This window comes from Dyella tabacisoli (assembly GCF_003350925.1).
Lineage (GTDB): Bacteria > Pseudomonadota > Gammaproteobacteria > Xanthomonadales > Rhodanobacteraceae > Dyella_C > Dyella_C tabacisoli.
This window is the reverse complement of record NZ_KZ857175.1, coordinates 336,380-431,943: the sequence shown is the minus strand read 5'-3', so window position 1 is coordinate 431,943 and position 95,564 is coordinate 336,380. Positions and strand designations below refer to the sequence as shown.

Genomic DNA, 95,564 nt, shown 5'->3' with positions numbered 1-95,564 from the left:
CAAGAGCAAAAACAAAGAAAAATCAAAAAAGAACGCGGACCTGCAATATCCCCTAGAACTTCATGTTCCCCGTCCCCCGTTCCCCATTCCCCGCTCTCAATCACTTAAACCCACGATCACTCTTGATGCGCTCATAGGCCGCGTTGATATCGCTGGCGCGCGACTCGGCGCGGCGGCGCATATCTTCAGGTAGATCGCCGAGGCGGTCGGGGTGATGTTCGGAGATCAGCTTGCGATAGGCCCGCTTCACCGCGCGGTCATCCGCACTATGGGCGATGCCCAGCACCGTATAGGGGTCGGGGCCTTGCGTATTGCGTTGCGGCGGCACGTAGTTGCCGTTCGAACCGTGGCCGCGCTGGCCGCCACCAGTACCGGTGTTCCAGGCGTAGCCTTTCATCGCCATCAACGCCATCAGCTCCATATCGCTGACGCGCAGAGCGAACGCAAGCTGGCGCAGGATCGACATCTGCTCCGGCGGTGGATTGCCCTCGGCCAGCACGGTTTCGATCACTACGTCCAGCACGGGAAAAGCATGATCGCGACGCATGCCGACCCATTGGCGCAAACCATCGATCGCCGGGGTCACGTTGAACTCTGGCTGTTTGCCGGCGTTAAAGCTGGTCACCGCCTGTTTGCGCTGCTCGGCGTCCAGGCCCATGCGCGCCATCAATCGCTCGGCGATGGCGATTTCCGCCTCTGACACGCGCCCGTCCGACTTGGCTACCGCACCCAGTAAGGCAAACAGCGGCCCGATAAAACCGCCTACCTCCGGTGTCGCGTGGCGGCGCTGACTCTGCCGCACGCTGTCGATGATGAAGCCGCTGATGCCACCGACGATCGCGCCAGGCAAGCCATGGCCCAGGATCAGGCCAAGAAATGCCAGCCATAAGGTCCAAGTGAAGTTCATGGCCGGCCCTGCTGCGGTGACTGTGCGCTATACCAGCGAGCCAGCTCGGCCAGATCGGCGTCGCTCATCGGACCCACCGCGGCGCGCATCAGCGGGACATTGCGGCGGCCGTCGCGATACTGCTTCATCGCCTCAAGCAGATAGTCGGCTTTTTGTCCGGCCAGGTGCGGCGCAGCGGGAATCTGTGCCATGCCGGTTTCGCCATGGCAGGCCGCACACAGCCCCAACCGCGCCGGTTTGACCGGGGCACTGGCAAGGGCAGGCAAAGCGACGGCCAGACAACATGCCGCAATCAATACGGTTCGCATCGGCAATAGACAAGGTTAAAAGTCGGTGATTCTACCAGCGTGCGCGGAGCTTTCCTGACTGCCGACCATGGAAGAAGCTCAAAGAGAGCATCCAGATCAGGGCGGTGCCCATCCGATTCCCGGCCGGCAAGCCCGGCAAGCAACAGCCCGTTACAATGGCCCGCTTGTTCGCCCCTTTCAGGAACGCTCTCGTGCCCACCACCCTGCTGCAATCGAACCTGCCCGGCCTGGACCTGATCCATCGCGGCAAAGTACGCGATGTCTATGCCTTGCCCGGCAACCGCCTGTTGATCGTAGCTACTGATCGCCTGTCGGCTTTCGATGTGGTGCTGCCCGACCCGATTCCCGGCAAAGGCGAAATGCTCACGCAGATCTCCAACTTCTGGTTCGGCAAGACCGCCCACCTGGTGCCCAATCACTTGCTCGACGTACCGCTGGCGGAGGTCTTGCCGCCCGGTACCGATCTCGCCCTATACGAAAAGCGCGCGGTGGTAACGCGCCGCCTCAAGCCGGTACCGGTCGAGGCGATTGCCCGCGGCTATCTGATCGGTTCGGGCTGGAAGGACTACCAGGCCAGCGGCTCGCTATGCGGCATCAAGCTGCCGGCCGGCCTGAAACAAGCCCAGCAGTTGGCCGAGCCGATCTTTACCCCATCGACCAAGGCCGCCGTGGGTGACCACGACGAAAACGTCAGCTTCGATGCGGTCATCGCCGCCGTCGGGCCGGACCTCGCCGAACAGGTGCGCGTAGCCACACTCACTATCTACCAGTGGGCTGCCGCCTATGCCGCCGAACGCGGCATCATCATTGCCGACACCAAGCTCGAATTCGGCACCGATGAAGACGGCAAGCTTTATGTGATGGACGAGATGCTGACCCCGGACTCTTCGCGCTTCTGGCCCGCCGAAGAATATCGCGTCGGCATCAGCCCCCCCAGCTACGACAAGCAGTTCGTGCGCGACTATCTGGAAGACCAGGGCTGGAACAAACAGGCACCCGGCCCGCACGTACCGGCCGGGGTCATCGGCGTCACGGCCGCCAAGTACGCCGACGCGCTGCAGCGGCTGGCCGACCTCAAACTGGACTGAACCCGCTTTTATCCGAGTATCCGCATGAACGCCTGGCTGCTGCTTGCCATCGCCATCCTCGCCGAAGTCATCGGCACCAGCGCGCTCAAAGCCTCCGCCGGCTTCAGCCGACTGCTGCCCAGCGCGGTGGTGGTGGCCGGCTACGGCACCGCGTTCTATTTCCTCAGCCTTACTTTGCGGCATATTCCAATCGGCATCGCTTATGCGGTGTGGTCCGGCGCAGGCACTGTATTGATCGCCTTGATCGGCGTCATCGCTTATCGTCAGAAACTCGATCCGGCGGCGATCTTGGGCATTAGCCTGATCGTTGCCGGCGTATTGGTGTTGAACTTGTTCTCCAAAAGCGGGGCGCACTGATGAACGCACACGATGACAAACAGGCAAGCCCGCGCGACATGCAAGCGTGGCTCGATAGCTACAGCCAGGACCATCAAAACCCGACCAATCGTTTGCTGCATTGGATCTGCGTGCCGCTGATTGTGTGGTGCGTGATTGCCCTGCTATGGACCATACCGGTGCCGGCCACGCTTGGCCGCCCCGGTTTTATCGCGGTCGGCGCGCTGGTGCTGGCGTTCGCCTGGTACTGGAAACACTCGCATCGACTCGGCCTCGCCTTGCTGCTCGCATTGGCAGCGATGGCCGTACTGACCGAGCTGATCTACCAACAAATCGGCCCGTCATCGCTGCGCTGGCTGGCACTGGCTGTATTCGTGGTCGCCTGGGTCGGTCAGTTTATTGGCCATGCCATTGAAGGGCGCCGCCCAAGCTTTCTCACTGACCTCGCCTATTTGCTGATCGGCCCAGCCTGGTTGATGGACAAACTACTGCGCCGCTTCAACGTCTAGGAATCGCATGACCACTGCCCTCACCGTCATAAGCAGCCTGCTCTGGTGGGTGCTCTACAGCAGCATCGGCGCACTTTTCATCGCGCTGGTCGCCTGGATCGTGCTGCGCTGGAGCGAGCGCTGCGCGGTGGTGTTCAACCGCACCTACCTCGCCTGCCTGCTATGGAATTTGTTCGGCATGCTGCTGATCGCCGGTGTCGCCATGCACGAGGGCCATATAAAGCCACCCTTTGCGCCACTACTCGCCTCCGGTTTGCTGCGCGGCGCATTGGTGATCGACATGCTGGTAGGTGTGGCACTGCTGTGGCGGCTGATTCCACGCGTCGACGCACGCCGCATTCGACCGACCAGCGCCTGCATGGCGGTGGCGGCGATCATGGCGATCGGTTTTGGAGTGGCCACGAGTTTGATGTCGTAAGAGACGCGCACGCCACCACTGTCGCGGGCCACGAGACAAGCGCAAGCTATACCGGCCGGCCATTCAAGCCTGACCCCATATGACTCTGCGTAGCCTGTTCATCGACTTCAACAGCTACTTCGCCTCGGTCGAGCAGCACGAGGAGCCGGCACTGCGCGGACGCCCCGTCGGCGTGGTGCCGGTGGATACCGACAGCACCTGCCTGATCGCCGCCAGCTATGAAGCGAAAGCATTCGGCGTCGGCACGGGCACCTTGGTACGTGAGGCGAAACGACAGTGTCCCGACATCGTGATCCGATTGGCGCGGCCGGAGCGCTACGTGGCCTGGCACAACACGCTATGCGAGGCGATTGACCGGGCCATACCCATCGCCAGGGTCGGCTCAATCGACGAAATGGCTTGCGAGCTGGTCGGCCGGCAGCGGCAGCGCGAGGTCGCCGTACAGGTCGCGCAACAGGTGAAAAAAGAGATTGCCAAGATCGCGCCGGGCGATGCCATTCGTTGTTCGATCGGTATCGCACCGAACGATTTTCTCGCCAAGACCGCCTCGGACATGCGCAAACCCGATGGCCTCACCGTGATCGAGCAGACCGACTTGCCGCACATGCTGCACACGCTGGAGCTGCGCGACCTGTGCGGCATCGGCCCATCGATGGAGCGGCGCCTGCACGACGACGGCATTACCACCGTGGCGCAACTCACCGCCGCCGGAAAACACCTACTGCGACATGCCTGGGGCGGCATCGAAGGGGAGCGCATGTGGGGCTTACTGCGCGGCACCTGGCTACCTTTGGCCGAAACCTCGCGCGGCTCGCTCGGCCATTCGCACGTGCTGGGGCCGGAGTTGCGCACTCCGGTCGGCGCCCGCGCGGTGCTGAAGAAATTACTGGTGAAAGCGGCGATGCGACTGCGCCGCTTTGACATGCTCAGTGGTGCATTGGCCGTGCGTATCCGCTTTATCGGCCATGACCAACGCTGGGAGGGCGACCTCAATTTCGACCCCACGGACGACAGCCGCGAACTGTTGCGTATGCTAAGCCGCATGATTGACAGCGGCCGCCGTCAAGGGCGCCTCTTGCCCGGCCCAATACGAGGCACTCCGCTAGCCGTGAGCGTTACCCTGCATCGGCTGATCGAACGCACACAAAGCAGTGGCTCGCTGTTCGCGCCCGCGGATGAGACGCGCAAAGTCGATGCGGTAGTGGATCGCATCAACGCCAAGTTCGGCTACAACAAGGTCTACTTCGGCAGTATGCAAACCGCGCTCGATCACGATGCCGCGCCCATGCGTATCCCGTTCAACCGCATTCCCGATAACGCCAGCGAAAACGAGCAACGCGAGAACGACGCCCAGCACCATGCACTGTGGCTGCAATCGCTTAATCGAGCCAAGGTGCTGGCTGAAGGCGCGCATCGGCGCGAGGCACAGGAACGGAAAGGGTTTGATAAGAAGGGGTGAGGTTTTTTTTGGCCTTGCCGCAAAACTTCACCCCTCCCCAGCCCTCCCCTGCAAGCAGGGGAGGGGGCTAATGGCTCCTCCCCCTGCTTGCAGGGGGAGGTTGGGAGGGGGTGAAGCCTTGCAGCAGTACAAAAGCTAAAAAGCCAACCCCAACGCCCCGGTAACCTCTCGCACCGCCGCGCTTATCTGCTCAAGCTCACTGTCACGCGGCGCAATCCGCGAACGCAGATCGAGCGTACAAGCCAGCGCACGCCGCAATAGTTCGGCATGTGCCGTCGTGAATACCGCGGCCTGACCCGCATCAAGCAAACCCGCCTCACGGCACGCATCGATCAAGGCCGCGTTGGCGGTAATCGCGAGCAAGGCGGGGTATTCATTCGCGTAGGTCAACACCAACCCTTGCAGGGCGAATTCAATATCGAGCAAACCGCCATGCCCCTGCTTGAGATCGAATTGCCTGGCATCGGAACGATCGCGCTCGGCGCGCCAACGCTGGCGCATGCTACTGACCTCTTGCAGTACGGCGGTGCGATCGCGTGGTACGGCGAGCACCTGCCGACGCACCTCGGCCAATTCGGCGGTCAATGCCGCATCGCCGGCCACCGGCCGCGCACGCAACAGCGCTTGGTGCTCCCATGTCCACGCGCGGCTTTTCTGATAAGCGGTAAAGGCGTCCAGACTCCCCACCAGCAAGCCTTTGGAGCCGTCAGGCCGCAGGCGCGTATCCACCTCATACAAACGGCCGGCACGAGTCAGCACGGTCAGCCAGTTCACCACGCGCTGCACCAGTCGCTGGTACCAGCGCGCGCCTTCCAGCGGACGGACGCCGTCGCTCATCGCATGAGCATGCTTGCCGTCATAGACAAACACCAGATCCAGATCCGAGGCGAAGCCCAGTTCCTCGCCGCCGAGACTGCCGTAGCCGAGCACGGCGAAACCGGAGCCCTCCGGCAGACGCCCATGCTGGGCGATCAGTTCGCGCTCGGCCAAAGCCATCACCGCCAGCACCACCGATTCGGCCAGCGCAGCCAGCCGGCGTGCCGTCGCAACGGCATCGGCACGGCCGTCGTTGAAAGCCAGGCCCAATCGAAACGCAATACTTGCCTTGAACTCATTGATGCGCTCCAGCTCGGCCTCGGCCTCACGCTCGTCCAGGGTGGCCAGCACGCGCGTGATCTCTGCGCTGATGTCCGCGCGCTTGAGCGGCAACTGATCGATACGCGGATCGAGCACATCGTCGAGCAAGAGCGGCTGCGCAATCACTCGTTCGGCCAGAAAGGCACTCCCGGCGAACAGCCCAGCCAGCCGTTTTCGCGCGGATGGCTGCTCTTCCAGCAAGGCCAGATACGACGAACGTCGCGCCACCGCCAGCACCAGTCGGCACAGCCGCAACAAACAAGGCACGGGTGCCGTGCTTTCGCGTGCGGCAATAAATAGCTGCGGCATCAAACGATCCAATCGCTCACGCGATTGCGCCGACATCGCCCGCACTGCCGCGGCCTGCGGCAACTTCATCAGTGCTTCGGCTACCTCCGCGCCCGGCGCAAAACCGGAAGCCTCAAAGGCCGCGGCATGGCTGGTACCGGCGCAAACCTCTTGCCATAACACGGCATCGGCCACCGGCACGCTGGCGGTGCGCCCACCTTGCGGCATCAAGACAGCGGCAAATTCCTCACTGACGATGGCCCGATGGTGACTCAATACCTCCGCCAGCTCCGACCAGCTCGCATGTCCCAACCCCAACGCGATGCGCTCGCGACTCAAGGCGTCATCGGGAATATCATGGGTTTGCGCATCGCGCAGCATCTGCACGCGATTCTCGACCCGGCGCAAGACCACATAGGCTTCACGCAATGCCTTGGCGCGCGCCGCGCCGATGTGTCCGCGTGCTTCGCAGGCGGTCAAGGCAGGCAACAGGCCGCGCACGCGCAGGCTGGGTTCGCGTCCACCGCGAATCAGTTGCGTCAACTGCACGACGAACTCGATCTCGCGGATACCGCCGGGACCTAATTTGAGGTTATCGGCCAAATCCTTGCGCGCGACTTCCGCGTCGATCAGCGACTTCATTTCGCGCAGACCGGCGAAGGCGGTGTAATCGAGATACTTGCGATAGACGAACGGACGCAACAGCTCTTGCAACTGCTTGCCGGCGTGGCGATCGCCGGCGACCGGGCGCGCCTTGATCCAGGCATAACGCTCCCAATCGCGCCCCTCGCTCTGGTAGTACTGCTCCATCGCCGGAAACGGCAGCGCCAAGCGCCCGGCATTACCAAACGGGCGCAGGCGCAAATCGACCCGCGCACAAATGCCGTCTGAGGTGGGCTCATTGAGCAGGCGCACCAATTGGCGGCCTAAGCGCACGAAGTATTCGCTGTTGTCGAGCGAGCGCGAACCATCGCTCTGCCCGCCTTGCGGATACGCCAGTACCAGATCGATATCAGATGAGAAATTCAGCTCGCTGCCGCCGAGCTTGCCGAAGCCGACCACCACCATGCGCTGCAATGCGCCATCGTGATCGCGACTATGACCATAGCGTGCCGCCAATGCCTGCTCGGACCAACCCAGCGCCGCGCCCAGCAGCGCTTCGTACAGCGTGCTGGTGGCCGCCAGCGTCTCGGACAATTGGTCCAGCCCATTGACGTCGCGAAAAACCAGACGCAGCGCCTCGGCATGGCGAAAGCGCCGCAGTAAGGCCAGACTCTCGGTTTCGTCCGCGACCAGCCTCACGGCCTCGATGCGTGTGCCGGCGTCATTGCCTGAGCGCAGGCGCTCTAGTCCTTGCGGGGCAAGTAATTGCGGCTGACGCAACCAGGTATCGAACGCGAAGTCGCTGGCCAGGATCGTGCGGCGGATTCGCTCGGCGACACCGGCATCGTCATGCAGCGGCACACCGACAGCGCGGCAGCGGGCAACCAGTTCAGCATAGCGATCGTCGATCAGCGCACGCAGCGCAGGGGATTCGGCAAGTAGAGGCATCGCTGCATTGTGCCGCAGATAGCCGTTCATGACTGCCAGGTAACCGTATGGAGCGCAGACGATGCGCGTGGTGCACGGCGCTCGCCACTCCGCGTTCGATCTACAACCTGTTCGTAAACATCGACCCCGAACATTTCGTTCATGTCCGGTTGATTACATTTCGATGTTCAAACCATGACAGCACCCTCCCCCAAGAACTGCCATGCCCCCAACGCTTAGTAAACCAGCCCTCATCCAATCAGCCCTGGCCTGGTGCAAGCGCCACCAACGCTTGCTGATGACCCATATCGGCTTGCCGCTGTTGCTGGCGATTGCCTTTGTGCTGCTGACCGGCGGGCTCGATGGCGGTAATGGAGTGGCGCCCGCGCGCCTGTTCGAGCAACCGCACTACCTGCTCGCCAACGCGCTGCCCGGCCTGTTGCTGACGGCGGTGCTGCTAGTGATGAGCCGGCGTCTGCTGTGGTCGTTCGGCGTGGCCTTTCTACTGCAGGGCCTGCTGTACGGCATCAATACGCTGAAGGTGAACAATCTCAGCACGCCGTTGATGCCGGCCGATTTCCGCATGGTCGGCCAGTTGCGCAAAGGTGGCCTGCAATTACTCAGTGGCTACTTGCCGAGTAGCCCATGGCCTTATCTGGTCTTGCTTGGCGGCATCGCCTTGGTGATTGTGGCCTGGCGCTACGAACCGGTGCTGTTCGCACGCCGCACCCATGGCAAGCGACTGCTCGCTGGCGGCACGCTCGCCATGGCCCTGGGTAGCTTGCTGGCCGGCACGCCGGGCTGGGCACATATGTACAACGGCAAGCAGCTATGGATGGAGCCATGGTCGGCCGCGGGCACCGCCGAGCACTCGGGCCTGGTCAGTTCGCTGTTGATGTTCCATCTGCACTACGGCCATCAGCGCAAGAAGGCCGACCCGCAAGCGGCGATAGCCTTGCTCAGCCAGACCGATCAAGCCCTGCGCCAGTACATGGCGATCAGCCCGGAAGCCGCCAGCGAGCTGCCGGACATCGTGGTGATACAAAGCGAGTCATTGTTCGACCCGCGCATTCTCAAGGGCTACGAACACAGCGATTTCTTGCCCAACGTGCGGCGGCTGGCGGCAGCCGGCAGCAGTGGCCCGCTTCATGTGCCTACTTTTGGCGGCGGCACGATCCGCACCGAGTTCGAGGTGCTTACCGGTTTGTCGCTGCGTTACTTCGACGATCTGCAGTTTCCGTATCTGCAAATGAATACCAAGGTGGTGCCCGGCATGGTGCGCACGTTGCGCGCGCACGGTTATGAAACCACCGCGCTGCACGGCAACGATCCCTCATTCTGGAACCGCCACACGGCGTTCAAGGCGATTGGCTTCGATCACTTCATCTCGCAATCGGCATTTCCTCGCGATGCGGCGAAGGACGGGCAGTACATGTCCGATCACGCGATGACCAACGAAATACTGGCGCAGTTGAAAAATGCCGGCCCGCCGCAGTTTCTTTTTGCGATCAGTATCGAAGCGCATGGCCCTTACGACACCAGCCCCGGCATCGACAGCGCCGAACGCGACGCCATCCCTGTCCCGCCGGGCGTCGTCGGCAAAGACAAACTCGAACTGCAGAACTACCTCTATCACATAGGTCACGCCGATCAGGAACTCGGCCGCCTGGCCGATCAACTGGCCAAACGCGAGCGGCCGACCTTGTTGCTGTTCTACGGAGACCACCTGCCCGCGCTGGCCGGCGTCTACAGCACGGCGGGCTTTGTCGATGGCAAAGACATGCTCAGCCAGGCCGGCACCTGGCTGCTGGTCGATCCGCGCAATCCACGCCAGCCTGAGCACACCGACCTGGCCTCATGGATGTTGCCCGGCAAGCTACTCGAACACGCCGGCATCCACGACGACGCTTATTTCGCACTGACCCAGGTGCTGGCCCCACAACTGGCCGGGCTGACCCATGCGCCGGGCGCATCGCCGCAAACGCAGGACAGCCCCGAGCGGCATCTCGACAACGCCATGGCCAACGTCGCCCTGCTGCGCCTGAAAGGCAGGCTCGATCCGCTACTGCCCAAGGCCGAGCCATTGCCGCGCGAAAGCGGCATAGCCAACCATGACCCACATCCAGGCGCTGCCGCCGCCGCTGGCGTACATCAATAGTTCCGGCGCGCTCCCGTAGTGCGTCCAGCCACGCTGCCGTGACGGCCATCACCCACTGTTGAGCCTCCGCAACCGATCATTTAGCGCCATCATCTAGGTGGTCATCTAGATGTCATGGCGATGCGTTGTGATTCGATCAAGAATCAAGGGCTCCAACATCCGTTTTACTTTATCGACAAGCCTCGATTCAGTGAGCTGTCTATCCGTTAAAGAAATTTGTATCAGGCCGGTTTTGTTCAGCAAACAGCAGGCACTCGACCTCTAACTTTCACCCCAGCCACGGGCACCGATGTCCTGGCATCCACACTCTGGAGTTTGTCCCATGCGTAAGACCATGCTTGCCGCTTTCGTCGTCGCCGCTTCCATCCTGACCGTTCCGGCCTTTGCGCAGAGCACCGCTCCGGCAGCCGCTCCGGCAGCCGCCGCAGCTCCCGCTGCTGCACCGGCCGCGCAGGACGCGATGAAGTCCGCCGATGCTGCTGCCCCGGCAAGCGACGCTGCTGCCAAGCCGGCTCACAAGGCCAAGGCCCACAAAGCCAAAGGTCACAAGGCCAAGAAAGCAGCCGCTACCGATGCCGCCGCTGCCGAAGCACCGGCTGCCGGCAACTAAGCTCTAGCGACACGCTTCAGCATCACGCTGTAAGCCAAAACCCCGGGAGGCGACTCCCGGGGTTTTTTCATGGGAAACATCGCTAAGGCTATCGGTGCAACAACGGCCGATGCACGCAAAAAGAAAACCCCGCACAAGGCGGGGCTTTCTCGAAGTGCAATCTGGAAAGCGGGACTTAGAAGTCCATGCCACCCATGCCGCCCATACCACCCTGACCACCGCCATGACCATGGCCGTCGTCTTTCTTCGGCAGCTCAACCACCAGCGCTTCGCTGGTAATCAGCAGACCAGCGACCGATGCAGCGTGCTGCAGAGCGGTGCGGGTCACCTTGGTCGGATCCAGAATACCCATGGCAACCAGGTCACCGAACTCGCCGGTGGCGGCGTTGTAGCCGAAGTTGCCGGTGCCTTCCTTGACCTTGTTGAGGATCACGGACGGCTCATCGCCAGCATTGGCGACGATGGCGCGCAGCGGCGCTTCCAGCGCGCGACGGGTGATCGCGATGCCCAGGTCCTGGTCGGTGTTGTCGCCCTTCAGACCTTCGACAGCCTTCAGCGAGCGGATCAACGCCACGCCGCCGCCCGGCACCACGCCTTCTTCGACGGCTGCGCGGGTTGCGTGCAGGGCGTCTTCAACGCGGGCTTTCTTCTCTTTCATCTCGACTTCGGTCGCAGCGCCCACCTTGATGACGGCAACGCCGCCAGCCAGCTTGGCAACGCGCTCTTGCAGCTTCTCGCGGTCGTAGTCCGAAGAGGTCTCTTCGATCTGCGCCTTGATCTGGCTGATACGCGACTGGATGCGCTCGGCTTCGCCGGCACCGTCGATGATGGTGGTGTTTTCTTTGGTGATGACAACGCGCTTGGCGCGGCCGAGGTCGGCAATGGTCGCCTTCTCAAGCGCCAGGCCGACTTCCTCGGAGATCACCTGACCGTTGGTCAGGATCGCGATGTCTTCCAGGATCGCCTTGCGACGGTCACCGAAGCCCGGTGCCTTGACGGCAGCGACCTTGACGATGCCACGAATGGTGTTGACCACCAGGGTAGCCAGCGCTTCGCCTTCGACTTCTTCGGCGACGATCAGCAACGGCTTGCCAGCCTTGGCGACGGCTTCCAGCACCGGCAGCAGCTCACGGACGTTGGAGACTTTCTTGTCGTGAATCAGGATGAATGGGTCATCCAGTTCAACCTGCTGCGAAGCCTGGTTGTTGATGAAGTACGGCGACAGGTAGCCGCGATCGAACTGCATGCCTTCGACCACGTCGAGCTCATTCTCAAGACCCGAACCTTCTTCAACCGTGATAACGCCTTCTTTACCGACTTTCTTCATCGCCGTGGCGATGATGTCGCCGATGTTGGTGTCGGAGTTGGCCGAGATGGTGCCGACCTGGGCAATCGCCTTGTCGTCAGCCGTCGGGTTGGAGAGCTTCTTCAACTCGCCCACAGCGGCGATCACGGCCTTGTCGATGCCGCGCTTCAGGTCCATCGGGTTGATGCCGGCGGCAACAGCCTTGAGGCCTTCCTGGATGAACGCCTGTGCCAGCACGGTCGCGGTGGTGGTGCCGTCGCCAGCGACGTCGGACGTCTTGGAAGCGGCTTCCTTGACGATCTGCGCGCCGAGGTTCTCGTACTTGTCGGCCAGTTCGATCTCTTTAGCGACGGACACGCCGTCCTTGGTGATCGTCGGCGCGCCGAAGCTCTTTTCGAGCACGACGTTGCGGCCCTTCGGGCCCAGGGTGACCTTGACCGCGTTGGCCAGGGTGTTCACGCCTTTCAGGATGCGCGAGCGGGCGTCTTCGCCGAAGCGTACTTCTTTAGCTGCCATGGTTTTTAATCTCTGAGAATTTGGAAATAGGAGGTGAAAACGGTCAGAGCAAGGCGAGAGCGGGCGGGTTCCGGTGCGCGGTTACATCACGCGACGTCGACTCCCGTTGCCCCACTACGAGCGCCCGGCTACTCAGCCTTCGATGATCGCGACGATGTCGTCTTCTTTCAGGAAGACCAGCTCTTCGCCGTCGATCTTGATTTCCTGGCCGGCGTATTTGCCGAACAGCACGGTGTCGCCTTCCTTCACGCCCATCGGACGGAGGGTGCCACCAGCCAGAATCAGGCCATTGCCCGCTGCGATGACCTTGCCGCGAGTCGGCTTCTCGGTGGCGCTGTCCGGGATAACGATACCGCCGGCGGAGACACGCTCCTCTTCCAGGCGCTTGACGATGACGCGATCGTGCAACGGACGCAGTTTGCTCATGATTAGCTCCAGCAATGGATTGAGGTGATTGGAAAAAATGGTGACCCGGAGCGGCATCTTAGACGCTTTGCTAGCACTCTGGGTTGGTGAGTGCTAATTCTAGCGACGCAAAAATCCCCTGCAAGTGCGAGAGGAGCCGATCCCGTAGCCTGAGCTAGCTAGTGGGGGGGCGGGTGAAGGGTTTCAAGGGTTCGCCATACGGATCGAGCCGATCGGCTCGACCCTTTCGGTGCCGAGTCTGCTGACTGGAGTCAATTTGTGTACTCACCATGTCAGTAACCCAGAATCATGTCGGCGCAAAGCTCTCGCCCGGAGAAATCCACTGGAGAAATCCAAATGACCATCCGCCACTTGGATTTGACCTGCACCCAAACTGCCCTGAGACACGCGCAGCCCGTTTTGCCGGTGCAGGTAGATGCCCCCAGGCCGGTCCATTCCGTCCAATGGCCGCCCAAGCATCCCGCTCATCAGACTGTCGAAGATCTTCCAACTAGCCTTCGGAGCTACAGAGCAACAAGCGAGCACGCCTCTCAGCAATGCGCTGGCCTATGGCTATTCCGGGGACCTCAATGTATCGGTGAGTCAAATGAGCGATGGGCAATGAAATCATCAGAGTCAAGGCGGCGCACATCAAGTAGGACACCGTGGTATCGGGTACGCCGCGTTGAATAGCATGAAATGTGGGGACCAGAATCGCAATTACGACTGGGTGCGCCAGGTATAGCGAGTAGCTGACCTTGCCAAGATATGCCGTCGTGCGATTAACGACGAGCCCGACAGGGTATTTCGCCATGCCTAGCAACAGTGCCAGGTAGGCGAATCCATATAAAATCCAAGACCACGTAGCACTGATAGCTACGAAAGTCAGGATAAATGGCAGGGCTAAGAATAAAACCGCCCAAATAACCAAGAAATACAATCCTGCCGACCGCGCAAACATCACAGGCTTCATTTCGCCTTGACGATATAAATAATAGCCAACAATTCCCAATGTAAAGACCGGCAGATGACGTAATAGTCCAAAACTACCAGTAACAGCCGGGCTATCGAGACCAAGCCACCCTGAAGTCACGATTGATGTCAGTCCGATGGCGAGTATCGCCAATACCACCGCACTAAAGGTGGCTTGAACTATCCCAAAAATCATCGGGAACACGGCATAGAACAGCATCTCCACGCCAATAGCCCAACTCGCCCAGACAATGCCTTCCTTCCAACCGGGAAACAGGTTAAAGGTGAACGTCATATTGGCCAAAATTTCGGCAAACGAATGCCCCGCATGCCCCGCTCTTCCGTCGCGCCATACCGAGAAGGCGAGCCACACGAAAAATAACGGGGCGATGCGAAAAAATCGATGAATATAAAAGCTGGCGACCGGCGCCCCAGTGGCGGCATGCCTAGGCATGGTATAGCACAGCGAAAACGCACTAATTACAAAGAATAATGCAACACCGGAGCCACCGGCCTCCAATAACGGCTTTAAATAGGGTCCCGCGATCAAACTTGGAGACGGCATAGCCAACACGTGATAAATAACCACGTAAACAGCAGCCAAACCACGTAAAGAATCCAGAAAAGTCAGCCGTCCCTGCTTAATCATCAGACCGTTCACAGTTGAGTGTATTTTCCCTAGTGTAACCGGCCAAAGGACTGTTCGAGATCATTGACATGCATCGTTGACCTCGATGTGAGCATTCATCGCGCATGCGTCCAGGCGCGTGACGATTTGGCGTGACGATTGGGCATGAAAAACGGCGTGGTCACGACGCGAGCATGCCGATAGATCAGCTAGATCCCTGGAACCATTTTGTTAGCGCCTGACGAACGCTATCTAATGCGTGTTCGTCAGCAGACCATTGGTGCGGCATGCCGGCAAGCCGCACGAATTGGATTCGTCGCTCGCTTCCCGCCTTGCGGTAGTAGGGCAACAGGCCTTCGTATAAATCAGATGCGGCCTTCGGTGCGATGACGGAGTCATCGGCTCCCTGCACAAGAAGAAGTGCCGGGGGAGTGCCTACTCGGGCAATGCCCGCCGCGTACCGGGCGACGCCGGTCTTCTCGGCGATGGCTCGCGATTCCGGCGACCATAGATATTTTTGTCCGGTAGCCTGCTCAAGTGCCTGAACTGAAGCACTTAAGCCCGTAGAGGCATTAATCAGTACCACCGTGCCGATAGCAACCTTAGCCTGAGACATGGCATATAGGGCTGCGGCGCCGCCCGCTGAAAAGCCGACCAAGCCAATGCTCGCGCCAGGCGCCAAGCAGCCACGCTCCTTCAGTGCCGCGACGACCAGAGGCAGTTCGTCGCCTGCCCCGAGCACTGCAGGCTTGAATACCAGAAGCCCGAAATCTTGCTTTTGACGAAGGGCGAGTTCCTTGCCGCCTCCGGGAACAGCGCGCTGCCCAAAGAGCGGCAACCCGAGGTAGACCTTCACCGCGGGAATGTCATCCAGCGGAAGCGCATCCAACATCGCGCGTTCGCTCGCCGGAGGGCCAAATCCATGCCAAAGGATAATGGGCGACCTTGTCGTTTTTCTCGGTATGCGAAGGATGGCCGGCACGCCTGCCAGCGTCGTTCGCATCGTGACGATCTCGTCGCCGACCCTTTGTGCCTGTGCACAGGTCAAGGCTTCATCGGAATCAATAGGGTCGCTTACAGGCGTCGTATTCGGATAGGCAAACGCCGAAGATGCACAGCAGGCGAGAACGACCGCAAGCGCGCACAGCAGACGACTCGGAAAGCGACGCGCTGATGTACGCGAAATCAATTTGGTTTGCATTGGCAATCTGTCGCTACGACGGTGGACGCCATTGAACACTCTTTTGTCGGTCACGTATTCGATTCAGCTCACACGCTCTCGTAGACGAGCTTCGTAAACAGCTCCGGCGTAACGATGAAGTTTCCCCACTTGGCATCGAACGGTGCGGTGGGCTTGGCCGCGACCACCTCGGACAGAGTCTTTCCCTGACGCTTGAGTACCGCAACGCGATCGCGGATAGCCACGAGCATACTGCGATATTCGAGCAGTTTTTTGCGGTCCGCCACGGCGCCGTGCCCCGGCACGATGATCGTTTTGTCGGTAATGAATTTCAAATAGGAGTCGACCGCGGCGATGGTTCCATTGATGCCGCCGCCATGCTCATCATCGATGAACGGGTAAATTCCGTTCCAAAACGTATCGCCTGTCGCCAGCACATCGGCCTTCTTGAAGTAGACGGAAATATCGCCGTCGGTGTGGCTTGGCATAAGCGGATGCACGACGACAGATTCGCCATTCATCGTGTAGGTCTTGTCCGTCGTCAATCGAACCGACGGCACACCTTCCGCGGAAACGGGCGGAAACGTGAAGTTCCAATCCGAGACACGCGAAGCCTTGGTGAGGTGATCTACGGTTTGCGGCGTGGCGATAACCGTCGCGCCCGCTTCGTGAAGCCAGGCGTCGCCGTCCGAATGATCCCAATGCCAATGGGTATTGACGACGTACTTCACCGGCGCCGATCCGAGCTTGTCCAAGCTTGCCTGCATGGCAGGCTTGGACAAGGCGATGCCGGAATCAACCATGAATTTGCCGTCGGGGCCGCTCAAGACCGTGATGTTGCCGCCGGACCCTTCCAACTCCGCTACGTTGGCGCGTAGCGGGTGCGCAAGAATAACTCCCTTTGCCGCCTCGGCATTGACGTTGTCGACAAGACCTTTCTCGCTCAGTGCCGGTCCCGCCCATGCTGCTATCAGAGCCAACGAAAGAGTTCTTGCCACGAAATTTGCGGTTCTGATAGTCAACATGTTCGTACCTTGCTTGTCGGTATAGATCAGAGCAGCTCTTGGCGAGCCCCTTTCTCTGACTCGGAGCATTTACTACCTAATGCATTGGGCGGCCCGTCTTAATCCAGGCGATAGATGTGATACGCGTTGGCATCGGCAAAGGTGTCGGTGAAACTCGTGCCGTTGACCAGCGGGATCGTGCGCCCCTCGTTGACCACAGTGACCGTGGTCGCCCCGGAGCTTTTCACCGTGAACGTCACCGACTGGTTGGCCGGTGGCGGCGTGGCCGGTGTGCCGGAGGCGGCGAAGACATAGAAGTGGCTGCCGTCGTACTTCGCCATCGCGCTGACGTTGCCGGTCTGGGTCACGTAACCGTCCGCAAACGGCGACAACAGCACGTTGTTCAAGCTGTTCACCAGCCCGTTGAACGCGGTGACATTCTCCACCACGTTGTGGATCGTGACGCCGGGGGTCTGCTCGCAACTGTAGTCGCTGGTGGTCGGATCATTGCCGTCGATCAGCGTGGTGTTGTCGGTGCAGGGGCCGCCGAAATTGTGCTGGAACCACAAGATGCCGCGCGCACCGGCGATCAGCCCATGCATAGCCGCCGCCTTCATTGCCGGTGGTGTGATGCACTCCGTTCCGCCACTGACCGGGCAGCCGGTCTCCACATCCACGACCACCGGTTTCGATTGGTGGTTGAGTGTGTTGGACAGCGTCTGCAATCGCGTCACATTGAACGCGTAGTTCGCCGGCAGGGCGCGTTGCGCGTGGGTCAGCCCGATGGGCGTCGCGCCCGAGCAAATGCTTTCGCTGGCGGGGAAAAACGCGCAGCCGCCCTGAGAGTTCGCTTCGAGATCAGCATCGGTCAGCCAATAACTGTCGGCCGAGAGAATGTCCGAATAGCCCAGAAACACGGCCGCCTCGGAGTCCCACATCCAGAACAGCACGCCTTTGCCGTAGCCCTGATGCTTGGCCATGCTGTCCATCGGGTAGCCCGGCGAACCGTAGCTGGTGGGCAGGCCGGTGTAGGACCACTTCGATACGGTATAGCCGCACTCGCTGCCGGCAGGTATGCAGTCATTGGTGTTGGCGTTGGGGGCGGCCGGGTTCCATCCGTTGGCACCGGAGCCGTACTGCATATCCGCCTCGTCGTAACCGTCGTACGACACGGTTTCGGAGCCGCTGTTGGGCGTGGTGTCCGGCGCGGAAACATGCATGCCGCCGGCGCGGATCACGTCGTAGTCCGCACGCCATTGGCTGGGGTCGCCTGCCTTGCCGCCGAGGTTCCAGTAGATGTTTTCGCCCATGGCCGTGGCATAACCCACTTGCGTGGCATCGGCCGGCTGCTCCATCCATGCGCCCAGCAGAATATGGTTGTCCATCCATGCACTGCGGGGATTCTTGTTGGCGAAATAACCGGGGCCACCATCGATGTCACGCAGCGTGACACCCAGCGGGAGTGCGGCCTGAGAAACTTGAGCCGAGCCAATGCGCGGCAGAACACCGGTATCTGTCGCAAAACTGCTATGCGAAACCGTCAACGACAGCATCAAACAAAGAGGAAGCATCCTACGCGTCATGGCTTTCATCAGGTGTCCTTGGGGATAGGAGAGAGCGTGGGTTACAGCACGGTGGAACGAAACAATCAGTGAGTCACGGAAGCCCGGCGCATCATGTCCAGCACATGCCCGAGCGATGCACGCGTTGCCGGATCAATCAAGCGGCCTTGTGCGTCGAACGCAGCCGCTCCGTTATTCAAATAGACGGCCGGGCCGCTGAGAACCACCGAGCCGGTAGCAAACAAGACCTGTCGCAGCGCCGTTTGGGCCAGGCGAGTGCCCCAGCGTCCCGTGCTGGCACCGATCACCGCCACCGGCTTGCCGGCCAGTACGTCGCCGATGCTGCCGCGCGACAGCCAATCAATCGCGTTTTTGAGCACGCCGGGTATCGAATGGTTGTATTCCGGCGTGGCAATGAGAACGGCATCTGCTGCCGAAACCTGCGCGGCCAGCGCGCGCACCGGCCCCGTCGCGGTCATAAATTTTTCGCTGTCCTCGTCGAACATCGGGATCGCGGTCAACCCGTCATAGACATCGACCTGCAGATCTGTCGGCGCCATTTCCGCAGCAGCACGCAGCAACAAGCGGTTGATGGAGTCGCGCCGCAGACTGCCGGCTATCGCGATGACGCGACACGGCGGAGTGCGGTGGCTGATCGAATCTGGCATGTCGTCGTTCTATTGAATCAATACATGGGACGATGAAACTATATAAGCACTGTTACATATCATCCACCCAACTAAAGGCACGGTAGGCACGCGGACTTGAACAGGAGCAACGCTGAAACCGCACCCTGTCGATGCGCGCTGGAAACTGAGCCGGCCACCAGGGTGGCGTACGTCGCATGTGATGCCCATGCCGAATCGATCGGCACGATCTCTAGACGTCTAGACAGCGCCACGGCCCAAGGTGAGGCCCGGCGCATACAAATCACTTGTCATCGACAAACATACGGAAAATTCACGTAATGATTACCTGAATATTGAAATCATCCATCGCCTCAAACTCGGGGGAGTGAGAGAAGCAAAGCGCCGGCAGTTCATTACTGCGCCTGCATTTGCGCCTGCCCACGTATCGCAGGGGAATGAGCTGCACCCTGAAAGTCAAGGTTGTCACGCTCCAACACCGTCGCGACGGTGTTCAGTATGTATATCGCGAAGCTAGCGGCTTGCCCTTCCATCGTTCGTCTGAACTATAGGGGTTGTCAGTCATGCAGCTCACTTATCCTGGCGTTTACATCGAAGAGATTTCGAGCGGGGTGCATTCGATTATTGGCGTCGCCACGTCGATCGCAGCCTTCGTCGGCTATACCTCAAGCGGACCCGATCACAAGGCCGTCGAGTTATTCAATTTCGCCGATTACCAGCGCAACTTCGGCGGCCTCGCGGCAGACAGTGAGTTGTCCTATGCCGTGCAGCAGTTTTTCGCCAATGGCGGCACCAACGCCTTTGTCGTGAGGGTTCCCAAAGACGGATCCTCTGCGGCGCAGATAACCATACCGGACACCGCAGACACTGAAACGCTGCTGAAATTTCAAGCGCTCAGCAACGGAAAGTGGGCCGGCAATATCGCGATAACAATCGATTACATCGGCCTGACAAATGCCGACCCCGACGCTTTCAACCTGACCGTCACCAACATCAGTACCGGTGTCGCCGAGGTTTTTTCCAACGTCACCATGAAAACCACCTCGGCCAATTACGTCATGGCCGTAGTCAACGACCCGGATACCGGATCGGCCATGGTGCAAGTGCTGCCCCTCGTGCCTGGATCGCTGGCGCAACCGGCCCGAACCGGATTGATCTCCGGCTCGATGTCCGTCGCCGAGCAGACCGCCGCGCTCACCGCGTTGCAAGGCGCAGGGGCGGCGGGCCTGACTATCAAAATCGACACCGATACGGCAGTTGCTGTAACGCTGTATAACGCGACCGACCCTCGACCGGCCTCGCTGACCGAGGTCTATCGCATGCTGTCGGTCAAATGTGCGCGTGCCTTGCAGGCCGGGTATCCCGGCGCACAAGTCAATGTCATCCCGGTTCAATCTTCGCTGACGGCGACCCACATCGATGCGCTCAGCGTAGTCGCGCAGATTCCCGGCAAAACGGATTGCACCGTTTCTTTCGGCAGCCCGGCATCAGGCATCAACGTCTGTACTACGTTGAAACTCGATACCGCTTCATTGACCAGCGACAACGTGGCGGCGTATTGGATGGGCGGCACGAGCAAAGTCGCACCGCCGTACAACATCACCGTCACGGCAGCCTCCGATGGCACCGCACTGCCCACCGGCACCGAGCTGATCGGCGATGAATTGCTCGGCACGGGCATCTACGCGCTCGACAAAGTCGATCTGTTCAACATCCTCAGCCTGCCCGACGTGACGCGTGCAAAACCCGGCGCGCCCAGCTCGCCCGCGCTCAATGACTCCGACATCAACGCGGTCTACGCTGCGGCCATGGATTACTGTAAAAAGCGCCGTGCCTTCTTACTGCTGGACCCGCCACCGGATGTGGTCGATGTGCCCTCGGCCATCAATTGGCGCACCCACCGGCTTACCGTGAACGATCTCAACGGCGCGGCTTATTTCCCTCGCGTACGCATCGCCGATCCGTTGAATCAAAACCAACTTCGCAGCTTTGCGCCGTGCGGTGTCGTCGCCGGCGTCTATGCCACGGAAGACGGCAATCGCGGCGTATGGAAAGCGCCAGCGGGTATCGAGACGGTGATGTCGGGCGTGCAAAAGCTCACCTATAACCTCAGCAACGACGAGCAGGGTGTGCTCAACCCGATTGCGCTCAATTGCCTGCGCAGCTTCCCCATTTACGGCTCGGTGATATGGGGTGCGCGCACCTTGGTCGGCGCCGACGCGCAGGCTTCGGAATGGAAGTACGTGCCGGTGCGCCGCTTTGCGCTCTACCTTGAAGAAAGCCTTTATCGCGGCCTGCAATGGGCGGTGTTCGAGCCCAATGCCGACCCGTTATGGGCGCAGATCCGCATGAATGTCACCTCGTTCATGCAGAACCTGTTTTTGCAACACGCTTTTCAAGGGCTGACACCTACGCAGGCGTACTACGTGTTGTGCGATAGCTCCACCACGACGCAGGCCAACATAGATGCCGGCATCGTGAATATCGAAGTGGGTTTTGCTCCGCTGAAACCCGCCGAATTCGTCGTTATCCAGCTGCAACAGATGGCCGGTCAAGTCGCGGTCTGAGCTAGGTTCAACGGGAGACTTTCGTCATGGCGCAGTTCACGCAAAACGCTCAACGTTTCGATCCGTACAAGAATTTCAAGTTCCGTGTGAAGTGGGACGGCAAATACGTGGCGGGCATGAGCAAGGTCGGCGGGCTCAAGCGCACCACCGAAGTAGTCAAGCATCGCGAAGGCGGCGATCCGAGTACCAGCCGCAAATCACCCGGTCGCAGCGAGTTCGACGCGATCACGATGGAGCGCGGCGTCACCCACGACACCGCGTTCGAAGCGTGGGCGCACAAAGTGTGGAACTTCGGTGCCGGACTCGGCGCCGAAACCTCGCTGAAGGACTTCCGCAAGGATCTGATCCTGGAGTTTTACAACGAGGCCGGCCAGCTCGCGCTGTCGTACAAGATCTATCGCTGCTGGGTGTCCGAGTACCAGGCCTTGCCCGATCTCGATGCCAATGCCAATGCCGTCGCGATCCAACATTTAAAGCTGGAGAACGAGGGCTGGGAACGCGACGTTTCCGTGCCTGAACCGAGCGAACCAAGCTTTACCTAACTGCAAAAACAAACCCCTCGCTGCATGAGGAGGAGTACCTCACCGAGCCGTTGCACGCTCGCCCCGTTCATTGACCTTATTCATTAGTGGGAATACGTAACCGTGAATGCGGCCGACCTGCTTGCGATCTGGGAACGAGGAAGGCTGTTGCCGCCCTTGCGTCGTGCACGGCTGCTTTGCGCGCTTGATTCAACCGATGCCCCAGCCGACGCCCCACCCGACAGGCTGCCTATCGGTGCGACCAACGCGCGCCTGCTGAACTTGCGCCGCAGCTTGTTCGGCCCCGACATCGCGGGCATTGCCGACTGCCCCGCATGTGACACCCGCCTGGAAATCGCCATGCAAGTCGAGGATTTTCTCGCCGCATGGAACAGCGAAGAAACACTGCGACGCGCACATAGCATCGAGATCGAAGGGCACCCACTGCATTTTCGCCTGCCGACCCTGGAAGACCTGGAGGCGATGGATGCCAACCTCGATGCGCAGCAGGCACAAGAACAACTGCTGCTGCTGTGCCTAAGCGAACCCGATCGCACGCCAACACCTCGCGCGGTCGAACCCTTGCTGGCCGAAATGGCGCGCGTCGATCCACTGGCCGACCCTCAGCTCGCGCTGTCATGCCATGCCTGCGGTCATGGTTTTACCTTGGCTTTCGACATCGCGGCTTTCTTATGGCTGGAAATCGAAGCATGGGGTGCACGCCTGTTGACTGACGTGCATACCATCGCCCGCGCCTACGGCTGGTCAGAGACCGACATTCTTGCGTTGCCACCGACCCGGAGGCAGGCCTACCTCGACCTGATCTGTGCATGAGTACCCATTTCATGAAGCAGACCTCCATGAAGCATGACCTCCATGAATAATTATCTGGGACAACTTATTGCACGAAGCCGTGGCGATCTGCCGCTGCTGCAGCCGCGTCTGCCCGGACGTTTCGAGCCGGTCAACGGCCACGACCAACCGGATAGTGGGCCGCATAGCGAGCCGGCCGCACCCGTAACAGCGTTGTCTGCGCCTGCGCCCACACCCACGCCAGCGCGTGCAAGCGTATCGACAGCGAATGCAACGGTATCGCCGCCAGTGAGCGAAACCCTGCGCCGATTCATGCCAGATCGACACAGCACCGACATCGTCACGCCGCCGAGCGCCAAAGACACCCACAGCACCGGCACGCCTGCCACAAGCACGCCGCAGGCAAGCGAACCGCCTCGGCCCATAACCGGGCAACGCAGCGTGGCTGCACAGGTATCGCCGGCAGCCACGACCATCGTGCAGGCACCATCGCCACGCGGCGCTTCGCGTATCCACGTCGATCATCTCGATGGCGAGCAAGTTCGCCCGATGCGACATCGCCTCGATCAAACACCGCCCGCTATCGTGGATACAGCCAGCGAAGAGACGCCATCGCCCCCTTCTGCGCATCGGGCCACATCGATGCTGGTTTCGCCGCAGGTGCATACGCCACCAGCCAGGACCAGCGCGGATCACGCGTCATCGAGAATCCCCGCCGTGAACGAGCATCACGAGACCGTAGTGCACGTCACCATCGGGCGTGTCGATGTCCGGGCTATCGCCGCACCGGCGCCAAAGCCCAGCGTGCGGCAAGAGTCGCCGCGCCGCTCTTCGCTCGATGACTACCTAAGCGGCACACCCCGGCGATGAGCAGCCATGAGCACTGATCTGGCCATCGCCGGCGTCACCGCCACCCTGCGCTATCTGCTGCAGCAGGGCATCGTCGACCACGTGAAACTGGGCGCGCAAGGCCCGGTTACGGTTACCGCCAAAGCGCCGGACCTGATCCATACCGATAAAGCCGAGCTACCGGATCAGCTCAATATTTTCATGTATCACCTCAGCCCCAATCCCGGCTGGCGCAATGCCAACCTGCCCAGCCGCGACAACGCCGGCCAACGCATCAATAACGCGATGCTGGCGCTGGATCTGTATTACCTGGTCACCGCCTACAGCCAACAAGAGCTGTACGCCGACGTGCTGCTCGGCTATGCCATGCAGTATCTGCATGAGGTGCCCATTCTCACCCAGCAGTCGATCAAGAACGCGCTGTCGCCGCCACCGGCCGAAGTCAGTTTCATCAACCCGGACGATCTGCTGCAACAGATCGAACAGGTCAAGATCGTGCCCTACGTGATGGACACCGAAGAGATGTCCAAACTGTGGATGGCCTTCCAAACTACTTACCGGCCGTCGGCGGTTTATCACATATCGGTCGTGCTGATCGAGAACCCGCAGCCGGCACAGGCTGCCCTGCCGGTATTGACCATCGGCAAGGTCGATCCGATCTGGAAGCAGCCAGTGGGCGTTACCGTCAATGCCGACATGTTGCCGCCTTTGCCCACGCTGACGGCGGCCACGCCACCGGCCAAGCAATCGGCGGTACGTTTGAACGAAGTGCTTACGCTGTCGGGCTATCACTTGGCCGATGGCCCGGCCACGGTGTCGTTCACCAATGCCATCACCGCCGAGCAAGTGTCGCTGGCTGCCGCCACGGCGACCCCGACCAGCCTTACGGTGCAACTGCCGACACCGATGGCCGCACCGGATGCTTTGCGTGCCGGCATTTACAACGTAGAGGCCATCGTCGGCACCGGCCTGGACCAGCGCCTGACCAACCTGGTGCCGCTGGCGCTGGCGCCGCTGATTCAAACCATGGTTTCGGCCGGGCCGGTTACCGCAAAGGTATTGACGCTCACTTGCGCGCCCAAAGTCTGGCAAGGACAGCGCGTAAGCGCCTTGATCGGCAGCCAGGAGGTGTTTCCCGCCGCATGGGCCGGACCATCGACGAATACCTTGAAGTTCACCTTCGATGCCACGCCCTTCGTGGCCGGCGCCAAGCCATGGATTCGGCTGCGCGTCGATGGCGTGGATAGCATCCTGGTCAATAACGCGGTCGACCCGCCGCAGTTCGATCCCACCCAGTTGGTGCCGCCATGACCGCGCTGCCACGCTCGGAACATTGGCTCACCGAGAACCAGCAAGCCTTGACCCAAGCACTCGCTGCGTTGCGTGCCTACGTGCGTGGCGAGGCCGATGCCGCACCGGTGGCCCCGCTTTCGATACCCAGCCTGGCGCGTATCGCGCGACTTTTTGGCCTGTCGCATTTTGAAGCCAGTGTACTGTTGCTTTGCGCGGCACAGGAATTGGACGGCACGCTGCGGCAAGCCTATGCCGCGCGGCAGGGCACCGATGCGCCGCCATGGGCTACCTTCGGGCTGGCACTGTCGCTATTCCCGGATGGGCATTGGTCCGCGCTCGGCGCAAGCGCGCCGCTGCGCTACTGGTGCTTGATCGAGCTCGATAGTACGGAAGGTGTCGTGACGGGCCGCCTGCGCATCAGCGAGACGGTGCTGCATCATCTGCTGGGCATCGTTGAACTGGACGAACGGCTGGCGCCGCTGATGCGGCCATCGCCCGCGCCGGAGATCCTGGCGCCCAGCCATGGCGAGGCCCTGTTGCGGCTCGGCCAGCGCTGGCCCGGCCCGCGCGAAAACGATGGCGCGCTGCCCGCACTGGAACTTACCGGCATCGATCCGCAAGAGCTGCAAGCGGCCGCCGCATGCGTCTGTACCAACGCCGGCCTGCATCTGGTTTCGATCGCCGCAACGGATCTATCGAGCCAACCCGAACTGCTGGACATCCAACTGCGTCGCTTGCAGCGCGATCTCACCCTGATCGATGCCTGCCTGCTACTCGACGCCAGCGAGACTCAAGACAAACCGACCCAGGACCGCGCGATTAATGTAGTCGAACGCATTGACCGCGGGCCCATCGTGATCGCGCGAACACCCTTGCGCGGCTGGCTGCGACGCCGCCCCTACAGTTACTCGCTGAAAGTACCCGAAGGCCATGATCGCAAGCGCCTGTGGGTGGAAGCATTGAGCGGCATCGAGTTGCCCGATGGCGCGCTGGAACGCGCGATGGGGCAGTTCCATCTTTCGGCCAGCGCGTTGCGTTCCGTCGCACAAAAGCTGCGCGCGGATATGAACGACATCGATACAGCCGCACCCGATGCAGTCGAGTCCGGCTCGACCCGCCACGACCTTGGCGAACGGCTATGGCTGCATTGCCGCGGCGAAGGCGCGGCCGCGCTTGCCGGTTTAGCCGAATCGGTTCCGGTACGGGCGCGCTGGGATGACCTGGTCTTGCCCGAAGTACAGATCGCCTTGCTGCGCAGCTTGATCGCGCACCTGCGTAGCCGCACGCAAGTCTTCGACGACTGGGGCTTCGCCGCGCATAGCGCACGCGGCCTGGGTACGGCGGCACTGTTTTGCGGCGCCAGCGGCACCGGCAAGACGATGGCCGCGGAGATCGTCGCCGGCGCCTTGCAATTGGACTTGTGGCGCATCGATCTGTCCCAGGTGGTCAGCAAATGGATCGGCGAAACCGAGAAAAACCTCGCGCAGATTTTCGATGCCGCCGATGCCGGCGGTGCGGTGCTGTTGTTCGACGAGGCCGATGCGTTGTTTGGCAAGCGCAGCGAGGTCAAAGACAGCCACGACCGCTACGCCAATCTGGAAATCAGTTTTCTGCTGCAGCGAATGGAAAACTATCGCGGCCTGGCCGTGCTGACGACGAATAACGAAAGCGCGCTGGATCAAGCCTTTCTGCGCCGCCTGCGGGTGATCGTGCCCTTCCCCTTTCCCGATGCGCAAATGCGCGAACGTATCTGGCAGCGGATATTTCCCGCGCAAACCCCACTGGAAGGCGTACGCACCGACAAGCTGGCGCGGCTGCAATTTTCCGGCGGCACCATTCGCAACGTCGCACTTACCGCGGCCTTTCTCGCGGCCGGCGCCGGTACGCCGATCACCATGCCGCATCTGCGCACCGCGGCCGAGATCGAGTCGACCAAGATCAAGCGGCCTTTCAGCCGCACCGAAACGGTGGATTGGCTATGAGCACGACCACGCTATACGTGCATATCGATGAGCTGGTACTGCATGGCTTCGATGCAGGCCATCGCCACGGCATCGGCGACGCGGTGCAAGCCGAACTGCAGCGTAGATTCGCAGAGCAATCGGCCATGTTCACGCAGAACACGCCGCTCAAAGCCGCCAGCTTCGATCGCATCGACACCGCGCCGGTCACCCTGTCCAAACATGCGCAGCGCGACGGCCGCGCCATCGGTGCCGCCGTGCACCAAAGCCTGTCGTCATGCATCACCGCGCCCACCGTCGCGACACCGGCGGCATCGCCCCATGGAGCGCGCGCATGAGCTTCTCGGGCTCACCCAGGCTCATCAAAGGCGGCATCGTGCTGCTCGACGCCAACAGCGGCGCGATGCTCCGGGTGATCGCCTTGCAGTACAACCCCGACAGCATCACCCGCACGCTGCAGGCGCAATCGGTAGCCTCCGATGGGCACAACCGCTCCGAGCCACTGCGCCTGAAAGGGCCGCCGGTAGAGACCTTCAAGCTCGACGCCGAGCTGGATGCCACCGATCAACTGGAGTTTCCGCAGAAGAACCAGGGCGCCGTAAAAGCGGGCCTGCTATCGCAACTGGCCGTGCTGGAAACCATCATCTATCCGTCCAGCCAGACCATCCTGGCCAATCACGCGCTGGCGCAGCAGGGCACCTTGGAGATTGTGCCGATGGAAGCGGCGTTGACGCTCTTTGTATGGAACAGCAGCCGCATCGTGCCGGTGCGGATAACCGAGTTCAGCATCACCGAAGAAGCTTTCGACCCTTCGCTGCATCCGATTCGCGCCAAGGTGTCCTTGGGCATGCGCGTGCTTTCTGTCGATGACTTTCCTTTCGATCATCGCGGCAGCGGCCTGTACATGGTTTATCAGCAGCAAAAAGAAAACCTCGCCCGCAGCGGGCAGTCGGCGGCGTTGTCCGCGCTCGGCTTAGGGAGCTTGTGATGAACACCATCCCAGACAACGGTTCCAGTAGCTTGATGGCGATGCTGGCCCCGCTGGGCCTGGCCTCGCAGGCCTATGCACCCAACAGCCGCTACTACGGCGTGCCTACACAAAGAGCGACCACCGCGGACGGCCGCACAGTTACCTGTCTGGTGCGTCGCGTGGTGCCGCAGCCGGCCGTGTTTGCCACCATGCAAATCATCACGCTGCGCGATGGCGATCGTCTGGATCGACTCGCCGGACAGTACCTGGGCGACCCCTTGCTGTTCTGGCGACTGTGCGACGCCAATGGCGTGGTGCGCCCCGACGAATTGACCGAAACGGCGGGCGCAAGCTTGCGCATCACCTTGCCGGCCGGCATCCCCGGAGCCCCCCATGCTTAAGGGCGTGCATCTGACCTTGATGATCGGGCCGGGCATACCGATTGCGGTACCCGAGAGTGTGCTCGATGCGCTGGTGAGCATCGAGGTGGTGGTCAACTCGGGCAACGAGCCCAGCGGCTTCGAACTGGTGTTTACCCTGAGCAACAACTCACCGTTGCAGACCTTGTTCCTGCTTGCCGGTGGCGGCGCGATTCCATTTACCCGCGTGGTTATCGTCGTCACCGTGTCGGGCAACTCCGAGGTCATCATGGACGGCGTGATGACCGATCACCAGTTCAGCCCAGGCACAGCCGACGGCCAGAGCACGCTTACCGTCAAAGGCACCGACCTGACGGGCATCATGGACATCATCGACTTCTCCGGCATCCCCTATCCGGCGATGCCGCGCGAAGCGCGCGTGGCCCTGGTAGTCGCCAAGTACGCGGTGCTTGGACTGATACCGTTGGTGATCCCCAGCATCCTGTTCGACGTACCGCTGCCGATCCAGACTATTCCGCGCCAGCAAGGCAAAGACCTCGCCTATGTGCGGCAGTTGGCCGACGAAGTGGGTTACATCTTTTGCATCGAATTCGGCCCGAAACCCGGCGTCAGTTTCGCCTACTGGGGGCCGGAGATCCGCGTCGGCCAACCGCAGCCGGCGCTCAATCTCAATATGGACGCCGAAACCAATATCGAGCAGATCAATTTCCGCTTCGACAAAAATGCCAAAGTGATGCCGATCGTGGTGGTGCAAGAGCCTTTCAGCAAAATCCCGATCCCGATCCCGATCCCCGATATCACGCCGCTGAATCCACCGCTGGGTTTGATCCCGCCGATACCGCCAAAGATCGAACTGCTCAAGGGCAATGCCAAGTATTCGATCTTGCAAGGCATCGTGATCGGCCTGACCAAGGCGGCCCAAACGTCCGACTGTGTTTTCGGCGAAGGCACGCTCGATGTACTGCGTTACGGGCAACCGCTGAAAGCGCGGCGGCTGGTCGGCGTGCGCGGTGTCGGCGCGGCCTTCGATGGTTTGCATTACGTCAAAAAGGTGACCCACAAAATCAAGCGCGGCGAATACAAGCAAAGCTTTTCGCTCGCGCGTAACGGGCTGATTTCAACCTTCCCCAACATTCCGGTGTGACATGACCGATACCCAAGCTTCTGGTGGAATGACCGCATTGGGCTCGGGCCGTTATTACGGCAAGTACCGCGGCACCGTTCTCAACAATATCGACCCTATGCAAATCGGCCGCATCATGGCGCTGGTGCCGGATGTGTCGAGCTTTCTACCCAGCAGTTGGGCGATGCCGTGCATGCCCTGGGGCGGTATTCAAACCGGTGTGTTTTGCGTGCCGATCATCGGTGCGGGCGTGTGGATCGAATTCGAGCAAGGCGACCCGGACTATCCGATCTGGAGCGGCTGCTATTGGGGTAGCGCGGCCGAAGTGCCTGCCGCCGCCCTGCTGTCACCGCCACCGGTTCCGGCGATCACGATGCAGACGCCTTTGCAGAACAGCCTTTCGATTTCCGACCTACCCGGCCCCACCGGCGGAATCATGATTAAAAGCATGACCGGGGCAACGATTACGGTGAACGAGACCGGCATCATCATCCAGAACGGGCAAGGCGCTTCGATCTCGATGGTGGGGCCGTCGGTAACGATCAATGCAGGGGCGTTAGTGGTGATCTAGTGAGCAAGTGCGGCAACGCACATCAACCGCAAGCCGTGTGAGCAGGAGCAAACGCATGCCCGGATTCTTACTACATCAAGGTGCCGTAGTGACATGCGCGCATGGCGGCACGGCGCAGCCGACCATGCCCAATCCGCGCGTACTGGTCGGCGGCATGCCGACGGTGACCATCGCCGCCCCCTATGTCATCGCCGGCTGCGCGTTTCCACCGCCACCGGCGGGGAATGGCCCCTGCGTCACCGCGCAATTCGTCACCTCTGCATTACGTATCACCAGTAACGGCCAACCTCTATTACTGCTCGACAGCCAGGCGCTGTGTGTGCCGACAGCCACACCGCTGCTTATCGCAAGCACGCAAGTTCGAGCCACCGGGATGTAATGCGATGAGCGGCAATATCGCCTTTCCTTACCAGTTCGACACCCGCGGCCGTACGGCGCTGACCGACGACGACACCCATCTGCGCGACATGATCGAGCAGGTGTTGATGACCTGCGCCGGCGAGCGCGTGAATCAGCCCAGCTTCGGCTGCGGGGTGCCGCAAATGGTGTTTGGCCCGGCGTCTGACACCGTGGCCGCCACCGCGCAGTTTCTGATTCAAGGCTCGCTGCAAGGCTGGCTGGCGCAAAACATTCTGGTGCAAAGTCTTAGCGTCACCGATCAAGACAGCAGCCTGGTCATCGATATCGTCTATATCAATCGACTGACGCAAGAGCAGCGTACCGCCAGCTTCACCGCACCGGTGCCGTCGCCATGACCATGTATATGTGCTGCGATCAAAACCGCCGCACATTGGTGCGCGGCGGCCCGTTGAACGGCATCGACTGGCTCGACGTCGTGGATCTGGAAGCGGCCACGCCCGCATTGCGGCAGCGACAATTGCGGCTGGGCTTCGTCAACAGCCCGCCGCCGGCCGGTTTGACGCCAGCCAATTTCGTCATCGGCGGTGGCGAGCGCATCGTCGGCATCAGCGTCGATCAAGTCAGTTATGACGGCACGGTCGTCGTATTGCACCTGACCGCCTACGGTGATTTTTCGCCCTATCTGCTCAGCGTGATCGGCTCCGACGGCAAGCCGCTGAGCGGACTCGATCCGCTGCTGGCGAGTATCACGTTCGGCTTCAAGGTGGAGTGCCCGGCCGATATCGATTGCCAGCAAACCGTATGTTGCGAGCCGGCGGCCGAGCCACTGCCGCCGATCGACTATCTGGCTAAGGACTACACCACCTTCCGCCAGCAGATGCTCGACCGCATGAGTGTCACCGCGCCGAGCTGGACTGAACGCAACGAAGCCGATCCGGGCATCGCCCTGGTCGAAGTGCTGGCCTATGTCGCCGATCACCTGAGTTACCAGCAGGATGCCATCGCCACCGAAGCCTATCTGGGCACGGCGCGGCGGCGCGTGTCGGTGCGCCGCCACGCCAAGCTGGTCGACTACGCCATGCACGACGGCTGCAACGCGCGTGCATGGGTCGTGCTGCAAGTAACCGCGGCCGCCGATGGCAAAACCTTGCCCGGACCGCAGTTCAGCAGTTTTCCGCCACGGTCCGGCAGCTTGCTACTGACCCGGCTATCGAACACCACCGTCATCGATCTGGCTAATCGCCAGGCGGCGCTCTCTGCGGCACCGACTTGCTTTGAAACCATGCACGACCTGGTGCTCTACAGCTCGCTCAACACGATCAACTTCTATACCTGGGGCGACGCGCGCTGCTGCCTGCCGCGCGGCAGCACCAGCGCCACCTTGCTCGCACCGGCCACCGCCATCGATCTGCGCGGCCGCGTATTGATCCTGCAAGAAATGCGCAGCCCCACCACCGGCCTTGCCGCCGATGCCGACGCCTCGCACCGCCAGGCGCTGCGTGTGGTCACGCAAGATCCGTTGCCGGGACAACCGGTAAAAACCGATCCGGTTACCGGCGCCTCGATTGTCGACATTACTTGGGACAATGCCGACGCCCTCACTTTTCCGCTGTGCATTTCCTCGCTATCGGATGCCGCGCACGGCGGTGTTCCGCTGGATAAGTTGAGCATCGCCTGGGGCAATGTGGTACTTGCCGATCACGGCTTGAGCCAGGCGGTGGAAAGCCTCGGCACCATGCCCGAGCCCACCTTGTATGCCGTGAGTGCCTGCGCCGGCGACAACTGCCAGCCTGCCCCGCCCAATGCCATCCCCGCGCGATTCAATCCGTCGTTGGCGCAATGGCCATTGACCCAGCAGGGACATGTCATCGTCGACAGCATGTTTGAAGGTCAGCCGGAGGCGGCTTTGCTTCCGTTCGATCCCGCCGCGCCAGCCAGCGCCGCGATGCAATGGGACATCGCCAACACGCTGCCGGCCATGGCCCTGGCCAGTACGGGGGCCGGCGGCACAGAGCTATGGACCGCGCGTCACGATCTGTTGGAAAGCACCCCGACATCGGCGGATGTCGTGGTGGAAATCGACAGCGACATGTTGGCGCGATTGCGTTTTGGCGACGACGAATACGGTCTGCGTCCTGTCGCTGGCGACACGTTTGCTACGGCATACCGCATCGGCAACGGCGTCGCCGGGCTGGTCGGCGCCAACAGCATCGCGCATGTGGCGACGCCGCTGTCCGGCGCCTTGCCGCCGGGCATTCTATCGGTCACCAACCCGCTGCCCGCGCAGGGCGGCATCGACCCGGAAAGCATCGACAGCGTGCTGCAGGCCGCTCCGGCCGCGTTCCTGGTGCAAGAGCGTGCGGTGACATCGGCCGATTACGCCGCCGTGTCGCTGCGCAACCCGCTGGTATCGGCGGCCTCGGCGGATTTTCGCTGGACCGGTAGCTGGTACACCGTATTCGATACGGTCGACCGGCCCGATGGCCTGCCCGTAGACGCGCCCTTCACCACGGCCATCCGTTCGTATCTGGAGCGCTATCGGGTGATTGGGCATGACTTGCAAGTCAACGCGCCGTCGATGGTGCCGCTGCGCATCGATATGCAGGTGTGTGTACGGGTACCGTGGTTCCGCGCCGATATCGAGATCGAACTGCGGCGCTTGTTCGGCACCGGCACCCGCAGCGATGGCAGCCCGGCCTTCTTCAACCCCGATCTGCACAACTTCGGCGAAACGCTTTACCTCAGCAATCTATACGCGCTGGCGCAAGCGGTACCGGGCGTGGATGCCGTCGAAATCACTCGTTTCGAGCGGCTTTATCAAGCCAGCGACGATGGTTTGAATCAGTGGAAGTTGAAATTCGCGTCGATCGAAATACCGCGTTGCGATAACGACCCGAATTTCCCAGGCCATGGCGTGTTGAACCTGACAGTGCGGGGCGGCCAATGAGCGCGCAGACCAACATCGGCTGCGGCGCCTGCGCCGGGGTCACCGCATCGACACCGAGTGGCATCGACAATCGCCCCGGCCTGCCAACGATCTCTGTGCGCGTAGGCAACTACACTACTTTTTTGCGCAGCATGCTGGCCGGGCTGTCCGATACCAACCGCCCGGCGCTGGCGCCGCTCACCGCGCGCACCAGCGATGATTTTTCCATCGCGGTGCTGGATGCGTTCGCCGTCGTCGCGGACATCCATACGTTTTATCAGCAGCAGTTCGCGCAAGAATCGTATCTGCGCACCGCCACCGAGCGCCGCTCTATTCTGGAACTCGCCCGGCTGATCGGTTACGAGTTAAGCCCCGGCGTAGCGGCGCATACCTCGCTCGCCTTCGGCATGGAAACCACCGCCGGCACACCGACCACATTAAAACTACCCAGCGGCACCTTGGTGCAAAGCACACCAGGGCCTGGGCAACAGGCGCAAGCTTACGAATCCATCGAAGGCATCATCGCGCAGCGGGCCTTCAGCGCACTGACGCCGCGGCTGACGCAAACCGCTATTCCCAAATACGGCGATCTGGATATCTGGCTGCAAGGTACTTCGCTCAACCTCAAGCCGGGCGATCCGCTGGTGCTGATCGGCAGCGAAAAAATTACCCACAACGACGCCGACGACTGGGATTTCCGCCGCATTGCCGCCGTCGAGGTCAATGCCGCGCGAGGTTTTACCCACGTCACCCTGGAAATTGCACTGGCACTGGATACAGCGACAATCCCCTCCGTGCCACCCCAAGTATTCGTGCTGCGGCGGCAAGCGTCGTTGTTTGGTTATAACGCGCAGAAATGGCTCGCCCTGCCGATAGCTCAACGTGTCGGTGAATGGAATCCAAAAACCTATAAAGTCGACGACGGCGTCTATTCCACCCGCCAAAACAGTTGGACCGACGCGCCGCTGGCGGTAGGACAGCCGTATATCTATCTCGATGCGGTGTATCCGCAAATTACCAACGGGGGATGGATCGTACTCGCCGATGCAGGCTACAACATCAAGCCGCCGGCGCAGCTCTATCACGTGACCTCCACCGCCGATACCAACCAGGCCGATTACGGCTTGACTGGTCGGGTCACTCGTGTCGGCATAGCCGGCATAGATATGCAATGGTTCTCGCCGAGCACCGCAGCGGTGTATGCGCAGAGCGAATTCATCGCCCTGGCCGAACGGCCGCTGATGGAGCCGCTGGATACCGGCAGCATTCAACTGAGCTCGCGTATCACTGGCCTTACGGCGGGGCAGTCCATCATCGTGGCTGGCAAACGAGCACGGGTGCTAGTGCCGCCCGGTGTCACGGTGACACTGACGGCGCTGGATTTCTCGGGCGAATGCGATGTCAATTCAGGCGAGCAGCTATGGGTACTAAGTCTTGGCCTCAAGGCGCCCAACGGTAAGCGCATCTATACCCTGCAAACCCTCGATGGCTTCAGCGGCACGGTATTCACCGACGACACCCAATTGCTGTGGACGCCGCCCACTGCGGACGACCCGGTGCTGGCCGATCTCACCACCGTCGCCGACACCCATGACTCTCCCGAGTTGCTGTACACCACAATCGATTTCGCCACCGCCCTCACACACGCCTTCGACCTCAATTCGGTCATCGTCTACGCCAATGTCGCCATGGCTACCGCCGGGAAAACCGTGCAAGAACTGCTCGGCAGCGGCGATGCGTCCGCCTCGTTCCAAAGCTTCACGCTCAAGCAACCGCCACTGACTTATGTCGCGGCGGCTACACCCAGCGGCGTGGCCTCTACGTTGCAGGTGTTTTGCAATGACCTCGCCTGGACCCAGGTCGATACGCTATACGGCCAGGGGCCACGCGCACAGGTGTTCACCACGCGCCACGACGAGAACGGCAATACCACCGTATTGTTTGGCGACGGCGTGACCTATGGTGCGCGGCTGCCGACCGGCTCATTGAATATTCGCGCGGTCTATCGCACCGGCATCGGCAATGCCGGCAATGTCGATGCCGGCCAGATCAATGTCTTGCTTAGCCGTCCGCTCGGCTTGAAGTCGGTAACCAATCCCTTGCCGGCAATCGACGGCGCCGATCCCGAGCCACAGGAGCAGGCGCGTGCCAATGCGCCGCTCAGCGTCTCCACGCTGGGGCGCGCGGTATCCATTAAAGACTATGAAAACTTTGCGCTGGGTTTTGCCGGTATTGCCAAAGCGCTGGCCACCTGGACCTGGGACGGCACCACTCGCGGCGTGGTGTTGACGCTGGCCGGTATCGACGGCGCCCCCGTGCCCGCCAACGGACAGCTCGCCGGTAATCTCGCCAAGGCCCTGGCCGACTTTGGCGATGCGACCGTACCGGTCAACTTGCAAACCTATGCGCCGGTGACCTTCCAGCTCGGCATCAATATTCTTATCAATCCGCTTTGGCCCAGCGATGCGGCCACCCTGACCGCCTTGCAGGCAAGTGTGACCCAAGCCTTGCGCGCGGCCTTTGGTTTTCAGGCGCGGTATTTCGGCCAATGGGTCAGCCTGTCCGAAGTACTTGAGGTGGCGCAGACGGTCGATGGCGTGCAGGCGGTGCAGATTACCCAGCTTTATCGCAGCGATGACCCATACGCTGGACTCAATCAGATACTCGTCGCGGCGGCGGCGCCGTCCGGCGGCCAGGGCGCCGCGCCGGCCGAGTTGCTGACGCTTGACCCCGGCCCACTCGTAACGATGGGAGTGATGAGCTGATGTTCGACATCGACACCGTCTATGCCTTGCTGCCCGCGTGGACGCGGCTGCGCGATGCGCAGCAGGGCAGCCCGCTGAAAGACTTGCTCTCGGTGACCGTCGATCAGATCGCCGTACTCGAAGAGGATCTGGCGCAAAACTACGACAACCTCTTTATCGAAACCTGCGCGCCGTGGGTGGTGCCGTATATCGGCGACCTGGTGCAGTCGACACCGCTGACCGATGCCTCGCGCATCGCGCCGTCAACCACTACGGCCGCCTTGTCGACCGATCTGGTCGGACCATCGTTTGAGCCGGCCATCGGCTTGCGCGCCCGCGCCGATGTGGCCAAGACGATTTTCTATCGGCGCCGCAAAACCACCTTGCCGATGCTTGAAGAGCTTTCGTCCGACGTCACCGGCTGGGCGGCGCATGTGCGTGAATTCTTTCAGACCCTGGCCTGGACGCAGGCGGTACGCAATCACGTCCGGCCCGGCAGTTTTTATGCACCCGACCTGCGCAATATTCCAAACATCGATCGCATCAACGGGCCGTTCGACAATGCACCGCGCTTGGTGGATGTGCGCGTGCCGCGGCAACTCGAAGGCTGGCACAACATTCCCAACGTCGGCATTTTTCTGTGGCGTCTCTTCAGCTCGCCGCTTTATCAGGCCACCGCGCGACCCGAACCGGCCAGCGGCGGCAGCGGCTTCCATGTCAGCCGCCTGGGCCAAGACGCGCCGATGTTTACCCGCTGGCAACCCGGTATCGATGCCACCTTGCCCAGTGCCGAACCGCTGCTGCCGGGGCCGATTCGCCCGGCTGCTTTCTACGACGATCTGTTGCAGTACGCCGCCAGTGCGAGCACCGCGCCCTATACGCAGTACTACGGCCGTTTCGGCTTGGACTTGCCGGCGCCCGGCGCGCCCTCGGGCAGTTTTTTCATCGTTGCCGACGGCGTCGCGGTACTGCCCGCGCAGATTCAAAGCATGAACCTGGCGCAATGGCGGCAGCCGCCGGCGAGCATGGTCGGCGTGGATGTGGCACTGGGCCGTTTGAGTTTTGGTTCGGCCTGGAAGGCAACCGGTTTGTCCGGCCCCAAACAGGTAAGCATCAGCACGTTTTGCGGCTTTCCCGCCGAACTCGGCGGTGGCGGCTATGACCGCCAGAACTGGCTGCTCAAACGCAACTTGCCCGGACTGCAAGTGTTCACCGTAGGCACGGGCGGCACCTACGCCACCATCTCAGCCGCGTTGACTGCGGCGGCAGGCATACAAGAGGTGCTGATTTCGATTCAAGACAGCGCCAGCTACGTCGAGGCGCTCAGCATCAAACCCGTCGATGGCGGCACCTTGACCATCGAAGCGGTCGATCAGCATTGGCCGCACGTGCAAGGCTCGATCACGATTCAAGGCGTGCATCCGACGGCTACCGTCACTTTGTCGGGCCTGCTGGTGGAAGGCGCCGTGCAAGTCACCGATGGCCTGAGCCGGCTACGCCTGATCCATACGACCCTGGTGCCCGGCCTGGCGCTGAATGTCGCACCACCCGTGCCGGTGCTGCCCAGCGTAGTGGTGGACAAGGAAAACACGCCGATCGACGTCGAGCTTATTTTCAGCATCAGTGGGCCGGTGCAGATACCGCCGCTGGAAAACAGCCGCCTGTGGCTGCTCGACAGCATCATCGATGGTGTCAATGGACCGGCAGTAACCGGGCTCAGTGGCTCGCCCAATTGGGGGCCGCCAGCATGGATCGAACGCAGCACGGTGGTCGGCGCCAGCCATTTCCGCCAACTGCTCAGCGCCACCGAAACCTTGTTCGACGGCGTGGTGTCGACACTGCACCGCCAGCAAGGCTGCGTGCGTTTCAGCTTTGTGCCGGACGGCTCGACCACGCCGCGCCGCTATCGCTGCCAACCGGATCTGGAAATTTCCATCGAGAGCGACCAGCCCAACATCAACGGCGCGCTGCCCTCGGCGGCACAATTAAAAGCAATTCACGACAACGTCGTGTCGTGGCTGCTGCCTTCTTTCACCCAACGACAGTACGGACAACCTGCTTATTTGCAACTGCACTTGAATGCGCCGATCCAGATTCTGCAAGGCGCGCAAGACGGCTCGGAAATGGGCGCCTACTGCCACCTCAAACAACCGCAACGGCTGAAGAACCTGCAGCTCAGGCTGCAGGAATACCTGCCGTTCGGTCGTCAGGCGGCCACTTTATTCGTCACCTAGTACCCATGTAACCCACGGGAGATCAACCATCATGGCCGGGGACTATTCCCGCATCGCGGATGGACTGTACAAGCACTACGCGCAAGTGCTGATGCAGCAGGGTCGGGTCCATCTGGACGCCGATTGGAACAACATGGAATGGCTCGCCGCACGGCGCTGGGAAACCCAGGCCGCCGACACCTTTGGCGCGGTCGCGGTGCCGGCGCTGACCACACCTAACGGCTTCAAGATAACCGCCACGGCCGGCGGCACCGATTTAGCGATAGGCACCGGCCGTTGCTATATCGACGGCATCCAGGCCGAGCTGTTCACGGGGGAAACCGTCAACGGCAAAGCGGTGACCTATCTCAACCAGCCGTTTTATCCGAACCCACCGGCCATTGCCGGCAACGGCCTGGTTTATCTGGACGTCTGGAAGCGCGAAGTCACCTATATCGAAGACCCCGATTTACTGGATGTCGCACTCGGCGGCGTGGACACCACCACGCGCCTGCAAACGGTGTGGCAAGTCAAACTGTGGCAAAACAGCAGTAACAGCGGAACCACGCTTTCGTGCAGCACCGATCTGAGCGGGCTGTTGCCGCCATCGGCGGGACAAATTTCTACCCAGGCGGTAGCGCCCGTAGCACCCAGCGACCCATGCATCCTGCCCGACCAGGGCGGTTATCGCGGTATCGAAAATCGTCTCTACCGGGTAGAGATTCATACCGCCGGCAGCCTCACCGCCGCGCGCTGGAAATGGTCGCGTGAAAATGCCTCCATCGTCAGCCGCGTCACCGCCATCACCAATGCCGGGTCGAGCTGCAAACTCAGTGTCGATCGTATCGGCCGCGATACCGTATTGGGTTTCAACGCCAACGACTGGGTAGAGATCACCGACGACGCCACCGAACTGGCCGGCCTGCCCGGCACGATGGCGCAGATTGTCGGCCCGCCCGACGAAACCACGCTCAGCATTACCCTGGATCGCGTCTTGCCGGCTAGCTTTAACGCCACCGACCCAAGCCGCCATACCCGCATCATCCGCTGGGATCAGACCCTAGGGGTCGATAGCAATGGCTTGCTGCCGGTTGCCTCAGGCTGGATGGAGCTTGAGGACGGCGTGCAGGTGATGCTTGCGCTCGACAGCACGATAACCAACGGACAATTCCACACCGCCGACTTCTGGTGTTTTGCCGCGCGCACCGCCGATGCCTCGGTGCAGACGTTGACGCAATCGCCGCCGTTGGGCATTCGTCATCACTACGCGGTATTGGCCAGTTATTCGACATCGGGCACCACCGTGTCGGTCAACAGCGATTGCCGCACGCTATGGCCGCCGATCATTTCTTCTGAAACCGGCTGTGGCTGCACCGTATGTATCGATGCAAACGCACACAATGCCGGCACCGCCACCATCGAGATGGGGGTGGAGCAGATCAGAAAAACCGGTGGGCGCATCTGCCTGGGGCCAGGCGTATTCATACTCGGCTCGACCCTGCTCTTAAAAGAACTGAACGCGGTAACCCTCAGCGGTCAGGGGCCGGCCACCGTGCTGTTATTCGCCGGCAACGGACCTGCCGTATTGCTCGATACCAATTTCGGTTTGCGCGTCGAAGATCTTTCGGTGCTGGCCATCGCCACCGCCAACACCACTAGCACCGCCACTGCCACCGCCGCCACGGGAGCCAATACACTCGCCGCGAGCAGCACTGCCACAGCGGCAGGCACCCCGGTGGTCATCGGTATCCAGACACTCAATTGTGTCGAGGTAGCGATCGAGCGCTGCGGCATCCTGGCCATCCCGGCCCCGGCCAACGCACCGGCACCGGCTCCCGCACCAGCTCCTGCACCGGCCCCTATACCTGCACCGGCTCCTGCCCCGGCGCCCGCGCCTATCCCGGCACCTAGGCCTGTAGGCATGATGGCGGCTGCACCGGTAGCCATGACCGCACGAGTGGCCGACACATCGGCAGCCATGCTTGCGGCCGCACCTGCACCTGCACCTGCAACCGCATTCGCATCTGCATCTACATCCGCATCTACATCCGCAGCCATACTGGCAGCCACACAAGCCACAAGTGGCCCCGCCACAAGCGCCCCGGCCACAAGCAGCCCTGCCATCAGCAGCCTCGATTACTACGCATCAGCCGCGCTCAGGGCGCCTTCGCTTGCCAGTCAATTCAACCCCGGCGGCATGGCTATTGCGATCGATGGTTTTGTGCTCGAAGCCCTGATTCGCGACAACGTACTCATCGCCGACATCGGCATCGGCAAGGCCAGCGTACTCAACGGCGTCAACAACTCCACCAGCGCTGCGACCACTCGCGACGTCCTTGCCGCCGGCGACCTTGAAATCATCGGCAACTGGATGCCTTGCGCCATGGCCGGCGTGGCGATCATCGATATAAACACCGACATCGCATTGACTACCTTTACGCTGGATATATCGCTGTCGGCCAATCGCATTCTCGGCTGCAAGACCGCCGGCATCGGCATCGAAGGTGTCGCCATGCCCGATGCGGCTGTACGCATCGGGGGCAACCATATCGACGTGCAAGGTGCCGGGCTGTACTGCGGCACCGATGGCCTGGTTATCACCGACAACATCATTAGCCAGGCGGCGAGCGGCGCCCCCGCAGGCAGCCCCCCTACACAGGCGGCGATTCATATAGGCCCGGTTCCCGGCGGTAAGCTGGCGGTCACTGAGGTCCATATCAGCCGCAACCGCATCACCGCCTTCAACGGCCACGGCATTCAAATCGGCGGCCCGGTTTTAATCAGCTCGATCATCGAAAACTCGATCACCCAAGTAACTAACGCCGGCATTCTGGTTTTCGGCGCAGGAACGCCCGCAGAAGCCATCATCCGCAACAACGAGGTGCTATCTGTAGTGGCGCCGGTCGTCACCACCGTCTCCAATGCCGTGGCTTACCGAAGTGCCAACTACGGTTATGCGACCAACACCGTAGGCAACGTCGCCAAAGAATCCATAAGCACCAGCGCCTCCTCAAAAGCCGGCCCGGTCCATCAAGCGGTAGCCACATCCACTTTGGTCGGCATCTATGTAGTCGGGATCTCCACCACCGTGGTGCAAAACAATACCGTGGGCTTGATCGGCAACCTCAGTACCCAGCCGATCGCGGCAGCCGGTATTCGACTGCAAAACGTGCAGGCTGCTACCGTGTCGGGCAACGATGTCAGTGACATTGGCCTGGCCGGCTCGCTGGACCAACCCTGCTACGGCATCGTGGTGGCTTCCAATGTCGTCCAGGTGAGTGTGTCCGGCAATATGATTCGGCAAAACAGTACCAATACCGTGCTAACAAACAGCTTCACCGCCATAGCGATCAGCGATGTGGAAAATGGCGGCGAGCTGCTCGCTATCGAAAGCAACACCGGCACGGGCAACAGCATACTGCCACTGGTCGACGTCAGTTACGGTGGTCACTGTGTGTTTATCAGCAACATATGCCAGCAATTCAATGCCCAGCCAGGGACCGGCGCGGTAGTGCAATTGAGTGGCGATACCGCCATCGTCGGCAACAATCGCGTTATCTGCCCGCCATCGGCGGTGTCGGCGGCAGGGCAGCTAGGGATGACGATATCGGTCGGCAACATCGGCTCGAACCAGCAGCCCACCGCCACCGTGGTCGGCAATATCGTTAGCCAGCCCATCACGCTCAACAGCTCCCCCCTGCAGCCCCCTTGGGCACCATTGAACCTTCAGGCGTAAACCCATCTGGGAGCAAACCTTATGAACATCGTGCCCTTAGCCAACGACGCCTCGCTTAACGACATCGCTGCGCGTGTCTATGCCTTGAAGCCCAAGGACCCTCGCCTCGCCGAGGCCAGCAAGGCCTTGGCCGCCTCCAACCCGCACCTGGTGGGCGACCTGAGCAAACTGCCTACGGGTACGCCGATTGTGGTGCCCGCCTTGGCCGGTGTGGACACCATGCCCGGCAAACAAATCGACCCCAAACGCGATGCGGTAATGGCGATACTCGGCAAGCTCGGGCAGTCGGTGCAGCAGGCGTCCGCGGCGCAGCTCACCGGCGCCGCGACCGCCGACACCAGCAAAATAACGCCGCAGCGCGCCGTGGCCATCGACACCTTGCATACCGACATCGCTGCTTTTATCAAGCTGCACGGATAAACGGGAGTCATTAGGCGAGATATCCCGATACAACATGCAGCGCGGGCCAAGCCACTTCGCACCGATAACGCGGCCGCCGTGGATAGAGTCGAACTCGAAGCACTCGCCACGGTGCTGCAGGATATTTTTCTCGGACCGCCTTAGCGCCTGCCTGCACTCTCGACCCGCGCGTAATCGGCCGGCGAGCGCCCCACCAACTTGCGAAAATCGCGGATGAAATGCGCCTGATCGAAATAGCCAAGCTCCAACGCCAGGTCGGCCCATGCCACCGGCTTGCCTTCCTGCAGTTGAGCGATGGCCTCGTGCAGACGATAACGATTGATGACCCATTTGGGGCCAATACCGACGTACTGCTGAAACAGCCGTTGCAGCGCGCGCTTGCTCAAGCCGGTGCGTGTCGTCAGTTGATCCACTGAAGTCACACTGCGGTCGTTGGCGATGTCGGCAACCAGGGTGCTGATGCGCTCGACCTGCGCATCGGCGGCAGGCAGATGGGCATGCAGAAACCTTTCCGCGACGATCGCCATGGCGTCGAGGCCATCGCAGGCAAGCACCTCGCTTTCGAGTGTTTGCGCAGCGGCGCCGAAAACATCGGCGACACCCAGCGAGCGATCCATCAAGGTGGAGACCGGCGTGCGCAAAAAGGGATAAAAACCGCCCGCCTTAAATTTGATACCGAACACCCGGCCCTGCCCTTCCAGCAGACGCGTAAAGCGGCCGGTGTGCACGCCGTAGATACCTGCGGCGCCGGGCTCGATGATTAGCTGCACGTTCGGGTGAGGCAGTGTTTCTTGCTGTTGTGCGGGTAGCCCGCGCAGATCCCAGCCCACGTACCAGTAGTGTTCGATCAACCCCGCCAGTGCCGCCGATGGCGCGCGGCGCGCGTGCTGAAACTCGCCATGATCCAGCCGTGTGCGCAACACCCCGCGCGGTTTGGCGGGGTCGACACTCGGCGGTCGCGTTTTTCCAATCATCGGTGAGGCGCTTTCACTGTAATGGACGGCAAGGCGGTGCCGGGCGCACCACACCAAATGGTAGATCAATCATGAGTATCCAACCGCACAAGTCAGCAGGCATCATGGCGACTTTCGGCCTTGTTGTTGCCTTGCTGGCATCAGCCCCATCCATCGCAAAGGAAAACACCACCATGCACGCCAGCGGCCCCTTCGACGTAAAACTGGTATCGCAACCGGCAGTACCCGGCATCGAGCCGGCCCGGCTTGACCGGCGCACCATCGACAAGCAGTTTCATGGCGACCTGGAAGCGACCAGCCTGGGCGAAATGATCGCCGCCGGCGGCGAAGTGCCAGGCTCGGCCGGCTACGTGGCGATGGAGCGCGTTACCGGCACCCTGCACGGCCGCCATGGCAGTTTTGTTTTGCAACACAGCGCCACGATGAATCGCGGCGTACCGCAACTGTCGGTCACCGTGGTACCCGACTCGGGCACCGAAGAGCTGACCGGCTTGAGCGGCGCCATGATGATTCACATCGAAAGCGGCAAGCATTCGTACACCTTCGACTACCAGTTGCCGTAATGTCCGACGACACCGTCCTGCTGTGCTATTGCACCTGCCCCGACGCGGCCAGCGCGCAGATGTTGGCCGATGCCCTAGTCGGCGAGTCGCTGGCGGCCTGCGTGAATCAGTTGACGGGCGTGGTCTCTACCTATCGCTGGCAGGGCGCGGTAACCACGGATAGCGAGATATTGCTGCTGATAAAAACCACCGCCGCGCGCTTCGAGGCATTGAAGACGCGGCTGTTGCAGCTACACCCTTACGAGCTACCAGAGTTGATCGCCGTGCCGGTGGAGCGTGGCCACACGGCTTATCTCGATTGGGTACGCGCGAGCGGTAGGTTGGGCTGAACAAAGTGATGCCCAACGTTGCACAACACTGAGGCTCACCGCGATACCCAATGTGCGTGCCTTTGAGACTCGCCGCGAGACCCAACATCGCGCAACGTTGGGGTTCGCTTGCGCTCACCCCAACCTACCGTTCACACCAACCGGGCTCTTAAAGCGGTTTGGATTTGGGTTTGACCCGCTCACGCTGCAACTGCATGTGCGCATGGTCCGATGCGCTTTGCGCCATATCGATCATATTGGCGATGGCGGCGAACACGCTGGAGAGGTGGTTGAAATCCACCTCGGCATGTGGCGTAAGCGAGTGGCACAGCGCCAGAGAAATGGCGCGGGCGTGATCGAGCATTTCGTTCACATCGTCGTGCAGGCTCTCAGGCGTGGCGTCCGGGTCGATGTGGTAGCTGTCGCTGAAGCGAATACGCTCAGTGGATGGGGTGGTATCGGTTACGGCCATCTTGAAGCTCCTTATTAGATGGAGCCGCCGCCCTGTTAAATACAGAGTGGAGGCGCTTTTTCTGCGCCTGTGTGATTCGGGTTTCCACACCCGGTCGCCGATGTGCGGCGACGCAAAGCAAGCTACCCCCCATGTCGGTGGGCGTCAAGTTGATGGCGAATCGTTGAGGTTCATCGTGATACCCAACCTGGCGGATGTTGGGGTTCGCTTGCGCTCACCCCAACCTACTTTGTCGGTTTGGCGATAAAGACCACCAGCATGGTGGCGGGCTCGAACCAGCTCTCTCCTGCGCCACAGTGCGGTAGGTTGGGCTGAACGAAGTGATGCCCAACGCGGCGCAACGTTCGGGCTTGCCTGCGCCCACCCCAACGGCACTGAGTTTTTTATTTCTCTGAGAAAGAGTTAATGAGATAAGCATTTTCGGCAAATTGTTATATTTAATATTAATACGCCGCACAACCATCAACCACTGGCTTCATTTCACATCTCATAAACAATATGATTTGTACGATGAAGGCAGGCTCGCAGGCGCCGATGCATCGGGCAACCATCCAATACCCTTCCATTACGCAACGCTCAGCCTCGCAAATGGAAATCATCTTTGGCATTCAGATGGCATGCCTATAAATAAGTCTTATCTTTAATAATCGATGACTTTATTCGTCGACGCCATTCATCGCACTTCTGGCGCCTGGTTTATCTGCGGCACATGTAGATAGCAACACTTGTTTGCAGGCATGAAACAAATCCTTGATAGCGCCAAGCATGCACCCATGCACCTTGGTCATCATGTTGCACGACTGGTTCGAAACCGGCCAGGTAAAGACGGCACCAGAACGGATTAAGCGCAATCCCCGTTCCACCGCTCCCATAGGCTATTTTAAATTCCAGAGGAAGCCGAAATGAAAAAGATAGGCATCAAGACCCTTCTAGTAGCCGGATCGTGCTTATTGTGCAGCCTCAACCTGCAGGCGGCCACGATACGCGACAACATAGTGACCTTCAGTTTTGGAAACTCACCTGAAGCCCAATTCTCAACAAGCTCTTACTCCATTACTTCAGGGCAACCGTGGGGCGGCATTAGCGGTGGAAATTGGACCTCCGGCAGCGCTTTCTTAAAGGTCAGGGCCGGCCGAAAAAAAAGCTCCACCGTGGGCAATTGGTTTAACACGCAAGCTCAAGGGGGCGTGGGCCTTGGTACAAACGATTTCAAAAACAGGCCGGCTGAACTGAACTTTGCGGCCAAGGGCACCATTACCTTTACGAAAAACGGAGTATCGACAACCTGCCAGAACTTCGTCATCGCACAAGGAAACTTCTCAAGTACAAATAACTGGTGGCTTACGGCACCCGGCATGGCTTTAGTAAGCCAATCAGGGGCAGAGAAAAAAACCAGCTTGCAGTGCACTCGTAACGGCGCTCAAGTCACCGTCTATTTCATAGCATCGATGAGTATTAGCGCAAATTCATATCGTGTAGAACTCTAACAAGACCGCTCGAAGAAACATGCTTTCGCATACCGAGCAGGGGACGGGGCGAATTGAGTCGTGACTATCGATTATTCGATAGATCGACATCGCCCTCTTCCCCGACCTCTTCATATCTGGCCACGGAGGCTGGGCTGAACAACGTGATACGCAACACCTCGCAACGTTGGGGTTCGCTTGCGCTCACCCCAACCTACGGCACCGGCTTGGCGATGAAGACCACCAGCATGGTGGCGGGCTCGCTGGTGCTGGCGTTGCCGCTGACAACATGCTCTATACCGGCGGGCTCGAACCAGCTCTCTCCTGCGCCATAGACTTTTACCGGGCTGCCCGCTAACTGACTGCGGATGTGGCCCGACAACACGTAGACGAAGGCGTCGGCGTCGTGGTGATGCGAAGGGGTGGATTGACCGGGGGCGTAGCTCACGCTGAGCGCGGTGAGTTGATGGCCGGGGGCCTGCGTCAACGTGGCCTTCAATACAGGATGCTCTTGCGCGCCCTGGGCGGCTAGCGAGAAAAAGCCCAGCAAGGCGAAGGTAAGAATCGACATGCGACTCATGTGATGGACCTCGTACATATACGGGTGGAAAGTCTCTGTATCGATGAGGGGCAGGCGATGGTCCATCGCCGTACCCGTCACCGACTCATTGCTGCGCTCAACGCGCCGACAGGGCCTGCAACTGAGTGGGAAGCGTCGCGTCCACACCTTCGATGCGTCGCACTATTTTCCCTTGGGCATCGACCACCAACAGAGTAGGCACATGCATGACGCGGAATTGACGGAACAGCGCACCGCTTTCATCGAGCGTCAACGGCATGCTTAGCTGATGCTCTTTGCGATAGCCGCTCAAATCGTCTTTACTCGCCCACAAACCCGAGGCAATGCCGAGCCAGCGGGTATGGCCGGCGCGAGATAGTTTGGTCACCTGCTCGCGCACGGCACGGCAACTTGCGGCAACCTTTGGACGGCTATCTGCCAGATACGACTCGCACCAGGGCGACAGAAATACCAGCACGGTCGGCCCCTTCACGGCGGTGTCCTGTGCTTTGAATACCGACCCGTCGAGCGTCGGCGCGGTGAATGCCGGCACGTGATCGCCTACGTCGTAGTGCGGATCATCCTTGGCCGCCACCGCCCCTTGCACTGAAGGTGCCGATGCGGTGCGGGCGGCGAGCAAGGCTGCATCGAGCTTGGCATCCGCCATATGGCCGACATATTGGATACGACCGTCGCGACCGATCACGATGTGCTGCGGCGTTACGCGTAAGTTGAACGCCTGGCCCAGCGTGCCGTCGTCGAACACGATGGGCATGTGCAGCCCCACGGTGTCGCGATACTTGCGCACGTCGGCAATGGTGTCGTCGAAGCCGACATCGATGGCGATCACCGCCAGATCCGGCCCGGCCTGCTCAAAGGTACGCTCCAGGTGCGGCATCTGCTCGCGACACGGCACACACCAGGTGGCCCAGAATTTTAAATAAATCGCCTGCTTGCCATACAGGCTGGCCAGATCGATGGTCTTGCCATCGATCGTTTTGAGTACCAGTCGCGGTGCCGGCGAACCGACCAGGCCACGCCCGGCCGCCTCGGCACGCTGCTGACCGGTTTCGGCCCGCAGCGGCAGCGCCGTCAACGAAAACAGCAGAAGAAAAAGCCCAAGCAAAGTGCGCATAAGAAGGATCGCGTGGTGAGGGTGTCGCCATACTGGCTACTTCGCAACGCGTGGGTAAGAACCACTTTGCGGCAATCTGGGAGGACCACCTTGGGTGTATCGCAAGGGGGCACCCCCTCCCAGCCTCCCCCTGCAAGTCCCGAAAAGGGGACTCCCTTCGGTCGCAGGGGAGGGGCAAAAGCAACGCTCGCAGCCTTTGACTTTGCTTTTGATTTTGATCTTGCTGTTGCTCTTGACCTCGGGGCCCCTGTGCGTCGGTGAGGGTCGGACGATCAGGCCCGCAGGGGCATCGACATGGATGTCGATGCCTTTTCGCCAGGGCAGGAAGCCCTGTCGAAAAGCCCGGCCGGCCCTCACGTACCCGAAGGGCGACTCACCGGGGTGCTCTTTCTTTTGGTTACTTTTCTTTGAGCAAGCAAAGAAAAGTGACTCGACCACCGGCAGGTGGCCGAAAGCCCGCCGCAGGCGAACCCGATCGCCACAACACTACAACTCCATCACCCGACGTATCGCCCCATCAATCCCCCCCACATCCACCATCCCAAACCCAAACACCAACCCATGCGGCGCCACCGAACCATGGGCATACCCATGCAGCGACTCCAGCCGGATACCCCCATCGGCAGCCCGCGCAATCAATGCGTCAATGTCCACAGTGCCCGGCAAAGTCGCCGCCAGATGCAACCCGGCATCCGATGCCAACGCCTGCAGGCGACCGCCGCCGTACTTGACCATGGCATGCAGCAACACCTCGCGCCGCTCGGCGTACACCTTGCTCATCTTGCGCACATGACGCACGAGATGGCCCTCGGCAATAAACGCGGCCAGGGTGTCTTGTGCCACGACATCGCAATGCCAGTCGCTGTGTTGCTTGGCCTCGGCCAATGCGGGATGCAACCAGGGTGGCGCCACCAGATAGCCCAGGCGCAAGGTTGGAAAAAGACATTTGGAGAAGGTGCCGACGTAGCAGACCGAGCCGTGGCGATCGAGCGTTTGCAGTGCGTCCAGGGGGCGCCCGCCATAGCGGAACTCGCCGTCATAGTCGTCTTCGATGATGGTGGCGTTATGTGTTTGCGCGAAGGCCAGCAGCGCCGCGCGACGACGTGGCGATAGCGGCATGCCCAGCGGAAACTGATGTGACGGGGTGACGTAGATCACCTGTGTCGAAGCGGGCAATTGCTCCACTACCAGCCCTTCGTCATCCACTGGCACGGCAACCACTTTGGCGCCGGCGGCGGTAAACGCCGCACGCAACGGCGGATAACCAGGATCCTCCACCGCCAGCGTGGTTTGTCCGGGTGTTACGAGTACGCGCGCCAACAAATCAAAAGCCTGCTGCGCACCGCTGGTAACGATGACATCGTCGGGGTGGCAAGCTACCGCGCGGGCGAACGAGACATGCCGGGCGATGGCATCGCGCAAGGCCGGCCGCCCTTCCGGCTGACCGTAGATCGGCGGCGCCTTGGACAGGTCGCGCAGGGCGCGCGCCGACAACCGCCGCCAGACCTCGAATGGAAATTGCCGGTTATCCGGCACGCCAACTCGAAAGTCGTATTGAAAAGGCCGTTGTTGCGCCGGCGAATGAGGGCCGGTGGATTCACGCCAGTACGGCGCCAGCCGACGCTGCATGTCGGCGTGCTTGCTTAGCACCCGCCCCGCGCTGCGGCGTGACAGCAGATCGGCGACGTAATTGCCGGCACCGCGCCTGGCGACGACATAGCCTTCGCTCAACAGCAGGTCATAGGCCGCCACTACGGTATTGCGCGACACCTGCAACGCCTCGGCCAACTCGCGTGTCGCCGGCAGCCGCAAACCTGCCTGGAGGCGACCGTCGAGGATCGCCGCGCGCAACTGCCCATGCAGGGCACGCAGCCGCTCGCGCGTGCCGGGCGGCGGCAGCGTGATCGGAAACCCGAAAATTGGTGCCATTAAATGTCCAAGATGTGGATCTTATAGGGACCCAAATTTACACCTACTCTGTACCTCAGACGACACCGGAGCACGCATCACCATGATCGACCTTTACTACGCAGCCACCCCCAACGGCCTCAAGGCGCGCCTGTTTTTTGAAGAAGCCGGCCTGCCGTATCGGTTAGTGCCGGTGAACATCGGCAAAGGCGAGCAGTTCAAGCCGGAGTATCTGGCGATCTCGCCGAATAACAAGATTCCGGCCATCGTCGATCACGAGCCGGTCGGTGGTGGCGCCCCGGTAACGATGTTCGAATCGGGCGCGATCATGCTTTACCTCGCCGACAAGATCGGGCCGGAGCAGAACCAACACCTGATTCCTAGCGATGCGCACGGCCGCGCCGAAGTGCTGCAGTGGTTGTTCTGGCAGATGGCCGGCCTGGGGCCGATGGCCGGGCAGATCGGCCATTTCAATGTGTATGCGCCGGAGAAGGTGCCTTATGCGATCGAGCGCTACACCAAAGAGACCAGCCGCCTGTACGGCGTGTTGAATCAGCGGCTGGCCGATCGCGAATTTATCGCCGGCGCTTTTTCTATCGCGGACATCGCCTGCTACCCGTGGATCGTGCCGCATGAGGCGCACGGCCAGAACCTGGCTGATTTTCCGCACCTTGCCCGCTGGTTCGAGACGATGGCGGCACGGCCGGCCACGATACGTACTTACGAGGGCGTGGCCAATGTATACGCGCCTAAAAACAGCGCCATATCTGATGAAGAGCGGCGTGTGCTGTTTGGACAAAGCGCCACCACGACAACGCGCTGATCTGCCACCTCGCCCACCGGAAAACCCCCATGAAACGCTCTGATATCGCCGCACTGCTGTTACTTGGAGCCTTATGGGGTGCCTCGTTTCTGTTTATGCGAATGGGCGCCGATGCCTTTGGCAGCATGCCGCTGGCGGGCCTGCGCGCGATCGGCGCGGCGCTTTGTTTCGCACCGATGCTGGCGTCGCGTCGTTATATGACTGAGCTGCGCGCGCATTGGCGGCCGATCGCCGTGGTCGGCCTGACCAATTCGGCCCTGCCTTACGTACTGTTTTCGTACGCCGCACAAAGCCTGCCGGCGGGGCTGTCGGCGATCTTCGACGCGATTACCCCGCTGCTGGTAGCCGCCTCTGGCTGGCTGTGGCTAAGTGAAAAGCTCGATACGCCACGCATCCTCGGCCTGCTGATTGGGTTGGCCGGCGTGCTGTGGCTGGTCGGCGACACCGCCGGGCTTGGTCACGGCAACGCCCACGCTGGCTGGGCAATGGCCGCCTGTGTCGGCGCTACCGTGTGCTACGCCTTCTCGGTGCATTACAGCCATCGCCGTTTGCGTACGGTATCGCCGATGTCGACGACGGCCGGCAGCCAGATCGTCGCGGCACTGTTGCTCACGCCATCCACGATCTGGCAATGGCCGGCGCAGACCCCGAGTACACAGGCATGGCTGGCCATGCTGGGCCTGGCCGTAGCCTGTACCGCCGTCGCCTATCTGCTGTTCTTTCGGCTGATAGCGCGAGTGGGCGCGGCACGCAGCATGACGGTGCTGTATTTGATTCCGGCCTTCGGCGTGCTGTGGGGCACGCTGTTTCTTGGCGAGACATTCACCATGGCGATGGCGGTGGGCTGCGTGGTGATCTTGCTTGGAACGGCCTTGACCACCGGACTGATCCGCTTCCGCCCCACGACCGCTGCCGGTACGGTGGCCGCGGTGGAAGAGACATAAGCACGCATCAAGTCGGCCACCCTCGGCTAGCTGGTCCATAATCCCCTCTCGTCCGCGCCAAGGCGCTGACCCTTCGAAGCTGGAGTTGCAATGCGTTCGACCCATTTTGGCCGTCTGGCCGCCCGGTTCACGATCTTGCTTGGCCTGCTGTTTTGCGCCCTGCCGACACCGGCTCAGGATGCAGAAGACGGCTTGCTGCCGGTCACCGAGGCTTACAAACTCAGCACCGATACCGCCACGCCCGGCGTGTTGAAACTGCACTGGGCCATCGCGCCCGATTACTACCTCTACCGCGGCCGCATGAAGTTCAAGGCGGGCGACGGTGTGACGCTGAGCGAAGCGCAGTTGCCGGACGGCAAGAAGCATCACGACGAATTTCTCGGTGATGTGGAGACTTATCACAACACGGTGGACGCCAGCGTGCCCTACACCGTGGCCGCCGGTACGCAGCGCCTGAAACTGTCGGTGCAATACCAGGGTTGTCACGAAGTCGAGCCGAAGATTTGCTACCCACCGCACACCGAATTACTGGATCTGGCGCTGCCCGCAAACGCCACGGCTGCGGCCGACACCGATCACGCGGCAGGCACCCTCGGCGCGGCGCTCAACCAGCTCGGCGCCAGTCAGACCAGCGGCCCAAGCCAGGGCATGGATGCTGCGCCGCTACCCGCTGAGCAAGCCTTCCGTTTTGAAGCATTGGCGCGCGCGCCGAATCAATTGCTGCTGCGCTGGACCATGCCCAAGGGCTATTACCTGTATCGCGATCAGACCACGTTGCGCCTGAAAGACGCTGCCGGGCTGGCATTGAAACCCGCGTGGCCGGCCGGCGAGATGCACCAGGACCCGAACTTCGGCAAGGTCACGGTGTATTTCGGGCAGGTCGAATTGCCGGTAACCATCGATGGCGATACGGCCAGCCGCAAACAGCTCGAACTTGAAGCCAGCTTTCAAGGTTGCCAGGACGGCGGCCTGTGCTATCCGCTGATGACGCGCGCAGTCCATATCGACTTGGCGAGCGGAGCGGTTGCCGCCAGCAGCGTGACGGCGGGGCCGGCACCGGAGCTACCGCCTGCCGGCGTCGCGCAGAATCCGGTGGCGCTGGAGGTGAGTTTGTTTACCGCGCTGTTGCTCGCGCTGGGCGGTGGCCTGGTGTTGAACCTGATGCCGTGCGTACTGCCAGTGCTTTCGATCAAGGCGGTGAGCTTGCTGGAAAGCGGTGAAAGCCCAGGCAGAACACGTCGCCATGCGTTGTTCTATACCGCCGGCGTGCTGAGCAGTTTCGCGGTGATCGGCATCGCTATCGTCGCGCTGCGCTCGGCCGGGCATGCCCTGGGCTGGGGTGCGCAATTGCAGCAGCCGCTGGTGGTCGGCGGGCTGGCCTGCGTGATGTTGGCGGTGGGCCTGTCGATGTCCGGTGTGGTGCAGTTTGGCGCCTCGCTTGGCAATACCGGGCATTCGCTGGCATCGCGTTCGGGCCCGGCCGGAGATTTCTTTACCGGTGTGCTCGCGGTGCTGGTCGCCAGCCCATGCACGGCGCCATTCATGGGTACGGCGCTGGCCTACGCTTTCGCCGCCCCGCTGATCTCGGCGCTGCTGGTGTTTCTCATGCTCGGCATCGGCCTGGCCCTGCCCTTTCTCGCCATCGGTTTCGTGCCGGCACTGGCGCGCATGCTGCCGCGCCCCGGCCGCTGGATGGAAACGCTGAAGCAGGTGTTGGCCTTTCCGATGTATCTGACCGCCGTATGGCTGGTGTGGGTGCTGGGCAAGCAGCGCGGCGCCGATGCGGTCGGCCTGGTGCTGGTCGCGGCGGTGTTGCTGGCCATGACGCTGTGGTGGTTCGAGCGCAGCCGCTCGCGTGGTGCGATCAGCCGCGCCATGGTGATGGTGCTGGCGTTGCTCACTGCCGCGCCTTTGTATTACCTGGCCAAGTTGCCGCCGGTAACCGCCGCCGCCGTTGCCGAAGATGGCGTAACCGCCTATACGCCGGAGAAGCTCGCCGAACTGCGCAAGGCCGGCACGCCTGTCTTTGTCGATATGACGGCGGACTGGTGCGTAACCTGCAAGGCCAATGAGCATGCGGTGCTGAACACCGACGCCTTCCGTGCCCTGCTCAAGCGCACCGGCGCCGTCTATATGAAAGGCGACTGGACCGACGTAAACCCCACTATCGCGGCCTTTTTGCAGCAGTACCACTCACCCGGCGTACCGCTGTATGTGGTGTTTCCGAAACACGGTGGCGAGGGGCGCAAGCTGTCCACCGTACTGACCTCGTCACTGGTCGAGCAGGCGTTGACTGAGGCGGCGCAGTGACGACGGCACCGCACATCACCAGCGTCCCTGCCGGCGAAAAACGATGAGTCGCAGCAACTGGTCGATCTTGATGCTTGCGGTGCTGGTGGCTGCCGTTGGCGGCTGGTTTCAGCAACAGAGCCGGCTGGCGAAAGTGCCGGCCGGCGTCCAGGTCGCCGCCATGGGCGAGCAGCGCCCGGACCTGGCCTTAAAGGATATCGACGGCCGCGAACATCGGCTGTCCGAGTTCAAGGGCCGGCGGGTGCTGCTGAATTTCTGGGCCAGTTGGTGCGGCCCCTGCCTGGACGAAATGCCTGCGCTGGCGCGCTCGCAGGCAAAGTTCGGCGATCAGGGGGCGATCGTCGTCGGCATCGCGATGGACCAGCCCGACGCGGTGCGTCAGTTTCTGGCCGCCCATCCGGTGCCTTACCCGATTCTGTTGGGGCAGTTGGAAAGCCCCAGCACCTCGCTGCGTTTCGGCAATACCGCCGAGACACTACCCTTCAGCGTGCTGCTGGACGGCGATGGCCGCGTGCTGGAAAACCGCAGAGGCGCATTGACGCCGCAGCAGCTCGAAACATGGCTGGGGCCGCCTTCGCGATAGCTGTGCATCGCGCTACGAAACCGCCCCGACGCCACCCTGACATACGCTGACGCACGGTTGCCACCCCACTTCTCCGCCGAACTGCGCCGAACTGCGCCGAACTGGACAACATCCCCGAGTGCGCGCACACTCCGCCCGTTCCGGACTCGCCGGAAGCTGACAGGATGCGGTGTGGCAAAGATCCTGGTCCTGCACGGACCCAATCTCAACCTGCTGGGCGTTCGCGAACCGAGTATTTATGGTCGCCAGACCCTGGCCGACATCAATACCGCCCTGGTCGCCCAGACCCAAGCCGCCGGTCATGAGCTGGACTGGTTTCAGTCCAATGCCGAGCATGAGCTGATCGGGCGCATTCACCAGGCGCGCGACGAGCAGACCGCCATCATTCTGTTCAATCCGGGCGCCTTCACCCATACCAGCATTGCCTTGCGCGATGCCCTGGCGGCGGTGGCGATACCGTTTATCGAGGTGCATTTGTCCAACGTGCATGCGCGCGAACCGTTTCGCCGGCACTCGTACCTGGCCGATATCGCGGTCGGGGTGATCTGCGGCTTTGGCCCCGACAGCTACCGGCTCGCGCTGGAAGCCGCCATCGCCCGGTTGGACCGGCCTGCCCCGACCTCCCCCTAATTCATTCTGGCCGCTCCCATACCGGGCCACTTCATCCACTCCGGCCGCTACGGCGGCAGCAACGAACATAGAAGGTTTGACCGAATGGACCTGCGCAAGATCAAAAAACTGATCGACCTGCTCGAAGAATCCAACCTCGCCGAACTGGAGATCAAGGAGGGCGAGGAAGTCGTCCGCCTGTCGCGTATCCCCAAGGGCATGGCCGCCATGGCACCGGCCCCGGCTCCAGTGGCCGCACCGGCCCCGGTCGCCGCCTCCATCGCCGCAGCGCCGGCCGAACCGGCAGCGCCGGCCGCCAAAGCATTGCCCGAGGGCCACGTGGTGAAGGCACCGATGGTCGGCACCTTCTATGCCTCGTCCACACCGGGCGCGGCGGCCTTCGTCAAGATCGGCCAGCAGGTGAAAGCCGGCGAGACGCTGGGCATCATCGAAGCGATGAAGATGTTCAACCAGATCGAGGCCGATGTGGCCGGTACAGTGCAAGCCATCCTGGTCGAAAACGGCCAGCCGGTGGAATTTGACGAACCCATGTTCGTGATTGCCTGAGCCGCCCACGACCATGCCTAAGCTTGAGAAAGTCGTCATCGCCAACCGCGGCGAAATCGCCCTGCGGGTGCTGCGTGCCTGCCACAGTCTGGGTATCAAGACCGTGGCGGTGCACTCCACCGTGGACCGTAACCTGAAGCACGTCGGCCTGGCCGACGAGTCGGTGTGCATCGGCCCCGGCCCTTCCGTCGACAGCTATCTGAATATCCCGCGCATTATCGCCGCGGCGGAAATCACCGACGCCCAGGCGATCCACCCCGGCTACGGTTTTCTTTCCGAGCGCGCCGACTTCGCCGAGCAGGTGGAGCAATCCGGCTTTATCTTCATCGGCCCCACCGCCGAGGTGATTCGCCTGATGGGCGACAAGGTCGAAGCGATCCGCGCCATGAAGGCCGCCGGCGTGCCGTGCGTGCCCGGCTCCGGTGGCCCGCTCGGCGAGAACGTGGATGAAAACATCCGCATCGCTCGCGACATCGGCTACCCGGTCATCATCAAGGCCTCCGGCGGCGGCGGCGGTCGCGGCATGCGCGTTGTGCGCACCGAGGCGCATCTGGGCAATGCCGTCACCATGACCAAGCAGGAGGCCAAGGCGGCCTTCGGCAACGATCAGGTGTACATGGAAAAGTTTCTGGAGAACCCGCGTCACGTGGAAATCCAGGTACTGGCCGACGGCCAGGGCAGCGCCATCCATCTGGGCGAACGCGACTGCTCCATGCAGCGGCGTCATCAGAAGGTGGTCGAAGAAGCACCGGCACCGGGCATCTCGCCCGAGCAGCGTGCCGCCATTGGCAAAGTCTGCGTCGAGGCCTGCCTGCGTATCGGTTATCGCGGCGCCGGCACCTTTGAGTTCCTGTTCGAGAACGGCCAGTTCTACTTCATCGAGATGAACACCCGTATCCAGGTGGAGCACCCGGTGACCGAGCTGATTACCGGTATCGACCTGGTCCGCGAGCAGTTGTTGATCGCCGGTGGCGAGAAGCTCTCGATCAGGCAGGAGGACATCGTGCTGCGCGGTCACGCCATCGAATGCCGCATCAACGCCGAAGATCCCGACACCTTTATGCCGAGCCCCGGCACGGTGAAGCGCTTTGAAGCGCCGGGCGGCCCCGGTGTACGTGTAGACACCCATTTGTATGACGGCTATCGCATTCCGCCGAACTACGACTCGATGATCGGCAAGTTGATCGTGCACGGCCCTGACCGCGAAACCGCGATCGCACGCATGCGCCTGGCGTTGGCCGAGACGGTGATCGAAGGGGTGAAATGCAATATCCCGTTGCAGCAACGCATCATGGCCGATGTCGGTTTCCAGCAAGGTGGACAGAACATCCACTACCTGGAAAAGCGCATGGCCGAGCAGAAAGAACAACACCCCGCCGTATAAACGCCGAGGGTTGAAGTCGCGCGTTACGCGGCTCGAAAAGACGGAGTAGGCTGGGGTGTGCGAAGCGGCGCCCCAGCTTTTCTTACAAAGCCACGAAAGGCCATCTGCTTCGCAAGGAAGCTCCGCCATGTCCGACGCACACACCCTGCTGAGCCTGCAAGAAACCATTGAAGCCATCGCCGCCAGTTGCGACGACGGCGATGTCTGGGATCGCTACGCCTGGGTCTATGTCAACAAGGGCGACGCCCTGATCCGTCAGCGCTTTTATCTATCCAGCGCCGAGGACGAAGAAGATCTGCTGGTCGATGAAAACGGCGAATCGCTGCCCCTCTTTGCGGCCGAACGCGATCTGCATCACTACCTCGAAGCGGCCACTTTCGCCGATGTATTGATCGTGCAAAAACGGCAACAACCGCTATCGCAACTCGACGACTACGCGGCGGCGCTTGAGCACTATCACCGTCAGGATGCGTTTCGCGATCTCGGCGATTTCCATGCCGGCACCGGCGATGCCCCGGCGCTACCCGGCATAGCTCGCGGCCTGTCCACCGAATTCGATCTGCAACTTGCCGAGTGCCCGGCCGAGCGGGTCGGCGATGCCGCGCGCGCTACCGCCAGCTTGCTCGACATCCCTATCGCCGAAGCACTCGCGCGCTGCCGCCAACTCCCGCTGGTATTGGGCGAACGCATCGATCCGCAGCAATGCGCGCGGATCGAGCGTGCTTTTGCCGCGTTGTCGCTATCGCTGCGGCGCACGACCTACCGCGCCCTGGCCTGGCTGTAGCGCCACGCCGTCGATCAGAGCATCCCTTAGCAAGGGCCAATCGGCGACAATGGCCGCTTTCCGTCGGACCCTTCGCACATGCCCTGGCTCGAACTCTCCCTCACCGTCCGCGCCGAGCAGCAGCCACGCGTGGAAGAAGCGCTGGATGATCTGGGCGCACTATCGATCACCTTGCAGGATGCCGATGCGGAAACGCCGGACGAGCAGGCTATTTTCGAACCGGGCGTAGGCGAGCTGCCGCTATGGCCGACAATTACCTTGAATGCGTTGTTCGACGCCGGCTGCGACCGTCGCGGTCTCAGCGAAGCGCTGGCCGAGCTGCTGCCATGGCTGGAGCCGGACCAGATGCTGTTCCACGACGTTGCTGACCAGGACTGGGAGCGTGCCTGGATGGATCAATTCAAGCCGATGCCGTTTGGCCGGCGCTTGTGGATTTATCCATGGAATATCGAGCCACCGACTGACGACGACACTGTTGTCGTGCGACTCGATCCCGGCCTCGCCTTTGGCAGCGGCACACACCCCACCACGGCGCTGTGTCTTGAATGGCTGGATGGCCTGGACCTCGTCGGCAAAACATTGATTGATTACGGCTGCGGCTCGGGCATTCTCGCCATTGCCGCACTCAAGCTCGGCGTGGCCAACGCGGTCGGCGTCGACAACGACCCGCAGGCATTGATCGCCTCGGCCGATAACGCCGAACGCAACGGCGTGGCCGACCGGTTGTCGCTATTTCTGCCCGAAGATCACGAGGCCGAGCCGGCCGAGGTCTTTATGGCCAATATCCTGGCCGGCCCACTGGGCGAACTGGCGCCGACCTTTGCCGCCGCCGCGCAACCGGGCGCGCCATTCGCCATCTCCGGTATCTTGCAAGGCCAGCAAGATGAGCTGCTGCAGCGCTATGGCGAATGGTTCGAGGAACTGCGCGTCGATACCCGTGAAGACTGGGTGCGTATCAGCGGTCGCCGCAAGACGGTGTAAAAATGAAGCGTGTGACGCATCGTCAAGGCACGCCACCTTTTACTCTGTCCCCTTTTGCAGATACAGAGCATTCTTAACCCATGTACTCCCAATGCCCCGACTGCCTTACCGTGTTCTCGCTCGATGCGCAGACACTTGCGCAGGCGCGCGGGCACGTCGTGTGCGGGCATTGCCATATCGAGTTCGATGCACTGACCAGCCTTACCGGTCAACTGCCGCCCGAGCCGTTTCAGTCGTTGCCGTCGCGGACGCCTTCCAAGCAGGCGCCGCTGGTGGAGCTGGCGGTTTATCGCCCGCACTTAGAGCCCTTGGCCGTCGTGGAGGAAACGAAGCCCACGGCCCCGTCGTTCTCGCCACGCTTTGCTCGTCCGGCGCGTGTGCGCACGGGTCGCCGCTGGCCGTGGATCACCGCATGCATCACGTTGTTGTTGGCACTGAGCTTGCAAATCGGCTGGGCCAAACGCGAGCTGCTGATTGTCGACCCCACGGTCGGCGAGTGGCTGCGACAAGCCTGCGCCGGCCTCGGCTGCCAGTTGCCGCTGGTGCAGGATGTGCGGCAATTGCGACTGTTGGCGCGCGATGTGCAAGCACACCCATCGGTACCTCACGCCTTGCTTATCAGCGCGACGGTGCGCAACGACGCGGCCTTTGCCCAGCCTTATCCGATGGTCACGATCACCTTGTCTGACGTGAATGGCAAACGCCTTGCAATGCGTCGACTGCATCCACCGGAGTACCTGGGCGATAGTTTCACGCAGCAACAAGGCCTGCCGCCTGGTGCCAGTACGGCGCTGGTGTTCGAGGTCGAAGACCCCAGTGACAAAGCCGTCGACTTCGAATTCGGTTTTGAATAGCGTCCGGTTTCCAGCAGACATGGAATTGGATTAGTCAAGCCACTTAAATTTCTCGGTGAGCGCGGGTAAACTCGGTCCCTTCGTCTTATGCTGCACCCGGCGTTCCATGCGAGCCGCCGCCCGCGGTATCTGCCATAACCCATGCCGCGACCAATGTAGTTGCTGCGTCTGTAGTGAGAGGGATTGCCTGTGAACGCCGTGAGACTGCCTGCCACCGAGGCTGTAAAAGAGTCCTCGTCGCAGAGCGCACTGAGCGAATGCGTTAGCCGCACCGTCCGCCGTTATCTCGCCGATATCGGCGACACCGAGTGCGACGAAGGCCTGCATGCGCTGGTGATTCGCGAAGTCGAAGGCCCCTTGCTGCGCGAGGTGCTGGCGTTTCATGACGGCAACCAGAGCCGCGCCGCCGCCGTGCTTGGCATCAACCGTGCCACCCTGCGCAAGAAACTGGCTCAGCACGGGTTGCTGTAAGCGGGGAACGGGGAACGGGGAACGGGGAACGGGGAACGGGGAACGGCAAAAGCATCGCCACCCAACCGTCTTTATCAACCGTTCTCTGCGTTGCGTCTCTAACAACCGCTCTCTGCGTTGATAGTTCGAGCTACCCCAGCCCCTATCGCCGCCACACATTCCCTGTTCCCTGTTCCCTGTTCCCCGTTCCCTGTTCCCCGTTCCCCGCTCTTCCCCCCCGCTATAATGCTCGGCTTTCCCGTTCTGGAAGCCGTCATGTCCGCACCTGCTGTCACGCCCATCCGTCGCGCCTTGCTTAGCGTTTCGGACAAGACCGGATTGATTGACCTGGGTCAACGGCTAGCCGCGGCGGGCGTGGAGCTGCTTTCCACCGGCGGCAGTGCCAAGGCCTTGCGCGAAGCGGGGATTGCGGTGAAAGACGTCAGCGACGTCACCGGCTTTCCCGAAATCATGGACGGCCGCGTCAAAACCCTGCATCCGAAAGTCCATGGCGGCCTGCTCGGCCGGCGCGGCACCGACGCTGCCGTCATGGCCGAACTGGATATCGCACCGATCGATCTGCTGGTGTTGAATCTGTATCCGTTCGAGAGCACCGTCGCCAAGCCCGGCTGCACGCTGGAAGACGCCATCGAAAACATCGATATCGGCGGCCCGGCGATGCTGCGCTCGGCAGCGAAAAATTGGAACGATGTCGGTGTGCTGACCTCGCCCGACCAATACGCCAATGCACTCGCCGAAATCGAACAGCACGGCGGCCTCAGCCGCGCCACGCGCTTCGGGCTCGCCGTCGCCGCGTTCAATCGCGTATCCAATTACGACGGTGCGATCAGCGACTACCTCTCTGGCCTGCAGCTCAACGACAGCCATGACGCCATCGCCGGCCACGCCGCATTCCCTGGGCAAGCCAACGGCCGCTTTGTAAAAATGATGGATCTACGCTACGGCGAAAATCCGCACCAGCAAGGCGCGTTTTACCGCGACCTGTATCCGGCCGCAGGCACGCTGGCGACCTTCCGCCAGCTACAGGGCAAGGAGCTGTCGTACAACAATATCGCCGACGCCGATGCCGCCTGGGAATGCGTGCGCCAGTTCGATGTGCCGGCCTGCGTCATCGTCAAACACGCCAACCCTTGCGGCGTGGCTGTCGCGGCCGATCCGCTGGCGGCCTATGAGCTTGCCTACGCTACCGACCCAACGTCCGCGTTCGGCGGCATCATCGCGTTCAACCGCCCGCTGGACGCGGCTACGGCGCAGGTGATCTTGAAACGTCAGTTCGTCGAGGTGCTGATCGCACCGGCGGTGGAGCAAGGCGCGATCGACGCCGCTGCCGCGAAGGCGAATGTGCGCGTGCTGGAGATTCCGCCCGGTGACGGCCACAACAGCCACGATACCAAGCGCGTGGGCTCGGGCCTGCTGATTCAGACGGCCGACCTTCGCATGGTCGAGCGCAGCGAACTCAAAGTGGTGAGCAAGCGCCAGCCCAGCGCGCAAGAATTGGATGATTTGTTCTTTGCCTGGCAGGTGGCCAAGTTCGTCAAATCCAACGCGATCGTCTACGCCAAAGATGGCCGCACCATCGGTGTCGGCGCCGGCCAGATGAGCCGCGTGGTCAGCGCAAAAATCGCCGGCCTCAAAGCCGAGGAAGCCAGCCTGGTCGTACCGGGCAGCGCGATGGCCTCGGATGCCTTTTTCCCCTTCCGTGACGGTATCGACGCCGCTGCCGCTGCCGGCATCCGCGCGGTGATCCAACCCGGCGGCTCGATGCGCGACGGCGAAGTGATCGCTGCCGCCGACGAGCACGATATGGCGATGGTGTTTACCGGCGTGCGCCATTTCCGCCACTAAAGGCTGGACCAGCCGCATCTTCTCTCGCTGAGAGAAGGGGCGGCAACGCGGAAAGGCCATGATTGCGACAGCGCAGCGTCCCCATCTCGCCAGATTTTCCCGCTAGCATGTGTAGGCCTGTGTCATGGCATCCATGGCACCGGGGGGAGCTACAAAACTCAGGCAAGGAAGCCGCTCTACGTGAAACGGATATCCAACTCGGCAACACAACCCATGCGTTATCGACCGTGTGCCCACCATGCGCAGCCATGTGCATGGGGCAGCGGCTGTTGCGCGAACAGGCTTTAGGCACGCCATGTTGTTTCCTACTGTCGAATACGCGCTGTTCTTTCTGCTGACGCTGGGCATTGCGTGGCCGCTGACGCGTTGGCTGGCCTGGCATAACGGCTTTCTGCTGCTGGTCAGTTACGTGTTCTACGGCTTTTGGAACTGGGCCTATGTGCCGTTGCTGTTCGGCATTTCATTGTTTGCCGGGCTGGTGGCGCAACGCATTCAACGCAGCACCCAGGCCGTCGTGCGCAAGGCATGGCTGGTGTTTGGCGTTATCGTTTGCCTGGCTGTGCTGGTTTATTACAAATACACCGGGTTTTTGCTGCAAAACCTGCTTGAGCTATGGCGCCATGTCGGCAAGCCGCCGGCACTTCAACTGGAAAGCCCACTATTGCCGCTGGGCATTTCGTTCTTCGTGTTCCATGCCATTTCGCTGCTGGGCGATGTCTATCGCGAGAAGCTGAAAGAACCGGTACGCATTCCCGATGCCCTGCTTTACGTGGCGTTTTTTCCACAGCTTATCGCCGGCCCGATCCTGCGCGCCTCGGATTTCATTCCGCAACTGGCGAAGTCACCCGACCCGCAGGCGATCTTTGTCAATCGCGGCCTGATGTTGATCGTGATCGGCCTGGTCAAGAAGGTCATCATCTCCAACCAGTTGGCCGTCGCCCTGGTCGACCCGGCCTTTGCCGCGCCGCAGGCGCTGGCCGGCCCGGACATGCTGCTGGCGGTGTATGGCTATGCGGTGCAGATTTATTGCGATTTCTCCGGTTATACCGACATCGCCATCGGCTGCGCGCTGTTGCTCGGCTACCGTTTTCCCGACAACTTCAATCGCCCCTACACCGCCACCGATCCACAGGATTTCTGGCGCCGCTGGCATATCTCGCTGTCCAGTTGGCTACGCGATTACCTTTACATTCCACTGGGCGGTTCGCATGGCGGCCGCTGGTTTACCTCGCGCAACTTGATGATAACGATGCTGCTCGGCGGCCTCTGGCATGGCGCATCGTGGACTTTCGTGATCTGGGGCGGCCTGCATGGCGGCTATTTGATGGTGCACCGCCTGTGGGCCGCGCTGCCCTGGTTTACCCGGCTACGCACCTCCATCGCGTGGCGCTGGATCGCTCGCTTGCTGCTGTTTCACGCGGTATGCGCGGCATGGGTGTTCTTTCGTGCGCCATCGTTGCAACAGGCGCTGGACGTCTTCGCTCGCTTTAGCGTGAGTGGCCCATTGACCTTGGCCGGTGGCAGTGTGGTGGCCCTGCTCTTGCTCGGCCTGGCCGGGCAGTACGCACCGGCGCGTTGGCACGATGCGTTGGAGCGCGAGTTTTGCCGATGGTCGGCACCGATGCGCGGCACCGCGTTTGCCACGGTGCTGTTCGCTATCGAATTGCTTGGCCCCAGCGGCGTCGCGCCGTTTATCTACTTTCAGTTCTGAGCCATGACCGAGCCACGACATCCCCTGACCGATTCGAGCCGCAGCCTGGGCTGGCTGCTGTCCGTCTTTGTGCTGGTCATTGCCTTGTTTGAATCAGGCGGCTTGCGCGTGTGGGCGCAACGTCTGGAGATCGGCCCATGGCGCAGCATCGCCCTGCCGGTTGCCGACACGCTGCATGCATCGCTGGCGCCGCTGGGTATCGATGGCCTGCGTCAACGCACGTTGGCGAATCTGCAAAAGCTGCGCCGTAACGATGCGCCGGCAACTGCGCCGACCACCGTTGCCGCCACTTGCGCGGCAACGCCAAGCGCAAACCCGTGGACGCTCATCACGCCGCCGGCAAGCTCCTTCTTGACGCCGTTCAGTGCACACACGGCCACACCGATGCCCGGCACGGCAAGCGCACCGGCTCCGGCGAGCAGCATCGACACTTCCGCTCTGTCCGCCATCACCTTGCCACTGACTACCGAGCTGCCGCCGCTGCCCGCCAAGCACTCGGACGGCCCTCGTCTTGTGGCGTTGGTCGGTGACTCGATGATGTCGGTAGGCCTCAGCGCCACCTTGCTGCGCGGCATGGCCGGTCACCCGGAGCTGAAGCCGCTGCGTGCGTTTCGCTCCGGCACCGGATTGAGCCGCCCCGAAGTATTCGACTGGATGCACGAATACCCCGTCATGCTCGACGGGCAACGACCCGAAGTCATCATCGTGGCGATCGGCGCCAACGACGGCCAAGGTTTCGTCGTGGACGGCAAAGTACTCGCCTTCGGCACGGACGAATGGATAGCCGTCTACGAAGCGCGCCTGACCCAGTTTCTCGACATGCTTACGCGCGACGGCGCCCGTGTGATCTGGGCCAGCATGCCGCCCATGCGCAACGCCAAGCACAATCAGCGCATGCTCGACATCAATCGCATTGCCTACCAAGTCGTGAGCCAGAATCCGCATGCCTACTGGTGGAACATCACGCCCTACGTCGGTGATCCAGACGGCCAGTTTCGCGAGTTCGCGCAAGAGCAGGACGGCAGCGTCACGCGTATTCGCGCCACCGACGGCATCCACCTGTCCGACCAGGGCGCCGCCTTGTTCACGCCCACCTTGCTGCACTGGCTTGAGTCATCGGCAGAGCCCGCCTCTGCCGATATTCACCGCCCCTCGAACCCGGTAGCCTCACCGTGATGAAACCACGCTTGTCTTTACTTCGTCGCGCACTGTCCTGCCAGCTTGCACTGATGCTGCTGCAAGCCGGCATACCCGCGCATGCGCAGCCACGCGACGAGCAAACGGCATGCCATCCACTGGCCGCATGCGAGCAAGCGCAAGACGAGCTAGACGCAAAACTAGAAGCACGTTTCGGCCCGCAAGCACTGCAACAACGCCACGCCCATGCCGCCGTCGATGTGCTGACACTCGGCGACGGCGCACAACGGGTTTACGTTTTCATCCCCACGCAACCCGCCTTGCACGGCAATGTGCCGATGGTGTTTCTGCATCACGGCTGGCAAGGCATGAACCCGAAAAACTTCGGCGGCCTGATCGACCATCTCGCGCGTAGCGGCCAGGTGGTGATCTATCCGGTCTACCAGGAATCGGCGCAAACCTCGCCGCAGATCGTCACGCTAGCGGCGGCCCAGGCCGACCGCCGCGCGCTGACCGCCCTGGCAGAACAACGCGAGCTCACCCCGGACCCGACGCGTGTGCTGTATTACGGTTATTCGATGGGCGCGGCGATCTCGCTCAACCTCGCCCTCGATTACCAGCGCTACCAGTTGCCGGCACCACGCGCCCTGGTCTTAGCCGCACCCGGCGATGCCTACCATGTCGTTCACGGCGACGAAGGCCGCAGCATCATCGGCGCAGTAGAAAAACTACCAGCCGAGCTACCCGTAGCCATCCTCACCGGCGCCGCCGACACCTCGATCGGATTACCCACCGCGCGCACCTTGGCAGCGCGACTATGCGGTATCCGCGCCGATCGTCGCGTGCTGATGGTGCTGCCCAGCGATGAGAACAACGGCAAGAAAGTGCTTGCCGGCCACGGCTCGCCCGGCGCACCCGATAGCCGCTACGACTTTCCGCTGACCAAACGCACTCCCGCCGGAGCCAACGAGCCCAATCGAGCCATCCCGACGCATATCCCAGGCCGCAGCGACTTCGAGCCCTCCGCTTCGCTCAATCAGTTGGATTTTTACGGCTATTGGAAAGTGATCGACGCGATGACCGACAGCCTGCGCGACGGCAAATTACCTGATGCCGTTTTCGGCAACGGCACACCTGAGCAGCTTTATCTTGGTCGCTGGCCGGATGGCAGTGAGTACACACCGATCAAGCTTGAGCAGCCTTGCTCTTAGTTAGCGTGCTGGCGACGTTAAAAGCACACCCCCTCCCAACCTCCCCCTACGACCGAAGGAAGCCCCCTTTTCGGGACAAGTAGGGGGAGGGGCAAAAGCAACGCTCGCAGCTTTTGACTTTAGCTTTTGATCTTGCTCTTGACCTTGGGGCCCCTGTGCGTCGGTGAGGGTCGGACGACAAGGCCCGCAGGGGCATCGACATGGATGTCGATGCCTTTTCGCCAGTGCATGGATGCACTGTCGAAAAGCTCGGCCGACCCTCACGTACCCGAAGGGCGACTCACCGGGGTGCTCTTTCTTTTGGTTACTTTTCTTTGAGCAAGCAAAGAAAAGTGACTCGGGCCCCGGCAGGGGTTCGAAAGCCCGCCGCAGGCGAACCAGCCAGCGACAACCCTCACGGGCTTGAAACAACCATCTCCCCCCGCTGCGCATAACGCCGCGCCAACACCGCACAAGTCATCAACTGAATTTGATGAAACAACATAATCGGCAACACAATCGCCCCCAACGGATGACCGGCAAACAACACCTTCGCCATCGGCACACCACTAGCCAAACTTTTTTTCGAGCCGCAAAACACGATGGTAATTTCATCATCGCGATCAAAACCCAGCGCACGCGAACCATAGCGCGTCGCCACCAGCGCCAGCGTCAACAACACCGCGTTGACCAACAGCAAACCACCCAGCACGGGTAACGGCATCTGTTTCCACAGCCCTTGCAATACCGCCGTACTGAACGCCGTATAGACCACCAGCAGAATCGAACCCTGATCCACATAGCGCAGCAAACCGCGATGCTGCTCGACCCAGCGACCGATCCAGCGCTGCATCACCTGCCCGGCCGCGAACGGCACCAACAACTGCAGCACGATCTTGCCGATCGCATCCCACGACATTCCGCCCTGCCCATGCGATTCCAGCATCAGCCCGACCAGCAAAGGCGTAATGACGATACCCAGCAGGCTGGAGGCAGAAGCGGCACAGATCGCGGCTGGAATATTGCCGCGCGCCATCGAGGTGAACGCAATCGACGACTGCACCGTAGACGGTAAGGTGCATAAGAACAGCACGCCCAGATACAGGTCGTGCGTCACCAGCGGCGACAGCAACGGCCTCAACAGCAAACCCAGCAACGGAAACAACACGAAGGTGCTGGCGAGTACGGTCAGATGCAACCGCCAGTGCGTCATGCCCGCCACTACCGCTTCACGCGACAACTTGGCGCCATGCAGAAAGAACAATAAGGCGATCGCCACATCGGTCAATCCATTGAACGCTATCGCAGCATGGCCACGACATGGCCATAGGCTGGCGAGTACCACCGTCGTCAGCAGAGCGCAGGTAAAACCATCGGGGAGAAAGCGGCGCAGCGGCATGGCCGGCGATAACTCAGGGGAAGAGGCGGCTATTGCAGCGCGTCGGCATTGATAAATCAAATCGCTTTATCTTATCTATTGATACTATATGCGCATGAATATCAGCCTGCGCCAGCTACGTGCCTTTCTCGCCGTTGCCAAACAACGGCACTTTCGACGAGCCGCCGAAAGCCTGCACCTGACCCAGCCGGCGATCAGCCGACATATCGCCGAGCTGGAAGCCGAACTCAATATTCGCCTGTTCGACCGCAATACCCGCGAAGTGGTCCCGACCGACGCCGGCCGCTACCTGCAAAGCGCGGTGGAACGGGTACTGGACGAATTGGAGGGCGTGCTCGCTCATGTCCACTCTGAGAGTGAGCGGCGCCACGGCAAAGTACGCGTGGCGGCGGTGCCTACGCTCTCGGCCGAACTGATGCCAAGCTGCATCGCCGCCTGCACCCGCAACTATCCCGAGCTGAGCATTCTGCTGCACGACCAGTCGCAAACCCTGGTGCTGGAAAGCGTACGCGGTGGCGAAGTGGATTTCGGCCTGGCTATCGAACCATCCGATAGCGATAGCTTCGACAGCGAAACCATCATGCATGATCCGTTTGTGCTGGTCTGTCGCAACGATCACCCACTGGCACAACGCGCCAGCGTACCGTGGAAAAAACTGCAAGGAGAAAAGCTGGTGTTGCTCGACCACTCCTCGGGCAGTCGCCGGTTGATCGACCGCCAACTGACCGCCCAAGCAATCGAAACCAACGTGGTACAGCAAGCCGGCCACACGCACGCCGCCTTTCGCATGGTCGAAGCCGGCCTGGGCATCAGCGTTACGCCCGGCCTGTCGTTACCGACATCGAAACTGCTGACGGTGCGCCCACTGACACCTACGGTGAAACGCGCCATAACGCTTATCCGCCGGCGCCACCGCTCATTGTCGCCAGTGGCCGAACTGGTATGGGCGCAAATCCGCGAAACAGCTACCCAGCTAGCGCAAATTCAGTCCACCCGTCTGAAGTCGTTCTGAGATACCCATAGGGCGTGCCTGGATTCGGCCACCCGCGTCGTCAATCACGCACCATACACTTATAGAGCGCGCATCATTATATCGACGATTATCTCCACCTAATGGTGGTCAAGATAAGCGTCGGCTTATCGCACCTCGACCATGACGACGTCTCAAGCGTAAAGCATAAGTTTCGCGCATCGCCGTATCGCCGCATCGACTTAATCTTCACAAGCTATCCACGATAGCGAATCAACACATATCAATGATGCATTCAATGAATGTCGCTTTACGTGTAGACCGATGACACGAAATCCATTTCATTTGCGCCACCCGGATCAGGCCTTTCAAATGCTTACTCCGGCGCACTCTAAACAGGCTTCTGGCATCCAGTCATTGCGATAAACGTTGCCTGCGCAAGAAACCACGCATTACAAAACCACGCATTACATCGGGAAAACTCAATTCAAAGCACCTGACAACACTAAGGAGAGTAAGTCAATGTCAAACTACGATAAATTGCAGGTCATGACCCAAGAAGGGCCCGTCCTAGGCGCCATGGACGGAGACATCTTCGTATTCAAGGGCATTCCTTACGCGGCACCGCCGGTCGACACGCTACGCTGGCGCCCACCACAGCCGGTGCAACACTGGAGCGAGCCGCTCGAAGCAAAGGAACACGGCAGTTCCAGCCATCAGGATTGGGAGCTGTGCGCCGACATAGGCGGTGGCGATCCCAATCCGCTGCACGAAGACTGCCTGTACTTGAATGTCTGGACACCTCAGCTCAATACGAAGGCTGCACCGCTGCCAGTCATGGTATGGATTCATGGCGGTGGTTATGTGATCGGCGCGGGCGGCCTGCCGGTGTATATCGGTGCACCGCTGAACAAGCGCGGCGCGATCGTGGTCAGCGTCAATTACCGCCTCGGACACCTGGGCTTTTTTGCGCACCCTGCGCTGGATCAGGAATATCCACCGGGCGAAGTGGTCAATAACTTTGCGCTGCTCGATCAGATCGCCGCACTTGAGTGGGTCCAGCGCAATATCGCGCTTTTTGGTGGCGACCCTGGCAACGTGACTATCTTCGGACAATCGGCGGGTGGCCGCAGTGTGCTGTCCCTGTTCACCTCGCCGCTGGCGACGAGACTGTTCCACAAAGGCGTGGCGCAGAGCGTATACGGGCTACCCGATACCACGCGAGAAGATGCGCTGAAAAGAGGCGAGGCTTTTGCCGCCTACCACGAGTTGAAAGAATCGGACCCAGCCGAGATCGCGATCGCGCTTCGCGCCTTGGATGCGAGCGGCTTCTGGAAAATCGAGTCAAAAGAAGCGCGGCTTGGCGGACCGGTTCCGATCAGCGGAGACAGCGTGCTGCCGACACCTATTCTCGATGTTTTTGAGAAGGGCGAGCAAGCAAAACTGCCATTAATCATCGGCAATACCAGCGACGATTCGAGCGTACTGGCGGATTTCGGTTTTGGCCCTGCCGATGTTATCGATGCCCTGCATAAGGCCGAAAAGTACGAGGCGGTAAAGCTGCTTTATCCAGGTCTTGATGATAATGAACTAGGCCGTCAGGTCGGCCGCGATCTGTTGTTCACCACCATGTCACACCTGATCGCGGAGAAACACCGCGCAGCCGGAGCGGCAAGCTGGCGCTACTATTTCGATTACGTCGCGGAGGAGATCCGGCCCAATTTCCCCAACGGTGCGCGCCATGGCGACGAAATCCCCTATGTGATGGACACTGGAAGCATCGCGCCGCCCACGAACGCTTATTTTTCCGCACAAGACCAAGCGTTTGCGCAAAACGTCGGCGATTATTGGCTGCAGTTTTCCCGCTCGGCTTCCAATGCATCGGCATCTATCGCCGGAGTCGTTGCATGGCCCAAACATAATGGCGTGCCCATTGTTGGGCTCAGAAACAACCAGACGATGGGCTTCGGCAAGGATTCAGGCAACACGATTGCCTTGGAAGAGAATTTCATGTGGTTACGCGTGCGTATTTTCGAACCGATCCTCAAAGATCTGGCCGAGATGATTCCCAAGCAAGCGGGGCGCATTCATTCCTATCAGCAAACCTGATCGGACAGGACAAGCTCAACGCCAACATGATGGCGCCGGATCACATCGAACATCGTGACCGGCGCCGCTGCCCGCTGACGCAGCGGCATCATCAAGACGGCATCTTTCGCCATTGTTCTTAGACGCCAGGCGCCGGCCTCAAAACACCGCGATCACGATGGCCCCGGCGAGAATCAACCCGCCGCCGATAGCCAGCGACCAGCTTAGCTGTTCGCCCAGAAACACCAGCCCCAACACGATGGCGAGGGCAACGCTGAGCTTGTCGATCGGTGCGACCTTGCTTACCGGACCCAATTGCAGCGCGCGGTAGTAGCACAGCCACGAAAGCCCTGTCGCAATACCCGACAGCACCAGAAATACCCAGCTACTCACCGGCAAGCCCGTGGGCTTGCTCCACTCCTGCCGCAGGCTGAGGATGCCGGCGGTGACGAACAAGATCACGATGGTGCGGATAAAGGTGGCGAGGTTGGAGTTGATCCCGACCACCCCGAGTTTGCCGAACAACGCGGTAAGCGCGGCAAAAAACGCCGAGCCCAGGGCAAATAGCAGCCAGCTTTCACGCAGGTTCACGCACGACTCCGCATCAGGCTCTATCGGATGAAGCGATTAACAGCGAATCAATGACCACCGTTGCTCGGCGGCGTCTCGGTCTCTTCCGGTGGCTTGGCCTTGCCCCACTCCACCACCTTGTACATCACCGGCTTCACCGGCTCCGGGCCGACCGCGCTGTGATACTTGCCATTGGCATCGACCATATACGTCTGTGCCGGGCCCACCTTGGGCGTTACCACGATCATGTAAACCTGGCCGTTACGTGCATATTCCTGCACCGTCTCGTCGCCCTGTTTACGCACGCGCACTTCCGGCGGCGCCTCACCATGGGCATCGCGCGGCTGGCCGGCGTCGTGCATGGCTGGCAAGGTCGAAGCCGGCTTGGCCGCCGGCTTTACGCCGGGGTCGTGCATACCCGGCGGCGGCGGCGCGGGGGCATAGACGGGTGCAGTGGTCGACTGCGCGAATGCGGGCAGTGCGCTAGCGGCGCCGAGCGCGACCAGACCGAGGGGGATAAGCAGGGCGACGGATTTCATGATGACGATCTCCACGGGGGCTATGAGCATAGCAGCGCCCCGGTATAGGGCCTGCACTTGAAACGCCGCGTGAAATGCCATGGTCGAGGCATGGATAACCCGCATTCATCCTGCGCCCCATCCTGCGCGCCTATGAGATCTTGAACGGCCGCTAAGCCCACCGCCCCACCCGTGCGACAATCGCGGGCATGGCCAAACTCATCCTGATCGACGGCTCCTCCTATCTTTATCGCGCCTTCCACGCACTGCCCCCGTTGAGCAATGCGCAAGGCGAGCCGACCGGCGCCTTATTCGGCGTGGTCAATATGCTGCGCTCGACACTGAAGGCGAAGCCGGACTACCTCGCCTTCGTCAGCGATGCCTCCGGCCCGACCTTCCGCAACGCGTTGTACGACCAGTACAAGGCGAACCGCCCGCCGATGCCGGACGATTTGCGCGCGCAGATCGAGCCGATGCTGGCGATTGTCGGCGCGCTGGGCTTTCCGATCCTGCGGGTACCCGGCGTTGAAGCCGACGATGTGATCGGCACGCTGGCTACCCAGGCCCACGCGTTAGGTATCGAGGTGCTGATTTCCACCGGCGACAAGGATCTGGCCCAGTTGGTACGGCCCGGTATCGACCTTATCAATACGATGACCAATACCACCACCGATACGGCCGGTGTGATGGAAAAATTCGGCGTGAAACCCGAGCAAATCATCGACTATCTATCGCTTACCGGCGATACCGTGGACAACGTGCCCGGTGTCACCAAATGCGGCCCGAAAACCGCCGCAAAGTGGCTGGCCGAATACGGCACGCTGGACGGCGTGATGGCTCATGCCGACAAGATCGGCGGCAAGATCGGCGAATACTTGCGCGAAGCGCTGCCCAGGCTGCCGCTGTCGCGCGAGCTGGTGACGATCAAGCTTGACGTGCCACTGGATCAATCGGTTACCGAATTGACCCAGCGCGACCGTCACCTGGAGCAACTGCGCGAGTTGTTCACACGGTATGAATTCAAAGCCGCACTGAAGGATCTCGATGCCGAAGCTGCGACGGCCGGAGCGCCCCCGACGCCCGCGCAGCCACCAGCCGACGCCGCCTCTGTACCGGCCGAGCGCACACCAAGTTCACTCGCACCACCGAACGAATCGCTGTCCGCTCCCGGCAGTTACGAGCTGGTCACCACCCAGGCGCAATTCGATCACTGGCTGCAACAGTTGCAAACCGCCGAGCTGATTGCCTTCGACACCGAGACCACCGGCATCGACGCGATGCAGGCGGACATCGTCGGCCTGAGCTTTGCGGTGGAGATCGGCAAGGCCTGCTATATCCCCCTGGCCCACGATTATCCGGGCGCACCGGCGCAGCTTGCGCGCGACCAGGTGCTCGCCGCGCTAAAGCCGATCTTCGAGGATGCGAGCAAGCCCAAGCTCGGCCAGCACGCCAAGTACGACATCAACATCCTGTCGCACTACGGCATCCGCGTGCAGGGACTGAAGCACGACTCCATGCTGGAGTCCTACGTGTGGAACGCCACCGCGACTCGGCACGACATGGATTCGCTGGCGAAGAAATACCTCGGCTACGAAACCATCAAGTTCGAGCAGGTCGCCGGCAAGGGCGCCAAGCAGATCTCGTTCTCGCAAGTGGATCTGGATACCGCCTGCCGCTACGCCGCCGAAGACGCCGACATTACTCTGCGCCTGCATCACGCGTTGTGGCCCTTGCTTGAAAGTGTGCCGCCGCTGCGCAAGGTGTATGAGGACATCGAGATTCCGGTGGTGCCGGTGTTAGCCGGCATGGAGCAGCACGGCGTACTGATCGATGTCACCACCTTGCGTCTGCAAAGCCAGCAACTGGGCAAACGCATGCTCGAATTGCAGCAGCAGGCATGGGGTTTGGCCGGGCGCGAGTTCAATCTCGATTCGCCCAAGCAATTGCAGGCGATCTTGTTCGATGAGCTGAACCTGCCGGTGAAATTAAAGACACCGACCGGCCAGCCCTCCACCAACGAGGAGGCGCTGGAAGCGATTGCCGATGCGCACGAATTGCCTCGGGTGATTCTCGATTATCGCGGCCTGGCCAAGCTGCGCTCGACCTATACCGACAAACTGCCCGGCATGGTCAACCCGCGCACCGGCCGCGTGCACACCAGTTATCACCAGGGCGCAGTGGCGACGGGGCGCATCTCTTCGTCCGATCCGAATCTGCAAAATATTCCCGTACGCACCGAAGAGGGCCGGCGCATTCGCCAGGCCTTTGTCGCACCTGCAGGCTGGCAGGTGATGGCGGCCGACTATTCGCAGATCGAGCTGCGCATCATGGCCCATCTCTCCGGCGACGAAGGCCTGCTGCGCGCCTTCCACGAGGGCGGCGATGTGCATCGCGCCACCGCGGCGGAGGTGTTCGGCCTGCCGCCCGAGCAGGTCACCACCAATCAGCGCCGCGCGGCCAAGGCGATCAATTTCGGCTTGATGTATGGCATGAGCGCCTTCGGCCTGGCGCGACAACTCGGCGTCGATCGCGGCGAAGCCAGCGACTACATGGCGCGCTATTTCGCCCGTTATCCAGGCGTGCATGCCTTTATGGAAGCGACCCGCACACAGGCCCATCGTGATGGCTATGTGGAGACCATCTTCGGTCGCCGCCTGTATCTGGAAAATCTGACCTCGCGTAATCAAGCTCATCGTGCCGGCGCCGAACGCGCTGCCGTCAACGCGCCCATGCAAGGCAGCGCAGCGGACATCATCAAACGCGCGATGATTGCCGTCGCCGACTGGCTCAAAGGCCGCGACGACGCACGCATGCTGATGCAGGTGCACGATGAACTGGTGTTCGAGGTACGCGAGGATGCGATCGACATCGTGCGCAGCGCAGTCATCGAGCGTATGTCCGGCGCCGCTACATTGGCCGTACCGTTATTGGTTGAAGCCGGTGTAGGCGCGAACTGGGACGAGGCGCATTGAGAGCCTGTTCCAAGGCTTCATTGGCTCGTCGGAGTGCCATCACTTGTCTAGAACACCTGAGCCGGTGTTTCATCTAGCCATCCAAACGCGGCGGCACATAGGCCAGAGGTCATGGCCCTCGCGTTTGATTTTTGTTTGTTTTTCGTCAACTGAATCGTCAATAAACTTTTTTGCCGCATCGCGTGCAACTTTTCCAAAGTCACGCGTTCTTAGTTCTCGGATGCACGCAACGGCGTCCGCAGGCTTACCTCATCTCCCTGAGTAAGCCATTCGGCGAGCGAACCTCACCCCTGGGCTTCGCTCCCACCCTGGCCCCGAGGGTTCCCCCCTAACCCTCGGGGCTTTTTTATGTCTGAAAGACTCGCTCTGACATCGCCCGCTACAATGCGTGCGATGGATGTCTCGCACCTGATTGATAAACTCAACGACGCGCAACGTGAAGCTGTTTGTGCCCCGACCGGCCACTACCTGGTGCTGGCCGGCGCCGGCTCCGGCAAAACTCGCGTACTGACCCACCGCATTGGCTGGCTGACCCAGGTCGAGCAGGTGCCGCCGTGGGCGATACTCGCCGTCACCTTTACCAATAAAGCCGCAGGCGAAATGCGCTCGCGCCTGGATCAATTGATCCCCGGCGGCACCCAAGGGCTCACCGTGGGCACCTTCCACGGCATCGCTCATCGGCTGCTGCGCCGACATTGGCGCGAGGCCGGCCTGCCGGAGGGTTTTCAGATTCTCGACTCCGATGACCAACTGCGACAGGTCAAGCGCGTGGTCGCCGGACTAGGCCTGGATGAAGCGCGCTTTCCGCCGCGTCAGGCGATGTGGCAAATCAATCATTGGAAAGACGAGGGCAAGCGCCCGGAAGGTATCGAACATCACGATCACCCCGTCACCCGCACCTTTGTGCAGATTTATCAGGCCTACGAAGACGCCTGCCGGCGTGCCGGCCTGGTCGATTTCGCCGAACTGCTGCTGCGCGCGCACGAGCTGTGGCTGAAAAACCCGGCCGTGCTGGAGCATTACCAGCAACGCTGGCGTTATCTGCTGATCGACGAATTCCAAGATACCAATACACTGCAATACGCCTGGATTCGTGTGCTTGCCGGCGCTACCGGTCAAGTCTTCGTGGTCGGCGACGACGATCAGGCGATCTACGGCTGGCGCGGTGCCAAGGTAGAAAACGTGCAGCAGTTTCTGCGCGACTTCCCTGGTGCGAAGACGATCAAGCTCGAACAAAACTACCGCTCCACCTCGACCATTCTCAAGGCCGCCAACAGCGTGATCGCACGCAACGGCGGCCGTCTGGGCAAGCAGTTGTGGACCGACGGCGGCGAAGGCGAACGCATTGCGCTATACGCCGCATATAACGAACAGGACGAAGCGCGCTTCGTGATCGAGCGCATTCGCGAATACGTCGCCGAACACGGCCATGCGAAAGACTGCGCCATTCTCTATCGCTCCAACGCGCAATCGCGCAACTTTGAAGAACAACTGACTCAGCGCAGCATCCCTTATCGCGTCTACGGCGGCCTGCGCTTCTTCGAGCGTGCCGAAATCAAAGATGCCTTGGCCTACCTGCGGCTCAGCGCCAATCGCCACGACGACGCCGCGTTCGAGCGCGCGGTAAATACGCCGCCGCGCGGCATCGGCGATCGCACGCTGGATGTATTGCGCCGTCGCGCCCGCAGCGAAGGCAGCTCGATGTGGGAGGCCGTGCTGAACGAGCTAAGCGGCGGCAAGGAGTTGGCCGGCCGCGCGAAGAATGCGGTGAAGGCTTTCCTGTCGCTGATCGACGACATGACGCGGACGTTTGCTGGGACAGCAGCGGGGAACGGGGAGCGGGGAACGGGGAATCTGGCGGGTTTGGGCGAGAACGACGACTCGGCGAGCGCGAGCGTTGCCGTGTCCAAGCTCAATCTCTCTGAGCAGATCGACCACGCCATTACCCATACCGGGCTGCGCGATCACTACGAAAAAGACAGCCGCGGCAACGGCGAAACGCGGGTTGAGAATCTGGATGAATTGGTCAACGTCGCCAGCCGTTTCGAACTGACCCAGGACGACATCGACGCCGGCCTTAACGAGCTATCGGCCTTTTTGTCGCACGCCGCGCTGGAAGCCGGCGAAGGCCAGGGTGAGGCATGGGATGACTGCGTACAGCTAATGACGCTGCATTCGGCCAAAGGGTTGGAGTTTCCGGTGGTGTTCCTGGTCGGCATGGAAGAGGGGCTGTTTCCCAGTCAGCGTTCGGTCGAGGACGAAGGACGGCTGGAAGAAGAGCGTCGGCTTGCCTATGTCGGCATTACCCGCGCACGCGAGCGTTTGTTTATCACTCATGCCGAATCGCGCCGCATGCACGGCGTCGAAATGCTGGCCCGGCCGTCACGCTTTCTTGGCGAGATTCCGCCGGAACTGATGGATGAGGTTCGGCCACGGGTGCAAGTAAGCCGACCGGCCTATGCCGGCCGCTACGCCGAATCCTCGCCGGCGCTGGATGAAAGCCGGCCGATCAAGCTAGGCCAGCGGGTCAGCCACCCCAGTTTCGGTGAAGGCGTGGTGCTGAGCGCCGAAGGCAGTGGCGCGCATATGCGTATCCAGGTGAACTTCGCCGATAGCGGCAGCAAGTGGCTGGTCTACGCGTATGCCAACCTCACGCCGGTGTAGCGCAATCGGCGGCGCTCTCTGTTTCCGATACGGTCTGCGCCGCCCCCAGGACACCGAACACCAGCATGGCGCCATAGCGGCTAACCCTCCGGGCCGGGGCTGTTCGCACCCCGTACCGCAGATGAATTCGCAAGATCTCACCTGCAACCTGTGATCGGGCCGGCCGGTCCATCTTGACTCGTTCGCTGCCCATGATGCTCGCCATGACCGATGTCGCCGACAACCACCGCAGACAACTTGACGACAATCTGTGCGTGCATATTTTTACCGCTTCGGCGGCAATGGTCGGCGTCTGCCTGACCGTGATCGGGATCATTCGCGTGGTGATCTCACTGCGCCGACCCGATATCTTCGCCGACGACTTGCTGGCGCTCAACGCGATTCTGTATCTGGGTTCTTGCCTGTTGTCTTACTGGGCGCTGCGCACGCGCAATGCAGGCCGCAACCATCGGCTAGAGCGTATTGCTGATGTGGCCTTTCTGACTGCGCTGACATTGACGGCGATCAATGCGGGCTTTATCGCCTGGGCAATCTCGGTGCATTGAGATCGGACCGTTTGAGATCGGGCCGTTAAGATCGGGCCGTCGCGCGTTGCCCTATTCGGGCAAGCGCGGCACGCCGTGCTCACTGCGTTCTTCGATCGCGATCGGGCGGGTGTCGATACGCACGGGACGACTGCCCTGCGGCAAGGCTTCCACCGCGTCACCACGTGCCAGGGCCAGCGCATTGCGATAGCAACGTTGGGCCAGCGCGACATCGTCTTGGCCGGCATAGGTATCGCCCAAGGCCTCCCACGTTGCACTGCTTGGCTGCAGCGCCTGTGCACGCTCCAGATATTGGTGCGCCTTACCCCATAGCTTCAGGCGCACGCACATGCGGCCCAGCGTAAGCAGCAGGCTTGCGTCGTTGGGATGTGCATCAAGCCAGGTTTCAGCGCGGCGCAAGCGACCTTCGAGATCATCGCCACCGAGCCCGCCATAGGTTTCAACCAGCGGCGATGACCATTCGCGACGCAACGCCGACTCGACCTCGTCCATCGCCGGCAAGATCAAGCCAAAGCCGGCAGCCCGGCGTGCGTAGGCATCGATCGCCGCGGGTATCCGGCGCTGTGCCTTGGGCAACTGTGACCACAGCGTATTCAAGGCAACGCCATCGGGTGCGGACTTGAGCGAGGCAGTCAATACGTTCGCTTCCATGACCGCATAGGCGCGGGCACCGAGTGCGCCGCTCTTCTGCAAGGGCTCCAGCGCCTCGCGAGCGCGACGGCTGTCGCCTGCGGCAAGTGCGGCCAGCGCCAGCTCGCGCCAGCCGCCCGGACTCAAGTGACCGTTATCGGCCTCTGGCGCCAGCAAGGCCAAAGCCTCGGCGGATTTACCATCACGGCGCAGTACGCGCGCGCGCAACACACGGGCAGCCTGTGGCGCGGACTGCGAAGCTTCGGCAAGGGTTTCCAACGCACGCCCCGGCTCTCCTCGACGCGAGGCGGCCTCGGCCGCGGCAAGCAGGGCTGGACCACGCAGAACATCGAGACGAGAGGCACGGTGGAGATCGCGCTCGGCATCGCCCAGGCGTCCTTCCATCAAGGCAATCAGGCCATCGCTCATACGTTGCCGGCTAAGCCGGCGGTGACGTCGCGAAAAAGCGCCGAGTGGCCAGCGCAGCAGACGCCATAGCGCACCGATCAACGCCCAAGCCAGCAACAGGATCGCCAACGCGGCGACAACCGTCGTTTCCACGACGTAGCCACGAATACGCAGCAGGACATAACCTGGGTCTTCAGCTATCCAATGCCAACTGAAAGCGGCCAGCGCGGCGGCGATCACCAAGAACAGGATCCAGCGCCACAACTTCATGGCTTGACCCCTGTCGCCGGAGTGTCCGCATGAATCGGCGCCGCGCCCCCAGCCGCCGGCTTGAGTACGTGCATGGAACGCAAGTTACGCAGTTCGGTCAATGCCGCGCCCAGCTCCACAGGAGCCGTTGCCGGCAGTTGACCGGCCAGTTCGCCGAGCTTGTTGTGCACAAGTTGCACGGCGGGCGCGCCCAGATCGAATTGCGCCGTCAGGCTGGTGTCCACGCGCTTCAATGCGGCGGCATAAGCGTCGCGGTCATAAGCCAGCAGTGCCACCTGCGCCTGTGCCAGGTCCAACGCAGCCAACTCGCGGGCAAAGCGTGCATCGGCAACCGCCAAGGGAGCGCCATTGTCGCGACGCACGCTGATAACACCCGCCAGCGCATGCTGAATGCGCGGCCAGGTGCCGCTGGTCGGCGCCTCGCTTGGGCTATCGAGTGCTTTCAACGGAAGCGTGGTGATATCGGTGCGCAATTGGGTAAGCGTGGCGAGTGCGCTGGCCTGGCTGGCCGGCTGGCTCTTGACCAACGCTTCGTGTTCGGCGGAGACGCTTTGGCGCAAGCCGGAGAACGCGCCATCGTTGACCGCCGCCAGGGTCTGGTCTGCCAAGGCATAGGCTGCCGCCGCGCCCTGCGCATCGTGAAATAGGCCATAACGCTCTTTGCCCATGCGCAGCAGCGATTCTGCCTCGTCGAGCAGCATCGCCTCCTGGCCGGACAGGCTTTTCTCGGACAGCTTGGCTACCGCGTCTTCGAGATTGCGCGTGCGTTCGGCCTGGCCGAGCAGCTCTTCGCGCAAGGCGCGGTTGACCTGGTCGGCATCGCCCAGGCGTTGACGCAACAGATTGCGCTCGGTGCTGATGCTGGTCAGTGCCGTTTCCACCGCCCCCATACGCGTTTTCAGATCCATCGCCGTCAGCACCGCACTGGAGCTGCCTTGTTGCTGTTGCCATTGCTGCCAGCCGATATAGCCGACGCCGCCGACAGCGGCCAATGACAGCAGCAAGGCCACCGCCAGACTACCGCCGCCCCGCCGTGGCGGATGCGCCGGGCTGGGTGCGGCCGATTTGGTCGGGGTGGCATCGGATGATTGGAATGTGGCGTCGTTTTGGCTCATGCGCGACATGCTAGCAGCCTAAGAGGCTTTTCAAAGCCATTGCCAACAGGTAACTCACTGCATTTTCTATGGAAATCTGACATTTAAGCTAACCCGATAGAGTCCTGACGGGCTTCAAAAAGCAGCGGCTGCAAGCAAATCCCCCGACAAGGCCGAAGCGGCCACGCTGACCTGCTTGAAACCGGCCGCTCGCGCCGCCTCGGCCAAACGCTCACTGCTGACCACCGCGGTCGCCGCGCACAATTTGGCGAAGGCAGCGGCTGGGAGCAATTGCTGCAGATATCCCAGCGCCTCGGCACTGGATAACAACACCGCCGCGCTCGCCGGCAAGTGCTTGAGCGCATCGACATGGCGGCGCTGCAATCGTGGCGCAACGCGGCGATAAACATGTACCTCGCGCAGATGCGCCCCACGGGCCGCCAACTCCGCGCGCAGCACGCCACGCCCACCGGCCGCCCCGATCAAGGCCACGCGCCGATCACGCAAGGCATTCAGCGCCGAATGTTCGAGCAACCCCTCGCTGTCTTGCCGCAGCTCGGGGGTAAGCGGCTCGGCAATGCCGTAACGCCTCAATGCACGCGCGGTACCCTGCCCCACCGCCAGCACGGTCGCCTCGGTGCGCAATGGCGCGAGTCGGGCGGCAAAACGTACGGCAGCCGGGCTGGTGAATATCAGCACGTCATCGGTCAAAGCGATGGTCAAGGCCGCGCTGGCGATCGCTGCGTCATCGATACCGCGCAATGACAAACCAGGCAGCAACAGCGGCTTGCCGCCTTGCGCGCGCACCTGCCTCACTAAGGCCGATGCGGTACCGGCCGGGCGCGTGATGACCACCATGCGTCCGCGCATGGATTTTTCTTGCAACGATTTCGCGTTTAATGGCGCCCGCGCTTGCACGCTGCACTGCTCCTTGATGAAGACCAGGCTTGATAAAGGTCGGGGCAGTGTAGCCGCCTATACACTACGCGGCTCCCTCCCCATGTATCGCCGCCCCACAGGAATTGCGTTTTTAGATGAGCACGTCCCGATGAGCACGCCTGAACTATCCACCATGGCGCACGACCTGATTCAATTTGTTCGCCGCGAAATTCCGCTCGCGCTCAGCATGGATCTGCAACTGCACGCCTGCGATGAGACTCATATCACCCTGGTCGCGCCGCTGGCTCCCAACGTCAACGACAAGGGTTGTGCGTTCGGCGGCAGCCTGGTCAGCCTGATGACGCTTACCGGCTGGAGCCTGGTGGAGCTGGCATTGCGTCGGCGCGGGATGGACTGCGACGTGTTTGTCGCCGAATCAACAGCGCGTTACCTGGCGCCGGTATGGGGCGATTTTCACAGCGAAGCGCAACTGGCCGCCTCGGCGAGCTGGGCCACCTTTTTCACCACGCTGGACGCTCGCGGCCGAGCCCGCATCGGGGTCTCCTGCATGATTCCGGGCACCGACGACAAACCCGCAGCCACCCTCAGTGCGCGTTTTGTGGCCAAACGCCGCGGATAAATCGCCGGGATCGCCCAATAGCACCGAGATATGAAACACGCTCTTGCGGCAGAATGGGCGAACACCTCAGGGGAAAATCACCTATGCGCCGCATCCTCACCGCCCTGTTACTGCTATGCACGACCCTGCTCGCCGGCTGCGCCACGGCCCAGCGCAGCGAGAGCCTCACCAGCACGCTCGGCGCCTACGCCAGTACCGTGCGCTGGGGTGATTTCCAGAACGCGCTGCAGTTCGTCGACCCCGAGGTACGCAAGAAGCATCCGCCCAGCGCCTTGGATATGGCGCGCTATGAACAACTGCGGGTCACCGGCTACGACGACGGCAAGGGCCCGGTTCCCGGCGCCGAGAACGAAGCCCGTCAGATCGTGCAAATCAGCCTGGTCAACCTCAACACCCAGGCCGAACGTACGGTGATCGACAAACAGCTATGGCGCTACGACCCGGAGAAGAAATGCTGGTGGCTGATGAGCGGCCTGCCCAATATCACCAGCGATTGATCCCCAATCAGGGCGTCTGACCTCTCGCAGCCCGTATAATCGGTCGTTTACTCAACCCCGCGCGACCCGCTCGCGCCCGTGGAAACTTCCGTAATGAGCGATTTTCTGCAAAAACTGCCCCAATTCATCGGCAATAACTGGGCGCTGGCTGCGCTGTTCGTGATCTTGCTGGTGGCATTGATTGTGATGGAAATCGCCACTCTGTTTCGCAAATACAAAGAGCTGACGCCTGCCGGGCTGACTTTGCTCATCAATCGCGACAGCCCGCTGCTGGTCGATTTATCGGCCTATGCCGATTTCGAAAAAGCGCATATTCCGGGCGCCAAACATGTGGCGATGAGCCAGTTCGACCCGGAGCAGAAAGACTTGGCTAAGGCCAAGGAGCTGCCGGTCGTACTGATCGATAAAGACGGCCGCGGCGCCTCGAACAAGGCGGCGCAACGGCTAGTCAAAGCCGGTTTCACCAAGGTCTACACCTTGGGCGGCGGCGTGATGGCATGGCAGCAGGCGCAGCTACCTGTTGCCAAAGGCAACAAATAAGCACGCGCTGTCGATCTTCTACGCCTGATTTTCTAAGCAATTTGCGCGGCCAACTCACTCGCACAGTGCCTGAACGTCACAAATCGGCAAGCCCGGCGCGCCCGGCAAGAATCATCGCCAACACATCGGGCGCGTAATCGAACGAGTCGTAATACAGCCGATCTTCGGGCAAGTCCGCATTGAGAAAAAGTTGGCGGCCGGCATCGATCATCGCCGGCGGCCCACTCATATAGACATCGTGCGCCGACAGATCGGGCTGGTCCTCCAGCACCGCTTCGTGGATCAGGCCAACCCGCAAGCCCGTGGCGGCGGCTTGTTCGGGATCGGACAACACCGCGTGAAAATGCAGATTGGACGCCTCGCGCGCCCAACGTTCGGCCAGTGGCCGCAGGTACAGATCGGCCACGCTACGCGCGCCCCAATACACCTGCATCGAGCGACGGGTACCCAGCGCGAGAAAGTGCTCGACAATCGCTTTTACTGGCGCAAAACCGGTGCCGCCGGCCATAAAAACCATCGGGCGCTCTGAATCCTCGCGCGGCACAAAGGTACCTAGCGGCCCCTCGATACGCAGCGAATCACCGACCTGCAAGCCTTCGCTGACCCATGAGGTAAAACCGCCGCCGGCTACATGCCGCACGTGCAACTCGATGATGCCATCGGCCCGTGGACCGCTGGCGATCGAGAAAGGCCGGCGCTTGCCATCGTCCAGCAGTACGTCCAGATACTGGCCGGGCAACCAGTTGAATCCTGTTTCGCCAGGCGCCGGCTGCAACAGCAAGCCGATCACGTCGGGCGCCAATTGCTGCTTACCGACCACTTGCACACCGAGCTGACGCCGCGCGATGTCTTCTACCGAGGTCACTTCACGCGCCTCGATCAACAGATCACCCAGGGGCACCGCCTGACATAACAACACCGCGTGCCTGGCCGGCGAACTGCCGCTCAATGCCAGCGGCGGATTGCGCGGATAGCCGCACGCACCCTCAAGCAGGATCGCCTTGCAGCTACCGCACACGCCCGAACGACAGGAATACGGCAGCGCAATACCGGCGCGCTGGGCTGCTTCCAGCACGGTTTCGCCAGGCGCGACCGCGAAACGGCGACCGGAAGTCTTGAGGGTGACGGTAAACACGTACGCATTGTCGCGGTAACGGCAGTCGATCAACAATGCGGGTTCACTCGATGGGATTCAACCATGATCTGGAAACAGGACACCGACCTCGCCCGCCTCAACGGCTGGAGCGCAAACACGATGATGGAGACCTTGGGCATACGCATGACCGAAGTGGGCGAGAATTGGCTGCGCGGCACCATGCCGGTCGATCACCGCACGCATCAGCCCTATGGCCTGCTGCATGGCGGCGCCTCGGTGGCGCTGGCCGAGACCTTGGGCAGCACGGCGGCGATGCTCACGCTCGATCCCGAAAAAGAGATCGCCGTAGGCCTGGAGATCAATGCCAATCATGTTCGCGGCGTGCGCAGCGGCATCGTGACCGGTACCGCGCAAGCGCTGCACATTGGGCGAAGCACGCAAGTGTGGGAGATCCGCATCGAGAACGAAGCGGGCGAACTGGTGTGTGTTTCGCGCATCACGATGGCGGTGGTGCCGGCGCGCGTGGCGGCGCCGCGTTGAACATGCCAACCCTCCCCTCGAAGCGGAGTGGGAGTCGCCTGCCATGAAGCTGCCTGAGATAAACACCGCAACGCCTTACGCCGGGCTCAGCCCCGACCTCGTTCTCGACGCTGTCTCCCATTGCGGCTTATGGCCAGACGGACGCCTGCTTGCACTGAACAGCTATGAAAATCGCGTGTGGCAAGTAGGGCTGGAGGAAACCGCGCCGGTCATCGCGAAGTTCTACCGCCCTGGTCGCTGGAGCGACGCGGCGATCGAAGAAGAGCACGCATTCGCACTGGAGTTGGCCGCAGCCGAGTTGCCGGTGGTCGCGCCGCTCGTGTTCGACGGACAAACCTTGCGACAACACGAAGGTTTTCGCTATGCGTTGACCCCGCGTCGCGGCGGGCGGGCGCCATCGCTGGAATCGACCACACAGCTAGAGTGGCTGGGCCGCTTGATCGCACGCATCCACAGCGTGGGTTCGCGCCAGCCCTTTGTGCATCGCGGCCGCGTCGACCGCGCCACGCTGATGCAAGCACCCATGCAGGCGGTACTGGCTTCAACATTGTTACCGGCATCGTTGCAGGCAAACTATCGCAGCGCCGCGCAACGACTCGATGACGCCGTCGCGATGCGGCTGGAGGCCATCGGCCCGGTACGCCAGCTACGTCTGCATGGCGATTGCCATCCCGGCAATGTACTGTGGACCGATGAAGGCCCGCACTTCGTCGATCTCGACGATGCACGCATGGGGCCGGCAGTGCAGGATCTATGGATGCTGGCCGGCGACGAGCGTGCCTTGAACGCGCTTTTGGACGGCTATACGCAAATGCGTGAATTCGACGACACCGAGCGCGCCTTGATCCCCGCGCTACGCGCGATGCGCCAGATGCACTACGCCGGCTGGATCGCTGCGCGCTGGCACGATCCGGCCTTTCCTGCCGCATTCCCGTTCGCCGCCGAATCGCGCTGGTGGGAGCAACACATCGCCGACCTGCACGAACTCGCCGACGGCTTGTGATATGCCACACGAGCACATCACGCCGCCGCAAAAACTTGCCCTGATCGGGCGCTAGCGGTCATGCTTGAGCCGATGACACAAAAGGACCTTGAACAATGAAGCGATCCAGAACCGCCGCACTGTTGCTGATGAGCACCGTTCCATTGCTGCTGACCGCTTGCGATAGCGACGAGCAGGCGCGCGAAGGGCTGTACACCTCGGTCGATGCCTGTGTCGCACAGACCAACGACCGCAGCACCTGCGAGCAGGCGTTCGACAAAGCCAAGAAGGACAGCGCCGAAACCGCGCCGCGCTTCACCAGCCGCGAGCAATGCGAGGCCAGTTACGGCGCAGAGCAATGCGCCGAACGCAACGAAGGCAGCCACTCGTTCTTCGGCCCCTTGATGACGGGCTTCTTCCTGTCGCAGATGATGCGCGGCAGTTCACCGATGACCGGCTTTACCAGCGGCCCGGCATTTCGCGATAACGGCGGCGGCTGGCAACGCCCCGCCACCGATGCCGGTGGCGTGTATCGCAGCACCGGCGGCACTACGGCCATGGTGCCGGTAACCGCCACGCCTAATCGCGCGGTCACGGTAAGCCGCAGCGGTTTCGGCGCGTCCAGTGGCGCACGCGGCGCGGGTGGCTGATGCGCCGCATCGCCATTGCCGAGCGCCCCGATTGGCGGGCGCGTGCAGCCGAATGCGGCTTCGACTTTCACACGATCAATGGCGCACCGTATTGGGATGAATCGGCTTACTACGCCTTCACCCTGCGCGAGATCGAAGAAGACCTCGAAGCGCCCACCGAAGAACTGCACGCGATGGCGCTCGACCTGGTCGGCGAGATCGTCGCCAGCGAACAACGCATGCGCCAACTGGCCATCCCCGAGCCGTTCTGGGATTGGATTGCGCAAAGCTGGCGCGACCGGCAACCACACCTCTACGGCCGCATGGATTTCGGCTACGACGGCACCGGACCAGCCAAGCTCTACGAGCTGAACTACGACACCCCGACCGCACTGTTCGAAGCCGCCTTCTTTCAATGGCAATGGCTGGAGCAGCAGCAAATGCGCGGTCAGTTGCCGACCGGCAGCGACCAGTACAACTCGATCTACGAATCGCTGGTGGAAGCCTTTGGCACTATCGCCACGCGCATCGCCCGACCGCTGCGCTTCGCCGCCGTGCGTGGCTCGGCCGAAGATCAAGGCACGGTGGCCTATCTGCGCGAATGCGCACTGCAAGCCGGCGTCGACTGCGACACGCTGGCGATTGAAGACATCGGTCTATCGGAGGATGGCCGCTTTACCGATCTGGACGATCAAGTCATCGGCAGCCTGTTCAAGCTCTACCCGCTTGAGGACATGTTTCGCGAAGCGTTCGGCGCCAAGCTGCCAGGCTCGGGCCTGCAATTGATCGAACCGGCATGGAAGGCCGTGCTCAGCAACAAAGGCATCCTGCCCTTGTTATGGGAAAAGTACCGTAACCACCCGAACCTGCTGCCGGCGGAGTTCGACAACGGCGGCGAGCTACCGCCGGGCTGGGTGCGTAAACCCATCTATTCGCGCGAAGGCGCCAACATCGCGATGCACCTGCCCGATGGGCAGCATGTGAATAGCAGCGGCCCTTATGGTGATGGCCCCTGGATTCGGCAGGGGTATCACGCACTGCCGCGTTTCGATGGGCGTTATGTGGTGATTGGTAGTTGGGTGGTGGGGGATCGGGCTTGTGGCATGGGTATTCGCGAGGATGATTCGCCGATTACGCGGGATAGTGCTTGTTTTGTGCCGCATGCGATTTTGGAGGAGGGGCGTGGGGTGTTGATGGCTTGAGGTGTTGTGGCGACCTGGATCGCCTGCGGCGGGCTTTCGAACCCCTGCCGGGGCCCGAGTCACTTTTCTTTGCTTGCTCAAAGAAAAGTAACCAAAAGAAAGAGCACCCCGGTGAGTCGCCCTTCGGGTACGTGAGGGCCGGCCGGGCTTTTCGACAGTGCATCCATGCACTGGCGAAAAGGACTCGGCATCCATGCCGAGTCCCCTGCGGGCCTTGTCGTCCGACCCTCACCGACGCACAGGGGCCCCAAGGTCAAGAGCAACGTCAAAGTCAAAAGCTGCGAGCGTAGCTTTTGCCCCTCCCCCTGCTTGCAGGGGGAGGCTGGGAGGGGGTGCATTCTTGCGACAAACCCCATCACCAAAAAACTCTAATAACAACAGCCAACACCTACAGCATCCAGATAACAACGCTGCGCTAAGCTTGCGTCTTTTGGGCGAGTCCTAGCGTGCGTTCTTTTCTATTCCGCTTGATTGGCATCCTTGAAATCGCCGGTGGCTTCTACGGCGTGGTGAGTATGCTGCGTCGCCTGTTTCCGCTGGGATCGACTCACGACACCTTGCTCGCCTTGGTCGGCCTGCTGCTGTTCGGCTTTATCTTGTTTGCCGGCGTGTTGCTGGTGGAGGGCAGTGAACAAGGTGTCACCTTGTCTCGTGTCGCGCAGTTGTTGCAACTGCCGTTGATTGCCACGCCAATGCTTACTTATGCGCTGCATAGCGGCGCCTACATCAATGTCTACGCGACGATGCAAATGGCACCGCGGCTGGGGATTGACTGGCATTTCGGAAGTCAGAACTTCGCCTGGGCCGCCACCGGGCCGGCGGTATCGCGTCTCGGGATCAACCTGCTCGCGCTGCTTTCCTGGCTGGTACTGCGATTCCGCTGACGAAGCTGACCGAGGCCGCCGCCGAATCTTGCGGCGGTGACCTCGGTCGACACGGATCGGCTTAATCGATGTGCGTGTCGTCCTCGAAGCGCAGGTGCTTCACGCTGCGGCCGTTGCGGCGCACCAGCTTGAGTGCCTCGATGCCGATCTTGATATGCGACTCGACATAGTTGGCGGTGACGCTGCGGTCGCTTTGCTCGGTCTTCACGCCTTCGGGAATCATCGGCTGATCGGATACCAGCAGCAGGGCGCCGCAGGGAATCCGGTTGGCGAAGCCGGCCGCGAAAATGGTCGCCGTCTCCATATCCACCGCCATGCAGCGGGTGCGGCGCAGGTAGTCCTTGAACGTCTCGTCATGCTCCCACACCCGGCGGTTGGTGGTGTAGACGGTGCCGGTCCAATAGTCATGACCCAGATCGCGAATCATGGTTGAAACCGCGCGCTGCAACTGGAACGCCGGCAGTGCCGGTACCTCCGGCGGCATGTAGTCGTTGGAGGTGCCTTCGCCGCGAATCGCGGCAATCGGCAGCACCAGGTCGCCCAGCGCATTCTTTTTCTTCAAGCCGCCGCATTTGCCTAGAAACAGCGCGGCCTGGGGGCCGATGGCGCTGAGCAGGTCCATCACAGTGGCGGCATTGGGGCTGCCCATGCCGAAATTAATCAAGGTGATGCCATCGGCGGTGGCATTGGGCATGGGCCGGTCGCGGCCTTGCACCTCCACACCGTGCCATTGCGCGAACAGCTCTACGTAATGGCCGAAATTGGTCAACAAAATGTGCTGACCGAACTGCTCCAGCGGCGTCCCGGTATAGCGCGGAAGCCAGTTGGAAACGATTTCTTGCTTGTCTTTCATAAGAGCCTTTAAGGCTGGCGCAGGAGGGTTTTCCTGCGCATTACCGGCGACGCCACGCCAGCGAGATGCCAAAAGATTCGGGGTATCTTATCTCGCTTCTGCAGCAGTAGACACGCCTCATGCTATGTTCGGCGCGCCGATAACCACGGGGGGAGCCGTGATGCGCATGGGAGTTGCTATCGACGCGTCCTGCGATTTGCCGCAGGCGTTTCTGCAGGAGCACGACATCGCGGTCATGCCGATTGTGGTGCGCATCGACAACGAGACCTTTCTGGACGACCGCAGCCCGGCCGAAACGCAGCGTTTTCTCGACCAGAAACTGGGCACCCGCAGCCACTCGGCCGAGACCGAGCCATGCTCGGTAGAGGACGTACAGAAACTGTTTCTCGATCACCTGGTGCTACAGCGAGATTGCGTGTTCTGCCTCACCATCACCGCCACGCGCAGCCCGATCAACGACCATGTGATTAAAGCCAGCTTCGCGGTGCTCAAGCACTATCGCGAAGTACGCGACCAGGCCGGCATTGCGGGTCCGTTTTTGATGCGCGTGATCGACACGCGTACGTTGTTTGCCGGTACCGCGCCGGTGATCGTCGAGGCGATCCGCCTGATCCAGGCGGGCGAAACACCGGCGGCGATTCGCGAACGGCTCACTCATATCGCCAACAACGCCTACGGCTACATGCTGCCGCGCGACCTCTATTACTTGCGTGCCCGCGCCAAGAAAAAGGGCGATCGCAGTGTCGGCCTGTTCAGCGCCATGCTTGGCTCGGCATTGGATATCAAGCCGTTACTGCGCGGCTATCGTGGCGATACCAGCCCGGTTGGCAAAGTGCGTGGCTTTGAACACGGTATCGAAGTGCTGTTCGACTACACCGCAAAACGCGTTCGCGCCGGCCTGCTGGTACCGGTGGTCTGCATAAGCTATGGCGGCGACCTGGCCGAGCTGGCCAGACTGCCCGGCTACGACCGGTTACGCGCGGCTTGCGAGGAAAGCAGTGTCGAACTGATGGAAGCACCGATGAGTATTACCGGCATGGTCAACGTGGGCGAAGGTGCGATAACCCTGGGTTTCGCCGCCGAAGAGCACGTTGCCGAATTTTGAGCGGCATAGACGTCAAAACACAGATAGCGGGAGCCCTGCTCGTGGGCGATATACCTGACGGCATCCATGCTTCGCGGGCTTTTCGTAGCCTGCCGAGTCGGCCATGCCTGCTTTTGCTGCTGTCGCTTGCCGCTATGCAAGCCAGCGCCGCCACGGTGTACAAGTGCAGCGGCAACAGCGGGCAAGTCGTTTATCAGGATGCCCCCTGTGCGAAACACCAACAGCAGCAAACGCTCAACCTGCGCGACGACAGCGCGCCCATCGCCCCCTCCACGCCATCAGCGCCATCGGCACCTGCAGCGCAGGCAACGGCAACCCCTGAGCCACGGCCTGCACAAGCTCCGTCGCCAAGCGCGCCGCTGCCATTGATGTATGCCTGCACGCGCGCCACCGACGGCAAACCCTATTTGAGCGACAACGGCGACCCGCAGCCTTATCTCGCCCCTTTCGGCATGCTCGGCGCGGTGCAACAGCCATTGGGCCAGGTTTACGGCGGCCGCCGCGGCGCCGGCATTTCGGCACCGGAGTCCAATCGTGGACGGGTGACCTCCGGGCTGATCGCCAACAACTACGTATGGGTGCAAGACATGTGTCGCGAGCTAAGTCCGCGCGAAACCTGCCGCGCCTTGCGCGACGCCTATGACGAGAACGAGCATAAATTGCAGCGCGCCTTCAAAAGCGACCGCCCGGCACTGGAACAACGCGAAAGCGAACTGCTCGGCCAGCTCTCCAACTGCTGAGCTGCGCCAGATCTATAACTGGACAAAATCTAAGCAATGTAAGCCAAGTAACTGTCATGCAAGCCATTGCCGGATTTATCCACAGGCTTGTCCCAGGCATGTCCACACAGGCTGTGGACAAACCACAACGCCACCCGCCGCCAAGGCACTTAAAACCCGTAGTTGAGAAATCCGCCATCCACCGCCAGCACTTGCCCGGTGATATAGCTGGCCGCAGGCAGACACAGAAAAGCGATCGCCGCCGCCACTTCTTCCGGCTCGCCGATACGCCGCAGCGGTGTGCGGTCGAGTACTTCGTCCAGATATTCGTCGTCGGCCAGCGCCGGCTCCGAACGTTGCGTGCGGATGTACCACGGCGCCACCGCATTGACGCGGATACCGTCCACCGCCCACTCCGCCGCCAGATTGCGGGTGAGTTGATGCAGCGCGGCCTTGGTCATGCCATAGGGCGAACCGGTGCGCACATGCGTCATCCCGGATACCGAGCCGACGTTCACGATGGCCGCGTTCGCGTGTTGCACTAAATACGGATGCGCGAGCCGGCACATCTCGAACGCGGAAAACACGTTCTGCTCGAAGATCGCGCGATATTCCAGTTCGTGATAATCCAGCGTCGGCCGCGGCTGATTGCCGCCGACATTGTTGACCAGTAGCGACAACGGTGCGCCGAGATCGGCGATCCAATCGAATACGGCCAGGCGGTCTTCCTGCTCACTCAGGTCGGCACCGAGGGTAAGCACGTCGATATTCTCGAAATCATCGGCCAGCTCCACCCGCACCTGTTCCAGATGGTCCTCGTCACGCGCCACTAACAGCAGATTGGCGCCGAGACCGGCCAATTCGCGAGCGGTGGCATAACCGATGCCCTTGCTGGCACCGGTCACCAATGCGGTATGGCCTTGGAGCTGCCAAGCGTCGATGCGGCTATTCATGGAGGCGGAGCTTAGCTGATCCCTTGCTCGCACCGTATAGCGGCGCAACACTGTGCACCTCTAATCGCCGCGAGTTCCGCCGATGAAACGTACCGCACTGTGGCTTTGCGTCCTGGCCCTCATCGGCTGCTCAGGCAAACCGCCCCAGCCGCAGGCCGCAGCCCCCAAAACCGAAACAGCTCGTGTCGCCACGCCATGGGACGATCTGAAAAAGGACGAGCAGCGCGCCAAGGACGTACAGAAAACCGTCGACCAGCAGGCCGAGCAGCAACGCAAGCAGATTGAGGCGGCGGAGCAATAGGGCGTGACGTGGGCTACTTGGAGAGTGTGGTAGCTACACGGCAAGACTCACCCCCTCCCAGCCTCCCTGCGACCGAAGGAAGTCCCCTGTTCGGGACAAGCAGGGGGAGGAGCTAAAAGCTTGCCTCATCAGGCCCCTCCCCTGCTCGCAGGGGAGGGTTGGGGAGGGGTAAAGACTTGCCGAAACCCCCCAACACCCATATAGCCGCCTATACGTCCCTACCTGGGGCTACAAAAACAATACGCATAGACATTGGGGCGCCCCGACTGCGCGGTCTGCAGCAGCTTCAATTCCGGCGCCATCGTCGGCAACTGGGCGAGCCAGCTCGGCAAGTGGATGCCGTAGCTCTGCATCACGTGCACGGTGGCGCTTTCGTTGAGCCCGACCATGAATTGCTCGAAACCGCCAAGCGGCGCCTCGGTGTAGCGCACCGGATAGCCCTTACCGAGCTTGGCGCGGCCGGCCGCATCGGTCACGGCGTCGCCGAGACCGCCAAGCTGATCGACCAAACCGTTGTCCAACGCTTGTTGCCCGGTCCATACACGGCCCTGGGCAATGGTGTCGATCGCGCTGTATTCCTTGCCGCGCGCCTTCGCCACATTGCCGACGAAATCGTGATAGCCCTTATTGATGATCGCCTGGATCATCGTGCTGATCTTCGGGTCCAGCGGCCGTGACATATCGAACGCGCCGGCCAACGGACCGGTGCCGACGCCATCGCTTTTCACACCGAGCTTGTCGAGCGTGTTCGGGACGGTGAAAAACATGCCGAAGATACCGATGGAGCCGGTGATCGTGTTGGGCTCGGCATAAATGCGATCGGCATTCATCGAAATCCAATAACCGCCGCTGGCCGCCACGTCGCCCATCGAAACCACTACGGGGATGCCGGCCTGCTTGGTCAGCTCGATCTCGCGGCGGATCTGCTCGGCCGCATACACTTCGCCGCCGGGCGAGTTGACGCGCAGCACGAGTGCCTTGGTTCGATGATCCAGGCGGGCGGTGCGAATCAGCTCGGCGGTGGATTCACCACCGATCGAACCCTGCGGCTGTCGGCCGCCGACGATCTCGCCTTCGGCGACGACAATAGCCACGCCCCCTGCAAAGGCATTGCTGTCACCCAGCAGATTGGCGCCGTAGCGCGCTAGCGATACCTGGCGAAAACCCTGGCCTTTCTCGGCCACAGGCACGCCTTCGTCGAGCATCATTTTCTCCAGCTCGGCGCGTGTCGCCAGGCCATCGACCAAGTGCTGGTTGAGTGCGAGCTGGCTGAGATTGCCCTGGGTGCCGGCGATTTGCTCAGCCAGGCTGTCAATGTCGTTGCGCAGCGTCTTCGGATCGAGCTTGCGCAGCTTGGCGACCTCGGCCAGATACGCGTCCCACAAGCCGCCCATCCAATAACTGTCGGCCTGCTTCGACTCAGGCGAGGCGTGATCGAGAATGTACGGCTCGGCCGCGCTCTTGAACTGGCCGACGCGAAACAGATGCACGTCAACGCCGAGCTTGTCGAGCAGGTCTTTGTAGAACAACCGGTAATTGGCCAGTCCGGCGATCAGCACGCCGCCTTGGGGGTCGAGCAGAATGCGATCGGAGTGCGCCGCCAGGTAGTACTGACCTTGCTCCAGATTGGCCGCCCACACCACGACCGGCTTGCCCGCCGCACGGAAACGGTCCAGTGCCGCGCCCACCTCGCGCAACGCGGCAAAACCGCCGCCCTGCAAATCTTCCGGCTCCAGCAAGATACGGCTGATGCGCTTATCCGCAGCCGCGGCATCGATCGCGTTGACCAGATCGCGCAATTGCACTTGTTTCGGTGCATTGCCGGACAAACCAGCAATCAGGCGCCGCAGCGGTGCCGCACTGTATTGCTCAACCAGCCGCCCCTCTGGCTTGAGCACCAACACGCTATTGCTCTGAATCGTGCGTTCACTGCGTGCACTGGCGAACAGGCCGGCTACGAGCACAATCAGCAGAAACAAAAACAAAAAGAACACCAGGTTGAGGATAACCAACCGGACCATATTGACGCCGCGGCCCAAGACGCAGAGAAAATTCCAAAAACCGTGGGGGCGAGGTTCCGTCATTCGTGCTTTCCTCAAGAATTCGCCAGCAGGGTAACCGCTTGGGCTGTGGTGGTCATGTGTTAGGAGTCAGGGACTGGGAAACGGGAAGCGGCCCGCTTTTGGCAAGCAAACGCCCCGAGCTGCGCCAAAAACGTACAAACAACAGCAAGGCCGCCATGCTCAGGCCGGCGATCAAGCCCATCCACATGCCGCGCGCGCCCAGGCCTTCACGGAAGGCCAGCCACCAGCCCACCGGCATGCCGACGCCCCAGTAGGCGAATAAAGTGATGGCCATCGGTACACGGGTGTCCTTGAGGCCGCGCAAAGCGCCGTTGGAGGCGACCTGGATACCGTCGGAGAACTGAAACAAGCCGGCCAGCACGATCAACTGAACGGCCAGCGCGATGACCCCGGCATCGCGGGTATATAGCGAGGCGATCACATGCGGCAGGCTGAGCATCAACCCCGCCGAAATGAGCTGAGTACCGAGGGTCAGGCCGATACCGCAAAAACCCGCGTAACGCACGCCGCGCGCATCGCCACGGCCGACCGCGTTACCTACCCGCACGGTGATCGCCATCGCCAGGCCCAGCGGGATCATGAAGAAGAACGAGGCGATGTTCAGCGCCACCTGGTGACTGGCGACCACGTTTTCGCCCAGCGTGCTGATGACCAACGCCACCGCGACGAACAAACCACCTTCGGCAAGCAGGGTCACGGCCATGGGCAGACCGATCCACACCAGCTCGCCGATGCGCTTGAGTCGCGGCGGATCGAACCGCTCGCCCAAGCCCAGCCCGCGGTAATTGCGATGCCGCGCCACGTACCATGCAAACGCCAGCATCTCCAGCCACAACACCAGCGCAGTGGCGATACCGCAGCCGCGCGCCCCTTGAGGCTCCAGGCCAAACTTGCCGAACATCAACACGTAGCCCAGTGGCGCCAGCAAGGCCAGCCCGCCGAGGCTGAAGTACATCGAGGGCCGGGTCATCGACAGACCTTCGGACAGCCCGCGCAATGTGAAGTAGCAAGTCAGCGCGGGTGCGCCCCAGCTTATCGCGCGGAGAAATTCGCCGACATCGTGATGCAACCCCGGCGCCACCCCGATGACGCTAATCAGCGGCGCCGCATGGCGCACGCCGTACCAAAGCAGCCCCCCCATGCCCACCGCCAGCCACAGCGCCTGACGGAAAACCGCACCGACCTCATTGCGGCGTCCAGCACCGTCAAGCTGCGATACCGACGGCGGCACCGCCATCATCATGCCGATGCCACTGACGATCGCCAGCGCCCAGATGCTGGTGCCAACCGCCACCGCGCCCAGCACATGCGCACTGAAATGCCCGGCCAGCACCGCGTCGACCACATTGGTGCCGATCGCCGCGAGCTGCGCGGCAATCAAGGGTAGAGCGAGGCGAATGGTGGCGCCGATCTCATGCGTCACTCGGGCGCGATCGATGCGAGATGGATTCATAAGCTTAAGGACTCCAGGGCATAGCATTCTACAGAACCCTGGGAACGGGGAACGGGGAACGGGGAACGGGGAACGGGGAACGGGGA

85 protein-coding genes are annotated in these 95,564 nt (G+C 61.5%); 59 read left to right on the top strand and 26 right to left on the bottom strand.

Features of this window, described 5'->3' with window-relative positions; all coding sequences use genetic code 11:
- Nucleotides 1-100: 100 nt before the first annotated feature.
- Nucleotides 101-907 carry a co-chaperone DjlA gene (djlA, locus tag DVJ77_RS08795; RefSeq protein ID WP_114845099.1) on the bottom strand — a complete coding sequence of 269 codons (807 nt, stop codon included), beginning with the start codon at nt 905-907 and terminating at the stop codon, nt 101-103.
- Nucleotides 904-1,215: a c-type cytochrome gene (locus DVJ77_RS08790; RefSeq protein WP_114845098.1), complete on the bottom strand. Its 312-nt coding sequence runs from the start codon at nt 1,213-1,215 to the stop codon at nt 904-906. The genes djlA and DVJ77_RS08790 overlap by 4 nt, the downstream gene beginning before the upstream one ends.
- 191 nt (nt 1,216-1,406) lie before the next feature.
- Here DVJ77_RS08790 and DVJ77_RS08785 point away from each other — a divergent pair, with 191 nt between their 5' ends.
- The 5 genes from DVJ77_RS08785 (at nt 1,407) to DVJ77_RS08765 (ending at nt 5,025) form a co-directional block, all read left to right on the top strand.
- Nucleotides 1,407-2,303: a phosphoribosylaminoimidazolesuccinocarboxamide synthase gene (locus DVJ77_RS08785; protein WP_114845097.1), complete on the top strand. Its 897-nt coding sequence runs from the start codon at nt 1,407-1,409 to the stop codon at nt 2,301-2,303.
- Nucleotides 2,304-2,327: 24 nt separating this feature from the next.
- Nucleotides 2,328-2,660: a DMT family transporter gene (locus DVJ77_RS08780; protein ID WP_114845096.1), complete on the top strand. Its 333-nt coding sequence runs from the start codon at nt 2,328-2,330 to the stop codon at nt 2,658-2,660.
- The gene (locus tag DVJ77_RS08775) at nt 2,660-3,148 is read left to right on the top strand and encodes an Mpo1 family 2-hydroxy fatty acid dioxygenase (RefSeq protein WP_225427905.1); all 489 of its coding nucleotides are present in this window, start codon (nt 2,660-2,662) and stop codon (nt 3,146-3,148) included. The genes DVJ77_RS08780 and DVJ77_RS08775 overlap by 1 nt, the downstream gene beginning before the upstream one ends.
- A 7-nt stretch (nt 3,149-3,155) precedes the next feature.
- Nucleotides 3,156-3,566 carry a hypothetical protein gene (locus DVJ77_RS08770; protein WP_114845095.1) on the top strand — a complete coding sequence of 137 codons (411 nt, stop codon included), beginning with the start codon at nt 3,156-3,158 and terminating at the stop codon, nt 3,564-3,566.
- Between the two features lie 79 nt (nt 3,567-3,645).
- Nucleotides 3,646-5,025, top strand: a complete 1,380-nt coding sequence (locus DVJ77_RS08765; RefSeq protein ID WP_114845094.1) for a Y-family DNA polymerase — start codon at nt 3,646-3,648, stop codon at nt 5,023-5,025.
- Between the two features lie 135 nt (nt 5,026-5,160).
- Here DVJ77_RS08765 and glnE read toward each other — a convergent pair whose 3' ends face one another.
- The gene (gene glnE, locus DVJ77_RS08760; protein ID WP_380038866.1) at nt 5,161-8,031 is read right to left on the bottom strand and encodes a bifunctional [glutamate--ammonia ligase]-adenylyl-L-tyrosine phosphorylase/[glutamate--ammonia-ligase] adenylyltransferase; all 2,871 of its coding nucleotides are present in this window, start codon (nt 8,029-8,031) and stop codon (nt 5,161-5,163) included.
- A 172-nt stretch (nt 8,032-8,203) separates the two neighbouring features.
- On the opposite strand from glnE, the gene DVJ77_RS08755 reads away from it, so the two are divergent.
- Nucleotides 8,204-10,138 (top strand): LTA synthase family protein, encoded by a 1,935-nt coding sequence (locus DVJ77_RS08755; protein WP_318530913.1) that lies wholly within the window; start codon nt 8,204-8,206, stop codon nt 10,136-10,138.
- Between the two features lie 322 nt (nt 10,139-10,460).
- Complete coding sequence (locus tag DVJ77_RS08750; protein ID WP_114845092.1) at nt 10,461-10,748, top strand: hypothetical protein; 288 nt, start codon at nt 10,461-10,463, stop codon at nt 10,746-10,748.
- A 175-nt stretch (nt 10,749-10,923) separates the two neighbouring features.
- Here DVJ77_RS08750 and groL read toward each other — a convergent pair whose 3' ends face one another.
- The 7 genes from groL to DVJ77_RS08715 form a co-directional block, all read right to left on the bottom strand.
- Entirely contained in the window at nt 10,924-12,570 is a 1,647-nt protein-coding gene (groL, locus tag DVJ77_RS08745; RefSeq protein WP_114845091.1) for a chaperonin GroEL, read from the bottom strand.
- Between the two features lie 132 nt (nt 12,571-12,702).
- Nucleotides 12,703-12,996 (bottom strand): co-chaperone GroES, encoded by a 294-nt coding sequence (locus tag DVJ77_RS08740; RefSeq protein WP_114845312.1) that lies wholly within the window; start codon nt 12,994-12,996, stop codon nt 12,703-12,705.
- 490 nt (nt 12,997-13,486) lie between these two features.
- Nucleotides 13,487-14,596, bottom strand: a complete 1,110-nt coding sequence (locus tag DVJ77_RS08735; RefSeq protein WP_114845090.1) for an acyltransferase family protein — start codon at nt 14,594-14,596, stop codon at nt 13,487-13,489.
- Nucleotides 14,597-14,780: 184 nt separating this feature from the next.
- Nucleotides 14,781-15,776: an alpha/beta hydrolase family protein gene (locus DVJ77_RS08730; protein WP_162791421.1), complete on the bottom strand. Its 996-nt coding sequence runs from the start codon at nt 15,774-15,776 to the stop codon at nt 14,781-14,783.
- Between the two features lie 68 nt (nt 15,777-15,844).
- Nucleotides 15,845-16,849: an MBL fold metallo-hydrolase gene (locus tag DVJ77_RS08725; protein WP_225427904.1), complete on the bottom strand. Its 1,005-nt coding sequence runs from the start codon at nt 16,847-16,849 to the stop codon at nt 15,845-15,847.
- A gap of 29 nt (nt 16,850-16,878) precedes the next feature.
- On the bottom strand, nt 16,879-18,342 hold the full coding sequence (locus tag DVJ77_RS08720) for a hypothetical protein (protein WP_162791420.1): 1,464 nt from the start codon (nt 18,340-18,342) through the stop codon (nt 16,879-16,881).
- Between the two features lie 65 nt (nt 18,343-18,407).
- Nucleotides 18,408-18,989 (bottom strand): NADPH-dependent FMN reductase, encoded by a 582-nt coding sequence (locus DVJ77_RS08715; RefSeq protein WP_114845086.1) that lies wholly within the window; start codon nt 18,987-18,989, stop codon nt 18,408-18,410.
- A 542-nt stretch (nt 18,990-19,531) separates the two neighbouring features.
- Between DVJ77_RS08715 and DVJ77_RS08710 the strand changes: the two genes are divergently transcribed.
- From DVJ77_RS08710 to DVJ77_RS08625, 18 genes are all read left to right on the top strand, one after another.
- Nucleotides 19,532-21,535: a phage tail sheath family protein gene (locus DVJ77_RS08710; protein WP_114845085.1), complete on the top strand. Its 2,004-nt coding sequence runs from the start codon at nt 19,532-19,534 to the stop codon at nt 21,533-21,535.
- A gap of 26 nt (nt 21,536-21,561) precedes the next feature.
- Nucleotides 21,562-22,077 carry a phage tail protein gene (locus tag DVJ77_RS08705; protein WP_114845084.1) on the top strand — a complete coding sequence of 172 codons (516 nt, stop codon included), beginning with the start codon at nt 21,562-21,564 and terminating at the stop codon, nt 22,075-22,077.
- A 102-nt stretch (nt 22,078-22,179) separates the two neighbouring features.
- Entirely contained in the window at nt 22,180-22,890 is a 711-nt protein-coding gene (locus DVJ77_RS08700) for a hypothetical protein (RefSeq protein ID WP_114845083.1), read from the top strand.
- 42 nt (nt 22,891-22,932) lie between these two features.
- Nucleotides 22,933-23,739, top strand: coding sequence for a hypothetical protein (locus tag DVJ77_RS08695; RefSeq protein ID WP_162791419.1), 807 nt, complete (start codon nt 22,933-22,935; stop codon nt 23,737-23,739).
- Between the two features lie 6 nt (nt 23,740-23,745).
- On the top strand, nt 23,746-25,029 hold the full coding sequence (locus DVJ77_RS08690; RefSeq protein ID WP_114845081.1) for a Pvc16 family protein: 1,284 nt from the start codon (nt 23,746-23,748) through the stop codon (nt 25,027-25,029).
- Complete coding sequence (locus DVJ77_RS08685) at nt 25,026-26,993, top strand: ATP-binding protein (protein WP_114845080.1); 1,968 nt, start codon at nt 25,026-25,028, stop codon at nt 26,991-26,993. Before DVJ77_RS08690 ends, DVJ77_RS08685 begins: the two co-directional genes overlap by 4 nt.
- The gene (locus DVJ77_RS08680) at nt 26,990-27,310 is read left to right on the top strand and encodes a hypothetical protein (protein WP_114845079.1); all 321 of its coding nucleotides are present in this window, start codon (nt 26,990-26,992) and stop codon (nt 27,308-27,310) included. Before DVJ77_RS08685 ends, DVJ77_RS08680 begins: the two co-directional genes overlap by 4 nt.
- Nucleotides 27,307-27,960, top strand: coding sequence for a hypothetical protein (locus DVJ77_RS08675; protein ID WP_114845078.1), 654 nt, complete (start codon nt 27,307-27,309; stop codon nt 27,958-27,960). The genes DVJ77_RS08680 and DVJ77_RS08675 overlap by 4 nt, the downstream gene beginning before the upstream one ends.
- A complete protein-coding gene (locus tag DVJ77_RS08670; protein WP_225427903.1) occupies nt 27,960-28,343 on the top strand; it encodes a LysM domain-containing protein in 384 nt (127 codons plus the stop codon). Before DVJ77_RS08675 ends, DVJ77_RS08670 begins: the two co-directional genes overlap by 1 nt.
- Nucleotides 28,336-29,466, top strand: coding sequence for an Ig-like domain-containing protein (locus tag DVJ77_RS08665; RefSeq protein ID WP_114845077.1), 1,131 nt, complete (start codon nt 28,336-28,338; stop codon nt 29,464-29,466). Before DVJ77_RS08670 ends, DVJ77_RS08665 begins: the two co-directional genes overlap by 8 nt.
- 1 nt (nt 29,467) lies before the next feature.
- Entirely contained in the window at nt 29,468-30,016 is a 549-nt protein-coding gene (locus DVJ77_RS08660) for a phage baseplate assembly protein V (RefSeq protein ID WP_225427902.1), read from the top strand.
- 55 nt (nt 30,017-30,071) lie between these two features.
- Nucleotides 30,072-30,395, top strand: coding sequence for a hypothetical protein (locus tag DVJ77_RS08655; protein ID WP_114845076.1), 324 nt, complete (start codon nt 30,072-30,074; stop codon nt 30,393-30,395).
- Between the two features lie 4 nt (nt 30,396-30,399).
- Nucleotides 30,400-30,771, top strand: coding sequence for a GPW/gp25 family protein (locus DVJ77_RS08650; RefSeq protein ID WP_114845075.1), 372 nt, complete (start codon nt 30,400-30,402; stop codon nt 30,769-30,771).
- The gene (locus DVJ77_RS08645) at nt 30,768-33,323 is read left to right on the top strand and encodes a putative baseplate assembly protein (protein ID WP_114845074.1); all 2,556 of its coding nucleotides are present in this window, start codon (nt 30,768-30,770) and stop codon (nt 33,321-33,323) included. The genes DVJ77_RS08650 and DVJ77_RS08645 overlap by 4 nt, the downstream gene beginning before the upstream one ends.
- Nucleotides 33,320-36,067, top strand: a complete 2,748-nt coding sequence (locus DVJ77_RS08640) for a putative baseplate assembly protein (protein ID WP_114845073.1) — start codon at nt 33,320-33,322, stop codon at nt 36,065-36,067. Before DVJ77_RS08645 ends, DVJ77_RS08640 begins: the two co-directional genes overlap by 4 nt.
- Nucleotides 36,067-38,280: a hypothetical protein gene (locus tag DVJ77_RS08635; RefSeq protein ID WP_114845072.1), complete on the top strand. Its 2,214-nt coding sequence runs from the start codon at nt 36,067-36,069 to the stop codon at nt 38,278-38,280. Before DVJ77_RS08640 ends, DVJ77_RS08635 begins: the two co-directional genes overlap by 1 nt.
- Before the next feature lie 31 nt (nt 38,281-38,311).
- The gene (locus DVJ77_RS08630) at nt 38,312-41,995 is read left to right on the top strand and encodes a DUF6519 domain-containing protein (protein WP_114845071.1); all 3,684 of its coding nucleotides are present in this window, start codon (nt 38,312-38,314) and stop codon (nt 41,993-41,995) included.
- A 21-nt stretch (nt 41,996-42,016) separates the two neighbouring features.
- Nucleotides 42,017-42,415, top strand: coding sequence for a hypothetical protein (locus DVJ77_RS08625; RefSeq protein ID WP_114845070.1), 399 nt, complete (start codon nt 42,017-42,019; stop codon nt 42,413-42,415).
- 140 nt (nt 42,416-42,555) lie between these two features.
- On the opposite strand, the gene DVJ77_RS08620 is transcribed toward DVJ77_RS08625, so the two are convergent.
- Complete coding sequence (locus DVJ77_RS08620) at nt 42,556-43,389, bottom strand: helix-turn-helix domain-containing protein (RefSeq protein ID WP_114845069.1); 834 nt, start codon at nt 43,387-43,389, stop codon at nt 42,556-42,558.
- 71 nt (nt 43,390-43,460) lie between these two features.
- Between DVJ77_RS08620 and DVJ77_RS08615 the strand changes: the two genes are divergently transcribed.
- Nucleotides 43,461-43,952 carry a DUF3224 domain-containing protein gene (locus tag DVJ77_RS08615; RefSeq protein ID WP_318530912.1) on the top strand — a complete coding sequence of 164 codons (492 nt, stop codon included), beginning with the start codon at nt 43,461-43,463 and terminating at the stop codon, nt 43,950-43,952.
- On the top strand, nt 43,952-44,281 hold the full coding sequence (gene cutA, locus DVJ77_RS08610; RefSeq protein WP_114845068.1) for a divalent-cation tolerance protein CutA: 330 nt from the start codon (nt 43,952-43,954) through the stop codon (nt 44,279-44,281). Before DVJ77_RS08615 ends, cutA begins: the two co-directional genes overlap by 1 nt.
- A gap of 148 nt (nt 44,282-44,429) precedes the next feature.
- Here the strand turns inward: cutA and DVJ77_RS08605 are convergent, their stop codons facing one another.
- Complete coding sequence (locus DVJ77_RS08605) at nt 44,430-44,732, bottom strand: hypothetical protein (protein ID WP_114845067.1); 303 nt, start codon at nt 44,730-44,732, stop codon at nt 44,430-44,432.
- A gap of 902 nt (nt 44,733-45,634) precedes the next feature.
- Between DVJ77_RS08605 and DVJ77_RS08600 the strand changes: the two genes are divergently transcribed.
- Nucleotides 45,635-46,219 (top strand): hypothetical protein, encoded by a 585-nt coding sequence (locus DVJ77_RS08600; protein ID WP_114845066.1) that lies wholly within the window; start codon nt 45,635-45,637, stop codon nt 46,217-46,219.
- 193 nt (nt 46,220-46,412) lie between these two features.
- Here DVJ77_RS08600 and DVJ77_RS08595 read toward each other — a convergent pair whose 3' ends face one another.
- The 3 genes from DVJ77_RS08595 to pdxR form a co-directional block, all read right to left on the bottom strand.
- Nucleotides 46,413-46,778, bottom strand: a complete 366-nt coding sequence (locus DVJ77_RS08595) for a cupin domain-containing protein (protein ID WP_162791418.1) — start codon at nt 46,776-46,778, stop codon at nt 46,413-46,415.
- Between the two features lie 97 nt (nt 46,779-46,875).
- A complete protein-coding gene (locus DVJ77_RS08590; protein WP_114845064.1) occupies nt 46,876-47,892 on the bottom strand; it encodes a TlpA family protein disulfide reductase in 1,017 nt (338 codons plus the stop codon).
- Nucleotides 47,893-48,378: 486 nt separating this feature from the next.
- A complete protein-coding gene (gene pdxR, locus DVJ77_RS08585) occupies nt 48,379-49,821 on the bottom strand; it encodes a MocR-like pyridoxine biosynthesis transcription factor PdxR (protein ID WP_114845063.1) in 1,443 nt (480 codons plus the stop codon).
- A gap of 82 nt (nt 49,822-49,903) precedes the next feature.
- On the opposite strand from pdxR, the gene DVJ77_RS08580 reads away from it, so the two are divergent.
- From DVJ77_RS08580 to DVJ77_RS08510, 15 genes are all read left to right on the top strand, one after another.
- The gene (locus tag DVJ77_RS08580) at nt 49,904-50,623 is read left to right on the top strand and encodes a glutathione S-transferase N-terminal domain-containing protein (RefSeq protein ID WP_114845062.1); all 720 of its coding nucleotides are present in this window, start codon (nt 49,904-49,906) and stop codon (nt 50,621-50,623) included.
- 29 nt (nt 50,624-50,652) lie between these two features.
- Nucleotides 50,653-51,567: a DMT family transporter gene (locus tag DVJ77_RS08575; protein ID WP_114845061.1), complete on the top strand. Its 915-nt coding sequence runs from the start codon at nt 50,653-50,655 to the stop codon at nt 51,565-51,567.
- A gap of 90 nt (nt 51,568-51,657) precedes the next feature.
- A complete protein-coding gene (locus DVJ77_RS08570) occupies nt 51,658-53,877 on the top strand; it encodes a protein-disulfide reductase DsbD family protein (protein WP_114845060.1) in 2,220 nt (739 codons plus the stop codon).
- Between the two features lie 43 nt (nt 53,878-53,920).
- Entirely contained in the window at nt 53,921-54,460 is a 540-nt protein-coding gene (locus tag DVJ77_RS08565; protein WP_114845059.1) for a peroxiredoxin family protein, read from the top strand.
- A 171-nt stretch (nt 54,461-54,631) separates the two neighbouring features.
- Nucleotides 54,632-55,090: a type II 3-dehydroquinate dehydratase gene (aroQ, locus tag DVJ77_RS08560; protein ID WP_114845058.1), complete on the top strand. Its 459-nt coding sequence runs from the start codon at nt 54,632-54,634 to the stop codon at nt 55,088-55,090.
- A gap of 84 nt (nt 55,091-55,174) precedes the next feature.
- Nucleotides 55,175-55,636, top strand: a complete 462-nt coding sequence (gene accB / locus DVJ77_RS08555) for an acetyl-CoA carboxylase biotin carboxyl carrier protein (RefSeq protein ID WP_114845057.1) — start codon at nt 55,175-55,177, stop codon at nt 55,634-55,636.
- 13 nt (nt 55,637-55,649) lie between these two features.
- On the top strand, nt 55,650-57,020 hold the full coding sequence (accC, locus tag DVJ77_RS08550) for an acetyl-CoA carboxylase biotin carboxylase subunit (RefSeq protein ID WP_114845056.1): 1,371 nt from the start codon (nt 55,650-55,652) through the stop codon (nt 57,018-57,020).
- A 127-nt stretch (nt 57,021-57,147) separates the two neighbouring features.
- Nucleotides 57,148-57,804: a DUF7716 domain-containing protein gene (locus DVJ77_RS08545; protein WP_114845055.1), complete on the top strand. Its 657-nt coding sequence runs from the start codon at nt 57,148-57,150 to the stop codon at nt 57,802-57,804.
- 78 nt (nt 57,805-57,882) lie between these two features.
- The gene (prmA, locus tag DVJ77_RS08540) at nt 57,883-58,785 is read left to right on the top strand and encodes a 50S ribosomal protein L11 methyltransferase (protein ID WP_114845054.1); all 903 of its coding nucleotides are present in this window, start codon (nt 57,883-57,885) and stop codon (nt 58,783-58,785) included.
- An 80-nt stretch (nt 58,786-58,865) separates the two neighbouring features.
- On the top strand, nt 58,866-59,639 hold the full coding sequence (locus DVJ77_RS08535) for a zinc-ribbon and DUF3426 domain-containing protein (RefSeq protein WP_114845053.1): 774 nt from the start codon (nt 58,866-58,868) through the stop codon (nt 59,637-59,639).
- A 183-nt stretch (nt 59,640-59,822) separates the two neighbouring features.
- Nucleotides 59,823-60,110: a helix-turn-helix domain-containing protein gene (locus DVJ77_RS08530; RefSeq protein WP_114845052.1), complete on the top strand. Its 288-nt coding sequence runs from the start codon at nt 59,823-59,825 to the stop codon at nt 60,108-60,110.
- Between the two features lie 255 nt (nt 60,111-60,365).
- Nucleotides 60,366-61,955 (top strand): bifunctional phosphoribosylaminoimidazolecarboxamide formyltransferase/IMP cyclohydrolase, encoded by a 1,590-nt coding sequence (gene purH / locus DVJ77_RS08525; protein ID WP_114845051.1) that lies wholly within the window; start codon nt 60,366-60,368, stop codon nt 61,953-61,955.
- A gap of 295 nt (nt 61,956-62,250) precedes the next feature.
- Nucleotides 62,251-63,666 carry an MBOAT family O-acyltransferase gene (locus DVJ77_RS08520; RefSeq protein ID WP_162791417.1) on the top strand — a complete coding sequence of 472 codons (1,416 nt, stop codon included), beginning with the start codon at nt 62,251-62,253 and terminating at the stop codon, nt 63,664-63,666.
- A gap of 3 nt (nt 63,667-63,669) precedes the next feature.
- Nucleotides 63,670-64,842, top strand: coding sequence for a DUF459 domain-containing protein (locus tag DVJ77_RS08515; RefSeq protein ID WP_114845049.1), 1,173 nt, complete (start codon nt 63,670-63,672; stop codon nt 64,840-64,842).
- A gap of 11 nt (nt 64,843-64,853) precedes the next feature.
- On the top strand, nt 64,854-66,014 hold the full coding sequence (locus DVJ77_RS08510) for an alpha/beta hydrolase (RefSeq protein ID WP_162791416.1): 1,161 nt from the start codon (nt 64,854-64,856) through the stop codon (nt 66,012-66,014).
- A 394-nt stretch (nt 66,015-66,408) separates the two neighbouring features.
- Here DVJ77_RS08510 and DVJ77_RS08505 read toward each other — a convergent pair whose 3' ends face one another.
- Nucleotides 66,409-67,392 carry a bile acid:sodium symporter family protein gene (locus DVJ77_RS08505; protein WP_114845047.1) on the bottom strand — a complete coding sequence of 328 codons (984 nt, stop codon included), beginning with the start codon at nt 67,390-67,392 and terminating at the stop codon, nt 66,409-66,411.
- Nucleotides 67,393-67,486: 94 nt separating this feature from the next.
- Between DVJ77_RS08505 and DVJ77_RS08500 the strand changes: the two genes are divergently transcribed.
- Complete coding sequence (locus DVJ77_RS08500; RefSeq protein ID WP_114845308.1) at nt 67,487-68,404, top strand: LysR family transcriptional regulator; 918 nt, start codon at nt 67,487-67,489, stop codon at nt 68,402-68,404.
- A 480-nt stretch (nt 68,405-68,884) separates the two neighbouring features.
- The gene (locus tag DVJ77_RS08495; protein ID WP_114845046.1) at nt 68,885-70,471 is read left to right on the top strand and encodes a carboxylesterase/lipase family protein; all 1,587 of its coding nucleotides are present in this window, start codon (nt 68,885-68,887) and stop codon (nt 70,469-70,471) included.
- A gap of 138 nt (nt 70,472-70,609) precedes the next feature.
- Here the strand turns inward: DVJ77_RS08495 and DVJ77_RS08490 are convergent, their stop codons facing one another.
- Nucleotides 70,610-71,041, bottom strand: coding sequence for an EamA family transporter (locus DVJ77_RS08490; RefSeq protein ID WP_114845045.1), 432 nt, complete (start codon nt 71,039-71,041; stop codon nt 70,610-70,612).
- A 47-nt stretch (nt 71,042-71,088) separates the two neighbouring features.
- Nucleotides 71,089-71,559 (bottom strand): DUF2782 domain-containing protein, encoded by a 471-nt coding sequence (locus DVJ77_RS08485; protein WP_225427901.1) that lies wholly within the window; start codon nt 71,557-71,559, stop codon nt 71,089-71,091.
- Between the two features lie 188 nt (nt 71,560-71,747).
- Between DVJ77_RS08485 and polA the strand changes: the two genes are divergently transcribed.
- The 3 genes from polA to DVJ77_RS08465 all read left to right on the top strand — a co-directional run bounded on the left by polA (nt 71,748) and on the right by DVJ77_RS08465 (nt 77,719).
- Nucleotides 71,748-74,510: a DNA polymerase I gene (gene polA / locus DVJ77_RS08480; RefSeq protein ID WP_114845044.1), complete on the top strand. Its 2,763-nt coding sequence runs from the start codon at nt 71,748-71,750 to the stop codon at nt 74,508-74,510.
- A gap of 393 nt (nt 74,511-74,903) precedes the next feature.
- Nucleotides 74,904-77,174, top strand: a complete 2,271-nt coding sequence (locus DVJ77_RS08475; RefSeq protein WP_114845306.1) for a DNA helicase II — start codon at nt 74,904-74,906, stop codon at nt 77,172-77,174.
- Nucleotides 77,175-77,377: 203 nt separating this feature from the next.
- On the top strand, nt 77,378-77,719 hold the full coding sequence (locus DVJ77_RS08465) for a hypothetical protein (RefSeq protein ID WP_114845042.1): 342 nt from the start codon (nt 77,378-77,380) through the stop codon (nt 77,717-77,719).
- Nucleotides 77,720-77,770: 51 nt separating this feature from the next.
- Here the strand turns inward: DVJ77_RS08465 and DVJ77_RS08460 are convergent, their stop codons facing one another.
- From DVJ77_RS08460 to DVJ77_RS08450, 3 genes are all read right to left on the bottom strand, one after another.
- A complete protein-coding gene (locus DVJ77_RS08460) occupies nt 77,771-79,027 on the bottom strand; it encodes a heme biosynthesis HemY N-terminal domain-containing protein (protein ID WP_114845041.1) in 1,257 nt (418 codons plus the stop codon).
- Nucleotides 79,024-80,142, bottom strand: a complete 1,119-nt coding sequence (locus tag DVJ77_RS08455) for a uroporphyrinogen-III C-methyltransferase (RefSeq protein ID WP_114845305.1) — start codon at nt 80,140-80,142, stop codon at nt 79,024-79,026. The genes DVJ77_RS08460 and DVJ77_RS08455 overlap by 4 nt, the downstream gene beginning before the upstream one ends.
- Before the next feature lie 114 nt (nt 80,143-80,256).
- The gene (locus DVJ77_RS08450; protein WP_114845040.1) at nt 80,257-80,991 is read right to left on the bottom strand and encodes a uroporphyrinogen-III synthase; all 735 of its coding nucleotides are present in this window, start codon (nt 80,989-80,991) and stop codon (nt 80,257-80,259) included.
- Between the two features lie 178 nt (nt 80,992-81,169).
- Here DVJ77_RS08450 and DVJ77_RS08445 point away from each other — a divergent pair, with 178 nt between their 5' ends.
- The 3 genes from DVJ77_RS08445 to DVJ77_RS08435 all read left to right on the top strand — a co-directional run bounded on the left by DVJ77_RS08445 (nt 81,170) and on the right by DVJ77_RS08435 (nt 82,677).
- Nucleotides 81,170-81,640, top strand: a complete 471-nt coding sequence (locus DVJ77_RS08445) for a YiiD C-terminal domain-containing protein (RefSeq protein WP_114845039.1) — start codon at nt 81,170-81,172, stop codon at nt 81,638-81,640.
- Nucleotides 81,641-81,723: 83 nt separating this feature from the next.
- Nucleotides 81,724-82,137: a hypothetical protein gene (locus DVJ77_RS08440; RefSeq protein ID WP_114845038.1), complete on the top strand. Its 414-nt coding sequence runs from the start codon at nt 81,724-81,726 to the stop codon at nt 82,135-82,137.
- Nucleotides 82,138-82,230: 93 nt separating this feature from the next.
- On the top strand, nt 82,231-82,677 hold the full coding sequence (locus DVJ77_RS08435) for a rhodanese-like domain-containing protein (RefSeq protein WP_114845037.1): 447 nt from the start codon (nt 82,231-82,233) through the stop codon (nt 82,675-82,677).
- A 76-nt stretch (nt 82,678-82,753) separates the two neighbouring features.
- Here the strand turns inward: DVJ77_RS08435 and DVJ77_RS08430 are convergent, their stop codons facing one another.
- Nucleotides 82,754-83,812, bottom strand: a complete 1,059-nt coding sequence (locus DVJ77_RS08430; RefSeq protein ID WP_114845304.1) for a 2Fe-2S iron-sulfur cluster-binding protein — start codon at nt 83,810-83,812, stop codon at nt 82,754-82,756.
- A 63-nt stretch (nt 83,813-83,875) separates the two neighbouring features.
- Between DVJ77_RS08430 and DVJ77_RS08425 the strand changes: the two genes are divergently transcribed.
- The 5 genes from DVJ77_RS08425 to DVJ77_RS08405 all read left to right on the top strand — a co-directional run bounded on the left by DVJ77_RS08425 (nt 83,876) and on the right by DVJ77_RS08405 (nt 88,010).
- Nucleotides 83,876-84,313, top strand: a complete 438-nt coding sequence (locus DVJ77_RS08425; protein WP_114845036.1) for a hotdog fold thioesterase — start codon at nt 83,876-83,878, stop codon at nt 84,311-84,313.
- 43 nt (nt 84,314-84,356) lie between these two features.
- Complete coding sequence (locus DVJ77_RS08420; RefSeq protein ID WP_114845035.1) at nt 84,357-85,316, top strand: serine/threonine protein kinase; 960 nt, start codon at nt 84,357-84,359, stop codon at nt 85,314-85,316.
- Nucleotides 85,317-85,411: 95 nt separating this feature from the next.
- Nucleotides 85,412-85,945, top strand: a complete 534-nt coding sequence (locus DVJ77_RS08415) for a DUF1190 domain-containing protein (protein ID WP_114845034.1) — start codon at nt 85,412-85,414, stop codon at nt 85,943-85,945.
- Complete coding sequence (locus tag DVJ77_RS08410; RefSeq protein WP_114845033.1) at nt 85,945-87,126, top strand: glutathionylspermidine synthase family protein; 1,182 nt, start codon at nt 85,945-85,947, stop codon at nt 87,124-87,126. The genes DVJ77_RS08415 and DVJ77_RS08410 overlap by 1 nt, the downstream gene beginning before the upstream one ends.
- Nucleotides 87,127-87,572: 446 nt before the next feature.
- Nucleotides 87,573-88,010, top strand: coding sequence for a hypothetical protein (locus tag DVJ77_RS08405; protein ID WP_114845032.1), 438 nt, complete (start codon nt 87,573-87,575; stop codon nt 88,008-88,010).
- A 61-nt stretch (nt 88,011-88,071) separates the two neighbouring features.
- On the opposite strand, the gene DVJ77_RS08400 is transcribed toward DVJ77_RS08405, so the two are convergent.
- Complete coding sequence (locus tag DVJ77_RS08400; protein ID WP_114845031.1) at nt 88,072-88,863, bottom strand: AMP nucleosidase; 792 nt, start codon at nt 88,861-88,863, stop codon at nt 88,072-88,074.
- 160 nt (nt 88,864-89,023) lie between these two features.
- Between DVJ77_RS08400 and DVJ77_RS08395 the strand changes: the two genes are divergently transcribed.
- Nucleotides 89,024-89,968, top strand: a complete 945-nt coding sequence (locus DVJ77_RS08395; RefSeq protein ID WP_191983677.1) for a DegV family protein — start codon at nt 89,024-89,026, stop codon at nt 89,966-89,968.
- A gap of 41 nt (nt 89,969-90,009) precedes the next feature.
- Nucleotides 90,010-90,708 (top strand): DUF4124 domain-containing protein, encoded by a 699-nt coding sequence (locus tag DVJ77_RS08390; RefSeq protein ID WP_225427900.1) that lies wholly within the window; start codon nt 90,010-90,012, stop codon nt 90,706-90,708.
- Nucleotides 90,709-90,857: 149 nt separating this feature from the next.
- On the opposite strand, the gene DVJ77_RS08385 is transcribed toward DVJ77_RS08390, so the two are convergent.
- The gene (locus DVJ77_RS08385; RefSeq protein ID WP_114845030.1) at nt 90,858-91,640 is read right to left on the bottom strand and encodes an SDR family oxidoreductase; all 783 of its coding nucleotides are present in this window, start codon (nt 91,638-91,640) and stop codon (nt 90,858-90,860) included.
- A gap of 82 nt (nt 91,641-91,722) precedes the next feature.
- Between DVJ77_RS08385 and DVJ77_RS08380 the strand changes: the two genes are divergently transcribed.
- Entirely contained in the window at nt 91,723-91,941 is a 219-nt protein-coding gene (locus tag DVJ77_RS08380) for a hypothetical protein (RefSeq protein WP_114845029.1), read from the top strand.
- Nucleotides 91,942-92,159: 218 nt separating this feature from the next.
- Here the strand turns inward: DVJ77_RS08380 and sppA are convergent, their stop codons facing one another.
- Nucleotides 92,160-94,025, bottom strand: a complete 1,866-nt coding sequence (sppA, locus tag DVJ77_RS08375) for a signal peptide peptidase SppA (RefSeq protein ID WP_114845028.1) — start codon at nt 94,023-94,025, stop codon at nt 92,160-92,162.
- A gap of 52 nt (nt 94,026-94,077) precedes the next feature.
- Nucleotides 94,078-95,478, bottom strand: coding sequence for an MATE family efflux transporter (locus DVJ77_RS08370; RefSeq protein ID WP_114845027.1), 1,401 nt, complete (start codon nt 95,476-95,478; stop codon nt 94,078-94,080).
- Nucleotides 95,479-95,564 lie beyond the last annotated feature (86 nt).

What these genes read in the sequence shown, in the direction of transcription:
- djlA (WP_114845099.1), bottom strand. Translation starts at nt 907, where the DNA reads ATGAACTTCACTTGGACCTTATGGCTGGCATTTCTTGGCCTGATCCTG.
- DVJ77_RS08790 (WP_114845098.1), bottom strand. Translation starts at nt 1,215, where the DNA reads ATGCGAACCGTATTGATTGCGGCATGTTGTCTGGCCGTCGCTTTGCCT.
- DVJ77_RS08780 (WP_114845096.1), top strand. Translation starts at nt 2,328, where the DNA reads ATGAACGCCTGGCTGCTGCTTGCCATCGCCATCCTCGCCGAAGTCATC.
- DVJ77_RS08775 (WP_225427905.1), top strand. Translation starts at nt 2,660, where the DNA reads ATGAACGCACACGATGACAAACAGGCAAGCCCGCGCGACATGCAAGCG.
- DVJ77_RS08770 (WP_114845095.1), top strand. Translation starts at nt 3,156, where the DNA reads ATGACCACTGCCCTCACCGTCATAAGCAGCCTGCTCTGGTGGGTGCTC.
- DVJ77_RS08765 (WP_114845094.1), top strand. Translation starts at nt 3,646, where the DNA reads ATGACTCTGCGTAGCCTGTTCATCGACTTCAACAGCTACTTCGCCTCG.
- glnE (WP_380038866.1), bottom strand. Translation starts at nt 8,031, where the DNA reads ATGAACGGCTATCTGCGGCACAATGCAGCGATGCCTCTACTTGCCGAA.
- DVJ77_RS08755 (WP_318530913.1), top strand. Translation starts at nt 8,204, where the DNA reads ATGCCCCCAACGCTTAGTAAACCAGCCCTCATCCAATCAGCCCTGGCC.
- DVJ77_RS08750 (WP_114845092.1), top strand. Translation starts at nt 10,461, where the DNA reads ATGCGTAAGACCATGCTTGCCGCTTTCGTCGTCGCCGCTTCCATCCTG.
- groL (WP_114845091.1), bottom strand. Translation starts at nt 12,570, where the DNA reads ATGGCAGCTAAAGAAGTACGCTTCGGCGAAGACGCCCGCTCGCGCATC.
- DVJ77_RS08740 (WP_114845312.1), bottom strand. Translation starts at nt 12,996, where the DNA reads ATGAGCAAACTGCGTCCGTTGCACGATCGCGTCATCGTCAAGCGCCTG.
- DVJ77_RS08735 (WP_114845090.1), bottom strand. Translation starts at nt 14,596, where the DNA reads ATGATTAAGCAGGGACGGCTGACTTTTCTGGATTCTTTACGTGGTTTG.
- DVJ77_RS08730 (WP_162791421.1), bottom strand. Translation starts at nt 15,776, where the DNA reads ATGCAAACCAAATTGATTTCGCGTACATCAGCGCGTCGCTTTCCGAGT.
- DVJ77_RS08725 (WP_225427904.1), bottom strand. Translation starts at nt 16,849, where the DNA reads ATGCTCCGAGTCAGAGAAAGGGGCTCGCCAAGAGCTGCTCTGATCTAT.
- DVJ77_RS08720 (WP_162791420.1), bottom strand. Translation starts at nt 18,342, where the DNA reads ATGACGCGTAGGATGCTTCCTCTTTGTTTGATGCTGTCGTTGACGGTT.
- DVJ77_RS08715 (WP_114845086.1), bottom strand. Translation starts at nt 18,989, where the DNA reads ATGCCAGATTCGATCAGCCACCGCACTCCGCCGTGTCGCGTCATCGCG.
- DVJ77_RS08710 (WP_114845085.1), top strand. Translation starts at nt 19,532, where the DNA reads ATGCAGCTCACTTATCCTGGCGTTTACATCGAAGAGATTTCGAGCGGG.
- DVJ77_RS08705 (WP_114845084.1), top strand. Translation starts at nt 21,562, where the DNA reads ATGGCGCAGTTCACGCAAAACGCTCAACGTTTCGATCCGTACAAGAAT.
- DVJ77_RS08695 (WP_162791419.1), top strand. Translation starts at nt 22,933, where the DNA reads ATGAATAATTATCTGGGACAACTTATTGCACGAAGCCGTGGCGATCTG.
- DVJ77_RS08690 (WP_114845081.1), top strand. Translation starts at nt 23,746, where the DNA reads ATGAGCACTGATCTGGCCATCGCCGGCGTCACCGCCACCCTGCGCTAT.
- DVJ77_RS08685 (WP_114845080.1), top strand. Translation starts at nt 25,026, where the DNA reads ATGACCGCGCTGCCACGCTCGGAACATTGGCTCACCGAGAACCAGCAA.
- DVJ77_RS08680 (WP_114845079.1), top strand. Translation starts at nt 26,990, where the DNA reads ATGAGCACGACCACGCTATACGTGCATATCGATGAGCTGGTACTGCAT.
- DVJ77_RS08675 (WP_114845078.1), top strand. Translation starts at nt 27,307, where the DNA reads ATGAGCTTCTCGGGCTCACCCAGGCTCATCAAAGGCGGCATCGTGCTG.
- DVJ77_RS08670 (WP_225427903.1), top strand. Translation starts at nt 27,960, where the DNA reads ATGAACACCATCCCAGACAACGGTTCCAGTAGCTTGATGGCGATGCTG.
- DVJ77_RS08665 (WP_114845077.1), top strand. Translation starts at nt 28,336, where the DNA reads ATGCTTAAGGGCGTGCATCTGACCTTGATGATCGGGCCGGGCATACCG.
- DVJ77_RS08660 (WP_225427902.1), top strand. Translation starts at nt 29,468, where the DNA reads ATGACCGATACCCAAGCTTCTGGTGGAATGACCGCATTGGGCTCGGGC.
- DVJ77_RS08655 (WP_114845076.1), top strand. Translation starts at nt 30,072, where the DNA reads ATGCCCGGATTCTTACTACATCAAGGTGCCGTAGTGACATGCGCGCAT.
- DVJ77_RS08650 (WP_114845075.1), top strand. Translation starts at nt 30,400, where the DNA reads ATGAGCGGCAATATCGCCTTTCCTTACCAGTTCGACACCCGCGGCCGT.
- DVJ77_RS08645 (WP_114845074.1), top strand. Translation starts at nt 30,768, where the DNA reads ATGACCATGTATATGTGCTGCGATCAAAACCGCCGCACATTGGTGCGC.
- DVJ77_RS08640 (WP_114845073.1), top strand. Translation starts at nt 33,320, where the DNA reads ATGAGCGCGCAGACCAACATCGGCTGCGGCGCCTGCGCCGGGGTCACC.
- DVJ77_RS08635 (WP_114845072.1), top strand. Translation starts at nt 36,067, where the DNA reads ATGTTCGACATCGACACCGTCTATGCCTTGCTGCCCGCGTGGACGCGG.
- DVJ77_RS08630 (WP_114845071.1), top strand. Translation starts at nt 38,312, where the DNA reads ATGGCCGGGGACTATTCCCGCATCGCGGATGGACTGTACAAGCACTAC.
- DVJ77_RS08625 (WP_114845070.1), top strand. Translation starts at nt 42,017, where the DNA reads ATGAACATCGTGCCCTTAGCCAACGACGCCTCGCTTAACGACATCGCT.
- DVJ77_RS08620 (WP_114845069.1), bottom strand. Translation starts at nt 43,389, where the DNA reads ATGATTGGAAAAACGCGACCGCCGAGTGTCGACCCCGCCAAACCGCGC.
- DVJ77_RS08615 (WP_318530912.1), top strand. Translation starts at nt 43,461, where the DNA reads ATGAGTATCCAACCGCACAAGTCAGCAGGCATCATGGCGACTTTCGGC.
- cutA (WP_114845068.1), top strand. Translation starts at nt 43,952, where the DNA reads ATGTCCGACGACACCGTCCTGCTGTGCTATTGCACCTGCCCCGACGCG.
- DVJ77_RS08605 (WP_114845067.1), bottom strand. Translation starts at nt 44,732, where the DNA reads ATGGCCGTAACCGATACCACCCCATCCACTGAGCGTATTCGCTTCAGC.
- DVJ77_RS08600 (WP_114845066.1), top strand. Translation starts at nt 45,635, where the DNA reads ATGAAAAAGATAGGCATCAAGACCCTTCTAGTAGCCGGATCGTGCTTA.
- DVJ77_RS08595 (WP_162791418.1), bottom strand. Translation starts at nt 46,778, where the DNA reads ATGAGTCGCATGTCGATTCTTACCTTCGCCTTGCTGGGCTTTTTCTCG.
- DVJ77_RS08590 (WP_114845064.1), bottom strand. Translation starts at nt 47,892, where the DNA reads ATGCGCACTTTGCTTGGGCTTTTTCTTCTGCTGTTTTCGTTGACGGCG.
- pdxR (WP_114845063.1), bottom strand. Translation starts at nt 49,821, where the DNA reads ATGGCACCAATTTTCGGGTTTCCGATCACGCTGCCGCCGCCCGGCACG.
- DVJ77_RS08580 (WP_114845062.1), top strand. Translation starts at nt 49,904, where the DNA reads ATGATCGACCTTTACTACGCAGCCACCCCCAACGGCCTCAAGGCGCGC.
- DVJ77_RS08575 (WP_114845061.1), top strand. Translation starts at nt 50,653, where the DNA reads ATGAAACGCTCTGATATCGCCGCACTGCTGTTACTTGGAGCCTTATGG.
- DVJ77_RS08570 (WP_114845060.1), top strand. Translation starts at nt 51,658, where the DNA reads ATGCGTTCGACCCATTTTGGCCGTCTGGCCGCCCGGTTCACGATCTTG.
- DVJ77_RS08565 (WP_114845059.1), top strand. Translation starts at nt 53,921, where the DNA reads ATGAGTCGCAGCAACTGGTCGATCTTGATGCTTGCGGTGCTGGTGGCT.
- accB (WP_114845057.1), top strand. Translation starts at nt 55,175, where the DNA reads ATGGACCTGCGCAAGATCAAAAAACTGATCGACCTGCTCGAAGAATCC.
- accC (WP_114845056.1), top strand. Translation starts at nt 55,650, where the DNA reads ATGCCTAAGCTTGAGAAAGTCGTCATCGCCAACCGCGGCGAAATCGCC.
- DVJ77_RS08545 (WP_114845055.1), top strand. Translation starts at nt 57,148, where the DNA reads ATGTCCGACGCACACACCCTGCTGAGCCTGCAAGAAACCATTGAAGCC.
- prmA (WP_114845054.1), top strand. Translation starts at nt 57,883, where the DNA reads ATGCCCTGGCTCGAACTCTCCCTCACCGTCCGCGCCGAGCAGCAGCCA.
- DVJ77_RS08535 (WP_114845053.1), top strand. Translation starts at nt 58,866, where the DNA reads ATGTACTCCCAATGCCCCGACTGCCTTACCGTGTTCTCGCTCGATGCG.
- purH (WP_114845051.1), top strand. Translation starts at nt 60,366, where the DNA reads ATGTCCGCACCTGCTGTCACGCCCATCCGTCGCGCCTTGCTTAGCGTT.
- DVJ77_RS08520 (WP_162791417.1), top strand. Translation starts at nt 62,251, where the DNA reads ATGTTGTTTCCTACTGTCGAATACGCGCTGTTCTTTCTGCTGACGCTG.
- DVJ77_RS08515 (WP_114845049.1), top strand. Translation starts at nt 63,670, where the DNA reads ATGACCGAGCCACGACATCCCCTGACCGATTCGAGCCGCAGCCTGGGC.
- DVJ77_RS08505 (WP_114845047.1), bottom strand. Translation starts at nt 67,392, where the DNA reads ATGCCGCTGCGCCGCTTTCTCCCCGATGGTTTTACCTGCGCTCTGCTG.
- DVJ77_RS08500 (WP_114845308.1), top strand. Translation starts at nt 67,487, where the DNA reads ATGAATATCAGCCTGCGCCAGCTACGTGCCTTTCTCGCCGTTGCCAAA.
- DVJ77_RS08495 (WP_114845046.1), top strand. Translation starts at nt 68,885, where the DNA reads ATGTCAAACTACGATAAATTGCAGGTCATGACCCAAGAAGGGCCCGTC.
- DVJ77_RS08485 (WP_225427901.1), bottom strand. Translation starts at nt 71,559, where the DNA reads ATGAAATCCGTCGCCCTGCTTATCCCCCTCGGTCTGGTCGCGCTCGGC.
- polA (WP_114845044.1), top strand. Translation starts at nt 71,748, where the DNA reads ATGGCCAAACTCATCCTGATCGACGGCTCCTCCTATCTTTATCGCGCC.
- DVJ77_RS08475 (WP_114845306.1), top strand. Translation starts at nt 74,904, where the DNA reads ATGGATGTCTCGCACCTGATTGATAAACTCAACGACGCGCAACGTGAA.
- DVJ77_RS08465 (WP_114845042.1), top strand. Translation starts at nt 77,378, where the DNA reads ATGACCGATGTCGCCGACAACCACCGCAGACAACTTGACGACAATCTG.
- DVJ77_RS08460 (WP_114845041.1), bottom strand. Translation starts at nt 79,027, where the DNA reads ATGAAGTTGTGGCGCTGGATCCTGTTCTTGGTGATCGCCGCCGCGCTG.
- DVJ77_RS08455 (WP_114845305.1), bottom strand. Translation starts at nt 80,142, where the DNA reads ATGAGCCAAAACGACGCCACATTCCAATCATCCGATGCCACCCCGACC.
- DVJ77_RS08450 (WP_114845040.1), bottom strand. Translation starts at nt 80,991, where the DNA reads ATGCGCGGACGCATGGTGGTCATCACGCGCCCGGCCGGTACCGCATCG.
- DVJ77_RS08445 (WP_114845039.1), top strand. Translation starts at nt 81,170, where the DNA reads ATGAGCACGCCTGAACTATCCACCATGGCGCACGACCTGATTCAATTT.
- DVJ77_RS08440 (WP_114845038.1), top strand. Translation starts at nt 81,724, where the DNA reads ATGCGCCGCATCCTCACCGCCCTGTTACTGCTATGCACGACCCTGCTC.
- DVJ77_RS08435 (WP_114845037.1), top strand. Translation starts at nt 82,231, where the DNA reads ATGAGCGATTTTCTGCAAAAACTGCCCCAATTCATCGGCAATAACTGG.
- DVJ77_RS08425 (WP_114845036.1), top strand. Translation starts at nt 83,876, where the DNA reads ATGATCTGGAAACAGGACACCGACCTCGCCCGCCTCAACGGCTGGAGC.
- DVJ77_RS08420 (WP_114845035.1), top strand. Translation starts at nt 84,357, where the DNA reads ATGAAGCTGCCTGAGATAAACACCGCAACGCCTTACGCCGGGCTCAGC.
- DVJ77_RS08415 (WP_114845034.1), top strand. Translation starts at nt 85,412, where the DNA reads ATGAAGCGATCCAGAACCGCCGCACTGTTGCTGATGAGCACCGTTCCA.
- DVJ77_RS08410 (WP_114845033.1), top strand. Translation starts at nt 85,945, where the DNA reads ATGCGCCGCATCGCCATTGCCGAGCGCCCCGATTGGCGGGCGCGTGCA.
- DVJ77_RS08400 (WP_114845031.1), bottom strand. Translation starts at nt 88,863, where the DNA reads ATGAAAGACAAGCAAGAAATCGTTTCCAACTGGCTTCCGCGCTATACC.
- DVJ77_RS08395 (WP_191983677.1), top strand. Translation starts at nt 89,024, where the DNA reads ATGCGCATGGGAGTTGCTATCGACGCGTCCTGCGATTTGCCGCAGGCG.
- DVJ77_RS08385 (WP_114845030.1), bottom strand. Translation starts at nt 91,640, where the DNA reads ATGAATAGCCGCATCGACGCTTGGCAGCTCCAAGGCCATACCGCATTG.
- DVJ77_RS08380 (WP_114845029.1), top strand. Translation starts at nt 91,723, where the DNA reads ATGAAACGTACCGCACTGTGGCTTTGCGTCCTGGCCCTCATCGGCTGC.
- sppA (WP_114845028.1), bottom strand. Translation starts at nt 94,025, where the DNA reads ATGACGGAACCTCGCCCCCACGGTTTTTGGAATTTTCTCTGCGTCTTG.
- DVJ77_RS08370 (WP_114845027.1), bottom strand. Translation starts at nt 95,478, where the DNA reads ATGAATCCATCTCGCATCGATCGCGCCCGAGTGACGCATGAGATCGGC.